The 115036-nt window shown below is 69.9% G+C and carries 92 protein-coding genes (2 of these 92 running past the window's edge); 45 read left to right on the top strand and 47 right to left on the bottom strand.

Features of this window, described 5'->3' with window-relative positions:
- Positions 1-396 carry the 5' end (the start) of a flavohemoglobin expression-modulating QEGLA motif protein gene (locus ACFO6Q_RS05990; protein WP_380019660.1) on the bottom strand. 858 nt of this gene lie to the left of the window's left edge, so the window shows 396 of its 1254 coding nt (coding positions 1-396); its start codon is at positions 394-396; its stop codon lies off the left edge, out of view.
- Positions 397-516: 120 nt separating this feature from the next.
- On the opposite strand from ACFO6Q_RS05990, the gene ACFO6Q_RS05985 reads away from it, so the two are divergent.
- From ACFO6Q_RS05985 to ACFO6Q_RS05975, 3 genes are all read left to right on the top strand, one after another.
- Positions 517-2661, top strand: coding sequence for a choice-of-anchor Q domain-containing protein (locus ACFO6Q_RS05985; protein ID WP_380019659.1), 2145 nt, complete (start codon positions 517-519; stop codon positions 2659-2661).
- Positions 2662-3301: 640 nt separating this feature from the next.
- A complete protein-coding gene (locus ACFO6Q_RS05980) occupies positions 3302-3946 on the top strand; it encodes a hypothetical protein (RefSeq protein ID WP_380019658.1) in 645 nt (214 codons plus the stop codon).
- Positions 3946-8004 carry a calcium-binding protein gene (locus ACFO6Q_RS05975; protein WP_380019657.1) on the top strand — a complete coding sequence of 1353 codons (4059 nt, stop codon included), beginning with the start codon at positions 3946-3948 and terminating at the stop codon, positions 8002-8004. Before ACFO6Q_RS05980 ends, ACFO6Q_RS05975 begins: the two co-directional genes overlap by 1 nt.
- A gap of 582 nt (positions 8005-8586) precedes the next feature.
- Here ACFO6Q_RS05975 and ACFO6Q_RS05970 read toward each other — a convergent pair.
- On the bottom strand, positions 8587-9534 hold the full coding sequence (locus ACFO6Q_RS05970) for a LysR substrate-binding domain-containing protein (RefSeq protein ID WP_380019656.1): 948 nt from the start codon (positions 9532-9534) through the stop codon (positions 8587-8589).
- A 146-nt stretch (positions 9535-9680) separates the two neighbouring features.
- On the opposite strand from ACFO6Q_RS05970, the gene ACFO6Q_RS05965 reads away from it, so the two are divergent.
- Entirely contained in the window at positions 9681-10301 is a 621-nt protein-coding gene (locus tag ACFO6Q_RS05965; RefSeq protein WP_380019655.1) for a flavodoxin family protein, read from the top strand.
- A 1-nt stretch (position 10302) separates the two neighbouring features.
- Here ACFO6Q_RS05965 and ACFO6Q_RS05960 read toward each other — a convergent pair whose 3' ends face one another.
- The 4 genes from ACFO6Q_RS05960 to rsgA form a co-directional block, all read right to left on the bottom strand.
- The gene (locus tag ACFO6Q_RS05960; RefSeq protein ID WP_380019654.1) at positions 10303-11676 is read right to left on the bottom strand and encodes a hypothetical protein; all 1374 of its coding nucleotides are present in this window, start codon (positions 11674-11676) and stop codon (positions 10303-10305) included.
- A gap of 84 nt (positions 11677-11760) precedes the next feature.
- Positions 11761-12348, bottom strand: coding sequence for an ankyrin repeat domain-containing protein (locus ACFO6Q_RS05955; protein ID WP_380019653.1), 588 nt, complete (start codon positions 12346-12348; stop codon positions 11761-11763).
- Between the two features lie 166 nt (positions 12349-12514).
- The gene (locus ACFO6Q_RS05950; RefSeq protein ID WP_380019652.1) at positions 12515-14098 is read right to left on the bottom strand and encodes a Tle-like phospholipase domain-containing protein; all 1584 of its coding nucleotides are present in this window, start codon (positions 14096-14098) and stop codon (positions 12515-12517) included.
- Positions 14099-14221: 123 nt separating this feature from the next.
- Positions 14222-15301, bottom strand: a complete 1080-nt coding sequence (rsgA, locus tag ACFO6Q_RS05945) for a ribosome small subunit-dependent GTPase A (protein ID WP_380019650.1) — start codon at positions 15299-15301, stop codon at positions 14222-14224.
- Positions 15302-15439: 138 nt separating this feature from the next.
- Between rsgA and ACFO6Q_RS05940 the strand changes: the two genes are divergently transcribed.
- On the top strand, positions 15440-16672 hold the full coding sequence (locus tag ACFO6Q_RS05940) for an aminotransferase class I/II-fold pyridoxal phosphate-dependent enzyme (protein ID WP_380019699.1): 1233 nt from the start codon (positions 15440-15442) through the stop codon (positions 16670-16672).
- 144 nt (positions 16673-16816) lie between these two features.
- On the opposite strand, the gene ACFO6Q_RS05935 is transcribed toward ACFO6Q_RS05940, so the two are convergent.
- Positions 16817-17950 carry a pyridoxal-phosphate-dependent aminotransferase family protein gene (locus ACFO6Q_RS05935; protein ID WP_380019649.1) on the bottom strand — a complete coding sequence of 378 codons (1134 nt, stop codon included), beginning with the start codon at positions 17948-17950 and terminating at the stop codon, positions 16817-16819.
- 324 nt (positions 17951-18274) lie between these two features.
- Between ACFO6Q_RS05935 and ACFO6Q_RS05930 the strand changes: the two genes are divergently transcribed.
- On the top strand, positions 18275-18826 hold the full coding sequence (locus ACFO6Q_RS05930) for a C40 family peptidase (protein WP_380019648.1): 552 nt from the start codon (positions 18275-18277) through the stop codon (positions 18824-18826).
- Positions 18827-18895: 69 nt separating this feature from the next.
- Here the strand turns inward: ACFO6Q_RS05930 and ACFO6Q_RS05925 are convergent, their stop codons facing one another.
- Positions 18896-21328 (bottom strand): TonB-dependent receptor plug domain-containing protein, encoded by a 2433-nt coding sequence (locus ACFO6Q_RS05925; RefSeq protein WP_380019647.1) that lies wholly within the window; start codon positions 21326-21328, stop codon positions 18896-18898.
- Between the two features lie 139 nt (positions 21329-21467).
- On the opposite strand from ACFO6Q_RS05925, the gene ACFO6Q_RS05920 reads away from it, so the two are divergent.
- The 5 genes from ACFO6Q_RS05920 (at position 21468) to ACFO6Q_RS05900 (ending at position 25277) form a co-directional block, all read left to right on the top strand.
- On the top strand, positions 21468-21923 hold the full coding sequence (locus ACFO6Q_RS05920) for a DUF3574 domain-containing protein (RefSeq protein ID WP_380019646.1): 456 nt from the start codon (positions 21468-21470) through the stop codon (positions 21921-21923).
- Positions 21924-22161: 238 nt separating this feature from the next.
- Positions 22162-23760: a hypothetical protein gene (locus tag ACFO6Q_RS05915; RefSeq protein WP_380019645.1), complete on the top strand. Its 1599-nt coding sequence runs from the start codon at positions 22162-22164 to the stop codon at positions 23758-23760.
- A gap of 32 nt (positions 23761-23792) precedes the next feature.
- The gene (locus tag ACFO6Q_RS05910; RefSeq protein WP_380019644.1) at positions 23793-24011 is read left to right on the top strand and encodes an addiction module protein; all 219 of its coding nucleotides are present in this window, start codon (positions 23793-23795) and stop codon (positions 24009-24011) included.
- A complete protein-coding gene (locus tag ACFO6Q_RS05905) occupies positions 24011-24328 on the top strand; it encodes a type II toxin-antitoxin system RelE/ParE family toxin (RefSeq protein ID WP_380019643.1) in 318 nt (105 codons plus the stop codon). Before ACFO6Q_RS05910 ends, ACFO6Q_RS05905 begins: the two co-directional genes overlap by 1 nt.
- A gap of 4 nt (positions 24329-24332) precedes the next feature.
- Entirely contained in the window at positions 24333-25277 is a 945-nt protein-coding gene (locus ACFO6Q_RS05900) for an aldo/keto reductase (RefSeq protein ID WP_380019642.1), read from the top strand.
- Between the two features lie 3 nt (positions 25278-25280).
- Here the strand turns inward: ACFO6Q_RS05900 and ACFO6Q_RS05895 are convergent, their stop codons facing one another.
- Both ACFO6Q_RS05895 and ACFO6Q_RS05890 read right to left on the bottom strand, forming a co-directional pair.
- Entirely contained in the window at positions 25281-26018 is a 738-nt protein-coding gene (locus ACFO6Q_RS05895; protein WP_380019641.1) for a class I SAM-dependent methyltransferase, read from the bottom strand.
- Entirely contained in the window at positions 26005-27198 is a 1194-nt protein-coding gene (locus ACFO6Q_RS05890) for a BtaA family protein (RefSeq protein WP_380019640.1), read from the bottom strand. The genes ACFO6Q_RS05895 and ACFO6Q_RS05890 overlap by 14 nt, the downstream gene beginning before the upstream one ends.
- 177 nt (positions 27199-27375) lie before the next feature.
- On the opposite strand from ACFO6Q_RS05890, the gene ACFO6Q_RS05885 reads away from it, so the two are divergent.
- The 3 genes from ACFO6Q_RS05885 to ACFO6Q_RS05875 all read left to right on the top strand — a co-directional run bounded on the left by ACFO6Q_RS05885 (position 27376) and on the right by ACFO6Q_RS05875 (position 29895).
- The gene (locus ACFO6Q_RS05885; protein ID WP_380019639.1) at positions 27376-28179 is read left to right on the top strand and encodes a UDP-2,3-diacylglucosamine diphosphatase; all 804 of its coding nucleotides are present in this window, start codon (positions 27376-27378) and stop codon (positions 28177-28179) included.
- A gap of 236 nt (positions 28180-28415) precedes the next feature.
- Positions 28416-29339 carry a Grx4 family monothiol glutaredoxin gene (gene grxD / locus ACFO6Q_RS05880; protein ID WP_380019638.1) on the top strand — a complete coding sequence of 308 codons (924 nt, stop codon included), beginning with the start codon at positions 28416-28418 and terminating at the stop codon, positions 29337-29339.
- 1 nt (position 29340) lies between these two features.
- The gene (locus ACFO6Q_RS05875; RefSeq protein WP_380019637.1) at positions 29341-29895 is read left to right on the top strand and encodes an adenine phosphoribosyltransferase; all 555 of its coding nucleotides are present in this window, start codon (positions 29341-29343) and stop codon (positions 29893-29895) included.
- 67 nt (positions 29896-29962) lie between these two features.
- On the opposite strand, the gene ACFO6Q_RS05870 is transcribed toward ACFO6Q_RS05875, so the two are convergent.
- Both ACFO6Q_RS05870 and ACFO6Q_RS05865 read right to left on the bottom strand, forming a co-directional pair.
- Positions 29963-30763, bottom strand: a complete 801-nt coding sequence (locus tag ACFO6Q_RS05870) for an AMP nucleosidase (RefSeq protein WP_380019636.1) — start codon at positions 30761-30763, stop codon at positions 29963-29965.
- Positions 30764-30812: 49 nt separating this feature from the next.
- Positions 30813-31961: a M23 family metallopeptidase gene (locus ACFO6Q_RS05865; RefSeq protein ID WP_380019635.1), complete on the bottom strand. Its 1149-nt coding sequence runs from the start codon at positions 31959-31961 to the stop codon at positions 30813-30815.
- Positions 31962-32170: 209 nt separating this feature from the next.
- On the opposite strand from ACFO6Q_RS05865, the gene ACFO6Q_RS05860 reads away from it, so the two are divergent.
- A complete protein-coding gene (locus ACFO6Q_RS05860) occupies positions 32171-34588 on the top strand; it encodes an acyl-CoA dehydrogenase (protein ID WP_380019634.1) in 2418 nt (805 codons plus the stop codon).
- A gap of 186 nt (positions 34589-34774) precedes the next feature.
- On the top strand, positions 34775-35401 hold the full coding sequence (locus ACFO6Q_RS05855) for a 2-hydroxychromene-2-carboxylate isomerase (protein WP_380019633.1): 627 nt from the start codon (positions 34775-34777) through the stop codon (positions 35399-35401).
- 16 nt (positions 35402-35417) lie between these two features.
- Here the strand turns inward: ACFO6Q_RS05855 and ACFO6Q_RS05850 are convergent, their stop codons facing one another.
- Positions 35418-37064, bottom strand: coding sequence for a GGDEF domain-containing protein (locus ACFO6Q_RS05850; RefSeq protein WP_380019632.1), 1647 nt, complete (start codon positions 37062-37064; stop codon positions 35418-35420).
- A gap of 256 nt (positions 37065-37320) precedes the next feature.
- The gene (locus tag ACFO6Q_RS05845; protein ID WP_380019631.1) at positions 37321-37959 is read right to left on the bottom strand and encodes a TetR/AcrR family transcriptional regulator; all 639 of its coding nucleotides are present in this window, start codon (positions 37957-37959) and stop codon (positions 37321-37323) included.
- A gap of 183 nt (positions 37960-38142) precedes the next feature.
- Here ACFO6Q_RS05845 and ACFO6Q_RS05840 point away from each other — a divergent pair, with 183 nt between their 5' ends.
- From ACFO6Q_RS05840 to ACFO6Q_RS05815, 6 genes are all read left to right on the top strand, one after another.
- Complete coding sequence (locus ACFO6Q_RS05840) at positions 38143-39351, top strand: efflux RND transporter periplasmic adaptor subunit (RefSeq protein WP_380019630.1); 1209 nt, start codon at positions 38143-38145, stop codon at positions 39349-39351.
- Between the two features lie 232 nt (positions 39352-39583).
- Positions 39584-42772, top strand: a complete 3189-nt coding sequence (locus ACFO6Q_RS05835) for an efflux RND transporter permease subunit (RefSeq protein WP_380019629.1) — start codon at positions 39584-39586, stop codon at positions 42770-42772.
- A 32-nt stretch (positions 42773-42804) separates the two neighbouring features.
- On the top strand, positions 42805-44028 hold the full coding sequence (locus tag ACFO6Q_RS05830; RefSeq protein WP_380019628.1) for an MFS transporter: 1224 nt from the start codon (positions 42805-42807) through the stop codon (positions 44026-44028).
- 119 nt (positions 44029-44147) lie between these two features.
- On the top strand, positions 44148-45713 hold the full coding sequence (locus tag ACFO6Q_RS05825; RefSeq protein ID WP_380019627.1) for an MFS transporter: 1566 nt from the start codon (positions 44148-44150) through the stop codon (positions 45711-45713).
- A 61-nt stretch (positions 45714-45774) separates the two neighbouring features.
- A complete protein-coding gene (locus ACFO6Q_RS05820; RefSeq protein ID WP_380019626.1) occupies positions 45775-46503 on the top strand; it encodes an SDR family oxidoreductase in 729 nt (242 codons plus the stop codon).
- A gap of 37 nt (positions 46504-46540) precedes the next feature.
- A complete protein-coding gene (locus ACFO6Q_RS05815; protein ID WP_380019625.1) occupies positions 46541-47188 on the top strand; it encodes a DUF4124 domain-containing protein in 648 nt (215 codons plus the stop codon).
- Between the two features lie 13 nt (positions 47189-47201).
- Here ACFO6Q_RS05815 and ACFO6Q_RS05810 read toward each other — a convergent pair whose 3' ends face one another.
- From ACFO6Q_RS05810 to ACFO6Q_RS05795, 4 genes are read right to left on the bottom strand one after another with little or no spacing between them, the layout of a single operon-like run.
- Positions 47202-47699: a methylated-DNA--[protein]-cysteine S-methyltransferase gene (locus tag ACFO6Q_RS05810; RefSeq protein WP_380019624.1), complete on the bottom strand. Its 498-nt coding sequence runs from the start codon at positions 47697-47699 to the stop codon at positions 47202-47204.
- 21 nt (positions 47700-47720) lie between these two features.
- Positions 47721-49217 (bottom strand): AlkA N-terminal domain-containing protein, encoded by a 1497-nt coding sequence (locus tag ACFO6Q_RS05805; protein ID WP_380019623.1) that lies wholly within the window; start codon positions 49215-49217, stop codon positions 47721-47723.
- A 49-nt stretch (positions 49218-49266) separates the two neighbouring features.
- Entirely contained in the window at positions 49267-50727 is a 1461-nt protein-coding gene (locus ACFO6Q_RS05800; protein ID WP_380019622.1) for a DUF2867 domain-containing protein, read from the bottom strand.
- On the bottom strand, positions 50724-51047 hold the full coding sequence (locus tag ACFO6Q_RS05795) for a metalloregulator ArsR/SmtB family transcription factor (protein ID WP_380019621.1): 324 nt from the start codon (positions 51045-51047) through the stop codon (positions 50724-50726). Before ACFO6Q_RS05795 ends, ACFO6Q_RS05800 begins: the two co-directional genes overlap by 4 nt.
- A gap of 159 nt (positions 51048-51206) precedes the next feature.
- On the opposite strand from ACFO6Q_RS05795, the gene ACFO6Q_RS05790 reads away from it, so the two are divergent.
- The gene (locus ACFO6Q_RS05790) at positions 51207-51470 is read left to right on the top strand and encodes a hypothetical protein (RefSeq protein WP_380019620.1); all 264 of its coding nucleotides are present in this window, start codon (positions 51207-51209) and stop codon (positions 51468-51470) included.
- A gap of 10 nt (positions 51471-51480) precedes the next feature.
- Here the strand turns inward: ACFO6Q_RS05790 and ACFO6Q_RS05785 are convergent, their stop codons facing one another.
- Complete coding sequence (locus ACFO6Q_RS05785) at positions 51481-52260, bottom strand: SDR family oxidoreductase (RefSeq protein WP_380019619.1); 780 nt, start codon at positions 52258-52260, stop codon at positions 51481-51483.
- Positions 52261-52334: 74 nt separating this feature from the next.
- On the opposite strand from ACFO6Q_RS05785, the gene ACFO6Q_RS05780 reads away from it, so the two are divergent.
- Together ACFO6Q_RS05780 and ACFO6Q_RS05775 are read left to right on the top strand one after the other, a co-directional pair.
- Positions 52335-52556 (top strand): hypothetical protein, encoded by a 222-nt coding sequence (locus ACFO6Q_RS05780; RefSeq protein ID WP_380019617.1) that lies wholly within the window; start codon positions 52335-52337, stop codon positions 52554-52556.
- Positions 52557-52560: 4 nt separating this feature from the next.
- The gene (locus ACFO6Q_RS05775; protein ID WP_380019616.1) at positions 52561-52872 is read left to right on the top strand and encodes a hypothetical protein; all 312 of its coding nucleotides are present in this window, start codon (positions 52561-52563) and stop codon (positions 52870-52872) included.
- A 4-nt stretch (positions 52873-52876) separates the two neighbouring features.
- On the opposite strand, the gene sppA is transcribed toward ACFO6Q_RS05775, so the two are convergent.
- Together sppA and ACFO6Q_RS05765 are read right to left on the bottom strand one after the other, a co-directional pair.
- Complete coding sequence (gene sppA, locus ACFO6Q_RS05770; protein WP_380019615.1) at positions 52877-54727, bottom strand: signal peptide peptidase SppA; 1851 nt, start codon at positions 54725-54727, stop codon at positions 52877-52879.
- A gap of 225 nt (positions 54728-54952) precedes the next feature.
- Positions 54953-56326, bottom strand: a complete 1374-nt coding sequence (locus ACFO6Q_RS05765) for an MATE family efflux transporter (RefSeq protein WP_380019614.1) — start codon at positions 56324-56326, stop codon at positions 54953-54955.
- A 218-nt stretch (positions 56327-56544) separates the two neighbouring features.
- Between ACFO6Q_RS05765 and ACFO6Q_RS05760 the strand changes: the two genes are divergently transcribed.
- Positions 56545-57738: a DUF3667 domain-containing protein gene (locus ACFO6Q_RS05760; RefSeq protein ID WP_380019613.1), complete on the top strand. Its 1194-nt coding sequence runs from the start codon at positions 56545-56547 to the stop codon at positions 57736-57738.
- A 422-nt stretch (positions 57739-58160) separates the two neighbouring features.
- Positions 58161-60335 (top strand): primosomal protein N', encoded by a 2175-nt coding sequence (locus tag ACFO6Q_RS05755; protein WP_380019612.1) that lies wholly within the window; start codon positions 58161-58163, stop codon positions 60333-60335.
- A gap of 118 nt (positions 60336-60453) precedes the next feature.
- Here the strand turns inward: ACFO6Q_RS05755 and ACFO6Q_RS05750 are convergent, their stop codons facing one another.
- From ACFO6Q_RS05750 to ACFO6Q_RS05690, 13 genes are all read right to left on the bottom strand, one after another.
- Positions 60454-62796: an FG-GAP repeat domain-containing protein gene (locus tag ACFO6Q_RS05750; protein ID WP_380019611.1), complete on the bottom strand. Its 2343-nt coding sequence runs from the start codon at positions 62794-62796 to the stop codon at positions 60454-60456.
- Positions 62797-62974: 178 nt separating this feature from the next.
- On the bottom strand, positions 62975-65419 hold the full coding sequence (locus ACFO6Q_RS05745; protein ID WP_380019610.1) for a winged helix-turn-helix domain-containing protein: 2445 nt from the start codon (positions 65417-65419) through the stop codon (positions 62975-62977).
- A 364-nt stretch (positions 65420-65783) separates the two neighbouring features.
- Positions 65784-66644 (bottom strand): RNA polymerase sigma factor RpoH, encoded by an 861-nt coding sequence (rpoH, locus tag ACFO6Q_RS05740; RefSeq protein ID WP_380019609.1) that lies wholly within the window; start codon positions 66642-66644, stop codon positions 65784-65786.
- 230 nt (positions 66645-66874) lie between these two features.
- The gene (gene ung / locus ACFO6Q_RS05735) at positions 66875-67582 is read right to left on the bottom strand and encodes a uracil-DNA glycosylase (RefSeq protein ID WP_380019608.1); all 708 of its coding nucleotides are present in this window, start codon (positions 67580-67582) and stop codon (positions 66875-66877) included.
- Positions 67579-68430, bottom strand: a complete 852-nt coding sequence (locus ACFO6Q_RS05730) for a response regulator (protein ID WP_380019606.1) — start codon at positions 68428-68430, stop codon at positions 67579-67581. The genes ung and ACFO6Q_RS05730 overlap by 4 nt, the downstream gene beginning before the upstream one ends.
- Positions 68427-69434 (bottom strand): permease-like cell division protein FtsX, encoded by a 1008-nt coding sequence (gene ftsX / locus ACFO6Q_RS05725; RefSeq protein WP_380019605.1) that lies wholly within the window; start codon positions 69432-69434, stop codon positions 68427-68429. The genes ACFO6Q_RS05730 and ftsX overlap by 4 nt, the downstream gene beginning before the upstream one ends.
- Positions 69431-70123, bottom strand: coding sequence for a cell division ATP-binding protein FtsE (ftsE, locus tag ACFO6Q_RS05720; protein WP_380019604.1), 693 nt, complete (start codon positions 70121-70123; stop codon positions 69431-69433). The genes ftsX and ftsE overlap by 4 nt, the downstream gene beginning before the upstream one ends.
- A 31-nt stretch (positions 70124-70154) precedes the next feature.
- On the bottom strand, positions 70155-72086 hold the full coding sequence (asnB, locus tag ACFO6Q_RS05715; RefSeq protein ID WP_380019603.1) for an asparagine synthase (glutamine-hydrolyzing): 1932 nt from the start codon (positions 72084-72086) through the stop codon (positions 70155-70157).
- Entirely contained in the window at positions 72087-73298 is a 1212-nt protein-coding gene (gene gspF, locus ACFO6Q_RS05710; protein WP_380019602.1) for a type II secretion system inner membrane protein GspF, read from the bottom strand.
- Positions 73299-73412: 114 nt separating this feature from the next.
- A complete protein-coding gene (locus tag ACFO6Q_RS05705) occupies positions 73413-74105 on the bottom strand; it encodes an alpha/beta fold hydrolase (RefSeq protein WP_380019601.1) in 693 nt (230 codons plus the stop codon).
- A 31-nt stretch (positions 74106-74136) separates the two neighbouring features.
- Positions 74137-75630, bottom strand: coding sequence for a type II secretion system ATPase GspE (gene gspE, locus ACFO6Q_RS05700; protein WP_380019600.1), 1494 nt, complete (start codon positions 75628-75630; stop codon positions 74137-74139).
- Positions 75627-77675: a type II secretion system secretin GspD gene (gspD, locus tag ACFO6Q_RS05695; protein WP_380019599.1), complete on the bottom strand. Its 2049-nt coding sequence runs from the start codon at positions 77673-77675 to the stop codon at positions 75627-75629. Before gspD ends, gspE begins: the two co-directional genes overlap by 4 nt.
- 29 nt (positions 77676-77704) lie before the next feature.
- Positions 77705-78616, bottom strand: a complete 912-nt coding sequence (locus ACFO6Q_RS05690) for a type II secretion system protein N (protein WP_380019598.1) — start codon at positions 78614-78616, stop codon at positions 77705-77707.
- 179 nt (positions 78617-78795) lie between these two features.
- Here ACFO6Q_RS05690 and ACFO6Q_RS05685 point away from each other — a divergent pair, with 179 nt between their 5' ends.
- From ACFO6Q_RS05685 to ACFO6Q_RS05665, 5 genes are all read left to right on the top strand, one after another.
- Positions 78796-80610, top strand: coding sequence for a trypsin-like serine peptidase (locus ACFO6Q_RS05685; RefSeq protein ID WP_380019597.1), 1815 nt, complete (start codon positions 78796-78798; stop codon positions 80608-80610).
- Positions 80611-80755: 145 nt separating this feature from the next.
- Positions 80756-82393 carry a hypothetical protein gene (locus ACFO6Q_RS05680; protein WP_380019596.1) on the top strand — a complete coding sequence of 546 codons (1638 nt, stop codon included), beginning with the start codon at positions 80756-80758 and terminating at the stop codon, positions 82391-82393.
- A 92-nt stretch (positions 82394-82485) separates the two neighbouring features.
- On the top strand, positions 82486-83058 hold the full coding sequence (locus ACFO6Q_RS05675) for an ECF-type sigma factor (RefSeq protein WP_380019595.1): 573 nt from the start codon (positions 82486-82488) through the stop codon (positions 83056-83058).
- Between the two features lie 88 nt (positions 83059-83146).
- Positions 83147-85618 (top strand): DUF3856 domain-containing protein, encoded by a 2472-nt coding sequence (locus ACFO6Q_RS05670; RefSeq protein WP_380019594.1) that lies wholly within the window; start codon positions 83147-83149, stop codon positions 85616-85618.
- The gene (locus tag ACFO6Q_RS05665) at positions 85615-88101 is read left to right on the top strand and encodes a protein kinase domain-containing protein (protein WP_380019593.1); all 2487 of its coding nucleotides are present in this window, start codon (positions 85615-85617) and stop codon (positions 88099-88101) included. The genes ACFO6Q_RS05670 and ACFO6Q_RS05665 overlap by 4 nt, the downstream gene beginning before the upstream one ends.
- Positions 88102-88157: 56 nt before the next feature.
- On the opposite strand, the gene rhlB is transcribed toward ACFO6Q_RS05665, so the two are convergent.
- Positions 88158-89903 (bottom strand): ATP-dependent RNA helicase RhlB, encoded by a 1746-nt coding sequence (gene rhlB, locus ACFO6Q_RS05660; RefSeq protein WP_380019592.1) that lies wholly within the window; start codon positions 89901-89903, stop codon positions 88158-88160.
- A gap of 286 nt (positions 89904-90189) precedes the next feature.
- Between rhlB and trxA the strand changes: the two genes are divergently transcribed.
- The 3 genes from trxA to ACFO6Q_RS05645 all read left to right on the top strand — a co-directional run bounded on the left by trxA (position 90190) and on the right by ACFO6Q_RS05645 (position 93796).
- On the top strand, positions 90190-90519 hold the full coding sequence (gene trxA / locus ACFO6Q_RS05655) for a thioredoxin TrxA (RefSeq protein WP_380019591.1): 330 nt from the start codon (positions 90190-90192) through the stop codon (positions 90517-90519).
- Positions 90520-90746: 227 nt separating this feature from the next.
- Positions 90747-92390 carry a transcription termination factor Rho gene (gene rho, locus ACFO6Q_RS05650; RefSeq protein ID WP_380019590.1) on the top strand — a complete coding sequence of 548 codons (1644 nt, stop codon included), beginning with the start codon at positions 90747-90749 and terminating at the stop codon, positions 92388-92390.
- Positions 92391-92533: 143 nt separating this feature from the next.
- Positions 92534-93796, top strand: coding sequence for a 2OG-Fe(II) oxygenase (locus tag ACFO6Q_RS05645; RefSeq protein ID WP_380019589.1), 1263 nt, complete (start codon positions 92534-92536; stop codon positions 93794-93796).
- A gap of 503 nt (positions 93797-94299) precedes the next feature.
- Here ACFO6Q_RS05645 and ACFO6Q_RS05640 read toward each other — a convergent pair.
- The 3 genes from ACFO6Q_RS05640 to ACFO6Q_RS05630 all read right to left on the bottom strand — a co-directional run bounded on the left by ACFO6Q_RS05640 (position 94300) and on the right by ACFO6Q_RS05630 (position 96906).
- The gene (locus ACFO6Q_RS05640) at positions 94300-95265 is read right to left on the bottom strand and encodes a patatin-like phospholipase family protein (RefSeq protein WP_380019587.1); all 966 of its coding nucleotides are present in this window, start codon (positions 95263-95265) and stop codon (positions 94300-94302) included.
- Positions 95262-96242 carry a helix-turn-helix transcriptional regulator gene (locus tag ACFO6Q_RS05635; RefSeq protein ID WP_380019586.1) on the bottom strand — a complete coding sequence of 327 codons (981 nt, stop codon included), beginning with the start codon at positions 96240-96242 and terminating at the stop codon, positions 95262-95264. The genes ACFO6Q_RS05640 and ACFO6Q_RS05635 overlap by 4 nt, the downstream gene beginning before the upstream one ends.
- Positions 96243-96309: 67 nt before the next feature.
- The gene (locus ACFO6Q_RS05630) at positions 96310-96906 is read right to left on the bottom strand and encodes a DNA-3-methyladenine glycosylase (RefSeq protein WP_380019585.1); all 597 of its coding nucleotides are present in this window, start codon (positions 96904-96906) and stop codon (positions 96310-96312) included.
- A 39-nt stretch (positions 96907-96945) separates the two neighbouring features.
- On the opposite strand from ACFO6Q_RS05630, the gene ACFO6Q_RS05625 reads away from it, so the two are divergent.
- The 4 genes from ACFO6Q_RS05625 to ACFO6Q_RS05610 all read left to right on the top strand — a co-directional run bounded on the left by ACFO6Q_RS05625 (position 96946) and on the right by ACFO6Q_RS05610 (position 102667).
- On the top strand, positions 96946-99840 hold the full coding sequence (locus ACFO6Q_RS05625) for a molybdopterin oxidoreductase family protein (protein WP_380019584.1): 2895 nt from the start codon (positions 96946-96948) through the stop codon (positions 99838-99840).
- Positions 99837-100658, top strand: coding sequence for a 4Fe-4S dicluster domain-containing protein (locus ACFO6Q_RS05620; protein WP_380019583.1), 822 nt, complete (start codon positions 99837-99839; stop codon positions 100656-100658). The genes ACFO6Q_RS05625 and ACFO6Q_RS05620 overlap by 4 nt, the downstream gene beginning before the upstream one ends.
- Positions 100659-100667: 9 nt before the next feature.
- Positions 100668-101717, top strand: a complete 1050-nt coding sequence (locus ACFO6Q_RS05615; RefSeq protein WP_380019582.1) for a dimethyl sulfoxide reductase anchor subunit family protein — start codon at positions 100668-100670, stop codon at positions 101715-101717.
- A 140-nt stretch (positions 101718-101857) separates the two neighbouring features.
- Positions 101858-102667, top strand: a complete 810-nt coding sequence (locus ACFO6Q_RS05610; protein WP_380019581.1) for a DUF481 domain-containing protein — start codon at positions 101858-101860, stop codon at positions 102665-102667.
- Between the two features lie 8 nt (positions 102668-102675).
- Here ACFO6Q_RS05610 and hemC read toward each other — a convergent pair whose 3' ends face one another.
- The 4 genes from hemC to ACFO6Q_RS05590 all read right to left on the bottom strand — a co-directional run bounded on the left by hemC (position 102676) and on the right by ACFO6Q_RS05590 (position 106205).
- Entirely contained in the window at positions 102676-103602 is a 927-nt protein-coding gene (hemC, locus tag ACFO6Q_RS05605) for a hydroxymethylbilane synthase (protein ID WP_380019580.1), read from the bottom strand.
- Between the two features lie 57 nt (positions 103603-103659).
- Complete coding sequence (locus ACFO6Q_RS05600; protein ID WP_380019579.1) at positions 103660-104391, bottom strand: LytR/AlgR family response regulator transcription factor; 732 nt, start codon at positions 104389-104391, stop codon at positions 103660-103662.
- Entirely contained in the window at positions 104388-105359 is a 972-nt protein-coding gene (locus ACFO6Q_RS05595) for a sensor histidine kinase (RefSeq protein WP_380019698.1), read from the bottom strand. The genes ACFO6Q_RS05600 and ACFO6Q_RS05595 overlap by 4 nt, the downstream gene beginning before the upstream one ends.
- Before the next feature lie 183 nt (positions 105360-105542).
- Positions 105543-106205: an alpha/beta hydrolase gene (locus tag ACFO6Q_RS05590; RefSeq protein ID WP_380019578.1), complete on the bottom strand. Its 663-nt coding sequence runs from the start codon at positions 106203-106205 to the stop codon at positions 105543-105545.
- 130 nt (positions 106206-106335) lie between these two features.
- Between ACFO6Q_RS05590 and ACFO6Q_RS05585 the strand changes: the two genes are divergently transcribed.
- The 5 genes from ACFO6Q_RS05585 (at position 106336) to ACFO6Q_RS05565 (ending at position 111982) form a co-directional block, all read left to right on the top strand.
- Positions 106336-107886: a malectin domain-containing carbohydrate-binding protein gene (locus ACFO6Q_RS05585; protein WP_380019577.1), complete on the top strand. Its 1551-nt coding sequence runs from the start codon at positions 106336-106338 to the stop codon at positions 107884-107886.
- Between the two features lie 84 nt (positions 107887-107970).
- A complete protein-coding gene (locus ACFO6Q_RS05580; protein WP_380019576.1) occupies positions 107971-110430 on the top strand; it encodes a S9 family peptidase in 2460 nt (819 codons plus the stop codon).
- 101 nt (positions 110431-110531) lie between these two features.
- Positions 110532-110987 (top strand): hypothetical protein, encoded by a 456-nt coding sequence (locus ACFO6Q_RS05575; RefSeq protein WP_380019575.1) that lies wholly within the window; start codon positions 110532-110534, stop codon positions 110985-110987.
- Positions 110977-111474, top strand: coding sequence for a GNAT family N-acetyltransferase (locus ACFO6Q_RS05570; protein WP_380019574.1), 498 nt, complete (start codon positions 110977-110979; stop codon positions 111472-111474). The genes ACFO6Q_RS05575 and ACFO6Q_RS05570 overlap by 11 nt, the downstream gene beginning before the upstream one ends.
- Before the next feature lie 100 nt (positions 111475-111574).
- Complete coding sequence (locus ACFO6Q_RS05565; protein ID WP_380019573.1) at positions 111575-111982, top strand: hypothetical protein; 408 nt, start codon at positions 111575-111577, stop codon at positions 111980-111982.
- Positions 111983-112089: 107 nt separating this feature from the next.
- Here the strand turns inward: ACFO6Q_RS05565 and ACFO6Q_RS05560 are convergent, their stop codons facing one another.
- The 3 genes from ACFO6Q_RS05560 to ACFO6Q_RS05550 form a co-directional block, all read right to left on the bottom strand.
- Positions 112090-112560: a hypothetical protein gene (locus ACFO6Q_RS05560; RefSeq protein WP_380019572.1), complete on the bottom strand. Its 471-nt coding sequence runs from the start codon at positions 112558-112560 to the stop codon at positions 112090-112092.
- Positions 112561-112646: 86 nt separating this feature from the next.
- Positions 112647-113270, bottom strand: a complete 624-nt coding sequence (locus ACFO6Q_RS05555; RefSeq protein ID WP_380019571.1) for a DNA-deoxyinosine glycosylase — start codon at positions 113268-113270, stop codon at positions 112647-112649.
- A 4-nt stretch (positions 113271-113274) separates the two neighbouring features.
- Complete coding sequence (locus tag ACFO6Q_RS05550; RefSeq protein WP_380019697.1) at positions 113275-113802, bottom strand: peroxiredoxin; 528 nt, start codon at positions 113800-113802, stop codon at positions 113275-113277.
- A gap of 163 nt (positions 113803-113965) precedes the next feature.
- Here ACFO6Q_RS05550 and ACFO6Q_RS05545 point away from each other — a divergent pair, with 163 nt between their 5' ends.
- The gene (locus ACFO6Q_RS05545; protein ID WP_380019570.1) at positions 113966-114184 is read left to right on the top strand and encodes a hypothetical protein; all 219 of its coding nucleotides are present in this window, start codon (positions 113966-113968) and stop codon (positions 114182-114184) included.
- Positions 114185-114191: 7 nt separating this feature from the next.
- On the opposite strand, the gene ACFO6Q_RS05540 is transcribed toward ACFO6Q_RS05545, so the two are convergent.
- Together ACFO6Q_RS05540 and ACFO6Q_RS05535 are read right to left on the bottom strand one after the other, a co-directional pair.
- Positions 114192-114638 (bottom strand): iron chaperone, encoded by a 447-nt coding sequence (locus tag ACFO6Q_RS05540; protein ID WP_380019569.1) that lies wholly within the window; start codon positions 114636-114638, stop codon positions 114192-114194.
- Between the two features lie 3 nt (positions 114639-114641).
- Positions 114642-115036, bottom strand: partial view of a hypothetical protein gene (locus ACFO6Q_RS05535; protein WP_380019568.1) — the 3' portion only. The gene runs 313 nt beyond the window's last position; 395 of the gene's 708 nt are visible here — the last part of the coding sequence; the start codon falls outside the window, past its right edge; it ends in the stop codon at positions 114642-114644.

The following is a 115036-nucleotide window of genomic DNA, read 5'->3' as shown; positions in this document are numbered from 1 at the left end:
CCGCGCCGCGTCGACGTTGGTCAGGGTCGCGCCCGGCACGCGGTCGCCGGGCCGGCCGTACAGCGCTGCCGAATGCTCGGTGATGCGCGGCGTGCCGACCGCGTCGAGCAACTCGGTCGCCACGCGCCAGGATTCGGCCGTGCGCCGGATGTAGTCGCCGAGCGGATCGGCCGGATCGGCGGCGCGTTCGATCGCCGCCAGCGCCGTGCGTGTCTCGGCGAAGTCGAAGGTGGGGTAGTCGATCCGCGGCAGCCGGGCCTGCCCGCGCTTCCACGCCGTGACGAATTCGATCTCCGCCGACGCCGGCCAGCTGACCGAGGCGAGCAGGCGGATGCCGCGCGTGGCGGCGACGAGGCGCTGGTCGAGTTCGGCGTGGATCTCTGGAGTGGTCGCCATCCGCACACACGCCCTCGCATTGATGCGCTGCATGACGATAACAGACGCAGGGATTGCTATGGTCGCCGGCATGAGCTCCATGCCGGTTTCGCTCGTATTGCTCGCTTCTGGAGAGTTTGAATGAAGAACGTTCCGTTTCCCGCGCGCACGCTTCGCCTGGCCCCGCTTGCGGGCGCGCTCGCACTGGGATTGTCCACCGGAGCCACAGCCGCACACACCGACGCCTATGCGATGCAGTTCGCGCAACGTCAGCAACGCCTCTCCGGCGCGCTGCCGGCCACCGCCGCCGCGCCGGTCGGCCCGAACGCGACCCTGTCGGTCACCAGCTGCGCCGACGACGCCGACCCCGGCACGCTGCGCAACGTGATGATGTCCGCCGGCGAAGGCGACGTGATCGATCTCACTGCGCTCACCTGCAGCACGATCACACTGACACAGGGCAGGATCGACATCAGCATGTTCGGCCATCAGGTTCTGGACCTGACCCTGCTCGGTCCCGGCGAAAACGCACTCGCAATCGACGCGAACGGTGCCGAGGGCATCACGCACGGCGATTTCCTCGTCGGCGCGGGCACGCTGACCATCAAGGACTTGACCATCCGCAACGGCAACTACACGCACGGCCTGGCCAGCTGCATCCGCTCCAGCGGCAACGTCGTGCTGGAGCGCGTCACCGTCACCGACTGCCACGCCAGCAACGGCGGACCGATCACCTTCGGCGGCGCGATGCATGTGTCCGGCAAGCTGACGATGATCTCGAGCACGATCAGCGCGTCGAGCAGCACGGCGGCCGGCGACAACGTCGCCATGGGCGGCGGCGTCTACGTCGACGACCTGGAGATGACCGACAGCACGATCAGTGGCAACTCCGCGCGCGCCGACGTCGGCAGCGCCGACGACGGCTATTACATCACCGTCGGCGGTGGCGCCTACGTACGCGGCAGTCTGACCCTGCACAACAGCACCATCAGCGGCAACACGATCGAGACGACCAGCCCAGATCTGAAAGCCGATGGCGGCGGCGTGTTCGTGCGCGGCGAGGCGCAGATCATTGGATCGACCATTACCGACAACAGTGCCGACGGCGACGGCGGTGGCCTGTTCAAGATGGTGTACAGCACGTTCGGCGACATCAACGCCACCAAACTGGTGATCGGCAACAGCACCGTATCCGGCAACAGCGCGCGCTCCGGTGGCGGCATCGCCAGCTCGCGTGGCGTCGTCATCGGCAACAGCACGGTCGCGTTCAACACCGGCAGCCAGGGCGCGGGCGGGGTGATGTTCCGTCTCAATGGCGTGGAACACAGCCTCGGCGAACTGGCCCTGCAAAGCTCGATCGTCGCCGGCAATACCGCCGGCGACAGCGCCACCCTCGCCGCCGGCATCGATGCCGACGCGGCATTGACCGTGACGGGCGCGAATTCGCTGGTGCAGCAAGCCGGTGCCACGATCACGCTGCCGGCCGACACGCTCGACGCCGATCCGCTGCTGCTGCCGCTGTCGCTGAACGGCGGGACCACGCGCACGCACGCGCTGGCCGCCGGCAGCCCGGCGATCGACGCCGGCAACAACGCGGCGAAACTCGAGTTCGACCAGCGCGGCGAAGGCTTCGCGCGCGTCTCGGGCGCGGCCGCCGACATCGGTGCGTTCGAGATGCAGCAGCCGCCGCCGGACGAGGACCTGATCTTCCGCGACGGCTTCGACGGTGCGGCCGAACCGCCCACCGTCGAGTACGCCTACGACGACGGCGACGGTGACACCAACCAGGGCCCGCCGTCGACCTTCGACCCGGACATGCTTTGGGGCAACTACTTCATGGCCCAGCCCGGCGGCGAGGTCATCACGAAGATCTCGGTCGCGTTCGGCCCGACCTTCCCGTCGCTGGCCAACGGCCCGGTCACGTTCTGGCTGCTGCAGGACGACGACGGCGACCTCGACCCGCGCAACGCGCACGTGGTCGCCAGCGTGGCGGCCACGCCGAACGTGGTCAACGACGAGTTCTTCACCGTCGAGATCTCGCCGACCTGGGTGCACGGCGGCTTCTTCGTCGGCGCCAGCGCCAAGCTGGAAGGCGGCGCGGACAAGCCCGCGCGCGTGGACCGCGACGACCCCGGCGACAAGTCGTGGTTCTTCTACGCGCCCGACATCGCCGCGACGATCGACGACCTCGCCGCGGCACCGTTCGGAACGCGCAACGACAACACGCAGTACGTCGCCCTGCCGGGCACGTTCATGGTGCGCGCGACGGGCACGTCGAGGCCATAGGTTTTGCACCGACGGCCTGCGTAAGGCGGGCTGTCGGTGTTTCTCGTGTGGACGGATCCGACGAGGCCGCTCGCGCAGAGGCATACGATGAACGAAGTTGTTCTCGTGAGCGCTCGATTCTCGAGGCCGGAGCAGAGATCCTTTGCGGCAATGAACAACGGCCGCAGACACCAGAGAAGGCGCGCTGAACCCGCGTCCTCTCACTTCCTGATCCGCCCGGCTCATATTGCCGGTTCTTAAATTTCTTCCTTGGTCGATCGACACCTGCTTGTGGGTTCGACACTGGGAGCGTACAAGGCATTTTTTTGACCGGTTGCCTCTTCTGTCCGATGGGCATCGAGGCTACGGAGTGTGACGTGCATCAGTGAAGGGAGGCTGGGCGAGTATTAGCCTGTGTTTGTGTGATCTGTGCGCAACACTGGGGCTGGGCAAGAGCGTAACTGCGATTGCACGCGCGACTTCGTCGCTGGGGAAATATGGGGCTTAGCTGCGAATCGGGCCACACTGATGGCCGCGCGGATTTGTCTGCTCGTCAAAACGAAGCGGGCGCACGCTCGTTGAGTGTGGATACTCGCCTGTGAGTCAGTCCAACGATACTCGCTGCGACTTAACGATTTGGACGCCCCATAGGCGTGGGACATTGAGTGGTCTCATCAGGGCTCTCTTTGTCACCGCGGCGTTTCTTTTCGCGGCCCCGGCGGTGCCATCGACATCCGATGGCTCTCTGAAGACTCGCGACCTTCGGGTCGTCGACGGTCCTGTGGAATTCGCCCACCACCGATTCACGCCTACGCCCGGAAGCCTTGTCGAATTTATCGACGACGACGCTGTGTCGCTACACGCAGTCGTTGACGGGACGGACGTGCGGTGGATGACGCGCGGCGACGACGGGACGTTGCGGTCCACGTCGAAAGTTTTCCAAGTCGTCCTTCGACGCTCGCCTCGCATTGATGCGAACGCGGGCGCTGCGCCCACATCAGACGCAAAGGGGACCTTCACCCTCGTGCAGAGGAATGGGGTTCCCGCCATTGCACTTAGCGGCAGCAAAGATGCGCGCAATGCCCCCCTCGCGATTAGTTGCACGCTGTCGATAGAAGACATGAAAAGGCTGATGCGCAATGACGCGGAGCCAGACCACACCGGAGTCTGCCGGTTTTGGTTCTTCGCCAAGCCGGACGTACTCGTGCTAGTCCAGCCTTACCCAACCGATTTGATTCACCTCGCCCCCTCGTTGCTTCCGGCCTTTTTCCGTCTTCTCGTGTCCAGCTTACAGGGAGAGAACTGATGCCTTACGTCTTTACACCACCCGAGCAAACGCAGATTCAGACCTTCTACAACGCCGGCCCCACGGCGCCCGGCCAAGCAGGCAATTTCGCCTCGATGTATGGTTATATTGCGGGTCGCCTGCATGCCGGAAAGCTGCCCCCCGACGGCGACCCCGAAGTACTGAAATCCCGACTGTGGTTCGACGGCGCGACCAAAGCCAATGGTGGATCTGGCGTCTTTTCAATTCTCATCCGGGAGTACACCCAAACACAGGGCACGCTCCATTTTGGCTCTCGGTTCTCGTCGCAGGTTGGGCCGCTGGGAATTCAAGAAGCCTCCAACCAAGTGGCCAGGAATGTCTATACGACGCTCAGCAACAATTCCTGGCAGTTGCCGACGATCAATGGCATCGCTACCCAGGATGCTACCGCTATAGGCACGGTTCTCTTCGCGGGCGCCCCTGGGGATACCGGGTTTACCCAGAACGCGGCTTGGTCCGGCGCCGCCCTCTTCACGATGCTCGGCAGTGACCAGACCAATCGGTGGGTTAGCACTGGCGCGAGCTCCGTATCGGCCGACACGCTCGATGACTATCGCAACTTGTTGTTTGGTCGCCTGAGCTACGAAGAGGCGCTGACGTCGGCGCTGGTCTACGCTCCTTACGAGGCCATCCAGAACGAAGAGATGTCCGGCCTCATCTCAGACATGAAGACGTACGCCGAAACATGTTGGATGTCGGGTGCCTTCAAACGCTCGGGATGTCTACCTACGTTCAAGGCGGTCATCAAGGGAACGGTGGCCGCGCCCGCCTTTGAAACCCTGGGCATGAGCTTGTCTGGCGATCGCGTTGTTGCACTGATGAACAGTGGTTATCAGGGCAAAGCCATCGCGCCCTCAGGCTACGCAGCAAGCGGTGACGCCTTTCGATTGTTCAAACCGATCGGCACCCAAGGTCAATCTGCGGCAACCAGCGTGTTGTCCCCTGACGCCCTGTATTCACAGGCTGTCGGAACGGGAAGCGGAGCCTTGGAAGCGAAGCAGTCTCTGCAAGCGCTCACGCCATTCATGATTGTCGGCGGCGGTAGTGCTGCGCCAGGCCCGGACCTCGCCGGAAAAACGCCCGAATATCTCGCCGATCGGCGCGACATGCTCACGGCACGCCTCGCATTTGATGGAAAGGATTTAGCCTACGGAGAAACGCTTTCAGGCAGCGCGATGCAACGTGGAACCACGTTCCGAGATGATCCGGCGTCAATCGTGCTTACTGTGGACAATCCGCTCTTGCCATTGACGCCCAGAGTCGTCGCGTTCGGTGGGTCGGGGCCTGACGTCCTCAGCGGCGGCCCTGGTGACGACAGGCTCTACGGACAGGCTGGCAACGATACGCTGACCAGCGGACAGGGCCACGACTACATGGAAGGCGGGCTCGGCAGCGACACTTACAACGTCGTTGGCGGAGGCGCCATCATCTATGACGCCGACGGCCAGGGTTCGGTCAAGTTCAACCAGACCTTGTTGACGGGAGGTGCTCGGCAAGGCGCGGATCTCTGGCAAAGCGCCGATTCGAGATTCCGCTTTGTACGAGCGACGCATGACGAAACCATTGGCCTTCTGGTCTTTGACAACACCACACAGCAGTCCTTCGAGATTCGTGATTTTCTGTCGGGTGATCTCGGGATCGTGCTGCAAGACGAGTCGAATCCGGATCCACCAACGGGCACGACGGCGCCGGCCGATACCTCCGTCAACGGCGTTCGGGACTACTACGAGGGGTCGCCACTAGGTGATCTGATCCGTGCCGGTGCCCAATATGATTACGTCTTCTCATATGGTGGCAATGACGTCATATATGGCGGTCCCGGTGCCGACCGATTTCTGAGCGGCCCCGGCGCCGATTCGGTATATGGCGAGGAAGACAACGACTACTTGCAAGCCGGTCCCAGCGTGAGCACAGATCCGCCGACTCTTGCGGGTGACACGGACGTCGTTGCAGGAGGACCGGGCACGGACTTGGTAGCGGGCGGCGTTGGTGACGACGTTGTGTACGCGGGATCCCCAGGCGATGAACTGGATGTCGGTGGTACGAACGCTCAGGGCGATTGGCTCATGGGCGGGCTTGGCAACGACCAAGTCTTCGGTTCCAACGAAAATGACTTCATCAATGGAGGTGCCGGCGCAGACGCTGTTCTCGCCGGTGCTGGCGACGATGTCGTCTTGGGTGACGGCAACTTCGACTTCTTCTTGAACGGTACGCCGATCTCGTTTACGAGTAGCAGTCCTGGTGCGGCGGCTAAGCACACCTGGAATGCCTCCACTCAGGTGTGGAATACACAAACTTCCGGCACCTTGCCACCGGGTCAGGCGATCACCATCGTTCTGACCCCGGCCAACCACTTCCAGTGGACGCTCGGTCGCATCGGAGATGATTTCACCTTTCAGCCTGTTGTCGCTCGACCGGCTGGTTACGACGTGCGAGTGGCCTCCGATGGCAGCAACGATGTGCTTTATGGTGGTCGCGGCAATGATTGGATGGCCGGCCAAACGGGCGATGACTATCTATACGGCGGCGACGGTGACGACACGCTTCACGGTGACGATGCGATTGCTTTGCCGTCCGGCAGCGCGCCCGGAAACGATTATCTCTACGGAGGTGCTGGCAACGATCGTCTGTTTGGCAACGCGGGCGCGGACTTCCTCTATGGCGAAGCTGGCGATGATCTGCTGGTAGGTGACGGCGCTGGCGAATCCGGTGCCGATACCCTCTATGGCGGCCCAGGTGCTGACACGCTACGGGGCGCCGATGGCGACGACGTTCTTTACGGGGAAGACGGCGACGACCCGGAACTCGACGGAGGGAACGGAAACGATGTTGTCTATGGCGGCAAGGGCAACGATGTCCTGCGCGGCGATGGCGGCACCGGGTCAGGCAACGATGTCCTCTACGGCGACGAGGGCGACGACACTCTCTACGGCGATAGTGGAAACGACATCCTCAATGGAGGGCTCGGTCACGACACCCTCGAAGGCGGTGCCGGCGACGATATTCTCGATGCATCAAATGGAAACGATATCCTCCGCGGCGGCGCTGGCAACGACTCTTATCGCTTCGTCGGTACGGATGCCATCTTTGTGCAAGGCATCGCCGAAACGCGAATCGAAGACAGTGCCGGCTCAAATCGCATCGTGTTTGGTCCGTACGTGTTCCCGGGAACGGTCGGACTCACCGTCAGTGGCTCCGACCTCATCGTTCGATACGGTGGACTGTTCGGTGCTCGAGTCGTAGGAGGAGCAAGCGGCAGCATCATTCCGATTTACGAGTTCTCAGATGGTCGGACATTCACCCATGCTCAAATGCTGGCCGGAGCGGGACTTGCCTTCGCGTCGATCAATTCGACGACTGCAGTTACCGCGATCTCAACGGGCAATGACTACATTCGAGGAACGGCGGGTGTAGACAACATCGATGCACTCGCCGGCGATGACGTCCTCTTCGGAGACGCAGGGGACGACATGCTCTCCGGCAACGACGGCAAAGACACGATCGACGGTGGCCCGGGCGCGGACTTGATTGCAGGCGGTCCTGGGGACGATCGCCTCCACGGATCGAGTGGGAATGATGTCCTCGATGGCGGCTCGGGCGCCGACGCACTGTATGGCGGTGACGGCGATGACGAACTCCAAGGCGGAATCGGCAATGATCGCCTCGAAGGCGGCGATGGAAACGACGGCCTGTTCGGCGGCGACGGCGACGACGTATTGGTGGGCGGCGCGGGTGTCGACCACTTGGAAGGAGGAGCTGGATTCGACGAGTACTACATGGTGCAGGGCGACGACGTCGCCACCGGAACGATCATTGTTGACAGTGGCACCAACGTCATCAGCTTCGAGCCCGGAATCGTTCCACGCGATGTTCGCTTGGTCTTCGCGGCAGGAAATCCGGATTTGACGATCACATACAAGGGTTCGTCCGTCTTTGTTCCCAATGGTGCGACAGGCGGCGTACTCTCGCATCTGAAGTTCGACGGCGTAGGTTCCATGACATACGCCTACTTCTTCCGCCTGCAGCAAAACTGGTAAGTCCACTGAATATGTGAGGCGATGGGTGCTAGAGCCCATCGCCTTTCGTAAACAGCGATAGGTCGTCTTTGCCGTCGATGCACCTCGAAGCGTGAGCACAAGCGGAACTTGGAATCCGCCCCCAGAAGAGGCTGATCGCCAATCAAGTCTTAGCGGACCGTGTAGTTTACCCACCAGTTGCTCATCAGCTCCCGCGGCACTCGTGTGCCCATTCGATTCGCCAATTCAAGCGTCTTCGCAGGTGAGGCATCACGCTCGCTTCTGACACCTTGGAGACCTGAACTCCACCTGTTCGTCCGACGGCGTACAGCTCGCGTAGTACCAGAATCTCGAACATCAACACCGCGTCGCGGAACGGCCGGCCGACTTTCTTATCGCGCGGACCGCGCGCCGCTTCCAGCGACACGCGGAATATCGACTACGGCACGATCTGGCTCAGCACCGCTAGCGGCTCGCCCAGCAATTCCCGCTTACGGTAGCGTGTGTCTTGATCGAACCGGCCGAAAGGGCGGGGCGACATCGGGGAAACTCCGGCGAGGGCGTGGGGCTACGCTACGTGATCGGTGGGGTTATGCGAACCGCTCATATATTTGCTGTCGGAGAAGCGAAGACGGTCTCTCTTGTGCCACGCACTTCCGCCGTCTCATCGCGGGTCGGCTCAGTCTGCAACCAATCGAGAAACGCCTTCACCGAGGGATGCCGCTCACGCCCCGGCAAACACAAGGCACGATAGCGACTACCGTCCACGCAAACGTCGCCGCGAAACGGCCGCAGCAATCCGGCGCACACGCTGCCGGCGACCATCACCGAACTGGCCAGCACCAGCCCCTCGCCGGCGATCGCCGCCTGCAGGGCGTAGTGCTCCTCCTTGTATTCGAGCAGCGCGGCCTTGCGATGCAGCCAGTCCACGCCGGCGCGCTCGCACCACTGGCGCCAGCCGTCCTCGTACAGCGTGGAATCCTGCCAGGTGACGGAGATCCGCGCCGGCGCGCGCCGCGCCGCCGTGGCCACTACCGAGGGCGCGCCGTAGACGCCGAAGGTTTCCGCCAGCGTCCAGGCTTCGTGCAGCCCGGGCGCAGCACCCGTGCCGTAGCGGATCGCCACGTCGATGCCGCGCTCCACGTGCAGGTCGACCACTTCGGGCCGACCCTCCACGCGCACCTGCACGTCCGGATGCGCCGCGCGGAAGCGGCGCAGCCGCGGCACCAGCCACAGCGCCGCGAACGAGTGCGTGGTGGTCACGGTGAGCGCGCCCGTGTCCGGCGTCGCGCGCAGCGCGGCCAGCGTGTCGGCCACGTCGAGGAACGCGCTGCTCAACCGCTCCTGCAGCTGCCGCCCCTGCGCGGTCGGCTCGACGCGGCGCGGCAGGCGCACGAACAGGCGCACGCCGAGCTCGTGCTCGAGCAGGCGCACCTGATGCGAAATCGCGGTCGGCGTCACGTGCAGCTCGGCGGCGGCGCGCTTGAAGCTGCGCAGGCGCGCGGCCGCCTCGAACGCACGCAGGGCAGTCAGCGGAAGGCGCTCGAACACGGGCCGTCTCCGGGATGAATTGAACTCATCCTGGAGAAATTATCGTCGTTTGCCAAGGCCGCCGTGGAAGCCCAGCATCGCGTCATTCCCAACCGAGGAGAACGATCTTGGCGACACCGGCGAAGACGCATACGCAAGAAAGGAATTTGCTGATCCTGATCGGCAGCCCGCGCCGCGACGGCAACAGCGCGGCGCTCGCCGAAGCGGTCCGGCGCGGCGCCGAGGCGGCCGGCACGCGCACGCAGGTGTGCTTCCTCGACGACTGCATCGCGCGCCTGCTGCACGACACGCGCAACCCGCGCGAAAGCGCTGCCGAAGACGGCTACGAGGAACTGTTCCTCGAACGCTTCCTTCCGGCCGACGGCGTGGTCTTCTGCACGCCGGTGTACTGGTACGGCATGTCGGCGCAGACCAAGGCCTTCCTCGACCGCTCGTTCGAGTACTACGTCGCCGGCCATCCGCGCCACGACGAAGTGCTGGCCGGGATGCAACACAAGCGCATCGGCCTGTGCGTGGCTTCGGAAGAAAGCTATCCCGGCGTGACGCTCGGCATCGTGCACCAGCTGCAGGAGTTCGCGCGCTACACGCACTCGTCCTTCGTCGGCGTCGTGCACGGCGTCGGCAACCGCCGCGGCGAGGTCGCCGACGATCCGCGCAATCCGGTCGCCGCGGCCGAAGCGCTGGGCCGGGAGTTCTTCGCGCGCGCCTATTCGGACTACCGCGCGGACTCGCCGCGCAGCACCGCGGTGTGGGCGGCGGCCGGCTGACTCAGTCGAAGGCGTCGGCGAACAGCAGATCGTTGGCGAGTGCGGCGACGGTCTGCATCCGCGCCGGCGACGGGCCGGTCGCCACGGTCGCGCCGACCAGGATGCGCCCCGGCAACAGGGTCAAGGTCGCCGCGTTCATCTCGTGCACGCCGTTGCTGGCGATCGGCACCAGGTAGCGCAGCTTGCCGCCGTCGCCTAAGGACGGGTCGAGTTCGAAGTCCGGCAGCAGCCGGATCAGGCTGATGCCGCGGCGGCCGTCGGCGGCGTAGCTCTGACCGGCGATCAGGTATTTGCCGTCGCCCTGACGCACGATGCACTTGGCCGTATCGGAGTTGTGCAGCGGATTGACCGCATCGGGACCGGCGAAATCCAGCGCGTAGCGGCGCACGCCGGATGGGCCGAGCATCAGGTCGGGCTGGCCGTCGGCGCGCCAGCGGCCGAGGTAGTAATCGTTGGCCGAACCGCCCACGCGCAGGATCGAACCGTCGTGCAGCAGCAGACTGCCGCCGCTGACGCCGCCGGCGGGATTGGGTTGCATCAGCGGGTCGTAGACGCTGTAACCGGGGCCGTCCGCACCGAAGCCGACGTCGGCCTGGCCGCCCGGCTGCAGGCGCGCGACGTACTCAATGTGGCTGTTGCCGTTGCCTACGCGGTGACCGGTCGCGACGATGCGCCCGTCCGGCATACGATGCAGGCCGTTGACGACCTGCGGCGAAATCGACATCGCCAGGCTCGCTTTGCCCGCGTCGCCGAAGCCAGCCACCGGCTGGCCGTCCAGCGTGTAGTGCGCGATCGCCAGCTTCGCCATCGGCATGGCCGCGGCGTTGCCGCCGACCAGCAGGGTGCCGGCGCTCGTCAGCGTGAGCTTGCTCGCGGAGTCGGCATTGTCGCCGCCCAGATCGAAGGCGATGTCCAGCACGCCGCTGCCGAGCAGGCCGGTGTCGAGGTCGCCGTCGGCGGTCAGGCGGTACAGCGTGAAGTCGCCGCAGCCGGCGATCGCCAGCCACAGGCGCTGCGCGCCGTCGATCACCGCTTCGCGCACGCGCCCGGCCGCGCACGGCGGCACGTAGGTGCGCAGGCCGGCGTCGCCGAACGTGTAGTCGGGAAGCCCGTTCGCATGCAGCCGGTAGACGCTCATGCGGTAGTCGTCGGCGCCGGCCTGCACGTTGCCGACGACGTACAGGCGCTGGCCGGCCGGCAGCACGGCGGCGATCGAATCGCTGCGATCGTTGCCGAAATGGCCCGAATAGAACCCGTGGCCGGGGTATTCGCCGTCGGTGCCGAAACCTGCATCGGGCGCGCCGTCGGCGGCGATGGCGGGACCGGCGATCGCGATCAGCAGGGACAGGACGGTGCGCTGCAGCTTGGCGGACATGGCGGCTTCCTCGGGACCTGACCGGGCATACGACAACCGGTCCGCCCGGGGATCACACGCGGCGCGCGACGACCGCAGCTGCGTTCAGGATCCGGCCGCGGCTTCCAGCGGAACGCCGTGCCGGCGCAGCCATTCCACCACCTGGGTCCGCTCGGCCAGGGCGCGTTCGTTGAGCAGTTCGCGCTTGAGCCGGAAGTAGTAGGGCTGGAAAGTGTCGCCGGCCGAATTGCGGACCATCGGCCGCGCGCCGGCTTCGAGCAGGGCGAGGATCGCGCCGCCGGCATTGACCGAGCCGGCGGCGTGCAGCGGCGTGTCGCCGTTGCGGTCGGCCGCGTTCGGGTCGGCGCCGGCATCCAGCAGCCTGCGCACCTGCGCCGGACCCAGGCCGACGATGGCGCGCGCCAGCGGCGATTCGCCGGTGACTGTGTTGCGGACGTCGGGGTCGCCGCCGTGCGCCAGCACGGCTTCCAGCAGCCGCGGATCGTCGGCGAAGGCGGCGGCATGGACTGCGGTCTCGCCGCCCTTGCCGACGCGGTTCGGATCGGCGCCGCCTTCGAGCAGGGTTCGCACCGCCGCCACGTCGCCGGCGACGATGGCCGCGATCAGCGCGCTGGAGCCGTCCGCCGCAACAGGCGTGGCGGCGTCTGCAGGAGCGGGCCTGTCGTCGTGCATGGAGACTCCGTCGCAGCCTGCCGCGCAGGCCGCCATCAGGACCGCAATGGCCGATCGCCGCAGGATGCCACAGCGCAAGCGGAGCGCGCTCGCGCCGGCGGCTTCGATCGGCGGGCGGATCGAAGCCTGGCCTCGCATGCGCCGTCCGTCGCGGCGCGGCCGCGCATCAGCGGCCGAACAGCCAGCCGGCAACCTTGCCGGCCACGTCGACGCCCTTCTGCGCCACCTTGCCGGTGAAGTCCGCGACCTTCTCGACGCCGTCGCCGGTGGCTCGCGCGAGTGTGCGCAGGAAACCGCCGCCGGTGGAGATCGCCGACGACAGCACGTCGCCGACCGGACCGTCGATGCGTTCGTCGACGGCGCGGGCGACCGCGTCGGCGCCGCGCCGGGCGGCATCGCCGGCGCTGTCGACGACGCCTTCGCCGATGTCGCCGGCGATGCGGAATCCGCCCTGGACGTAGTGGCCTTCCTTGAAGTCGGTCTGCGTCACGTCGACGATGCCGGAGGCGACTTCGTGCGTGTTGCGCGCGAGGTCGTCCTTGAACACGTCCGGCAGCAGGTTCTGCAGCGCCTTGCCGGCGTCGAACGGATTCTTGTAGCCCTGCTGCCACGGCTGCTGCTGGATCATCGCGTCGGTCAGCAGTTCCGGACTGTGGCTGACGGCGGCGCGCGTGAGGTCGCCGGCACCGCCCACCGCCGCGCCGATCCCGCCTCCGACCAGGCCGCCGAGCGGGCCGCCCAGCATGAAGCCGGCCACGCCGCCGACGCCCGCCAGCACCGGAACCGGCACGCGATGGGCGATCTCCAGCGCGCCGCCGAGCGGGCCGGTCAGCGGCTTGGGCAGACCGGTTTCGATGTCCAGGCCGCGCGGAATCGTGGTGATGTCCTGCTTTCCGCTCGGCTGCACGACGATCTTGGTGCCGAGCGCGTCCGGCGCCAGCAGGCCGGTCGGCCCGCTTTCCTGCGCCTGCGTGAGCAGGTCGTCCTTGAGCGAATAGGCGCGGATCGTGCCGCCCTCGGCCGTCTCGCGCGCCTTCTGCGGATCGATGCCCAGACGATCCCAGGTGTTGGGATGCACGCCGGAGGCGTCGAAGGTGACCGCCGGAATGCCGGAGACGATCGACCCGACCGTCGCCAGTCCGCCGCCCTGCGAGTGCCCGGTGATGGCGAGGTTGGACGGAGGATTGCCGCCGTCGCCGAAGTGCTGCGCGAACTGCAACGCGGTCCGCTGCGCCATGCCGCTGAACTTGTCGACGTCGCCGGTGGAAAAGCCGGTGCCCTGCTTGAAGTTGTTGCCCCAGTCCGCGGCGGTGCCGTCGGTGCCGCGGTACGCCAGCACGTAGTTGCCGTCGCCGTCGGTGTAGATCTCGGCCTTGAAGTGCTGCGCCTCGGTCTGCGTGTCGCCGCCGAGGTACTTGGCCCGCCAGGCCGCCGGCTCGTCGATGCCGCGCGCGCGCAGATCGTCGTCGGTGACCGCTTTCCACGGCTCCGGCGGCGCCGGGCGATTGCCGCCGTAGACGGCCGTGGCGAGCTTGGACAAGGTAACGTCGAATGGCTGCGCCTGCTTGCCGCCGGCGGTTTGTCCGAGCGTGGCGCCGGGCGGCAGGCCGTAGGGATCGGACGGCCTGGGAGCGGCGGGACCGCCGCCGCCCAGCCGGGACGCTTCCGGCGACGCCGGCGGCAGCTCGTTCGGCTGCGCGAACCCGATCGTATGGGCGCGGAACAGGGAGCCGGAACCGATCGCAGTCATGTTGCCTCCCGCAGGCGTTGTGCACGGCGAGCACCGAGCTTCACCGTATCCGTTCCCTCCGCAACCGGTCACTGGGGCAAACCCGAGCCCGCACCGGCCGACAACGCAGATCGCGCGAGGCCTTCAGTGCCGCCCGTATTTCTCGCCCAGGCGGCGGTTCAGCGCCTTGGTCAGCACGCGCGACTCGCTCTTGCGGCGCAGCTGCGCCTCCAGCGTGTCGGCGGCGGCGGCGAGTTCGTCGCGCAGTTTCAGATAGTTCTGCCAGCGGGCCGGATCCAGACGGCCGTCGGCGAGCGCGGCCTGCACCGCGCAGCCCGGTTCGCCGGCGTGCGTGCAGTCGCCGAAGCGGCAGCTCTGCGCCAGCTCGTCGACGTCGGCGAACTGGCCTTCGTCGAGTTCCTCGTCGCCGGTCAGCTTGAGCTCGCGCATGCCAGGCGTGTCGATCAGGCAGCCGCCGCTGGGCAACAGGATCAGCGCGCGGTGCGTGGTCGTGTGGCGGCCGCGGCTGTCGTGCTCGCGCACCGCGCCGGTGGCCTGGCGCGCTTCGCCGAGCAGGGTGTTGGTCAAGGTCGACTTGCCCGCGCCGGAGGAACCGACCAGCACCGCCGTATGGCCGGGACCGAGCCACTGCAGCAGCGGCGCGACGCTGGCGGCGGACTTCGCATTGACCGCGACGACGGCGATCGCATCGGTCAGGCGCTGGCGCAGCTCGGCCGCGGCGGTGTCGGCGCCGGCGGCGGTGTCGGCCTTGGTCAGCACCACCACCGGCACGGCGCCGCTGCCGTGGATCAGCAGCAGGTAGCGCTCGATGCGCGCCGGGTTGAAGTCGCCGTCGAGGCCGACCAGCACGAAGACGGTGTCGACGTTGGTCGCGATCAGCTGGCGCCGGTGACTCTCGCCGGCGGCGCCGCGCTTGAGTTCGGTACGGCGCGGCAGGATGCGCTCGATGGTCGGCGGCGAGGCCGGCGCGACGACGACGAAGTCGCCGACGGCGGGGCGGTCGACCGGGTCGACGTCGCGGCGCAGGAACTTCGCCGCCGGCTGCGCGTTGAAGGTGGCCTCGCCGTCGTGCAGCTGGTAGCCGGCGCGATGCTGGGCGACCACGCGCGCGAGGAACTGCGGCGGCGCCACGTCTTGCGGCGACGACGGCGCACTCCAGCCGATGCGGGCGAGGCGCGGTTCGTCGTCGGGAGTCGGCTGCATGGACGCGATTCTAGCGGCGATCGGCGCGCGCGCTGCCGTTTCGATGACCGCCCGCGCTGCGCCGGGCCGGATTGATGCACCGCCGCAGCGGCGCTGCTAGGATCGGCCGGCGTGTCAACCACAGGATCTTCGATGCAGATGCAGACGGTGGCGGTCAGCGCCCGCCTCGACCAGGTACGCTACGACATCCGCGGCCCGCTGAGCCGGCGTGCGCACGAGCTGGAGGCCGAAGGCCGGCGCATCCTGCGCCTGAACATCGGCAACCCCGGCCTGTTCGGCTTCCGCGTGCCGCAGCACCTGCGCGACGCGATCTCGGAGAAGTTGCCGCAGAGCGAGGCCTACTGCCACCAGCAGGGCCTGCTCGAGGCGCGCGAGGCGATCGCCGCGCAGCACCGCCGCCACGGCGCCGCCGCCGCGGCCGAGCGCGTGTTCCTCGGCAACGGCGTCAGCGAACTGATCGGCCTGAGCCTGAGCGCCCTGCTCGATCCGGGCGACGAGGTGCTGGTACCCGCCCCCGACTATCCGCTGTGGACCGCGGCGACGCGCCTGAACGGCGGCGTGCCGGTGCACTATCAGTGCCCGCCCGAGCGCGACCACCTGCCCGATCCAGACGAGATCGCGGCCCTGGTGACGCCGCGCACGAAGGCGCTGGTCGTCATCAATCCGAACAATCCGACCGGCGCGGTGTATCCGCGGGCGGTGCTCGACGCGATGGTCGCGATCGCCGAACGCCACGGCCTGGTCCTGCTGTGCGACGAGATCTACGACAGCGTGCTGTACGACGGCGCGAAGTTCGAGCCGCTCGCGCCGCTCGCCCTGGATGTGCCGTGCATCAGCTACGGCGGCCTGTCGAAGGTGCACCTAGCCTGCGGCTACCGCGTCGGCTGGGCTTCGGTGACCGGCGCCGAACGGCGCATCCGCCCGCTGCTGCACGCGCTCGACCTGCTCGCCTCCCTGCGCCTGTGCAGCAACGTGACGGCGCAGTGGGCGATCAAGCCGGCGCTGGAAGGTCCGAATGAAATCGGCAAGCTGACCCAACCGGGCGGCCGCCTGTACGAGGCGCGCGCGGCGATCCGCAACGGCGTGGCGCGCAGCCAGTTCCTGACGATGGTCACGCCGCAGGCCGCGCTGTACGCGTTCCCCGGGGTCGACCCGGAACGCCTGCCCGGCTTCGACGACGAGACCTTCGCGCTCGGCCTGCTCGAGAACGAGAACATCATCCTGGTGCCCGGATCGAGCTTCAACATCGCCGCGCGCAACCACTTCCGCCTGACCATGCTGCCGGAACCGGCCGTGCTCGACGAAGCGCTCGCCGCGATCGAGCGCGAGCTGGCGCGCACCGCCGAGAAGAAGACGCGCCGCGTGGCCTGATTCGCGCCGTCCCGGGCCGCACCGGCAATCGCTGCAGCGCACGGCGATCGCGCGCCGCCCGCAATCGCGATCGTTCTCGGCGCCGCCGCCAGCCGTCCCGCTACGGTTTCCCGTCCCGGCTCGCGCGTGCCGTCCGGCGACGCTTCACGCGGGCTTGCGTCCGAGCACGGCGCCGAGCGCCTCGAGCACGCGGTCGACGTTCTCCGGCGTGCTGCCGGCGCCCATCAGGCCGATACGCCAGATGCGGCCGGCCAGTTCGCCCAGGCCGGCGCCGATCTCGATGCCGTGCTCGTCGAGCAGGCGGCGGCGCACGGCGGCTTCGTCGACGCCGTCGGGGACTTGCACCGCGTTGAGCTGCGGCAGCCGCGCGCGCTCCTCCACGAACAAGTGCAGGCCGATCGCGGCAAGACCGTCTCGCAGGCGCAGATGGTTGGCGCGATGCCGCGCCCAGGCCGCTTCCAGGCCTTCCTCGCGCAGCATCAGCAGCGCCTCGTGCAGCGCGTAGAGCATGTTGATCGGCGCGGTGTGGTGGTAGGCGCGCGCGCCGACACCCTGCCAGTAGTTCATGACCAGGCCGAGATCGAGGAACCAGCTCTGCACCGGCGTCCTGCGCGCCTTCAGCGCGGCGACGGCGGCCTCGCCGAACGACAGCGGCGACAGCCCCGGCGGCGCGGCCAGGCACTTCTGCGAACCGGAGTAGATCGCATCGGCGCCCCAGGCGTCGACCTCGACCGGAATGCCGCCCAGACCGGTGACCGAATCGACGAGGCTGAGCGCGCCGTGCTCGCGTGCGAGGCGGCACAGCGCGGCGGCGTCCGACACCGCGCCGGTCGAGGTTTCCGCATGCACGAAGGCCAGCGCCTTCGCACCCGGATGGGCCTTCAGCGCGGCCTCGACCTTGTCCAGATCGATCGGCCTGCCGAACGCGTCGTCGACCATCACCGCGGTGGCGCCCAGGCGCACGACGTTCTCGCGCATGCGTCCGCCGAACACGCCGTTGCGGCAGACCACCACGGTGTCGCCCGGCTCGACCAGGTTCACGAACGCCGCCTCCATGCCGGCCGAGCCCGGCGCGGAGACCGGCAGGGTCAGCGCGTTGCCGGTGCGGAAGGCGTAGCGCAGCAGCTCCTTCAGCTCGTCCATCATGCCGATGAAGGCCGGATCGAGATGGCCGATGGTCGGCCGCGCCAGCGCGTCGAGGATGCGCTGCGGCACCGGCGACGGGCCGGGACCGAGCAGCAGGCGGGACGGCGGCTGGAAGCTGCGGAACGACGGCATCGCGGGCACTCCTGATCGGCGGGCGGCGGAAGCGCCGATCATCGCACGCTGTCGCGGCGCGGCCGGGCGGCAGGACGCCGCGACCCGGTCTTTCGGAGGTCGAAGCCGAAACGGTACTGGATCACGCTTTCCGGCGAACGGGCGTTTTTTCTTAACGGGAGCCAAACAACTTCGCAAAAATCGTTTGCTAAGGTCCGGCTTCCACGCGGTCGCCGGTACGGCTGGCGACTTTTCCACGAAGCCGTACGGGGAGCCCGCCTCATGCCAATCCAGCGGATGAAGTCGTTGTTTTTGCTCGCTGTTTTGGCCGCCCCCTGTACTTCCGTGTTCGCCAGCCCGATGGTCGACGTCGCCCTGAACAACTGGGAGATGGACCGCATCGGCACGCTCGCCCCGGTACTGCCCTCCACGGACGTCGCACCGGCTCCGGTCGTCGCACCGGCCGCGCCGGCACCGCTCGCGGCGCACGAGCCGAAGGCACCGAAAACCGGCGGCCTGCGCAACCTGCTCGCCGACTTCGCGATGACCCTGCGCGACATCCGCTACCGCCGCGGCGGCAAGGAGCCCTCGACCGGCTTCGACTGCAGCGGCTTCGTGCGCTACGTCTACAAGCACGCGCTGGGCAAGGACCTGCCGCCGAACTCGGCCAGCCAGTACCAGACCGGCATGCAGATCGCGCGCAGCGAGATGAAGACCGGCGACCTGGTGTTCTTCCGCATCAAGGGCAAGCGCATCTCGCACGTGGGCATCTACCTCGGCGAGGGCCGCTTCATCCACGCGCCGTCGACCGGCAAGCGCATCAGCGTCAGCGAACTGAACGAAGGCTACTGGGCCAAGCGCTTCGTCGGCGCCAAGCGTCCCAACGTCCTGTCCTGATCCGGCGCGGCGCATCCGCGCCGCGTCCGCCAGTTCCCGAGCTTCCTCACGGCCCTTCCGCGCGCCGCCTCAGAACGTGTAGCGCGCACGGGCGTAGTAGTACGCGCCGTTGACGCCGATCGGCGAGATCACGTCGTAGGGGAAATTGCCGAAGTAGCTGATGTCGGCGATCGAGCGGTCCGGGTAGCGGTCGGTCAGGTTGTTGCCGCCGACGGCGAGCGCGAGGCGTTCGCTGACGCGATATTCGGCTTCCGCGTCGAGCTGCCAGCCCGCACCGTAGGTCTGCCGCGGCTGGAAGCCGTCGCCGAAATCGAACACGCGCGTCGTGCTGCCCTGCCGCGTCAGCCGCCCCGACAGCGACCACGACGAGACGTCCCAGCGCGCCGCCAGCGACAGGCGCTGGCGCGGCGCCGCACTGGTCAGCGTGTTGCGCTCCTCCACGCCGATCAGCACGTCGCCCGCGCCCAGCTCGGTCAGCGCGGCCGGCGTCGGCTTGATGCGGCGGAGCGTGGTGTCGTTGTAGCTGGCCGCCGCGGTCAGCGCGAGCGTGCCGCCGGCCAGCGCCGTGCGGTAGTTCACCACCAGCTCGGCGCCGCGCGTGCGCGTGTCGACGGCGTTGGTGAAGAACGCCACGCTCTGCACGCCGCGCAGGCCGAAGCGCTCGAACACGTACTGCTCCAGGCCCGCGCTGTCGATCGTCTCGGACAGCGTGATGCGGTCGTCGACGTCGATGCGGAAGAAATCCAGCGTCGCGGTGAAGTCGTCGCCGAGGCGCGCGGTCAGGCCGAGGCTGACGTTGCGCGAAGTCTCCGGCTGCAGTTCCTGCGCGCCGAGCGCGCGCGCGACCGGATGGCGCACCGACAGGATGCGTCCCTGCAGCAGACGGCCGTCGTTGCCGTAGCCGATCGAGGTCGATTCGAAGCCGATCTGCGCCAGCGCCGGCGCACGCAGGTTGTTCGACACGGCGGCGCGCACGGCGAAGCCGGGCGCGAACTCGTAGCGCGCGCCGAGCTTGCCGGTGAACTTGCCGCCGAAATCGTCGTAGTGGTCCCAGCGCGCGGCGGCCTCGGTGAACAGGCGTTCGCCGAGGTCGCCGGACAGTCCGGCATAGGCGCCGTAGACCTCGCGCGACAGGTCGGCGATGTCCTGCGGCGTCAGGTTCGCGCCGGCCTGCGCGCCGACCGGCGCGCCCTCGACCGGGCCGACCGCGTACGAGGCGGGGTCGCCGGCGACGGTGCGGAAGTTCTCGTGACGCGCCTCGGCGCCGGCGGCGAAGGTGAAGACGCGTCCGCCCAGGCCGACCTCGCGCGTGAGGTCCAGGTTGCCGACCGTCTGTCCGGAACGATAGCCGGCGCTGAAGAAGCGCGTCGGGCTGCTTTCGCCGAGCGAGGCGTTCAGGCTGCGGCGCAGGCTGTAGTCGAACGCGTTGCGGCCGAGGTCGAGACTGGCATCGTAGTTCCACTCGCCCAGCCGCCCCTTCGCGCCGAACGCGCTCTGCCAGTCGCGGTTGCTGCCGAGCGATTCCGGCCGGTAGCCGTCCGGGTAGATGGACGGCACGTTCGCGCTGCCGTCGGGATAGCGGAAGTAGTTGTCGCCGACCGAGTGGCGCGCGGTGAACGTGCCGAACGCGTACAGCCGCGCCGCGTCCGACAGCGGCAGCTCGCCGTTGAACCAGGCGCTGTAGCTTTCGCTCTTGGGGTCGCCGGCGGCGTAGTTGCGCCGGCCGGCGAGGGCCAGGTTCGCCGGCGCCTGGTTCTCGAAGAACGGAATCTGGTCGTAGCCGGCGCGGTTCGTCGCGGCGTGCTCGTTGACTTCGACGCCGGCACGCACGAAGCCCGCCTCGCCCAGGCGCGAGCCGAACTTCGCCGCGGCGTAGCCGGACTGGCCGTCGGTGAGGGTGCGGCCGGTCGGCTTGAAGTCGGTGTGGTGGGCGCCGTAGGTCGCGCTGACCTCGCCGCCTTCGGGCGCGTCGTCGAGGATGATGTTGATCACGCCAGCGATCGCGTCGGAGCCGTATTGCGCGCCGGCGCCGTCGCGCAGCACCTCGATGCGCTGGATCGCGCTGATCGGGATCGCGTTGAAATCCACCGGCGTGGTGCCGCGGCCGATCTTGGTGTCGGTGTTGACCAGAGCCGAGGTGTGCACGCGCTTGCCGTTGATCAGCACCAGCACCTGATCCGGGCTGAGCCCGCGCAGCTGCGCCGCGCGCACGTGGTCGGAGCCGCCGGAATTGGACTGGCGCGGAAAATTGAACGACGGCAGCAGCGTCGCCAGCGCGGCGCCGAGTTCGCCGTTGACCGCGCCGGCGCTGCGCAGGTCCTGCGCGGTGAGCACGTCGACCGGCGCCACCGAGTCGAGCGTGGTACGGTCCTTGGCGCGCGTGCCGGTGACGACGACCGGATCGAGCGTCGCCGTCTCCTCTCCGGCGGCGTGCGCGCCGGCGGCGACGATCGCCAGTGTCAGGGCCAGGGGCGTGCGGTGCAGGCGGCGGATGGCGGACATGGAACCTCCCTCGGATTCAAAAGACCCCATGCTGCCCGCCGTGCCGCCGCCGCATCCGTACGCGAAGGCATATCGTCATGGACATGCGGACGGCTGGACGTCCGTTCCGCCGGACCGGCGAAGTTCCTAGAATCGGCCGATGAAGAATCCGATCCCGCGCCTGATCCTGCTCGTCCCGTTCGCCTTCCTCGCCGCCTGCGCGGCGACCGCGCCGACGAAAACCGCCGCCACGCTGCACGGCGACCCGGCGCATCCGGCCACCACCGCCGGCTGGGTCCGCACCGAGCTGTACTTCGGCACCGGCCCGGCCGACGATGCCGCCTCCGGGGTCGACGAGACGCGCTGGCGCGAGTTCCTCGACCGCGAGGTCTCCACGCGTTTCCCCGATGGCCTGAGCGTGTACGACATCTACGGCCAGTGGCGCGACAAGGGCGCCGCGAAACCCGAACGCCTGCGTTCGAAGGTGATCCTGCTGCTGTATCCGGACACGCCCGAACACCGCGCCGACGTCGAGGCGATCCGCGCGGCCTGGAAGCGGGTCACCGGCGACCAGTCGGTGCTGCGCGTGACGCAGCCTGCCGATGTGTCTTTCTAATGCGATCGTCCGTGATCGCCGTGACCTGGCCAGTTAGCGCCTTCCCGGCAAGGGAGATGACTGCGGATCGTCTACCCGCGGCCATCCATGGCCGCACTTTTCATGGACTACCGCGATCGTCCTTGATCGCCGTGACTTGGCTACGCACTGCTTTTCCGGCAAGGGCGGTGACTGCGGATCGTCTACCCGCGGCCATCGATGGCCGCACTTTTCATAAACGGCGTACAGGCCAGCACTCATGACTTCGACGATCGCGACGCGCAGGTTCAACTCGGGTGACGTCAATGGCTTTCTCGGCCTGGTCGTCGACAACCTGTCGATTCTCGCCTTCATCGCCGGTGCGCTGATCGGCATCTTCCAGTTCCCGGCCGAAATCGTGTTCCAGCGCATGTTCCCCGGCACCGCCTTCGGCGTGCTGGTCGGCAACGCGATCTACACCTGGATGGCGCGCCGCCTGGCGCGGCGTGAAGGGCGCGAGGACGTCACCGCGATGCCGCTCGGCCTCGACGCGCCGACCAGCATCGGCATGGCCCTGCTCGTGCTCGGTCCGGCGTTTGTTTCCTACAAGCAGGCCGGCCTCGACGAGCACGCCGCGGCGATCGCCACCTGGCAGCTCGGCATGGCCTCGCTGGTCGTCATGGGCGTTCTGAAGTTCGTGCTGTCGTTCTTCGGCGCCGCGGTGCAGCGGCACGTTCCGCGCGCCGGCCTGCTCGGCTCGATCGCCGGCATCGCGCTGGTGCTGATGGGCTTCCTGCCGCTGGTGGAGATCCTGCGCGTGCCGGTGGTCGGCTTGGCGGGCCTGGGCATCGTGCTATACGCGCTGGTCGCGCGCGGGCGGCTGCCGTTCGGCCTGCCCGGCGTGCTCGTCGCCGTGCTGGTCGGCGCCCTGCTCTACTTCGGGCTCGGCCCGACCGGTGCGCTCGGCTCGGGCTACCAGCCGCCGGGCGCGTGGCAATGGCGCTTCGCCCTGCCGTGGCCGAACCTCGGCTTCCTCGACGGCCTGCCGCTGGCCGTGCCCTACCTGCCGCTGCTGCTGCCGTTCGGCCTGCTGATGGTGGTCGGCGGCATCAACGTCAACGAGAGCGCGCGCGCCGCCGGGGACGACTATCCCACGCGCGACATCCTGCTCACCGAGGCGTTCTCGACCCTGGTCGCCGGCGTCTGCGGCGGCGTCGCGCAGACCACACCGTACATCGGCCAGCCGGCGTACAAGGCGATGGGCGCACGCAGCGCCTACACGCTCGCGACCGGACTGTTCATCGGCCTGGGCGGCGTGTTCGGCTACGTCTCCAACCTGGTCGAACTGCTGCCGCTGGCGATCCTCGCGCCGATCCTCGTCTTCGTCGCGATCAGCATCACCACGCAGGCGTTCGAGGCGACGCCGCAGCGCTACGCCGCTGCGGTCGTGTTCAGCTTCTTTCCGCCGATCGCGCGCCTGCTCGCGATCAAGCTCGGCGATCCGAACGTCGTCGCGCCGGACCGCTTCGGCACCTTGATGACCCAGGCCGGCCACGGCCTGCCGGAACTGGCCGTGCTGGTCGCGCTCGGCAACGGCTTCATCATCACCTCGATGATCTGGGCCAGCTTCGTCGTCGCGCTGATCGACGCGCGCCTGCGCCACGCCGCCGCGATCGTGCTGCTCGGCGCCGCGCTGAGCGCGTTCGGCATCATCCATTCGGTCGAACCCAGCGGCGGCATCTACCTGCCCTGGACGCTCGGCGGAAGCGCCGCCGACGTCGCCTGGCAGTTCACCGCCGCCTACGTCGTGCTGGCCGTGCTGATCGGCGCGCTGTCGTTGCGGCGCGACGCGGCACCGAAGAGCGCGGAGCCTCGCTGAGTATCGACGAGACGCTGGTGTATGCTCGTCGCATGGCCAAGGCCTCTCTGAACTACAAAGAGCTTCCGATCTCCGAGCGCATCCAGCTCGTGGAAGACATCTGGGACAGCATTGCCGAGGAAACTCCGGTGGTGCTGTCCGCCGAAGACCGCTCGGAACTGCACCGGCGCCACGCAGCGCATCAAGCCGATCCGTCGAGCAGTCTCGATTGGGACCGGATACGTATCGAGCTGTTCAAAGGCCGCGGCTGATGCGATTGGTGTTTCGTCCGGAAGCGCGGATCGAGCTTCTGGATGCGCAGTCCTGGTACGAAGAACGTTCGCCGGGCCTGGGTTTCGAGTTCGCACGCGCGGTCGATGCCGCGATCACTCGAGTTCTCAGAAACCCACTCGGGTTTGCACAAGTCGAGGCCGAATTTCGCCACGCGACCATGCGCAAGTTCCCTTACTCGATCATCTACCACCCGAGCGCGACCGAAATCGTCGTGCTGTCCTGCTTCCACCACCGACGCAGACCCGGCTCATGGCGAGCCACGGCGGGCGATCCATCGCGACGTGGAAAGGAGTGAGACTTTGAACATTCGCGAACTCGGCCGCTCCGGCCTGCGCGTCCCGCCGCTGGCGCTGGGTGGCAATATGTTCGGCTGGAGCATCGACGAAGCGGCTTCGTTCGCCGTGCTCGACGCCTTCGTCGACGCCGGGCTCAGCCTGATCGACACCGCCGACGCCTATTCGGCTTGGGCGCCCGGCAACCGCGGCGGCGAATCGGAAACGATCATCGGCCGCTGGCTCAATCGCAGCGGCCGGCGCGACCGCGTCGTGCTGGCGACCAAGGTCGGCAAGTGGCTGCCGCGCAAGGGGCTGTCGCCGGACAACATCGCCGCCGCGGTCGAGGAGTCGCTGCAGCGCCTGCAGACCGACCACATCGACCTCTACCAGGCGCATGCCGACGACCCTTCGGTGCCGCTGGCCGACACGCTCGGCGCGTTCGCGTGCCTGATCGAACAGGGCAAGGTGCGCGCGATCGGCGCCTCGAACTACGACGCCGCGCGCTTCGCGCAGGCGCTCGCGGTCAGCGCCGAGCACGGCCTGCCGCGCTACGAGACCTTGCAGCCCGAATACAGCCTGGTCGCGCGCAAGGGCTACGAGAGCGAACTCGAACCGCTGGTGCGCAAGGAGCACGTCGGCGTGATCGGCTACTACTCGCTGGCCAGCGGCTTCCTGACCGGCAAGTACCGCAGCGAGGCCGACCTCGGCAAGAGCGCCGTGCGCGCCGCGGCGGTCGGCAAGTACCTCAACGGCCATGGTTTGCGCGTGCTCGCCGCGCTCGACGACGTCGCCGATCGCCACGCGGCGGCGCCGGCGCAGGTCGCACTCGCCTGGCTGATCGCACGCCCCGGCGTCAGCGCGCCGATCGCCAGCGCGACCACGGTCGCGCAGGTGCAGGAATTGGCCGGGGCGGTGCGGCTGAAGCTCTCCGACGACGACGTCGGGCAGCTCGATCTCGCCAGCGCGTGAGGATCAGGCCGGCTTGCGCCCGATGAAGCGGTAGTAAGGCACGCGCCCCAACGGCAGGTACGGCACCGGCGCGCGTGCCTCGACGACCTCGTGCTGCGGCAGGGCCTCGCGCAACGCCGGCAGATGCGCCGCGTCGAGCCGCACGCCGTCGTGGCGGAACCAGGTCGGCCAGAACCAGCGCGTCCAGGCGGAGTGCCGCGCCGAACCGGCGAACGGCGGCTGCGCCGGCGCCACGTAGAAATCGACCACGCCGAGCACGCCGCCAGGCTTCAGCATCGCGACCGCGTTGGCGATCGCGCCGCGCCAGTCCGGGATCATCGTCAGCGCATAGGACAGCAGCACGCCGTCGACCGGCTGCGCCGGCCGATACGTCGTTGCGTCGGCCTCGATCGCATGCAGTTGCACGATGCGCTGCGCGCGTTCGCGCGCCTGCGCCAGCAGCGGCCGGCACAGGTCGACGACCTCGAAGCGCTCGATGCGCGCCAGGCGCTCGCCGAAGAACTCGGCGTTGCGGCCGGTGCCGCCGCCGAGCTCGACGACGTGCGCGCGCTCGGGCAGCGGCAGGCTCGCGATCAGCTCGGCGCGGCCGGCGAGCAGGCGCTCGCGGAAACGGTCGTAGTGCTGCGACTGCGGTCCGTAGAACGCGCCGAGCGCGTCGGCGTGCGACGCCGCGCGCGGCATGCCGCGCAGCAGACGCGCGAGCACCGCGGCGTCGTTGCGCAGCGTCTCAAGCCGGGACATCGGCGATCACGAATCCGGCGTAGGTGTGCACGCGATCCTGCGACTGCAGCGCGTCGGCGACGTCGTCCATGAAGCGGAACGCCTCGCGCAGGCGCTGCTGCTGCGGTCCGATGCGGATCGCGTCGAGATAGGCCGGCCGTGCCTGCGCGCTGCGCATCAGGATGCGCGCACCGGGCGCCGCACGCAGGCGGATCGCCTCCCATTCCTCGACCAGCGCTTCGGGATGATAGGAACTCATCCAGTCCATGTGGTCGAGCAGGACGAAGCGCGAGACCGGCTCGTCGTGTTCGAGCAGGAATTCGGTCACCGTGGTCGTGTGCGGCACGATGCGATCGACCAGGCCGTTCTTCAGGCGCTCGAAGTTCGCTTCCTTCAGATATTCCGGGCAGCAGTCGCGGCGGTAGCGGCCGGTCATGTAGACGTGCCAGAAATAGTTGTCGGCCAGCGGCAGCTGACGGAACACGTACTGCACCGCGTGGCGGATGAAACCGGACACGCCGCCGTCGTGCTGCGCCTCGACCAGCTTGCGCTGCGGGTACGGCACGCCGAGCAGGCTCATGACGAACTGCCGCGAGATGACCCAGTTGACCGGCTTGCTCCACAGCTGCGGGGCGATGCGCGCGTCGTAGATCGCCTGCTGCTCGGCGACGTTGCGCGCGCCGAGCAGGTCGTTCATCGCCACGCGCAGGCGCGGCCGAGTGGCGAAGTAGGCGCGCACGCCGCGCGCGACCAGGCCGGACAGGCCGTGGAAATAGAAGCTGCCGCGCCGGCTGGTGAACCAGTTCGCGTGCTTGTCCCACCATTCCTGCGCGAACGGCGACAGCTCGGCGCGCAGGTGCACGCGGTACAGCTCGGCGAAGCGCGCGTGGAAGCCTTCGCCGAAGATCGCGAAGTAGTCGTCGAAGCCGAGCTTGCGGATGCCGGCGATCTTCAATTCGAGCAGGGCGTTCTGGCGCGGATTGGCGTCGACCGCGTGGATCACGCGCGGTCCCTCCAGCGCGTAGTCCAGCGCGTTGCAGCCGGCGCTGGTGATGACCAGCACGCTGTCGTCCGCACCCAGCGCCAGCGCCTTGCGGTCCACCGCCGGATCTTCCCAGCAGGTGTTGTAGACGAGGCTGCGCGAATAGATCGCGTCGAAGATCTTCTGGTCGAGCTTGTCGCGCAGATTCGGAGTCGACATCGGACTGGCTTCGCTGGAGTCGTCGAATATCGGTCGACGCTAGCTCGCCGAAATGACGTGCGTATTGCATGGGTCTGCGCCGGGGGCGGTGCCGATGTCACCTCCCTGCAACGCCGCGGCAACGCTATCGCGATCGGAAATTCCTAGGCTTGCGAGGGTTCCCTGCGGAGACGCGTGATGACGCGAGCCCTGTTTCGCAGCGTTTTCATCTCGGACGTCCATCTCGGCCTGGCCGACTGCCAGGCCGACTACCTGCTCGACTTCCTGCGCTCGATGCACTGCGAGCGGCTGTACCTCGTCGGCGACATCGTCGATCTGGAGAACATGGAGAAGCGCCCGTACTGGCACGACCGGCACGGTGCCGTGCTCGCCGAGATCTTCGCCATCGCCGGGCGCGGTACCCGCGTCGTCTACATTCCGGGCAACCACGACGCGGCGATGCGCCGCTTCGCCGGACAGCGCCTGGGCGGCATCGAGATCGCGCTGAACGCGGTGCACGTCGCGGCCGACGGGCGCCGCTACCGCGTCAGCCACGGCGACGAATTCGACGACGGCCACGACGCGCCGGCCTGGCTGCTCAAGCTCGGCGACGCGCTGCAGGGCTTCATCTGCTCGGTCAGCCGGCGCTTCAACCGGCTGCGCCGGCGCTTCGGCCTCGGCTACGTGCCGCTGTCGATCCGCATCAAGCAGGCGGTCGGCCGCGCGCGGCGCTTCATCGAGGACTTCGAGGAGCGCGTCGCCGAGGACGCGCGCCGCGCCGGCTTCGACGGCCACATCTGCGGCCACATCCACTACGGCCGCATCCGCGACCGCGACGGCGTGCTCTACGTCAACGACGGCGACTGGGTCGAGCACTGCACCACCCTCGTCGAGCACCACGATGGCGCGCTGGAGCTGCTGCACTGGACCGAGCGGCGCCATTCGATCGCGCTGTGCCGGGCCGAGATGCCGGCGCCGGAGGCGCTGCCGGCGGCCGCCTAGGCGCTTCCCGGGACGCCGTCCTGCCTGCGGCTCAGGCGGGGTCCAGCAGCGGACACCCGCGCGGATCCGCTGCGATGCCGCCCGTTTCGCGGGTCGCGGATCGTCGTCCGGACAGACCTGCGATGGACGCCCGCTTTCGCGGGCGTGACGTCGGCAAGGGCCGCCGCTGCGCCGGCCCCCGGCACGGCTTGCGCACGCGGCGTATCATGCGCGTTTTTCCCGGTCCGGAACCCCTCATGTCGCTCACTCCCGCCACGCGCGCGCGCATCGAAGCGCTGCTCGCCAGCCACCGCGTCGTCCTGTTCATGAAAGGCTCGCGCCACGCCCCGCAGTGCGGCTTCTCCGCCGTCGCCACGGACCGCCTGAACACCCTGCTCGACGACTACGCGACCGTCGACGTGCTCGCCGACGAGGAAATCCGCGCCGGCATCAAGGAATTCGGGCAGTGGCCGACGATTCCGCAGCTCTACGTCGGCGGCGAGCTGGTCGGCGGCTCGGACATCATCCAGTCGATGTTCGACTCCGGCGAACTGCACGGCGTGCTCGGCGTCGCCGCCCCCGACCGTACTCCGCCGACGCTGACGATTTCCGACACCGCCGTGGAACGCATCCGCGGCGCGCTGGCCGACGCCGGCGAGATGAAGCTGTTCCTGGTCGTCGACGGCCGCTTCAATCCGCAGTTCCAGCTGCGCGAAGCCGGTGCCAACGACATCGTCGTCGACGCCAACGGCCTGGAGATCCACTTCGACGTCGCCAGCGCACAGCGTGCGCGCGGCGCGACGATCGACTGGACGCGCACGCCGCACGGCGAAGGCCTGGCGATCTTCCTGCCACAGGCGCCGCAGGTACTGAAGTCGATGAACGTGCAGACGCTCAAGCAGCGCCTGGATGCCGGCGACATCACGCTGATCGACGTACGCCCCGAACACGAACGCGCGATCGCCCGGGTCGACGCCGCCGACGTGCTGACCCCGGAAACGCACGCACGCCTGACCGCGCTGCCGAAGGACACGCCGCTGGCCTTCATCTGCCACCACGGCATCTCCAGCCGCAACGCCGCCGAGCATTTCCGCGAACACGGCTTCACCCACCTGTGGAACGTCGAAGGCGGCATCGACGCCTGGGCGCGCGAAGTCGATCCCACGCTCGCGCGCTACTGAGATGGCGTCCGCAGGAAACGGCGCTGCCGCGGAAGTGACGCGGCGCCTGTTCGAGCTGATCCGCGCGGTGCCGGATTTCCCGCAATCGGGCGTCACGTTCCGCGACATCACGCCGCTGCTGGCCGATGCAGACGGCTTCGCACACTGCATCGACCTGCTCGCCGAGCCCTGGCGCGACGCCGGTGTGCAGGTGGTGTGCGGAATCGAGTCGCGCGGCTTCATCTTCGGCGCTGCGCTGGCCGACCGCCTGCGCAGCGGCTTCGTGCCGCTGCGCAAGCCGGGCAAGCTGCCGCCGCCGGTCGTGTCGGCGCAGTACCAGCTCGAATACGGCAGCGACGCCCTGGAGATGCGCGCCGACGCGCCGCACGATGGCGAACGCGTGCTGATCGTCGACGACGTACTCGCCACCGGCGGCACGCTCGCCGCCGCGCGCTCGCTGGTCGAGAAGGCCGGCATGCACCCTGTCGGCGCCGGCGTGCTGATCGAACTGGGCGCGCTGCCGGGCCGCGCGCGCTGGGGCGGCGGCCTGCCACTGCACGCGCTGCTGCGCTACTGACGGAACCTCACCGGGCCGCGCCGGCGGGCCCCGCCGCTCATCCGCCAGCGGACGAGGTGACGCCGGTTCATGGCGCGTCTTCGCGCTCGATCTCTTCCTCGAAACGCAGATGCTTCACGCTGCGTCCGTTGCGGCGCACCAGCTTGAGTGCCTCGATGCCGACGCGGATGTGCGCCTCGACGAAATTCGCCGTGATCGCGCGGTCGCTGGCCTCGGTCTTGACGCCTTCGGGAATCATCGGCTGGTCGGAAACCAGCAGCAGCGCGCCGGTCGGGATGTGGTTGGCGAAGCCGGCGGCGAACACGGTGGCGGTTTCCATGTCGATGGCCATGCAGCGCGTCTTGCGCAGGTAGTCCTTGAACGCCGTGTCGTGCTCCCACACGCGGCGGTTCGTCGTGTAGACGGTGCCGGTCCAGTAGTCGTGGCCGAGGTCGCGGATCATCGTCGACACCGCGCGCTGCAGCTGGAACGCCGGCAGCGCCGGAACTTCCGGCAGCAGGTAGTCGTTGGAAGTGCCTTCGCCGCGGATCGCCGCGATCGGCAGCACGAGGTCGCCGAGCTGGTTCTTCTTCTTCAGGCCGCCGCACTTGCCGAGGAACAGCGCGGCCTTCGGGCCGATCGCCGACAGCAGGTCCATCACCGTCGCCGCGTTCGGGCTGCCCATGCCAAAGTTGATCATCGTGATGCCGTCGGCGGTCGCGTTCGGCATCGGCCGGTCGCGGCCCTGCACCGGCACGTCGTGCCACTGTGCGAACAGCTCCACGTAGTGCCCGAAATTGGTCAGCAGGACGTGTTCGCCGAACGCCTCCAGCGGCGAACCGGTGTAGCGCGGCAGCCAGTTGTCGACGATGTCCTTCTTTTCCTTCATGCCGATCTCCTCTGGGTTGCGCCAAGTTTAGCGGCGAACGGCGCCGTCCTCAGCGCGGTGCGGGCGGAAACTCGAGCACCGCGAACGGCACCGGAAAGCCGCGCGCCGGCGTCGGCGCGGCCGCCGCCGGCGTCCACGGCCCGCCCTGCGAGTAGGCGTCGAACGAGCGGTACGCGCCGAGCGTGCGGCCGCCTTCGAGCGCGTAGGGCAATCCTTCCGCCGCCAGCGGCAGGCCGGCGTCGGCGACGTGGAAGTGCAGATGCGGGCCGGTCGATTCGCCGGTGTAGCCGAGCGCGGCGATCGCCTCGCCCCGGCGCACGCGATCGCCGCGCCGCACCCGGATGCTGCCGGGCCGCAGGTGTTCGTACACCACGTGGCGGCCGTCCGCGAGCGCCAGCGCGACGTAGTTGCCGCTGGCGTCGCCGATCGCCACGCGCGGATTGCCGGCCGATACCGCGGACGGTTCCGCCACGTCGTCGCGCACGGCGGCGACGGTGGCGTCGGCGACGGCCAGCACGTCGGCACCGTAGCCGAACCAGTTCCGCTTGACCTGACCGTCGCCGGCAAACGACTGGCCGTTCTCGTCGATGCGCACCCAGTCGATCGCATGGCGCCCGGGGATGCGCACGCGCCCGTCGACAGCGTAGGTCACGCGGCGATGGCCGCGTTCCCATTCGGCGCTGTAGATCGCGATCCACGGCCCGCCGCGCAGCGGCGGACCCAGCGCCAGCGCAGCGGGCGGCTTCGGCGCCACCTGCCCGCCTTCCACGCGCGATGGCGATCCGCCGTTCGCCGCAACGAATTCGACGCGATGCCGCAACGCGGACGGCAGCGTCTGCCCGATCGCGACGTCGAGATAGACGACGGCGCGCATGCCCGGCGCGATCACCGACCTGTCCGCGCCCTTGTCCAGGCCGGGACGGCCGAGCGCGGAGGCGAGCGCATCGCCGGCGAGCGCCTGCAGCGATGCCGGTCGCGCATCGTCGATCGCCTCGACGCGAACGAGCCGCAGCGGCTCGGCGGCGAAATTCGTCAGATGCAGTTCGTAGACCAGGCGCGACCTGCCGTCGATGTCGACCGGTGTCGGTGCCGAAAGTACGGCGAGATCGAAGGACTGGCGCGCGTCGCGCTGCGCCGATGCGAGGAGCGGAACCAGCGCGAGAAATGCGAGAAGGATGCGGAGCGACGGACGAGGCATGCGATTTCCCGGGCGGCGTGCGGAAGCGTCAGCGTCATTCTGCCTGCGTTCACGCGCCACGGAAGTCGACGATGCGGATTGAAGATCGCGAGAGAACTGGACGACAATCGGGTTCTGCAGATTGCCCTTCGGGCTATTCGCTGCGCGAATGTTCGCTTCGGCATCCTGCCCGATCCGGTCCCGCACCGGGACGACAAACGGAGCCGCAGATGCTGATCACCTTCCTCCTTGCCCTGCTCGCCTTCGCGGCACTCGCCTTCCGCGGACTGGGTTTCCTCGCCTGGGTGGCGGCGGCCGGCGTGTGGCTGCTCGGCTGGCGCATCGCCGGCGTCCAATCGCCGAACCTGTTCGCCATCACGACGATCGTGCTCGTCGCACTCGCCGCCGTGTTCGGCCTGCCGCCGCTGCGACGCGCACTCGTCTCGCGCTGGGTGATGCCGAAGTTCGCCAGGGTGCTGCCGCGCCTGGGTGACACCGAACGCATCGCGCTGGAGGCCGGCACGGTCTGGTGGGACGGCGACCTGTTCGGCGGCATGCCGGAGTGGAACAAGCTGCTCGCCTTCCAGCCGCGCGCGCTCGATGCCGAGGAGCAGGCCTTCCTCGACGGTCCGGTCGAGGAACTGTGCCGCCGCCTCAGCGACTGGGAGGTCTACCAGCAGCGCGACCTGCCGCCGGAGATCTGGGACTTCATCAAGCGCGAACGCTTCCTCGGCATGATCATCCCGAAGGAACACGGCGGGCTGGGCTTCTCGGCGCTGGCGCATTCGCGCGTGGTCACGCGCATCGCCAGCCGTTCGGTCACCGCCGCAGTCACCGTGATGGTGCCGAACTCGCTCGGCCCCGGCGAGCTGCTGCTGCACTACGGCACCGACGAACAGAAGCAGAAATACCTCGGCCGCCTCGCACGCGGCGAGGAGATCCCGTGCTTCGCGCTGACCGGTCCGGAGGCCGGCTCGGACGCCGCGGCGACGCAGTCCGAAGGCATCGTCGAAAAACGCATGATCGACGGCGTCGAGGTGCTCGGCCTGCGCCTGAACTGGAAGAAGCGCTACATCACGCTGGCACCGGTGGCGAGCCTGATCGGCCTCGCCTTCCGCCTGAAGGATCCGCAGAAGCTGATCGGCGACCGCGTCGACCGCGGCATCACCTGCGCGCTGATCCCGCGCGCCACACCCGGCATCGAGATCGGCCTGCGCCACGATCCGATGGGCGTGCCGTTCATGAACGGCCCGATCGTGGGCAAGGACGTGTTCGTGCCGCTCGACGAGGCCGTCGTCGGCGGCCGCGAGCAGATCGGCCGCGGCTGGCGCATGCTGATGGAATCGCTCGCCGCCGGGCGCTCGATCTCGCTGCCTGCGCTGTCGATCGGCGCGGCGCAGCTCGCCACGCGCATCTGCGGTGCCTATGCCACCGTGCGCGAGCAGTTCGACACGCCGATCGGCCGCTTCGAAGGCATCGAGGAACCGCTCGCGCGCATCGCCGGGCTGACCTACCTGATGACTTCGGCGCGCAACCTCACCTGCGGCGCGCTCGACGCCGGCGAGAAGCCGGCGGTGATCGGCAACATCTGCAAGGCGTACCTCACCGACAGCATGCGCCAGGTGATCGCCGACGCTATGGACATCCGCGCCGGCAGCGCGATCCAGCGCGGCCCGCGCAACGCGCTCGCGCGCGCCTGGGACGCGGTGCCGATCGGCATCACGGTCGAGGGCGCGAACATCCTCACGCGCACGATGATCGTCTACGGCCAGGGCGCGATCCGCTGCCACCCGTTCGTACAGAAGGAGATCGAGGCAGTCGCCGCCGACGATCTCGACGCGTTCGACCGCGCCCTGTTCGGGCACGTGAACCTGTTCGTCACCCGCGCCACGCGCGCCAAGCTGCTGGCCTGGACCGGCGCGCGGCTGGCCGAGGCGCCGGACACGCCCGACACGCGGCGCTACTACCAGCACCTGTCGCGCTTCTCGGCCGCCTTCACGATCCTGTCCGATACAGCGATGGGCACGCTCGGCGGCTCACTGAAGCGGCGCGAGAAGCTGTCGGGCCGGCTCGCCGACGCGCTCGCCTATCTGTACCTCGCCAGCTGCGCGCTGAAGCGCTACCACGACGAGCCGAAAACGCGCCCGAACTACGCGCTGGTGCGCTGGTCGGTCGAGCTGTGCCTGTACCGCATCCAGGACGCGCTGCTCGGCGTGCTCGACAACCTGCCCGTGCGCTGGGTCGCCGTGCCGATGAAGGTGGCGATCTTCCCGCTCGGCGCGCGCTTCCGGCCGCCGTCGGACCGCCTCGGCGCCGAAGTCGCGCGCGACATCCTCGAAGACCGCGAGGCGCGCCGCACGCTGACCGCCGACGTGTTCGTGCCGCCGCCGGGCGAACCCGGCCTCGGCGCGCTCGAAGCCGCGCTGGACAAGGCCGTGCGCGCGATCCCGATCGAGACCAAGCTGCGCGACGCGGTGCGCGCCGGCGTGCTCGACCGCGCACCCGGCTACCTGCTCGACGACCTCGGCGCCGCCGCCGGCGTCATCAGCGGCGCCGAATACGACCTGCTCAACGAGGCGCGCGATGCGCGCGACGAGGTCATCGCGGTGGACGCGTTCGAGCCGGACGTCTACAAGACGCTGCATTGAGGACGGTGCACCGTGCCGGACACCACGCCGGGGCAACACGCTCGGTATGCCAAGGCGCTACGCTTGGGAACGCGCCGAGCAACCCGCCACGCAGGCGTCATGCCCGCGAACGCGGGCATCCACTGAAATCTCCCGAACCTTCCATCGCACCCCCTCTGGCCTGAACGCGAATCTATGGAGCGCTCCATGCACGCGCACTGGTACTTCGACTTCATCTCCCCGTTCGCCTATCTGCAGCTGCCGAAGATCCTGGCGCTGCGCGGGCGCATCGACGTCGTGCCGAAGCCGATCGTGTTCGGTGCCGTGCTCAAGCACCACGGCCAGCTCGGTCCGGCGGAGATTGCGGGCAAGCGCGAATTCACCTATCGCTTCGTGCAATGGCGCGCCGGTCGCGAGGGCGTGACGCTGCGCTTCCCGCCGGCGCATCCGTTCAATTCGCTGGCCGCGCTGCGCCTGTGCATCGCGGCGGGCAGCCACTGGAATGCTGTGACGGCGATCTTCGAGCATCTCTGGCGCGACGGCCGCGCCGGCACGAACGCGTCGGAACTGGATGAGGTCGGCCGCGGGCTCGGCGTCGCCGATGTGGCCGGCGCTCTCGCCGACGAGGCGGTGAAGGCGCAGCTGCGCGCGAACACCGAAGCCGCGCTCGCCGCCGGCATCTACGGCGTGCCGACGCTCGCCGTCGGCGGAGAACGGTTCTGGGGCGACGACGCGACGCCGATGATCGAGGAATGGCTGGCCGATCCGGCGTGCTTCTCCGACGGAGAATACGCGCGCATCGCCTCGCTTCCCGCCGTCCAGCGCGCGCGCTGACGGCCGCTCCTGCCGCTCACCGGTCGAGCGCGGCTTCGCCCAGCGGCATGGCGCCGTCGTGCGTGCTGACGAGATTGCGCCCGCCCGACTTCGAGCGGTACAGGGCCACGTCGGCACGCTCGATCAGGTCGTTCGGCGTCATCACCTCGGCGTCGACGGCGGCGATGCCGATGCTCAGGGTCAGCCCGATGCGCTGGCCGGACACCAGCATCGGCATCGTCTCGATGCGCTTGCGGATGCGCTCGGCGACGGTCTCGGCGTCCTCCGCACCGGCACCGGGCAGCACCACCAGGAATTCCTCGCCGCCGTAGCGGCCGAGCGCGTCGCCCTGGCGCAGCTCGCTGTTGATCGGCCCCACCACTGAACGCAGGCACTGGTCGCCGACGTGGTGGCCGTAGCTGTCGTTGATGCGCTTGAAGTGGTCGAGGTCGAGGAATAGCAGCGACAGCGGCTCGCCGCTCTCGCGCGCCTGCAGGAAGCCGGCGCGAAGGCGCGCGAGGATCGCGCGGCGGTTCAGCACGCCGGTCAGCGCGTCGTGCTCGGCCAGGCGGTGCGCGACGTCGCGCTCGTGGCGGATCGCCAGCGTGTGGTCGGCCAGGCCGTAGGCGAGCACGAGGCTGGCGTAGGCGAACGCGGCCGGCATCGCGAACTCCAGCCACACCGGCAGCGGCCACTGCAGGAACAGCTGCAGCGCGCGCAGGATCACGAACAGCAGGCCCGGGATCCACGCGCACAGGAAGAAGCCGCCGCGACGGCTGCCCTGTTGCCAGGCGAGCAGGCCGGCCACGATCAGCAGCGGCGCCGACAGCAGCAGCAGCGCCGCGAGCGCGTATTCGATCGTCCAGTCCGGCGTCAGCGAAGGCACCGCCGCGACCAGCGCGAGCGCGGCGAGCGGCCAGCGGCCGAACCGCAGCAGCGCGTCCAGCCGCGGCGCGAAGCGTGCCAGCTCCAGGAACTGACGCGAGAACTCGAGCATCAGCACGATCGCGATCGCCGCGTTCAGCCAGACCGCGCGCGAACCCAGCGGAGCCAGCAGTTTGAATGGGGCGTATTCGTAGCCGATGCCGAACAGGTACAGCTCGTACAGCACGACGAACACGACGTGGCCGACGAAGTACATGTACATGCGCTCGCGCAGCGCGAGGAAGAAGCACAGCATCACCAGCACGGCGGCGACCTGCACCGCCGGGAACAGCACGTCCAGGCGCGCGCGGCCGAGGTCGCGCACGAGCGCGTCGGTCTGCTGGGTCACCTCGATGCGGCGCGGCACGGCCTTGTCCGGCGCGACTTTCAGGTAGACCGGCGCGGCCGCCTTCAGCGCACGCGGCAGGTCGAACACCAGCGCATGACGCGTGAATCCGGCGTTCGCGCCGGCGCTGTAGATCGAATGACGGGATTCGACGTGCTCCGGCGGCAGGTAGGCGGTGACGCTCAGGCCCTGCGGGTCGAAGATCGACAGTACCGGCAGGTCCCTGCCGGCCCAGTCTTCGGCGAGGCGGATCCGGTACCAGACCGGGTGGTCGTGCGATGGCGTGATCGCGGCATAGGTCTGGGCGACGAAATCGCCGTCGTAGGTGCCGGCGATCACGGCGGCGGCGTCGACGGCCAAGTCGCGCGGCGCGTCCAGGCGCTCGACGACGACGGCGACCGATTGCGCACGCACGTCCGTTACCGTCCCCACCAGCAGGGCGACGGCGAGCGTTCTCAGCCAGACCGCGATACGCGAGAACCGATCACCCACGAGGCGTCCATTGCAGAAGAGTCTGCCGCACCCGGCGTCCTGCCGCAGTCGACAAGCCAACGGGCGCAATGCGGTGATGATGCCACCGGCCGCCTTCGCCCCTGTGCAAAGGGCTCGGGGCGAAACGCTTCTTCACACAAAAAACGCTATTTGAACGCGCTCCGGCGCCGCCTCGGCCTCAGTCCACGTGCGCGGCGATCAGCGCGCGCGCGGCCTTCACGATCGCGGCGATCGGCCCGCTGTTCTCGGGGAAGGTCAATCGCGTGTAGTAGCCGCCCTCGCGCAGCAGCATGAGCGCGTCACCGAGCACGTCCGGCTCGCGCGCACCCATCTCTCGCGCGAGCTTGCGCAGGCGGCGGCGGATCTCGGTCTTGTACTCGTGCACGATCTCGCCGAGCCGCTCGTTGTCCTCGGGAATCTCGACGGCGGCATTGCCCAGCGCGCAGCCGCGGCTGGTCTTGCACTTGCAGCCCTCGATCGCCTTCGCACGCAGCCAGGCCAGGTCGATGTCGGAGGCGACCAGCGCCTCGACCTGGCGCCGCGGATCGTCCGCGTACGGCGCGATGGTCTCGTCCCAGCGCGCCCAGTACTCGCGCTCCTGGTCGGTCAGGTACTCGGCGACCAGGTCGTCCTTCGACGGGAAGCTCCGATAGAAGCTCATCTTGTTGGTACCGGCCTCGCTGGCGATGGCGTCCACGCCCACCGCCCGGATGCCGTGCCGGTAGAACAGATCACAGGCCGCATCGAGGATGCGGTCACGCACCCGCGGCTTGTCGGCCGGTGCGGCGCCCTCGGTGGCGGCGGTTTTTGCATTCACGACACTTCTCCTCTTGACACGTGAGTGACCAGTCAGTAACGTTTCGACATGTTACTGACCGGTAACTCACGTTACAACAGCATTGCGACGTTCGGTCTTCCGGTCAAGTCGCGGCGCAGCAGGGGTCGCTGCCGCCGCAGACGGATTTTCGCACCCGGCCCGCCTCAGCCCAAGGACAGAACCATGAGTACCGCCCGTTTCGCCGTCGTTCCGCTGCTCGCCGCCCTCGTGCTGGCCGGCTGCGCCCGCTCGCAGGCGACCGACGCGCCGGCCGCGCCGCCGGCGCCCGAAGTCAGCGTCGCCGCCGTCATCAGCCAGCCGCTGCGCGACTGGGAGGAATTCAGCGGCCGCCTCGAGGCGGTCGACAGCGTCGAGATCCGCCCGCGCGTGAGCGGTTTCGTCGACTCGGTGCACTTCACCGAAGGCGCGCACGTGAAGAAGGGCGACCTGCTGTTCCGCATCGACCCGCGCCCGTTCCGCGCCGAGGTCAACCGCCTCACCGCCGAACTCAAGCGCAACCGCTCGCAGCAGCAGCTGGCGGCGTCGAACCACGAGCGCGGCAAGCGCCTGCTCGGCCAGCACTGGATCTCGCAGCAGGACTTCGACCAGCTGGCGACCGCCGAGGCGACTGGCGTCGATTCCGTCGGCGCGGCGCAGGCGGCGCTCGACGCGGCCAAGCTCAACCTCGAATTCACCGAGGTGCGCGCGCCCATCGACGGCCGCGTCTCGCGCGCGCTGATCACCGCCGGCAACCTCGTCTCGAACGCGAACGTGCTGACCACGGTGGTTTCCGACAATCCGGTCTACGCCTACTTCGACGCCGACGAGCACACCTACCTGAAGTTCGCCAACCGGGCCCAGGCCGGTGCCGACGGCCGCCGCGCCGACAGCCCGGTGTTCATGGGCCTGATCGACGAGCAGGGCTATCCGCACGAAGGACGCCTGAACTTCCTCGACAACGTGGTCGACGCGCAGAGCGGCACGATCCGCGGCCGCGCGGTGTTCGACAATTCCGACGGCCGCTTCACCCCGGGCCTGTTCGCGCGCATCAAGCTGGTCGGCGGCGAGAGCCGCCAGACCGTGCTGATCGACGACCGCGCGGTCGGCACCGACCTCGGCAAGAAGTACGTGCTGGCGCTGAAGTCCGACGACACGCTCGAACGCCGCTTCGTCGAACTGGGCGCCTCGCTCGACGGCCTGCGCGTGGTCAAGCAGGGCCTGGCCGCCGGCGACGTCATCGTGGTCAACGGCCTGCAGCACGCCCGACCCGGCAGCACGGTGAAACCCACACGCGTGGAGATGACCACCAACACGGCGGTGATCGGCCAGCTCGCGCCGGCCGATCGCACGGCCGCGACCACGGCCGTCGGCGCGCGCACCGGATTGAACTGACTGGGCATTCCTTCTCCCCTCGGGGAGAAGGTGGCGCGGCAGCGCCGGATGAGGGAAGCAGGCGAATCGTCGGTCCCCGGAACGTTTTTCGATTCCTCACGCCGTTCGGGAACGACACTCGACCTGCCTCGCCGTGGACCGCTCGTGGCGGCCTCGGCCTCGTCCGCCCTCCGTGCACCTTCTCCCGCGAGCGCGAGGAGAAAAAAGAACAAAAGACAAAGGACTCGCTCCCGTGAACCTCTCCCAATTCTTCATCACGCGGCCGGTGTTCGCCGGCGTGCTGTCGGCGCTGATCCTGCTCGCCGGCCTCGTCTCGATCCCGCAGCTGCCGATCTCCGAGTATCCGGAAGTCGTGCCGCCGACCGTGGTCGTGCGCACGACCTATCCCGGCGCGAACCCGAAGGTGATCGCCGACACCGTCGCCGGACCGCTCGAACAGGCGATCACCGGCGTCGAGGACATGCTGTACCAGTTCTCGCAGGCGACCGCCGACGGCGTGATGACGCTGACCGTCACCTTCAAGCTCGGCACCGACGTCGACAAGGCGCAGCAGCTGGTGCAGAACCGCGTCGCGCAGGCGACGCCGAAACTGCCGCAGGACGTGCAGCGCATCGGCGTGACGGTGAACAAGTCCACGCCCGACATCACCATGGGCGTGTTCCTGATTTCGCCGGACGGCCGCTACGACCTCAACTACCTCGCCAACTACCTGATCCTCAACATCAAGGACGAGCTGGCCAAGATCGACGGCGTCGGCGACGTGCAGCAGTTCGGCGGCGGCAGCTATTCGATGCGCGTATGGCTGGACCCGGAGAAGGTCGCCGCGCGAGGCCTGACCGCCGGCGACATCGCCAACGCGATCCGCGAGCAGAACGTGCAGGTCGCGGCCGGCCAGCTCGGCTCGCCCGCGGCGCCGAACGTCTCCGACGGGTCGGGCCGGCCGAACTTCCAGGTCGCGGTCAGCACCAAGGGGCGCCTCGTCGACGAGGAGGACTTCGCCGACATCATCATCAAGACCGGCAGCAACGGCCAGATCACGCGCCTGCGCGACGTCGCGCGCGTGGAACTGGGTTCGGACAACTACGCGCTGCGCGCGATGCTCAACAACCAGACCGCGGTCGGCGTCGGCATCTACCAGCGCCCCGGCAGCAACGCGATCGCGATCTCCGACGCGGTGCGCGCGAAGATGAAGGAGCTGTCGAAGTCCTTCCCCGAAGGCATCGAATACGACCCGGCCTACGATCCGACCATCTTCGTGCGCGGCTCGATCAACGCGGTGCTGCACACGCTGCTCGAGGCCATCCTTCTGGTGGTGATCGTGGTGATCGTGTTCCTGCAGACCTGGCGCGCGTCGATCATTCCGCTGCTGGCGGTGCCGGTGTCGCTGATCGGCACGCTCGGCGTGATGCACCTGCTCGGCTTCGGCCTCAACACGCTTTCGCTGTTCGGCCTGGTGCTGGCGATCGGCATCGTCGTCGACGATGCGATCGTGGTGGTCGAGAACGTCGAGCGCAACATCGGCGAAGGCCTGGCGCCGTTCGACGCGACCGTACAGGCGATGAAGGAAGTCACCGGGCCGATCATCGCCACCGCGCTGGTGCTGTGCGCGGTGTTCCTGCCGACCGCGTTCATCAGCGGCCTGTCGGGCGAGTTCTACAAGCAGTTCGCGATCACCATCGCGATCTCCACGGTGATCTCGGCGTTCAACTCGCTGACCCTGTCTCCGGCGCTGTCGGCCCTGCTGCTGAAATCGCACGACGCGCCGCCGGATCGCGCCACGCGCGTCCTCAACGCCGCGCTCGGCTGGTTCTTCCGCCCGTTCAACCGTTTCTTCACGCGCGCCTCGAACGGCTACGTCGGCATGATCGGCCGCATCCTCGGTCGCAGCTCCGTCGCCGTGGTCCTCTACCTGGGCCTGATCGTGCTCACCGCATTCTCCTTCGCGCGCACGCCGACCGGCTTCGTGCCGGCGCAGGACAAGCAGTACCTGGTCGGCTTCGCGCAGCTTCCCGAAGCCGCCACGCTCGACCGCACCAGCGCGGTGATCCGGCGCATGGGCGACATCGCGCTGAAGACGCCCGGCGTCGAATCGGTGCCGGCGTTCCCGGGCCTGTCGATCAACGGCTTCACCAACGCGCCGAACATGGGCATCGCCTTCACGCCGCTGAAGCCGTTCGAGGAGCGCACCGACGCGTCGATGTCCGCCGGCGCGATCGCGACCGCGCTGAACGCGCAGTTCTCGAAGATCCAGGACGCCTACATCGCGATCTTCCCGCCGCCGCCGGTGCAGGGCCTGGGCGTGATCGGCGGCTTCAAGCTGCAGATCGAAGACCGCGCGAGCCGCGGCCCGGACGAGCTGTACCAGGTCGTGCAGAACGTGATCGAGAAGGCCGGCAAGCGCCCGGAACTCGCCGGCCTGTTCTCCGGCTTCCAGGTCAACGTGCCGCAGATCGAGGTCGAAGTCGACCGCGAGAAGGCGAAGGCGGCCGGCGTTGCGCTGCGCGACGTCTACGACACGATGCAGATGTATCTGGGCTCGCTCTACGTCAACGACTTCAACCGTTTCGGCCGCACCTACCAGGTCAACGCCCAGGCCGAACCGGGCTTTCGCCTGAACGCGGAGGACATCGGCCGCCTGAAGACGCGCAATGCCCGCGGCGACATGATTCCGCTGGCCAGCTTCGTCGTCGCGAAGGAAACCTCCGGTCCCGATCGCGTGCCGCACTACAACGGCTTCCTCGCCGCGGAGCTCAACGGCGGCGCGGCGCCGGGCTACAGCTCCGGCCAGGCGCAGGCGGCGATCGAGGACGTGCTGGCGAAGGAACTGCCGAACGGCTTCGCCTACGAGTGGACCGATCTGACCTACCAGCAGATCCTCGCCGGCAACACGATGGTGATCATCTTCCCGCTGGTGGTGCTGCTGGTGTTCCTGGTGCTCGCAGCGCAGTACGAGAGCCTGTCGCTGCCGCTGGTGGTGATCCTGATCGTGCCGATGACCCTGCTCTGCGCGATCATCGGCGTGCTCGCCTCGGGCGGCGACAACAACATCTTCACGCAGATCGGCCTGATCGTCCTGATCGGCCTGGCGTGCAAGAACGCGATCCTGATCGTCGAGTTCGCCAAGGACCTCGAGGCGCAGGGCGCCACCGTGTGGCAGGCCGTGCTCGACGCGTGCCGCCTGCGCCTGCGTCCGATCCTGATGACTTCGCTGGCCTTCGTGATGGGCGTGGTGCCGCTCGCGCTGGCCACCGGCGCCGGCGCCGAGATGCGCCGCGCGATGGGCGTGGCGGTGTTCTCGGGCATGCTCGGGGTGACCTTCTTCGGCCTGCTGCTGACGCCGGTGTTCTACCTGCTGGTGCGCCGCCGCCGCGAGCGGCGCGCGGCCGCCGCGACGGCGCTGCAGCCGGCGCCCGGTCACTGACCGTCAGCGACCTTTCCGCCATCGAGGTCCGCATGTCCGACTCCCTCGCCATTCCCTGCAACGACGAATGCCGGCCGACGGCGCGCTGGGCGGCGGTGATCGCCATGAGCGTCACCGCCTTCATCCTGGTCACCAGCGAGTTCCTGCCGGTCGGCATTCTCAACGTGCTGTCGGCCGACCTGCGCATCAGCGCCGGCGACGCCGGCGCGACCATCGTGCTGCCCGGCATCTCCGCGGCGCTGGCGGCCGTGCTCGCGCCGTACCTGGGACGCCGGGCCGATCGCCGCGATCTGATCCTGCTGACCGTTCTGGCCAGCGTGCTCGGCAACCTGATTTCCGCCGCGGCATCCACCTACGCTGTGCTGCTGGCCGGACGCCTGTTCCAGGGCATCGCGGTCGGCGGGTTCTGGTCGATCGCCCTGACGGTGGTGCCGCGCGTGGCGCCGAAAGGCATCCACATCGCCAAGGTGATGTCGGTCTACATGCTCGGCGTCACCGCCGCGACCGTGCTCGGCGTGCCTCTCGCGACCTGGCTGACCGGGGCGATCGGCTGGCGCGCCGCGTTCGCGATCATCAGCCTGGTCTGCGTGCTGGCGATGCTCGCCCTGCTGCGCTTCATGCCGCGCGTTCCGGTGACCGGGCATTTCCGCCTGCGCGACATGGGACTGCTGCTGTCGTCGATGCCGCCACGCGTCGGTTTCGTCGCCATCCTGCTGGTCGGCACGGGGCATTTCCTGTCCTATGCCTATCTCGCGCCGTTCCTGCAGCACGCGGCGCATTTCGGCGTCGACCTGATCGCCACCACCTTGCTGCTCTTCGGCATCGGCGGCGTCGTCGGCACCTGGATCGGCGGACATCTGGGCAGCCGCGACGTGCGCTACGGATTCCTCGCCACGGCTGTCGCCCTGATGCTCAGCATCGGCCTGCTGACGGTGTTCGCGCAGTCGACGGTCGCGATCGTCGTGCTGGTGAGCCTGTGGGGCGTCGCCTGGGGCTGCTTTCCGATGCTCGCCAACACCTGGATGTTCGTGACCGCGCCGGACAAGGCCGAACGCGGCATCTCGGCCCTGGTGGTGGCGTTCCAGATCATGATCGGCGGCAGCGCCCTGCTCGGTGGCTGGCTGGTCGATCATCGCGGCATCGACCCGGTCCTGATGCTCAGTGCGGGCGCGGCCTTCCTCGGTGCGCTGCTGGTACTGGCCTATGCGAGCCGGATTCCGCTGCATCCGGGCGTCGCCGACGCGGCGGCGCACTGACGACCAAAGCACTGACGACCGACGGACTGACGAACTGCGCGGGTTGACGGCCGGAAACGGCCAGCGCGGAGGCGGCGCCTCGGACAGCATCGCGGCCGCCCCTCCTTCGACAATCACCGATGACTCCGACGACGACTCCTTCCGACGCCCGCCGCAATTCGATCGCACTGGTCGCGGTCTGCCTCGCCTCGCTGATGTTCGGCCTGGAGATCTCCAGCGTGCCGGTGATCCTGCCGGTGCTGGAGAAGCGGCTGCACGCCGACTTCAAGGACCTGCAGTGGATCATGAACGCCTACACGATCGCCTGTACCACGGTGCTGATGGCGACCGGAACGCTGGCCGACCGCTTCGGCCGCCGGCGCGTGTTCCTGATCTGCATCGCCGCCTTCGCGCTCACCTCGCTGCTGTGCGGCGTCGCCTCGAACGTGGCCGTGCTGATCGTCGGCCGCTTCCTGCAGGGCATGGCCGGCGGCGCGATGTTCATCTGCACGGTGGCCGTGCTGTCGCACCAGTTCCGCGAAGGGGCCGAACGCAGCCGCGCCTTCGTCGCCTGGGGCGTGATCAGCGGCATCGGCCTCGGCTTCGGCCCGCTGATCGGCGGCCTGATCGTCGCCGTGTCGAGCTGGCCATGGGTGTTCCTGATCCAGGTCCCGCTCGCCGTCGTGTCGTTCCTGCTGGCGTGGACCTACGTGCGCGAGTCGCGCGACCCGAACGCCGAGCGTCTCGACCTCGCCGGCATCGTCACGCTGTCCGTGGCCGTGTTCGCGCTGACCTACGCCATCACGCAGGGACCGGACCTCGGCTTCGCCAGCCCCACCGCGTTGGCGATCTTCGCTCTGGGCGTTGCCGCGTTCGCCGCCTTCGTGTTCGTCGAGCGGCGGCATGCGCATCCGATGTTCGACTTCTCCGTGTTCCGCATCCGCGCCTTCTCCAGCGCGATCATCGGCTGCATCGGCATGAACTTCAGCTACTGGCCGCTGATGATCTACCTGCCGATCTACTTCCAGGGCGCGCTCGGCTACGACAGCACGACCTCGGGCCTGTTCCTGCTCGCCTACACGCTGCCGTTCCTGGTCATGACGCCGCTGGCCGAACACCTGCTGCAGCGCTTCGGCGCGCGCGTGGCGGTGCCGCTGGGCCTCGCCACGATCGGCGTCGGCTTCCTGCTGGTGTTCCTCGGCGGCACCGCCGCGCAGGCCAGCGGCTGGACCGTCCTGCCCGGCATCCTGCTCGCCGGCATGGGCATCGGCCTGACCAACAGTCCGGTCACCAACACGACCACCGCGTCGGTATCGAGCGATCGCGCCGGCATGGCCTCCGGCATCGACGTCAGCGCGCGCCTGATCGCGCTGGCGATCAACATCGCCGTGATGGGCCTGCTGCTGCAGGAAGGCGTGCGCGCCCGGCTCGCCGCTGCGGGCGGCGCCGTTGCGGACGCCGCGCAGCTGCGGGCGGCGGCCGAGAGCATCGCCGCCGGCCACCTCGACGCCTCCGACCTGCTCGCCCGCGCGGCACTGACCCAGGGCTTCGGCTGGGCCCTGCTGTACGGCGGCCTCGGCGTGCTGGCTCTGGCCGCGCTGAGCTGGGTCGTCTTCGGCGCCTCGACGCATACTGCCGCGAAGCCCGCGCAGACACCGGTCGCCGACGCCGCCGGCTGTGCGAACGCGGCGTCCTGCAGCACCTGACCACGACACCGACGAATTCACTCATCGCGGGAATCCCCGCGCCATCTACGGAGACATCAACATGACCCGGAAAATCGCCCTCGTCACCGGCGCCACGCGCGGCATCGGCCTGGAAACCGTACGCCAGCTCGCGCAATCGGGCGTGCACGTGCTGCTCGCCGGCCGCGATGCGGCCAAGGCCGCCGCGGCCGCGGCGAAGCTGCAGCAGGAAAACCTGCCGGTCGAAGCGATCGCGCTCAACGTCGACGACGCCGGCAGCATCGCCGCAGCCGCCGCCGCGGTCGAGCGCAGCCACGGCCGCCTCGACATCCTCGTCAACAATGCCGGCATCCTCCTCGACGATCTCGCCAGGGCGCCGTCCGCGCAGTCGCTCGACGTCTGGCGCAAGACCTTCGACACGAACCTGTTCGCCGTCGTCGCGGTGACGCAGGCGTTCCTGCCGCTGCTGAAGAAATCCGAGGCGGCGCGCATCGTCAACGTGTCGAGCATCCTCGGTTCGCTGACCCTGCACAGCGATCCGACCTCGGGCATCTACGGCTTCAAGGTGCCGGCCTACAACGCCTCCAAGTCCGCGCTGAACGCCTGGACCGTGCATCTGGCCTACGAGCTGCGCGACACGCCGATCAAGGTCAATGCGATCCATCCCGGCTACGTGAAGACCGACATGAACGGCGGCGAAGGCGAACTGGACATCTCCGAGGGCGCCAAGTCGAGCGTCGAGCTGGCGTTGATCGGCACCGACGGCCCGACCGGCAGCTTCACGCACCTCGGCCAGACCCTGCCCTGGTGATCGGCGGTCCGGCGAAGCGGCGGCGTACACTGCGCGCATGCGTCGCCGTTCGATCCGGATGCTGACCCTGCTGCTCGCCGCGCCGCTCGCCGCTTCCGCCGCGGAAGCGTTCAAGTGCACCGCGGCGGACGGCTCGGTCGCGTTCCAGGACCATCCCTGCGCGCGCGACGCACGCCAGCAACGCCTGCAATTGCCCGAGTACGCGCCGCCGCCGGCGCCCGAGCCGGATGCCGTCGTCGTGAACGCGAAACCGACGCCGGTGGAACCCGCAGTCCCACCACCGCCGCCGCGAGAGCCGCCGCCGACCTTCTTCCTGTGTACGCGCTACGACGGCAGCCGTTATTCCAGCGATAGCGGCATCGGCGCTCGCTACGCGGTTCCGTACGGCATGCTCGGCGGCTCGGGCCGCGGCCTCGCGCAGAACTACGGCGGCCGCGACGGCATCGGCGTGTCGGCGCCCGGCCTGCGCAAGATTCCGACCCTGCCCGCCGCCGAGGCGCCGTTCGCGACCGGCTACGTCGAGGTCGAGGACGAATGCCACCGCGCCGCGCCGCAGGAAGCCTGCGCCTACCTGAGCACGGAACTCGACGGCGTGCGCGACAAGCTCAAGCGCGCCTTCAGCGACACGCAGGCCGAACTGGAACGGCAGGAACGCCAGCTGCGCGAACGCCTGCGCGGCTGCTGATTCTCCGTCGCGGTCACTGCAACGCGAACGCCGCCGGCGGCGCGTGGCGACGCTCGTGTTCGAGCAGCCACTGCTTGGTCGGCAGGCCGCCGCCGAAGCCGGTCAGCTTGCCTGAGGTGCCGATCACGCGATGGCAGGGCACGACGATCGGCAGCGGATTGGCGCCGTTCGCCGCGCCGACCGCGCGGCTTGCCTGCGGCTGGCGGATGCGCCGCGCGAGTTCGCCGTAGCTGATCGTCTGGCCGTACGGAATGCGCACCAGTTCGTCCCACACGGTCTTGCGGAACGCAGTGCCGCGCGCGGCCAGCGCGAGGTCGAAAGCCTGCAGGTCGCCGGCGAAATACGCCTCCAGCTGCTCGATCGCGGGCCCCAGGAAGCGCCGGCTGCGGTTCCAGCCGGCCTGGATGCACGCGTCCTGGTCCGCGTTCGGAAAATCGATGTGACGCAGCCCTTCTTCGTCGGCGACCAGCAGCAGCCGGCCGATCGGGGTTTGCAGGGTGTCATAGTCCATGGTCGTCCTCGGCAACGCCGTTCAGCTGGCACGCCACAGCAGCATCACCGCGTACGCGCGCCACGGCCGCCACGCCTGGCTCAGGGTTTCCAGCTCGCGCGTCGAAAGCGTACGCCCCTGCCCGGCCGTGCGGCGAAGGATCAGGTCGGCCGCGGGGAACGCATCCGGCTGGGCCAGTGCGCGCATCGCGATGTAGTGCGCCGTCCACGGGCCGATGCCGGGCAGCGCGACGAGGTCGCGCTCGAACGCCTCCAGCGACTGCTCCGAGCGGAACGCCAGCCGTCCGTCGAGCACCGCCTGCGCGAGGCCGCGGATGGTCGCCGCGCGCGCGCGCGTGATGCCCTGTTCTTCCAGCGGCGCTTCGGCAAGTGCCTGCGGCGTCGGAAACAGCGCGGTCAGCCCGGCTTCGGCGCCGTCCGCGTATGGCGTGCCGTACGTTACTGCGACGCGTGCCGCCAGCGTTCGCGCGGCGGCGACGCTGACCTGCTGGCCGAGCACCGCGCGCACCGCCAGCTCGAACCCGTCCCACGCGCCGGGCAGGCGCTGGCCGGGCCAGCGCCGGATCAGCGGGCCGAGCAGTTCGCTGCGGCGGAACACCTCGGACAGATCGCGCGGATCGGCGTCGACGTCGAACATGCGGCGCACGCGTGCGACCAGCGCGCCGAGTGCGGCGCTGCGCGCGTGATGCACGCGCAGCGCGAGCGCGGCTTCGCCGCGGATCGGCGCGACGGCGAACCAGCCCGGCTCGCCGTCGGCCACGAAGCTGCGCCGATAGCCGTCCGCGTCGACGATTTCCACGCCCGGTATCGTGCGCCGCGAGTAGAACTCGAGCAGGTGCGCGAAGTCGTACGGCGCGCGATACGGCAGGCGCAGCTCGATGCTGCCGGCGACCGGGACCACGGGGTCGGCCACGCCGCTGCGCCGGCGCGACGGCGCGGCCTGCACCCGGCGCAGCTCACGCGGCGGCTTGCCGTAGGTGGAAACGAACGCGGCATTGAAGCGGCGCAGGCTCGCATAGCCGGACGCCTGCGCGATCGTCGTCATCGGCAGAGCCGTCTCGCCGAGCAGCTTCTTGGCGAACAGCAGGCGCCGCGTCGCCGCCACGTCGAGCGGGCTGGCGCCCAGTTCGTCGGCGAACACACGCCGCAGGTGGCGTTCGCCGACGCCGACGCGCGCGGCGAGTTCGGGCAGCGAGCCCTCGTCGAGCGCGCCCTGCTCGATCAGCCGCAACGCACCGGCGACGAGTTCGCTTTTCGCGCGGTGCAGCGCAGACCCGGGAGCCGCCTCCGGACGGCAGCGCAGGCAGGGCCGGAATCCGGCCGCCGATGCCGCCGCCGCGCTCTCGTAGTAGCGCACGTTGCGCGGCTTCGGCGACGGCGCCGGACAGACCGGCCGGCAATAGATGCCGGTCGAGGTCACGGCGATGAAGAACAGGCCGTCGAAGCGCGCGTCGCGCGCCAGGCGCGCGCGCTCGCAGACGCGCGGATCGAGGCCGGGAGAAGCAGGGGATGCGGACATGGCTTCATGCTAGCGCCGATCGCCGCGATCGACTCGCCGTTTTCGGCTGTCAATGGAAACGTATCGCCCCGGTGGCGGCTTCGGCATCGCCGGTCCGGACGATGCGCAGCGCAACCGCGCCGGCAGCGGCTCCGCGCGTGCGCGCGCCGCATTCGCGGACCGCATGCCCGACCGCCAGACGCAGCATCGCCGGTGCGATGTACGCGCGGTGCACCGGCCCGATCGTGGCCATGTAGAAGCGGCCGAAGGCATTGAGCGTATGCACGCGCGTGCCGAGCGTGCAGCGCATGCGGCCGTCGGCGAGACGCTCGACGCCGACGCAGGAGCGGAACACCAGATGCCGGTCGTCCGCGCCGAGGATCACTTCGGCGCGCGTGTCCGTCGCGTCGACGCACTGCGCCAGCACCGGGAAACGCCCGGCGAACGTACTGACCGGGTTCTCCGACAGCAGGGAGGACACCGGACAGCCGAGCGGCGACGTGCGCAGACCGAGGGGCGTGACCAGGGCGTTGCGGATCGCCATCAGGCGCGACACGCCGGGCGGGCGGCTTTCGAGGAAGCCGTCCAGCATTGCCGCGAGTGCGGCGCTCGCGGACGACGTCGCGAACTCGCCCGGCGCGACGGTCAGCTCGAACGTGTCCTGGATGCATGCGCCCGCCAGCTGCGTGTGCAGCAGCGATCCCTCCGGCACGCCGTCGAGTTCGCGCACGCGGCGCCCGTCTTCGTTCCCGCTTCGCGGCCGCAGCGACACGAACGCAGCGCGCAGGCGCGCGAATCCACGCCGGAGCGCGCCGCAAGATCGCACCCGCCGCGCTTGCGGCGCGGCGTCAAGCGCCAGCACGGTCGTCGGTACGCACGCCGCGTCGAACTCGGCGCTTTCCAGCACGGCGCGCACGCCGGCCGGCAGCAGTTCGGTCAGCACGGGGATGTCCGCCTCGCCGTCGAGCACGCGCCGGCGCAGCTCCGGCGCGAGTTCGCCGCCCAGTTCGTTCGCGTGGCACGACAGCGCGAACAGCGTCGGATGCCCCACGCCGGCTCGCAGCGGCACGAACTGATGCCAGGCGCCGCCGCCGAAGCGCACGGTGAACAGGCAATCCGCCGGCACGTCGACGTGATGCAGGGCCTCGACGAACGCGCGGGGATCGCGCTCGATCTGCTCGTCGGAAGCGGTCGAGAAGCGCAGGCGAGCGCCCGCGCCGCCGGCGATCGCGGTGAACATGCGCTGGCCGGCGTGGCGATGGAACGGATGCCCGTTCGCACCGACCGCGAAGGTGTACAGGGAGGTCGCGTCGCCGTTGGCGAAATCGCTGGACCCGATGCGCGCCGAAGGTTCGTCCAGCGCGTCGACGAAATGCTCGTGCCGGCTCTGCCGCGCCGAAGCGCCGGCGATCAGCCGGTCGCCGGCGCCGCGGCCGAGCGAGGCGATCAAGGTGACCTCGACCGGCAATCCGCCGCCGCGCGGGCGGATGCGTGCGGTCGGAAACGTGCGCGAAGCGTCGGCCGAAGTCATGACGTGGCGACGCCGTTCAACGCGACTTCGCGCGCGCGGCTCTCGCGCTTGAGCGGACCGGCCACCGGGCAGACCTCCGCCGCCCAGGCGAACAGCGTGTTCGCCAGTCGATCCGGAACCTGGCGGAAATAGACGAACTGCCCGCGCTTCTCGCGCACGATCAGGCCGGCCTCCTCCAGGATGCGCAGGTGCCCCGACAGCGCCGGCTTGCTGAACTCGAAGCGCGCGCCGATCTCGCCGGCGGTCAGCTCCCCCTGGTGCAGATAGGCGAGGATCTTGCGCCGTGCAGTGGATGCCAGCGCTTCGAAGACGCGCTCCATGAGAATTCAATAGTTAGGAAATTAGTTAATTATATTGTCGATGGCCGGATGCCCTGTCAAGCCGGACGATGGGGATTCCCCTCGCGGCGTGACCGAAGGTATCGTCCGCTCCGGATCGGGCGAGCGCCGATTCGCGTTCCACGCACGAGGAGGGTTCCGGTGAGCGCATTGGCCTGGTCCTTGGCCGTCCTCGCCGCCTCGACGGCGCTCGTCGGAGTCGTCTGCAACGCGGTCATCCGCAACACGATCGTGGCCATCCTGGCGTCGATCCTGTGCACGTCCGGGCTGTGGTGGTATTTCACGGCCCGCGACGAACCGCTGTGGCCGATCGCCGCCGTCGTCGTCGCACCGGTCATCGTCTTCGTCTCGGTGACGATGGGCATGCTCGGCCGGGCCGCGCGCAGGATCGACGGCGATACGTGACGCAGGCGGACTAGAAGCCGTAGCGCAGGAACCCGCCGTCGACGGCGATGCATTCGCCGGTCACGTAGCTGGCCGCCGGCAGGCAGAGGAAGGCGACTGCAGCAGCCACTTCTTCCGGTTCGCCGATGCGGCCGATCGGCGTGCGTTCGAGCACCTCGTCGAGGTAGTCCGGGTCGGCGAGCGGGCCTTCCGTGCGCTGCGTGCGGATGTACCACGGCGCGACCGCGTTCACGCGGATGCCGTCCTCGGCCCATTCGCAGGCGAGGTTGCGCGTGAGTTGGTGCAGCGCGGCCTTGGTCAGGCCGTACGGCGCGCCGGTGCGTACGTGGGTCAGGCCGGAGACCGAGCCGACGTTGACGATCGCCGCATTGCCGTGCTCGGCCAGGTGCGGATGTGCGAGGCGGCTCATCTCGAACGCAGCGAGCACGTTCGTCTCGATCAATGCGCGCACCTCGTCGAGCGAATAGTCCAGTGCGGGGCGGGTGACGTTGCCGCCGACGTTGTTCACCAGCAGCGACAGCTCGACGTCGAGATCGGCGATCCAGTCAAACACTTCCAGGCGCTGTTCGCGGTCGGACAGGTCGGCGGCGAACGCGTGGAACGCGCGGCCTTCGACGTCGTCTTCGAGTTCCGCGCGGGCGACTTCCAGCGCTGCCTCGTCGCGCGCGACCATCAGCACGTCGGCGCCGAGCGTGGCCAGTTCGCGCGCGCATGCGAAGCCGATGCCCTTGCTCGCGCCGGTGACGAGCGCGACCTGCCCGTCGAGCCGCCAGCGGGATGGATGGGTCATCGCGCGCTCCTCCGTCTTGTCCGCCAGGGACGTGCGGCGCAGACTGTAGCGAATCCCGCCGTGCGGAGCATGCGATGTCCCGTCCGATCGTTCTCGCCTTCTGTCTCGGCGCGCTGGCCGCGTGCTCGGCGCGCACCGACGAACAGGCCGCGAAGGCTTCCGAAAATGCGCAGGCGAAACCGAAGACCGTGCTCGACGAGCAGATGAAGGCGCTCGAGAAGGCCAAGGCCGTACAGCGCACTGTGGACGAGGCCGCGAAGGCGCAGGAAAAGGCCATCGACGAGAACGGAGGCTAGCGCGATGCCGGAAAACCTCTGGGGCTACCTGCTGGTCGGGCTCGTGTTCTTCGTGCTCGGGCGCATGACCGCCGGCCGCGGCGAGCGCAGCACGCGCACGAGCGCACCGGTCGCACCGGCGCCGCGCCCCTCCGCAGCGCCGCATCCGCTCGAACTGCCGGCCGATCTCGACGCGCAGATCCGCGAGCTGATCGACCACGACAACATGATCCAGGCGATCAAGCGCTATCGCGAGGAAACCGGCGTCGACCTGAAGACCGCGAAGGACGCGGTCTTCGAGTATCGCGAGCGCCTGCGCGGGCGCGGGCTGGTCTGATCGGCTACGGCAGTTCGCAGAAGCAGTGCGCGAACGCGCCGTAGCGCTTGCCGTGCAGGGATTGCGCGATGCCGGCCAGCTGGCGCAGGTCGCTCGCGCCGAAGAAGCCCGGCGGCAGCGAGACGCCGGCCCAGCGCACCACGCGCACCAGCGCTTCGCTGTTGCCGAAGCTCAGGGCCAGCCGCTCCCAGGCGCTGAGTTCGCGCTCGACGTAGCGCACCTGGTAGCCGCTGCCGAGATTGGCGCGCGCGGCCGCCGCGGCGACCGCATCGCCGAGCCCGCCGAGCTTGTCGACCAGGCCGCGCTCCTTCGCCTGGCTGCCGCTCCACACGCGCCCTTGAGCGATCGCGTCGATCTGCTCCGGCGTCTTGCCGCGCGCCTTGGCGACCTTGCCGATGAATTCGTTGTAGCCGCGCTTGATCACGCTGTTGAGGATCGCCTCGAGCTGCGGCGACAGCGGCCGGCGGATGTCGAGCGAACCGGCCATCGGCGTGGTGCCGACGCCGTCGGTGTGCACGCCGATCTTGGCCAGCGTTTCGGGCAGGGTGGCGAACAGGCCGAAGATGCCGATCGAGCCGGTGATGGTGGTCGGCTGCGCCCAGATCTCGTCGCCGTCCATCGCGATCCAGTAGCCGCCGCTGGCGGCGACGTCGCCCATCGACACGACCACCGGCTTGCCGGCCTCGCGCGTCTGCGCGATCTCGCGCCGGATCAGCTCGGACGCGCCCGCGTCGCCGCCCGGCGAGTTCACGCGCAGCACGACAGCCTTCACCTTGTCGTCCTCGCGCGCCGCGCGCACCAGCTGCGCGGTCGAGCGGCCGCCGATCATGCCCGGCTGCTGTTCGCCCGGCACGATCTCGCCCTGCGCGACGATCACCGCGACCGTCGGCGAGGCCATGCCGGGCAGCGCGTCGGGGCCGAGCGCGGCGAGATACTTGCGGAAGTCGATCTGGCGGAAACCGTCGTTGCCCTCGGCCGCGCCCTGCGCGCGCAGCAGCGCGCGCACCTCGGCGCGGGTCGCCAGCTGGTCGACCAGCTTCTGCTCGAGCGCGAGCTTGGCCAGGTCGCCGCCCTGCGCGGCGACGCGCTCGTCGTAGTGCGCGATGTCGTCGGCGATCTTCGCCGCGTCGACCTTGCGCAGGCCGGCGATCTCGCCGAGATATTCCTGCCACAGGCCGCCCATCCAGTAGAGGTCGGCCTCCTTGGCGGCGTCGGACGCCTGGTTCAGCACGTACGGCTCCGCCGCCGACTTGAACGTGCCGACCTTGATCAGGTGCACCTGCACGCCGAGCTTGTCGAGCGCGTCCTTGAAATAGCTGCGGTAGTTGGCGAAGCCTTCCAGCAGGACCGCGCCTTCCGGGTCGAGCAGGATGCGGTTGGCGTGCGCGGCGAGGTAGTACTGGCTCTGGCCCATGCCGCCCGACACCGCGACGACGTCCTTGCCGGCCGCCTTGAAGCGGTCCAGCGCGGCGCCGATCTCGCGCAGCGTCGACAGCCCGGCGCGGTCGATGTCGTCGGGCACCAGCACGAGGCGCTCGATGCGCGCGTCCTTGGCGGCCGCGTCGATCACGCGCAGCACGTCGCGCAGCTGCACTTCCTTGCTCTCGGTACCGGTCAGCCCGGCCAGCGCACGGTCGGCCGGATTGCTCGAATACTGCTCGACGATGGCGCCCTTCGGATCGAACACCAGCGCGGTGCGCGGCGCGAGCGTGGCGCGGCCGCCGAACACCGCCACCAGGAAGCCGATCAGCAGCAGCAGGAAGATCAGGTTGAAGACCAGGCGGCGCGTGAAGTTCAGCGCGTTCCACAGGCCGCGGAACAGGCGGCGGATCACGCCGGGGTTTTCTTTCGACATCGCATCGCTCCATGAGCCCTGTGCGAGACCCGGCGTCCTGCCGCGGTTCGCGCAAAACGGTCGCGGCGTGGCCGCGCCGACTCTTTCGCGGCGGGCATTCGCATGCCCCCCGCGACGGCAGATCCGTTTGCCGATGCGGAAACTTCCGACGTCATGCGCGTCGCCGCGCGCCTGCTCGACGAATCCAGCCTAACCGATATCGTGACGCCCGGCATGCTGCTCAAGTCATGCCCCGGCCGCTTCCGGCAAGGGCCGCCGGACGAGCCTCCAGAAGCGCCAGGTCAGCAGGATCGCCGCCACGCTGAGGCCGGCGATCAGCCCCACCCACATGCCGCGGGCGCCCAGGCCGTGCGGGAACGCCAGCCACCAGCCGACCGACATGCCCACGCCCCAGTACGCGAAGGTGGTGATCAGCATCGGCAGGCGCGTGTCCTTGAGGCCGCGCAGCGCGCCGTTGGCGACCGCCTGGATGCCGTCGGAGAACTGGAACACCGCGGCCAGCAGCAGCAGCTGCGCGGCGAGCGCGATCACCGTCGCGTCCTTGGAGTACCAGCCGGCGATCGTCGTCGGCAGCAGCGCCATCACGCCGCCGGACAGCGTCTGCGTCGCCAGCGCCAGCACGAAGCCGGCGGCACCGGCCTTGCGCAGGCCGGCGGCATCGCCGCGGCCGACCGCGTGGCCGATGCGCACGGTCGTCGCCATCGCGATGCCGAGCGGGATCATGAAGAACAGCGCGGCGACATTCAGCGCGACCTGGTGGCTGGCCACCGTGTCGGCGCCGAGCGTGCCCATCGCCAGCGTGGTCGCGATGAACAGGCTCGCCTCCATGAATACGGTCACGCCCATCGGCACGCCGATGCGCAGCAGCTCGCCGATCGCGCGCAGGTCCGGCTTGTCGAAGCGCGCGTACGGCGCGTACGGCGCGTAGCCCCGGTGCAGCGCGATGTACAGGCCGAACGCCAGCGTCTCCAGCCACAGCACGATGGCGGTCGCCAGGCCAATGCCGCCCGCCCCCATCTCCGGAAAGCCGAACTTGCCGTGCAGCAGCACGTAAGCGATCGGCCCGAGCAGCAGCAGCGACATCAGGCTGAAGTACATCGTCGGCCGCGTGATGCCGATGCCTGCGCTCATGCCGCGCAGGGTGAAGAACACCGCGATCGCCGGTGCGCCCCAGGACACGCCGCGCAGGAAGCGATCGACCTCGCCGAACAAATGCGGGTCCACGCCGATCAGGCGCACCAGCGGACCGGCACAGCGCACGCCGATCCAGCACAGCAGGCCGAGCGCCAGCGCCAGCCACAGCGCCTGCCGGAACATCCCGCCGACCTCGAGCGTGCGGCCGGCGCCGTACAGCTGCGCCACCGACGGCGGCACCGCCATCGTCACGCCGATCGCGACCACCACGGCGATCGACCAGATGCCGGCGCCGACCGCGACCGCGCCGAGGGTGACCGCGGCGTGGTGGCCGGCGAGCATCGCGTCGATCGCGTTCATGCCGACCGCCATCAGCTGGCTCAGCACCAGCGGCAGCGCGAGCACGGCGGTTTCCTTCAGCTCGTGCGCGAGGCGCGGCGGCCGGCGATGTAGAATGGAACTCATGCGCAATTCCTGGGCGCGTTCGGGCGCAAGCTTGAACCGACGGGTCGATCGGCGGACGCGCGGCGACGGACGAAGCGCGCGCAGGCACGCCGGGGCGAGCGGCGCGCAGCGCCCTCGCGAGATCGGGGCGCAGCCGCTTCGCAAGACGACAATTGTATCGGAAGCCGCGCCCGGCGCGCGGCGGCCGCTTCGCGTGGAGTGGGAGTGAACGTACCGGCATGAATAGCGAATCCGCCGCCGCACCGGTCGTCCCCGCCGCCGCTCCCGTAGCCGCCGAAGCGCACAAGCCCTGCGCCAACTGCGGCGCGCCGATGTACGGCCCGTTCTGCTATGCCTGCGGCCAGCCCGAGAAAGGCATGGTGCGGCATCTGGCCAGCGTGATGTCGGACGTCGCCGACACGATCTTCAACGTCGACTCGCGCATCTTCCGCAGCATCGCGCCGCTGTACTTCCGGCCCGGCTTCCTGACCACCGAGTACTTCGTCGGCCGGCGCACGCGCTACGTGACGCCGTTCCGGCTGTTCTTCTTCCTCTGCGTGATCTCCTTCTTCGCGATCCAGATCGCGCTGAACCTCAACGACGCCAAGTTCGACCTGCTCAAGATCGCGCAGAACCGCGGCAACATCGAGCAGGCGCTCACCGAAGCGGAGCTGGACAAGAACCTGCAGGACGCCCTCTCCCGCCTCGAGGACGCACGCAAGGTGCCCGAGATACCGGCCGCCGACGCGGCCGAGCTCGACCAGGTCATCGCCAACCTGCGCCAGCAGGCCGACCAGCGCCGCGCCTGGATCAAGCGCAAGCAGGAGGCGCAGGCCAAGGGCGAGCCGCCGCCGCGCGATCCGAACGAGGACACCGACGACCTGAGCTTCGACGGCACGCCGTGGGATCCGTCCAGGCATCCGATCGCGGTCGGCTGGCTGCCGGCGTTCGCCAATGCCAAGCTCAACGAAATGGCGATGCGCGCGCGCGACAACATCAAGGCCGCGCGCAACGATCCGCGCCACCTCGTCGCGGGCATCTTCTCGGTCCTGCCGCAGACCCTGTTCGTGCTGATGCCGCTGTTCGCGGTGCTGCTGAAGATCGTCTACATCTTCAAGCGGCGGCTGTACATGGAGCACCTGATGGTGGCCCTGCACAGCCATGCCTTCATCTTCCTGTCACTGCTGCTGATCGCCCTGCTGAGCCTGCTCAAGAGCGCCGTCGGCGCCGGCGGGCTGCGTCCGCTGGTCTCGCTGGCGGAAGCGGCAGTGTGGACCTGGCTGCCGATCTACCTGTTCCTGATGCAGAAGCGCGTCTACCGCCAGGGCTGGTTCATGACCACGTTCAAGTACGGCCTGATCGGAATCTCCTACCTGATCCTGCTCTGCTTCGGCCTCGCCGGCGCCCTCGTCGCCACCTTGACCCTGGCCTGAATTCCGCCCCGGCGGACCTGCAGCCCGCACCATTGCTGGAGGAACGAGCGCCTCCCCCCGTGTCAAGCGGTTGTGCACAGGCGGCAAGCGCCGGCCCGATCGCCCGAGCCGATGCCAAAAGCAGCACTTGTGACATTCGCTGTAACAATCCAAGTCATTGAAATCCAAGGCTCATTACAGATTGATTAAAGATTCGCCAACCCGAGTCCCGCGGCCCAACGACGCGCTTCACGGCCCCGCTGCGGCTCACTCGTCCACAGAGTTATCCACATTTGCTGTGGATAAGCGAAAAACCCTTTTCACGGCACCCGCTTAAGGATTCTTTCTGAAAGTTTCATGAGAAACCGGCTGCAAGCCGCAGCGGCTGGCTCCTGCGCTCGGGCTACACTCGCTGCGGCGCCGTTCGCGCCGCCCGTTCCGCCATGACTCCGATCCTGCGCATCGCCCTGCCGGTCCCGCTGCACGGCTGGTTCGACTACCGTTCGCCGACGGCCGTGCCGCCGGCTCCGGGGAGCCGCGTGCTGGTGCCGTTCGGGCGCCGGCGCGTCGTCGGCATCGTGCTCGAGGCGGTGGCGACCTCCGAGGTCGGCGACGGCCAGCTGAAGACGGCCGAACGCGTGCTCGACGAGCACCCGCTGCTGACCGCCGAGCTGATGACGACGCTGCGCCGCGCCGCGCGCTACTACCAGCATCCGCTCGGCGAGGTGCTGCAGGCCGCGCTGCCGGTCGCGCTGCGTTCGGCGCGCGAGCTGCCCGAGTCCGGCGCCCCCGCCCTGCGGCTGACGCCGGCCGGGGAGGCGGTGCTGGCCGATCCCGGCCGACGCCGCGGCACGCGCATCGACGCACTGCTGCAGGCGCTGGCCGGAGGGGCCCGCACGACCGCCGATCTGGAGACCGGACTCGGCACGGTCGCGACGGCCGCGCGCACGGCGGTCGCGCGCGGCTGGGTCGAACGGCAACGGCTCGCCGCCGCAGCCGCCGTGCCGGCGGCCGTCGCCGGTCCGCCGCTGAACGAGGAGCAGCAAGCCGCGACCGAAGCGATCGCCGCGGCCGACGGCTATGCCCCGTTCCTGCTCGACGGCGTGACCGGCAGCGGCAAGACCGAGGTCTATCTGCAGGCGATCCGCCGCTGCCTCGAACGCGGCCGCCAGGCGCTCGTGCTGGTACCGGAGATCGCGCTGACGCCGCAGGCCCTCAAGCGCTTCCGCGAACGCCTCGGCGTCGAGGTCGCGGTCCTGCACTCGGGCCTGGGCGAGACCGAGCGCGCGCGCGCCTGGCTCGCCGCCGCACGCGGCGAGGCGCAGGTGATTCTCGGCACGCGTTCGGCCCTGTTCGTGCCGCTACCGCGCGCCGGCATGATCGTCGTCGACGAGGAACACGACGCCTCGTACAAGCAGCAGGAGGGCTTCCGCTACCACGCGCGCGATCTCGCCGTGCTGCGCGCCAAGGCGCTCGGCGTGCCGGTCGTGCTCGGTTCGGCGACGCCGTCGCTGGAGAGCCTGGCCAACGTCGAGGCCGGCCGCTACCAGCGACTGCGCCTGCGCCACCGCGCCGGGCTGGCGCAGCCGCCGTCGCTGCGCGTGGTCGACCTGCGCCGGCAGCGGCTGCAGCACGGCTTCGCGCCGGTCACGCTGGGAGCGATCGCCGACTGCCTCGCGCGCGACGAGCAGGTGCTGGTGTTCAAGAATCGCCGTGGCTACGCGCCCGTGCTGCTCTGCCACGACTGCGGCTGGAGCGCGCAGTGCCCGCACTGCGAGCGCGCGATGACCGTGCATCGCCGCGACGGCCGCCTGCGCTGCCACCACTGCGGCTACGAAAGCGCGCCGCCGCGCGCCTGTCCCGACTGCGGCGGGCTGGCGCTCAACCCGCTCGGCCAGGGCACCGAACGCCTGGAGGAAGCGCTGGCGGAGCGCTTCCCGCAAGCTCCGATCGTGCGCGTCGACCGCGACACCACGCGCGGACGCCGCGCGCGCGACGCGCTGTTCGACCGCCTGCCGGACACCGGCGCGCGCATCCTGGTCGGCACGCAGATGCTCGCCAAGGGCCACGACCTGCCGCACCTGACCCTGGTGGTCGTGGTCGGCGCGGACGAAGGCCTGTTCAGCGTCGACTTCCGCGCGGCCGAACGGCTCGGCCAGCTGGTGGTGCAGGTCGCCGGCCGCGCCGGCCGCGCCGAGCGGCCCGGCGCGGTGATCCTGCAGACGCACGATCCGGCGCATCCGCTGCTCGCGGTGCTGCTCGACGGCGGTTATCGCGCGCTGGCGACGCAGCTGCTCAAGGACCGCCGCGCCGCCGGCCTGCCGCCGTTCGCGCATTTCGCGCTGCTGCGCGCGGAGGCGAAAAGTCCTCAGGCGCTGGATGCGTTCCTGCGCGCGGCGATGGCGAAGATCGATGCTAACGGCCTGCTCGCGCACGGGCCGCTGGCCGCGCCGATGCCGCTGCGCGCCGGCGCCCATCGCGGCCAGATCCTGCTCGAAGCGGCCGTGCGCGGCGAACTGCAGGCGTTCCTGCCGCGCTGGCTCGACGCGCTGCGCGAGCTACCCGGCACGCGTGCCGTGCGCTGGTCGATCGACGTCGACCCGGTCGATCTGTACTGAGCCGGAGCTTTCCGAAAGTCGGTTCCGCAGGACGCGGAGGGAAGGAGCGAAAACGATCGTCCTCTTCCTCCGCGTCCTCTCGTCTTCGCGAGAATCCGGTTCTTTCCGAGCCGCCCGCTCAGGGCGCCGCGTCGAAGCCGTCGCTGAAGATGACGTCGCTGCGCTCGCCGCGGTTGAACAGCACCGAGATGTTGCCGTTCTCGCGATTGGCGGTGACCGCATCGGACAGGCCGTCGCCGTTGAAGTCGGCGACCGCGACCGCGCCCGGCAGCGCGCCGGTGGCGAACGTGGCGTAGGTGTCGTAGCCGCCCGAGCCGTCGTTGAGCAGCACCGAGATCGTGTCGTTCTGCGTATTGGCGGTGACGATGTCCGGCTTGCCGTCGCCGTTGACGTCGGCCATCGTCATGCCCCACGGCCACGGCTTGTAGTCGTCCAGGCTCTGCGGCGGGAAGATCGGATAGTTCATCGCTTCGGCGTAGCCGCCGCTGCCGTCGCCGACGAGCACCGACACGCTCTGCGCGGTGGTGTTCAGGGTGACCAGATCGACGATGCCGTCGCCGGTCACGTCGATCGCCTCGACGCCGACCGGCCCGAGATCGGTGCTCACGTGCGTCGCCGCGGCGAAGCCGCCGGCGCCGTCGCCGGCCAGGATCGACAGGTCACCGTAGACCGTGTTCGCGCTGATCAGGTCCGGCTTGCCGTCGCCGGTCGCGTCGGCGATGGCGATGCCGTGCGGATCGCGCAGCATGCCGTCGGAGGCGAGCGGCAGCACGAGCGCCGCGGCGAAGCCGCCCTGCCCGTCGCCGGCGAAGAACGAAATGCTCTCGTTGGAGACGTTGGTGTTTGCGGTCGCGACGTCGGGCTTGCCGTCGCCGTTGGCGTCGCCGATCGTCACCGCGTAGGGGCTTTCCCAGCTGCCGCCGGCGCCGAAGTCGACGGCCGCGGCGAAAGTGCCGTCGCCGTTGCCGCGCAGGAACGAGATGCTGCCGCCGCCGAGATTCGCGCTGACCAGATCCAGGTGGCCATCGCCGTCGACGTCGCCGACCGCCAGACCCGTCGGCGCGTCGCCGGTGGGATAGTGGACCGGCGGCGCGAATCCGCCGCTGCCGTCGCCGAGCAGGACCGAGACGTCGTTGCCGAACGCGTTCGCGGTGGCGACGTCGGCGTGACCGTCGCCGTCGAGATCCGCGGCGATCACCCAATGTGGGAACTCGCCGGCGGCGAAGTTGGCGGCGAAGCCGAACGCGCCGTCGCTGTCGGTCGGCAGCACGGAAATGCTCGGCGACACCGCGTTCGCGACGACGATGTCGCCGCGTCCGTCGCCGGTCACGTCGGCGACGACGACCGGGCCGGGTCCCTGCCCGACCGGACGGTTCACCGCCGCGGCGAAACCGCCGGAGCCGTCGCCGGCGAGCACGGAAACCGCATTGGCGTTCGGCCGCGACACCACGATGTCGAGCTTGCCGTCGCCGGTGACGTCGGCCAGCGCGACGCCTTGCGCGCGACCCTGGCCGTCGCCGGCCGGCATCGACTGCGCCGGCGCGAAGCCGCCGCTGCCGTCGTTGCGCAGCAGCGCGACCGAGCCCGGCAGTTCCGGCGGCGGGAATTCCTGGCCGCCGGTTTCGGCGTTCGCCACGACCAGATCCGGATGGCCGTCGCCGTCGACGTCGCCGACGGCGAGGCCGAACGGCTCGGATTCGGCGCCGACGGCGATGGCCTGCGGCGCGGCGAACTGGCCGCTGCCGTCGCCGAACAGGATCGAGACTTCCTTGGTGCCGGGATTCTTCACGGCCACGTCGAGATGATCGTCCGCGTCGAAGTCGGCCACCACCGGCGAGCTGGGCCAGTCGCCGGCCGGCGAATTCACCGCCGCGGCGAAACCGCCGGACCCGTCGCCGGCCAGCACCGCGACGCTGCCACTCTCGCCGTTGGAGACGACGAGGTCGAGCTTGCCGTCGCCGGTGACGTCGCCGAGCGCGACGCCGGTCGGCTGGCTGCCGCTGCCGACGTCGAGGATCTGCGGGTCGCCGAAGCCGCCCGCGCCGTCGCCAGGATAGACGCGGATCTCGGCGGCGTCGTAGCCGACGACGGCGAGATCGGCGTGGCCGTCGCCGTCGACGTCGCCCAGCGCGACGGCGATATTGCCGGCCGGCTGGTTCAACAACGGAATCGTCAGCGGATCGGCATAGCCGCCGCCGGTGCTGAGCAGCACCGACACGTCGCCGCTCATCATGTTGCCGAGAACCAGGTCGACCACGCCGTCGCCGTTCAGGTCGGAGGTGGCGAACGATGCTGCGAAGCAGCAATTGGGATAGTGCATCGCGGCGGGCGCGAAGTCCGGCGCCTCGACGCCGCCGGCCTGCGACGCCGCGCCGATCGCTAGCGGCGCGAACGCCAGCCGGACGACCTTCTCGTGCAGAAACTTCATCAGCGGTGACCTGCGCACACAGCGTGTTTTCATCGGGGACTCCTGCAGACGGATGACGACGCGACGGCGACCGCGAGGGTCGCCGCGTCTGCGGGCGAGTCTGCGCGGCACGGCCGCGCCGTCCACTCCAAGGGCGTTCCAATCGCATGACAACGACACGGGGAAACGACTCCCGCCGCGTTGCAGACGGGCGGCGGACGTGGATCGTCGCTCAGCGCGAGCGGTCGCTCAGGCGCAGGGGACCGCCGTTGCCGGTGGTGCGCAGCTCCAGCAGCTCGGTCGAGATCGCGCGCTCGCCGGCCAGCGCCTGCGCCTGACGCAGCGCGCTGAACCACGGTTCGCGCTGGTCCATGGCATGGAACAGGCGCAGCTGCAGCAGCGCGCAATCGAAGTCGCGCGCGGCCCACGGCGCGACACGGCCGATCACCACCGCCGCCTGCGCGCGTTCGCCGGTAGCCAGCAGGACCGGCGCGTAGGCGCGCGCCACGGCGACGATCTCGGCCGGCACGCCGCGCCGGTCCGCGCTCACGGCGGCAAAACGGAACCAGCGCAGCGCGCGCGCGGAATCGCCGGCGTGCTGCGCCCATTCCGCCATCGCCAGCGCGTCGGTAACGACGCCGGGAACGTCGGCGGCCTGCTCCGGCGGCTCGCGCCGGCGTTCGAGCAAAGCCTCGGCCGACGCCTCCTCGCCGAGCGCGAGCAGCGCGCGCTGGCGGATCAGCACGATGCCGCTGCGTTCGTCGTCGGCGCCGCTGCTCGGCCACTCGGCGAGCGCCGCGGCCGCTTCGTCGGCGGCGGCGCGCCAGTCCTCGCGCACCGCGGCGAGTTCGGCGCCGAGCGCGCGCAGCCTCGCCAGCAGCACGCGGTTGCCCGAGTTCGTGCCCGTGCGCGCCTGCGCCAGCGCCGCGGCGGCTTCGCGATGGCGGCCGCTGCCGATCAGCACCTGCGCGCGGTTGAGCAGCAGGTCCACGCGCTGGTCCGGATCGGTGATGCGTTCGCGCAGCGCCCAGCCGCGCTCGACCGTGGCGGCGGCTTCGTCGCGCTGCAGCATCGCCAGTTGCGCCTGCACGATGCCGGTCAGGCTGAGCAGCAGTTCGTGCAGGGCTCCGAACGACTGGAACCGGTCGGCCGCCGGCAGCAGGTAGCCGAGCGCGGCGGCCGGGCGGCTGCGGAACAGTTCGAGCAGGCCGAGGTTGGCATCGACGCGCGCGACGCCGACCTGGTCGCCGGCGCTTTCCAGGTCGGTGCGCGCGGTGCCGAAGTCGGCCAGCGCCTCGTCGTAGCGCCGTTCTGGCACGCGGCTGTTCGCGCGTCCCGTCAGGGCCTGGCCGATTTCCAGCGCGTCGCGCCCGGGCGTGAGCAGCGCCAGCGCGGCGTCGTAGTCGTGGCTGCTCTGCTCGAATTCGCCGCGGCGCATGCGCACCACGCCGCGCGCGATCAGCACCTGGCCGCGGAAGCGCGCGTCCTGCGCGGCTTCCGGCTGCTTCAGCACCTCGTCCAGGCTCGCCTCGGCCTGATCGAGCTGGCCGGCGCGAAAATCCACCAGCGCGAGCCGGTAGGCCAGCCGCGCCGACGATGCGGCGAGCTCCGGCGAGGCGGTGAGGATCTCGCGCGCGGTGTCCAACTCGTTGGCGAGCATTGCCGCGCGCGCGCGCTGCAGGGTTTCGTCGAGCGTGGCGTCGCGCTCGCCTTCGGCTGGCACGCTGCGGCCGAGCGCCGCGAGCAGCAGATCGGCCGCGCCGCGCATCGCCTGCACGGGATCGCGACCGGTGAAGCGCACCGGCACCGCGATGCCGCTTTCCGGCGCTGCGGCGAGTTCGACCTGCCAGCCCGAAGCGCTGCGCGTCGCCCGCCCGCGCACCAGCAGGCGCGCGCCCGTGGCCTCGCGCAGGTTCGGCGGTTCGCCGCCGGAAGCCGATTCCGGCGCCGACTTCAGCAGCGCCAGCACGCTCTCGCTGGCCGGCGCGCGCAGTCCCGCCTGGCGCAGGCGATCGGCGACGAGGTCCATCGCGCCCAGGCGTATCCACGCGTCCTCGCGCAGGCCGTCGACCTGCAGCGGCAGCACGACGACGCTGTCGGCATGCGTGCCGATGGAGCGTTCCGTCGGCACCGGCTGCGCCAGGCCTTCGGACGGGCGATGCGCGGAGAGCGCCAGCCAGGCGGCTGCGGCAATGAGCAGCGACGCGGCGAGCGCGGCGAGCAGAGCGAAGCGCCGGCGCGGCAAGCGGATGCCGGCGGAAGACGCCGAGGCGATCGTCTCGCCGGAGGGTACAGCGGCGTCCGCCGGCACGAACGTGGGCTCGGCCGCGTCCGCGCCCCCCGCGGCGGATTCCTCCACGACCACGCGCACGTCGGCGACCCAGCGATAGCCGTAGCCGGCGATCGTGCGCACGACGCGCTGCGTGTTGCCGTCGTCGTCGAGCGCGCGCCGCGCACGCAGCACGACCTGGCCGAGCTGCGCATCCGACACGTTCGAGCGACCGAACACCGCCTCGACCAGTTCGTCACGGCCGACCGCGCGCTCGCGATGGGCGAGCAGGTGCTCGATGCATTCGAAGGATCGTCGCGGCAGGTCGACGCGCTGCCCTGCGCGCCACAGCTCGCGCGCGGAAGGGTTGAAGCGGAACGCCCCGAATTCGTATACCTCGACGGTCATCCGGCGAGGTTAGCGCGAGGGTCGCGCAGTGGCGAGTCGGGCCGCCTCCGGCTCGCTCGTACCGGAGGCGGCCCCCTCGGGGCGCCCAATGCCGCGGAGCTCTCGTTCGACCCGTGGGGAAGTCGAGCGAACGAGTGAAGCAGGACACCCCTCCCACAAACCGCCGTGGCGGTCGAAGCTCATAGACGCAGGCCGGCGGTATAAACGGCCATATCTCATCGACGGCCGTCGCTCCACTGGGTACCGGCGCAATGCGATCGGGTTGCGCCGGCGCGAAAACGAAGACGGCCCCGCGAAGGGGGCCGTCGATCCGGGGGCGTCGGCAGCGCCCGCAGGGCGCCGCCGGCGATGGCGCTGCGCCGTCTCAGGCGACGAACAGCGCGCGCATCTTCTTCATCGCATTCGCCTCGATCTGGCGGATGCGCTCGGCCGAGACACCGTACTCGTCGGCCAGCTCCTGCAGCGTCGCCTTCTCGCCGTCCTTGAGCCAGCGGCGCTGGATGATGTCACGCGAGCGGTCGTCGAGCCTGACCAGGCCGCGGTGCAGCGTGTCGAGGCTGGACTCCTCCTCGGACTCCGACTCGACCATGCCGTACGGATCGGCCGAGTGGTCGATCAGGAAGGCGGCCGGCGACGGACGCTCGTCCTCGTCGGCGTCGACCGGCGTGTCGAACGCGACGTCACGGCCGTTCAGACGCGCTTCCATCTCCAGCACGGTCGCGGCCGGCACGCCCAGTTCACGCGCGACGGTGTTGACCTCCTCGGCGTTCATCCAGCCCAGGCGCTTCTTCGACTTGCGCAGGTTGAAGAACAGCTTGCGCTGCGCCTTGGTCGTGGCGACCTTGACGATGCGCCAGTTGCGCAGGATGAACTCGTGCATCTCGGCGCGGATCCAGTGCACCGCGAACGAAACCAGGCGTACGCCCTGGTCCGGATCGAAGCGCTTGACCGCCTTCATCAGGCCAATGTTGCCTTCCTGGATGAGGTCGCCGACCTGCAGGCCGTAGCCGGAATAGCCGCGCGCGACGTGCACGACGAAGCGCAGGTGCGCCAGGACCATCTGCTTGGCGGCGTCGAGGTCGGCTTCGTCGGTGTAACGCCGGGCGAGGTTCTGCTCCTCTTCCTGCGTCAGCATTGGAATCTGGTGAACTGCACTTACATAGGCTTCGAGGCTGCCCAAAGCACTCGGAACCGGGAAATTGCTGGCGACCAGGGCGTTGCTCATGATGAACTCCCGATTGACTATGCATGCTAGCACTCGGGTCCTTGGAGTGCTAAATGCCTTCAGAGTTCCGGCGCTGCTGCGCTCGGGATACTGTACTGACAGTTATAGTACCGAAAAGTTCGTTAATTGCACGTGATTTGTCGTTTATCTGACGCGCCGCAGCGTTCACGTGGCGGACGAAATCTCTAACGGACTGTAAGAAAAGGATTTTCTGGCCTGGAATGGACCGGTCAGCCCGCCTCGAGGCTGGCCCGCGGCGGCAGCGCCCAGTCGATCGGCGCCTTGCCCTGGTGGCTCAGATACTCGTTGGCGCGCACGAAATGGCCGCAGCCGATGAAGCCGCGATGAGCCGACAGCGGCGACGGATGCGGCGCCTTCAGGACGCGGTGGCGGCTCGGGTCGATCAGTTTGCCCTTCTGCTGGGCGTAGCTGCCCCACAGCAGGAAGACCAGCCCTTCGCGCTCGCGGTTCAGGGCGTCGATGCAGGCGTCGGTGAATCCTTCCCAGCCCTTGCCCGCGTGCGAGCCGGCCATGCCGCGCTCGACGGTCAGTACCGCGTTCAGCAGCAGCACGCCCTGGCGCGCCCACGGCAGCAGGCAGCCGTGGTCCGGCCGCGGAATGCCCGGTTCGCGCTGCAGCTCGGCGAAGATGTTCAGCAGCGACGGCGGCGGCGGCACGCCGGGCGGCACCGAGAAGCACAGGCCGTGCGCCTGGCCGGGGCCGTGGTAGGGGTCCTGGCCGAGGATGACGACCTTGACCTGCTCGAACGGGGTGGTGTCCAGCGCGGCGAAGATCTTCGACCCGGGCGGATAGATGACCTTGCCCGCGCGCTTCTCGGCGCGCAGGAATTCCGCCAGCGCGAGCATTTCCGGCCGTTCCAGATAACTGCCGACGCGCGCCTTCCACGACGCCTCGAGCTTCACCCGTTCCTCGCTCATGCCGGCACCCCGGTCCGTCTGCGCAGATGCCGCGACACGCGCAATTGGAACTGCAGCTTGGTCACCAGCAGGCGCTCCTCGATGGGCTTGTGCACGAGATCGTTCGCTCCGGCACGCAGCAGGGCGGCCTGGTTCGCCGGGTTGTCGTCGCCGGTCATCACCAGCACGGGCAGCTCGCCCTTGGAATAGCCGAAGCCGGTGCGGATGCGTTCGAGCAGGTCGCCGCCGGTCAGCTCGCCCTTCAGGTTCACGTCGGTGAGGACCAGGTCCGGCGGCGCCGCGCCGGTGTCGCGGGCCGCCTCCAGCCGCTCCAGCGCCGCCTCGACGCTGAGCACGTGCGCGACCGTGAAGCCGGACTTCTGCAGCATGCGCGTCGTCGCCAGCGCGACCACGCGGCTGTCCTCGACGTAGAGCACTTCGCCCTCGACCGTGGTCGCCGGCGACACGTAGCCGTGGATGAACGCCGCCAGCGCGTCGAAGCCGAGCGACTTGTCGAAATAGTCGGTCACGTCGTCGGACAGCCGCCGCGCGACGAGGCGCTCCTGCACGTCGCCGGACACCACGACGATGGGAATGTAGGCCTGCGTCGCGCTCGCGCGAACGTGGCGGGCGAGCTCCAGCCCGTCCATGTCCGGCAGGCGCAGCGCGGTGGTGACCAGATCGACCACCCCCTCGCCCAGCGTGCGGCGCGCCTCCTCGCCGCTGCCGCAGCCGAGCACGACCGCGTTGGGTAGCTGCGCCTTCAGCACGCGCTCGATCAGCTGGCGCATGACGCGCGAGCCGTCGACGACCAGCACGCGCGGCGCGTCGCTGCCGATGTGGCGGGTCAGGCGGACCGCTTCGCTCATGTCTGCGGCTGCCCCGCGGCGAGATGACGCGCGGTGGCGACGAAGGCACCGAGCCAGCCGAGCAGCGCGCTTGCCCCGATCACCGCCAGCGCGACGAGCACGCCGACGCCGTGCAGCGCGAAGCGGCCGCCGTAGCTTTCGATCACGCGCTGCGCCGGCCCGGCCAGGGCGAGCTCGACCGCGATCACGATCGCCAGCGCGCAGAGGCCGCCGAGCAACCCGTACCAGAAACCGGCGTACAGGAACGGCCGCCGCACGAATCCGTCGCTCGCACCGATCAATTGCATCACCGAAATTTCCGCGGTCCGGGCCTGGATGTCCATGCGCACCGTATTGCCGATCACGAGCAGGGTCGCCAGCGCCAGCAGCGCCGCGATCACCGCGACGATGCGTTCGCCAAAGTGGAGAATGTCGGAAAGTTTACGACGCCACGCGGCGTCGTACTGCACCAGATCGACGCGCGCGTCGGCCTTCAGCTCGGCCAGCAGCGGCGGCGCGTCGAGATCGGTCTTCTCGCCCGGCGTGACCACCAGCACGCTCGGCAGCGGATTGGAGCGCAGCACGTCGAGCGCCTCGCCGAAACCCGACAGCTGGCGGAACTCGGCCAACCCCTGTTCGGGCGTGCGGATCAGCACGGCGGCGACGTCGCCGCGCGCACGCAGTTCGCCGGCGAGCCGGTCGGCTCCCCTGGCGTCGACCGAAGGCTTCAGGAATGCGGTGATCTCGCGCGCCTCGCGCAGGCCGCCGGCGAGATCGCGCGCGTTGTCGAACAGCAGGAAGAACATCAGCGGCAGCGCCAGCGCGAAGCCGAGCACGAGCACGGTCAGCGCGTTCGCCCACGGCCGCGCCGCGAGGCGGCCGAGACTGGAGAAGAAGCTGTACAGATGCTGGTCGCGCCAGGCGGCCAGGCGTTCGCGCCAGGGCACGCGCGGACGGCGCGGCTGCGCGGCGGATTTCGCCGGCGGCGCGGGGCGGCGTACGTTGCGCTCGGCCTGGCGGCTCATGCGCCTCGCCCCGGCCTGGCCGACTCGGGACGGAAATCGTCGATCAGCCGGCCGTGGTCGAGCACCAGCACGCGCTTGCCGAGGCGGCGGACCAGCATCAGGTCGTGGCTGGCGACCAGCACGGTCGTGCCGACCTGGCCGAACTCCGCGAACAGGCCCATGATCTCGGCCGACAGCTGCGGGTCGAGATTGCCGGTCGGCTCGTCGGCGATGATGACCGGCGGCTTCGCCACGATCGCACGCGCGATGCCGACGCGCTGCTGCTCGCCGGACGACAGCGTCGCCGGGGCGGCCTTCTCCTTGGCGAGCAGGCCGACCTTGTCCAGCGCCGCGCGCACGCGCTTGCCGATCTCCTCGCGCGCGGTGCCGGCGATCAGCAGCGGCAGCGCGACGTTGTCGAACACCGTCCGGTCCATCAGCAGGCGATGGTCCTGGAATACCATGCCGATGCCGCGCCGCGCATGCGCGATGCCGCCGCGGCGCACGCGCGCCAGGTCGGCGTGATTGACGACGAGCTGGCCCCGCGTCGGACGCTCGACCAGCCCGATCAGCTTCAGCAGCGTGCTCTTGCCGGCACCCGAATGCCCGGTCACGAACACCATTTCGCCGGCGTCGATCTCGAAACTGAGATCGACCAGGGCGTCCTGACCCGATGCGTAGCGTTTGCCGACCTGTTCGAAGCGAATCACGCGCGCGATTCCCCGCCGTTGCGTACCGATTTCATGCGCTCCTCCGCGCGGCGCGGAAGTCGCGCTGCCAGGCCAGCCAGCTCTGCAACATCACGACGCTCCAAAGGTGCGTGTGCCATTTGCGCTCGCCGCGCTTGAACGCATTCCAGCGCCGCAGCACGGACGAGGCATCGAGCAGATTATCGCGGCGCAGGCTCTCTTCCGACAGCAGGTCGTCGGCCCATTCGCGCAACGGCCCGCTCAGCCACGATCCGACCGGCGCGCCGAAACCGGCTTTCGGACGGTCGACCAGTTCGTCGGGCAGGTACCGTCGCAGCAGGGCCTTCAGCAAGTGCTTGGGTTCGCTTTCTCGCGCACGCATCGCGTCGGGCAGCGAGAAGGCGAACTCGGCGACGCGCGAATCGAGCAGCGGCGAGCGTGCTTCCAGGCCCACCGACATGCCGCTGCGATCGAGCTTGACCAGCACGTCCTCGGGCAGGTACGCGAGGAAATCCAGGCTCATCATGCGCTGCGCCGGCGACAGCCCGGCGTCGGCGAGAGGGCGCGCGGTGTAGGCGGTGGGCGGTTCCTCGGCGCCATGCACGACGCGCAGCGGCGAGCGCCAGCGGCTGATGCGGTTGAGATAGATGCCGTCGATGTCCTCGGCGGCCATCTCCATGCCGATCGTGCGCAGGCCGCCGGTGCGTGCGATCTCCAGGTCGCCGCGCACCAGCCAGCGGCCGAGCAGGCGCCGCAGTCCCTGCGGCAGGTACGCATGCCAGCGCCAGTTGCGCAACGCGCGCAGATAGCGCGAATACCCGAAGAACAGCTCGTCGCCGCCGTCGCCCGACAACGCGACCTTGACCTGCCGGCGCGCCAGCTGGGCGACCAGCACGCTCGGGACCATCGAGACGTCCGCGAACGGCTCGTCGTAGATCTCCGGCAGGCGCGGCACGACGGCCAGCGCGTCGGCGCCGCTGACCCGGAACTCGGTGTGCGCGGTGCCCAGGTGCGCGGCGATCCTGCGCGCGTAGGCACCGTCGACGTCGTGCCGGTCGGCGAACGCGATCGTGAAGCTCTGCACCGGTTGCGCGCTCTCGCGCTGCGCCAGCGCCGCGATCAGCGAGGAATCGGTGCCGCCGGACAGGAACAGACCGACCGGCACGTCGGCGTGCAGGCGCAGTCGCACGGCCGAGCGCAGAAGCTCGTCGAGCGCGGCCAGGGCGTCTTCCTCGCTGCCGCCGAACGGGTTCGCCAGCGCCGCGCGGATCCGCGCCTGCGCGTCCCAGAACGGGCGCGACGGAGGCCAGCCGGTTCCGGCCAGCGTCGCTTCGTCGAAACGGACGCAATGCCCGGCTTCGAGCTTGCGCACCTCGCGGTAGATCGAACGCGGCGCCGGAATGTAGTCGTAGCGCAGCAGCGAGGTCAGCGCATCGGTGTCGATCTCCGGCTCGAAGCGCGGATGGCCGAGCAGCGCCTTCAGCTCCGAGCCGAACACCAGACCGTGCGGGGTGCGCCCGTAGTACAGCGGCTTCTTGCCGACGCGATCGCGCGCCAGCCACAGCTGCCGCTCGGCCCGGTCCCACAGCGCGAAGGCGAACATGCCGTCACAGCGCGACAGCGCGCCGTCGATGCCCCATTCGACGATCGCGGCCAGCAGCACCTCGGTGTCGGAATGGCCGCGAAAGGAATGGCCGCGCGCCGCCAGCTCGCTGCGCACTTCTTCGAAATTGTAGATCTCGCCGTTGTAGACGATGACGTAGCGCGCATCGGCCGACGGCATCGGCTGATGCCCGAGCGGCGTCAGGTCGATGATCGCCAGGCGCCGGTGCGCCAGCGCCAGCCCGGCCGCCGCCTCGACGAAGACGCCGTCGTCGTCGGGGCCGCGATGATGCAGGGTCTGTCCCATGCGCCGCGCCAGCGCGGCGAGCGCGTCCGCGTCGCGGCCCGCCTGCGGCTCCCAGCATCCCGCGATCCCGCACACCTATTTCACCATCTGGTTGAGGTTGAAGATCGGCAGCAGGATCGCCAGCACGATGAACAGCACCATCGCGCCGACCGCGAGGATCACCGCCGGGCCGAGCACGGCGGTCAATGCGGTCAGCCAGCGATCGAGTTCGCGCTGCTGCTGCTGCGCGGCCTCCTCGAGCATGCGCGGCAGCTCGCCGGAACGCTCGCCGCTGGCGATCAGGCGCAGCGCGACCGGCGGGAACAGGCCGCTCTCGCCGAGCGCACGCGAGAACGCGCTGCCCTCGCGCACCTTGAACGCGGCGCGCTTGAGCGCCTCGCGCATCGGCAGGTTCGGCACCACCTGTGCGGCGATGCCGAGCGCGTCGAGCAGCGGCACCGCGCTGCCGGCCAGCAGCGCCAGGGTGCGCGTCGCGCGTGCGGTGTTCGCCGCGCGCGTCAACCGGCCGACCAGCGGCAGGCGCAGCAGCCAGCCGTGCCAGCGATGGCGCATCGCCTCGCTGCGCAACGCGACGCGCGCGGCGACGACCGCCACCACCAGCAGCACGAGGATCGCCCAGCCCCAGCTGCGCAGGAACGCCGAGACGGCGATCAGCACGCGCGTCGCCAGCGGCAACGTCTGATGCAGGTTCTGGAACACGCCGACGATCTGCGGCACGACCCAGGTCAGCAGCCCGGTGACCACCGCGATCGCGACCAGGCTCAGCAGCAGCGGATACGCCAGCGCCGCGAGCATCTTCTGCTTCAGCGCGTCGCGCGCCTCGGCGTAGTCGGCGAGCCGGTCGAGCACGGATTCGAGCCGGCCGGACTGCTCGCCGGCGGCGACGGTCGCGCGGAAGATCTCGGGAAAGCTCTCCGGGAAATCGCCCAGCGCCTGCGCCAGGCTCGCGCCTTCCATCACGCGCGCGCGCAGGCTCATGGTCAGGCCGCGCTGGCGCTCGTTCTCCGCCTGCTCCGACAGCGCGGCCAGCGCCTCGTCGATCGGCAGGCCGGCGCCGATGAGCGTGGACAGCTGGCGCGTCAGCAGGGCGAGCTGCACCGCGCTCAGGCCGTGCGGCGAAAACGCGCCGCGCCGGCGCGCCGCCCCTTCGCGTACTTCCTCGACGCTGAGCGGATTGAGGCCGCGCTCGCGCAGCGAGCCGCGTACCGCGCGCGCGGTGTCGCCCTGGAGCACGCCGCGCTGGGTCTTGCCGGAGGCGTCGAGGGCCTGGTACGCGAAGGCGGGCATCGATACGGGCGGGATGAGTGACCGGGCGCGTATTCTTTCAGCAAAGGCCGTTGAAGTCGCGCCGATCGCTCGACGGATTTCGGTCTTCCCGTACGCCGCCGCGCGCGAAAGGACTCAGATTCCGGACAGACGCTCCGCCGACCAGGCTTCGATCGATCGCCAGCAGGCTTCGGGACGAGCCTGCAGGAGAAAGTGAGGGCCGTCGACGCTCGCCACTTCTCCCAGCCCGCCCGCCGGAAACGCGCTGAACGGAACCAGACGATCGCTCCGGGGGACCAGCGCGAGCCAGGGCACGTCCAGGCTTTCCAGCGTCGCACGCTCGTCGAGATCGCGCAGCAGGCGCAGGCGCGAACGTACGACTTCGATCGGCAAGGCGCGCACGACGCGCTGAACGGCCGAAGCGAGCCCGGCGGACGCATGGAAGTCCAGGCACATCAGCCGAACGAGCGCCATCGACGTGAGCGCGTGCTGCCAGCGCGCACCGATCGACTCCAGCGGCACGAGACCGAGCAAGGGATTGGGGCGCTCCACGAAGCTCGCAGCCAGTACGACGCCGGCGACCCTCCGGTTGCGTCGCTGCAGTCTCAGGGCAATCGGCCCGGAAAACGACTCCGCGACGACGACGCAAGGCAAGACGGCCTCGATCGCCGCTTCGACATGGTCCACGTAGTCGTCGAGCCGCCACGAAGGATCGAGCGGATAGCGCACGATGCTGACATTGGCCCGCGGCCGGCACCGCACGAATTCCTCGAAGAGCAGCCCGCTGCCGTCGAGCCCGGGCAGCAGCACCCAGGTCTTCCCGGTCATGCGGCGGCGCCCTCGATCACCGGCCTTGGCCTTACTCTTCCCGCGTGACGCGCAGCACTTCCTCGGTCGAGGTGACGCCCGCCACGCACTTGCGCCAGCCGTCGTCGAGGATCGAGGCCGAGCGCGTGCGCGCGTGGCGCTCGAGCTCGGCTTCCGATGCGCCCTCGTGGATCAGGCGGCGGATGGCCTCGTCAACCGGCACCAGTTCGTACAGGCCGGTGCGGCCGCGGTAGCCGGAGTGGCGCGCATGGGCGGCGAGGTCGGCACGCGGCCGGTACAGCGTGACCTTCGCGTCGGCCGGCTGGCCGAACGCGGCGAGTTCGCCCGGCGTCGCCGCGTACGCCTCGCGCGTCGCCGGATCGAGCACGCGCACCAGGCGCTGCGCCAGCACGCCGATCAGGCTCGACGACAGCAGGAACGGCTCCACGCCCATGTCGCGCAGCCGCGTGACTGCGCCGACCGCCGAGTTCGTGTGCAGCGTGGACAGCACGAGATGGCCGGTCAGCGAGGCCTGCACGGCGATCTCGGCGGTTTCCAGGTCGCGGATTTCGCCGACCATGACCACGTCCGGGTCCTGGCGCAGGATCGCGCGCAGGCCGCGCGCGAAGGTCATGTCCACGCGCGGGTTGACCTGGGTCTGGCCGACGCCGTCGAGGTAGTACTCGATCGGGTCCTCGACCGTCATGATGTTGCGCGAGCTGTCGTTCAGGCGCAGCAGCGAACCGTACAGCGTGGTCGACTTGCCCGAACCGGTCGGGCCGGTGACGAGCAGGATGCCGTGCGGGCGCGCGATCAGGTCTTCCAGCCGCAGCCGCATCGCCTCGGCCATGCCGAGCTGGGCCAGGTCGAGCTTGCCGGCCTGCTTGTCGAGCAGGCGCAGCACGACGCGCTCGCCGCGCCCGGCCGGAATCGTCGACACGCGCACGTCCACCGGCCGTCCGGCGATGCGCAGGCCGATGCGGCCGTCCTGCGGCAGGCGCCGTTCGGCGATGTCGAGCTTGGCCATGACCTTGATGCGGCTGACCACCGCGCTGGCGATCGCCTTCTGCGGCGCGAGCACCTCGCGCAGCACGCCGTCGATGCGGAAGCGCACGACGAGACGGTTCTCGTACGGCTCGATGTGGATGTCGGAGGCGCCTTCCTTGACCGCCTCGGTCAGCAGCGCGTTGATCAGGCGGATGATCGGCGCGTCGTCCTCGCTCTCGAGCAGGTCTTCCGGCTCGGGCAGCTCGTCGGCGACGGCCTTCAGGTCCAGTCGTTCGTCGAGGTCGGACACCATCGTGCGCGCGTCGTCGCCCTGCTCGTACAGGTCGCGCAGCAGGCGCTCGAACTCGGGCGGTGCGAACGTGGTGAAGGCGAGCGGCGCGCCGAGATGGCGGCGCAGTTCGGCCAGCACCTCGGTGCGCGCGCCGGGACGGCAGGCGATCTCGGCGACGCCGTCGCGCCAGCCGGTCAGCGCCACGCCGTGACGGCGCGCGAAGCCGAAGCTCGGCCGCTGCGCGGGCTTGCCGGCGGCGTCGCTCATCGGCGCGGCGTGGCCGGCGCGGTCGGCTGCGCCAGGTTCGGCTGCCCGTCGAGCGACGGGCTGGCGAGGAAATCGTGCACTTCCGGCAGCAGCGGCCGCTGCGAACGCGGCGTGATCGGCCAGTCCTCCTGGCGCATCTGCAGCTGCTCGGTGCGCATGTAGTTGTACTTCTCGCTCGACACCGAAGCCTCGGTCGCCTCGTCGCGCAGGATCTTCGGATGCAGGAACACCATCAGGTCGCGCTTCTGGTGGTCGTTGGAGCGGTAGCGGAACAGGTTGCCGAGCAGCGGGATGTCGCCGAGCGCGGGCACCTTCTGCACGTTGTCCTTGAGCTGGTTGTCGATCAGGCCGCCGAGCACCAGCAGCGCGTCGTCCTTGACCAGCACGCTGGTCGTCAGCTCGCGCTTGTTGGTGATCAGGTCGACCGCACCGGTCACGGTCGGCGCCAGCGAGGAGACTTCCTGGTGGATGTCCAGGCGCACCGATTCGCCTTCGTTGATCTGCGGCTTGACCTTCAGCACGAGGCCGACGTCCTTGCGCTCGATGGTCTGGAACGGATTGGTGATGCCGTTGGAGGGCGTGTTGCCGCCGCCGAGCGAGGCGTTGGTGGTGTACTGGCCGGTCAGGAACGGCACTTCCTGCGCGACCTTGATCTGCGCTTCCTGGTTGTCCAGGGTCAGCACCGAGGGCGTGGACAGGATGTTGGACTTGCCGTCGCCGCGCAGCGCGCTGATCAGCGCGCCGAGCTGGGCGATCGGCTTGCCGTCGGGACCGGCGATCGTGCCGGCGACGTAACCGAGGTTGAAGCCGTTGCCGACGCCGAACGGGTTGATCGCCGCCGAGAGGATGTTGTTGCCGGTGGACGGACCGGTGAAGTTGGTGCCGCCGATGATGTGCTTGTTGCCGGCCACCTGCCATTGCACGCCCAGTTCGCTGGCGGTCTGGTCGGCGACCTCGGCGATCACCGCCTCGATCAGCACCTGGCTGCGGCGGATGTCCAGCTGCCGCACGACGGCCGAGAGCGAGCGGAAGATCGCCGGCGGCGCGCTGATGATCAGCGCGTTGGTTTCCTCGTGCGCCTGGATCGTCGCCGGCGAGGCGAGGCCGCCGGCGCTTTCGCCGGGCTTGGCCGCGGTCGGCGGCGCGCTGCCGCTGAGCGTGGCGGCGACGCCCTGCAGGATCGGCACCAGGTCCTTGGCGTTCGCGTAGCGCAGGTAGACGACCTGGGTGTCGCCGCCGTCCACCACCGGCGAGTCCAGGTGCGCGATCAGTGCGCGCAGCTTCAGGCGCCCGTTCTTCGAGCCGGCCAGCAGGACCGAGTTGGTGCGCGTGTCGGCGAACACGCGCGAGGCGTCGCCGTTCGCCTGCGCGGTCTTGTCGTCGGCCAGCGAGGTCAGCGTGCGCGCCAGTTCCGAGGCGTTGGCGTGGCGCAGCGGCACCACCTCGACCTGCGCGTCGGACACCGTGTCGATGCGCTGCACGATGTCGACCAGGCGCTTCACATTGCCGGCGCGATCGGACACCACCAGCGAATTGGACGTCGCGTGCGACAGCAGCTGGCCGCCCTGCGGCAGCAGCGGACGCAGGATCGCCACCAGTTCGGCCGCCGAGACGTGCTTGACCGGCACGATCTGCGTGACGATTTCGTCGGACGACTCGGCGCGCGCGGCGCCGAGCCCGGAGCCGCCGTCCTGCTGCGCCATCGCTTCGGGCACGATCTTGATCATGCTGCCGGAAGGCACCGCGGCCAGCCCGTGCACGCGCAGCACGGACAGGAACACGTCGTAGATCTCGTCCGGGCGCATCGGCTGCGCCGAGACGACCGTGACCTTGCCCTGCACGCTCGGGCCGACGATGAAGTTCTTGCCGGTGATCTCGCTGACCGTGGCGATCAGCGCCTGGATGTCGGCGTCCTTGAGGTTCAGCGTGTGACGGCCGTCGGCGGTGCGCGCATGGCCGGGCTGCGGCTCGGGCGCGGCCTGCGCCAGAGCGGCTGCGCCGTGCAGCGCCGCGAGAAGAGCGAAGGCGAGCGGCAGAAAACGCATTGCGGAAGATCCCCGGTGTTCGAAGTGATTCATTGCAGGCCGACGTCGAGTTCGACCGGCTTGCCGTCGCGCAGCACGGTCACGCGCGCCGATTTCGCGGTCGCCAGGCTAGATAGGATCTGCTGGCCGCGCGCGAACGAGTCGACCGCCTGTCCGTCGACCGCGGTGACGACGTCGCCGGAGCGCAGGCCGAACTGGCCGAGCAGCGCCGTGTCCGCGCCCGGCGCGACGCGCACGCCGGTCAGGCGGCCGCCGTCGAGCACCGGCACCACCGGCACGCGCTTCATCAGCTCGTCGGGATTCTGGCGCAGGCGCGCGAGCGCCTGCTGCGCGTCGTCGGTCACCTTCACCGCCTGCACGCCGGGCGCGGCGGCCGGCGCCGTTCTCGCGGCGCTGCCGGCCGGGCGCGGCGTGCGGCTGCTCGCGGTGGCCGGCGCCGGACGCACGATGTCGGCGGGCGCGAGATTGCGCTCGCGCGGCAGGCGCAGGGTTTCCTCGGCGCCGCCGCGCGACAGCACGATGCGATCGGGATGGACGGCGGCCAGGCGCACGCCGGGCACGACTTCCTCGCCGACGCGGAACGCGCGTTCGCTGCCGTCGGCGCCGGCGACCACGGCCAGGCCGGATTGCGGATCGCTCTGCGCGACGGTGCCGCGCAGGATCAGCGACAGGGTCGACGCCGCCTCGCCGGCGGCACCGGCCCGGCGCGGCGTCTGGCCGAACAGGTGCCAGCTGGCGACCGAACGTGCCGCGACGGCGACCGGCACGGCGCCGGCCGGCTGTGCGCGCTCGCCGGAGAGCCCCGCCTCGCCCTGCGGCAGCAGCTGCCAGACCAGGCGCACGAGCAGCCACAGCGCCAGCGCGCCGAACAGCGCGCAACAGGCCCAGGCCGCCGTTCCGGCGTAGCGACCGCGGTCGATGGCCAATCCGCGCCGCGCCATGCGCAACGCCCCCTGCGAGAAAAGACGCGCAAGCGTAGCAAACGGCGACGACGCGCGGGGCGGCGCAATTCCCGCTTTGGCCGACGGCGGCGCAGGCGTCTGTCGGCAATTCCCGCGTTTCGGCGTAACGACCTGACAAGCGCTCGTATCGGGCGCGTCTGCCAAACGGGGAATCTTCGATGAAACCGCTCGTCTTCCGCTTTACGCTGCGCCGGCATCGCACGCTGCTCACCGGCCTGCTCGCCTGTCTGCTCGGAGGTCTCGCGATCGCCGCGCAGGCCGCCGAACCGCCGACCTACCAGGACTGGAACGACCTGATGCGCAACGCGCCGCCGGCGCCGCAGCCGCGGCCGGAATGGCGCCGCACGCCGGAAGGCGTGCCGCCGGTCAAGAATCTCGGCCACGAGAAGGACCTGCTCAGCGGCGAGGTGCGCAGCCGCCGGGTCGATCCGGTGCCGGCCCTGCTCGCGCGGCCCGGCTCGGTGGAGGGCTTCCCGGGCGAACTGGAAAGCTCCGCCGATGCCGGCGCTCCGCTCGAAGGGCCTGCCGCCGCCACCGCCGGCACGCACCGCTCCGTGCCGGCGCAGATCCAGGCCACGCCGCCGGGCCCGAGCTACTACGTGCGCGACTATCCGTGGCGCACGATCTACAAGCTCGTCATGCGCTTCGGCAACTGGTGGTACGTCTGCTCGGCGGAGACCTTCGACGGCTTCCACCTGATGACCGCCGGCCACTGCCTGTACAACTTCGATCCGAACCGCGACGGCAACACCTCCGACCAGCAATGGGCCGACGAGGTCTGGGCCTTCCCGGCGCAGACCGACCTGATCACGCCGAGCGGCGAGGCCGACCAGCCGTTCGGCGAGGCGCGCGCGACGCTGCTGCGCAGCTGGTCGTGCTGGACCGTCGACGCCGACTGGGACTGCGACTGGGGCTTCGTCACGCTGGACCGCCCGATGGGCGACCGCGTCGGCTGGATGGGGCGCGCCTGGGGCGTGGAGGAACCCAACCTCAACTACTCCGGCTACCCAGCCGAGACGCCCTACGTGCCCGCCGGCACGCTGGTGCAGTACCCCGGCTACGACGCCGGCAACGGCCACGACTACAACGACTTCCGCATCCCGATGTACGCCTACACCTACGGCGGCCACAGCGGCGGCCCGGTGTGGCGCTACGTCGACGGCAACCGCTACATCCTCGGCACCAACTCCACCTCCGACCGCAACGGCAACGCCGAAGCGACACGCTACACCACCGACGAGGAGAACTATTTCTCCACCAGCTCGACCACCGACCAGACCGAGCGGCCGCCGCAGTGGCTGGTCGACCTGGGCGAGGAGTTCTACTACTACGAGACGCCGCTGAAGGGACTGTCCACGCCGGTCGTCGGCCGCCGCGGCGAGATCGCGTTCGACTACAACGTGGTCAACAACGGCTGGGCCGCCAGCGGTCCGGTCACGGTTGACTTCTACGCCTCGTGGGATACCAACATCACCACCGGTGATCTCTACCTCGGCAGCGCCAGCCTCGGCTCGCTGGCCGCGTACAACTACGTCCACGCCGGCATGCAGCTGCGCCTGCCGTCGAGCGTGAGTCCGGGCCAGTACTACGTCGGCTGGATCGCCGGCGCCGGCGGCGAATACGGCGGCATGAACTACTGCGGCGGCGCGCGCGCGGACTGCAACAACTACGGCGTCATCGCCGACCTGCTCACCGTGACCACGGACAGCGGCTTCAACTGGACCGTCACCGCCGCGGCCGGCGGTGGCGGCGGCATCTCGCCGGCCGGCGCGCAGACGATCGAGGACGGCTGGACCGCGAGCTTCAGCCTGACCCCGGACGCCGGCTACGTGATCGACGCGGTCAGCAGCAGCTGCGGCGGCAGCCTCGCCGGCAGCGTGTTCACCACCGATCCGGTGCACGCGGACTGCAGCGTCACCGCCAGCTTCGTGCAGCAGCCCGACGACGTGGTCTTCGCCGACGGTTTCGATTGACGCACCGCGCGCCCTCGCCGCGCCCGGCGCCGCCGGCTTCCAGCCGGCGGCGCTTTCGTTTCCGGCGCGATGTCCGGCGACGGCGGAATTCCCCGTATCCCCGAGCGAGCCGGCGGCGTGCCGGCACAGCCCTGAGGGATACGCCATGCTTCATCGACTCGTCCGAATCCTCCCGTGCCTCGCCTTCCTGCTTCCCGTCGGCGCCGCGCTCGCCGCCGACAAGCCGCCCGAGCCCGACACCGAAATCGCCTGGGAAACGCAGGCCGGCGGCTACGGACTGGATCCGGGCTTCAACGGCGGCGCGTTCTTCCTCGACCGCTTCGCCGGCTCCAGCAGCGCCAACTACCGCGGCCGCAAGCTGGCGCGCCTGTCGAACGGCGACGTCGTCGCGGTCGGCCTGGTGCCGGCCTACAACCAGCCCGATCCGCCGGACGGACAGTTCCACATCGGCCTGGTGCGCTACGACGCATCCGGCCAGCGCGTGGCGTGGACCTTCTCCTCCTCGCCGTACGGCAACTTCGGCAACCAGTACCTGATCTATCCTGGCAGCAACCTCGGCGGACAGCTCACTCCGCGCTTCACCGCCGTCAAGGACGTCAAGACCATCGGCGACCGCATCTACGTCATGGTCGACCACACGCCGGACGGCGAAAGCCGCGACGTGCAGCTGCTGATCTTCTCCGACGTCGCCGGCGAAACGGGCCGCTTCCTCGGCCACTTCACGCTGTTCACCAGCCCGTTCAACGAGGACGGCGCCGAGATGGCGCTGTTCAGCAGCGCCACCCTCGGCGGCGCTCCGTACAAGCTGCTCGCCGCCGCCACCGTGTACGGCGGCTCGGGCAACTACATCCGCCTCAGCCGCTTCAACGTCGGCGGCATCACCCCGTTCGAGGGCGACTCCACCTTCGGCACCGACGGCACCAGCATCGCGTTCCTGTTCCAGACCAGCGGCGGCTGCTCGAGCGCCGTCGCCACCGCCGGTGCCTGTCCGCTCATCGCACGCAGCCTCGCCATCGGTTTCCGCGGCTTCACCGGCTCGGGCCCGATCTACGTCGGCGCCGAGCGCCAGTACGCGGCGACCACCGCAACCAGCAACGACTGGGATGCCGCGGTGGTCAAGTTCAGCAGCAGCGGCGACCTGGACGCCAGTTTCGGCAGCGGCACCGGTGCCGGCAGCGGCAACGGCTTCGCCTTCGTCCAGTTCGACCGCGGCACCAAGGAAGACCGCAACCGCGGCATCGCCGTGCGCACGCTCGGCCTGGGCATTCCGGCCGCACCCTACAACGACGAGATCTACGTGGTCGCCAGCGCCGCGCAGGCCTGCGCGTCGGGCACCGGCGTGGGCAAGCTGGACCAGGACGGCCACTACGTCACCACCTTCGGCACCGGCGGCAAGCTGCGTTTCGGCGGCTGGGACGACCCCGGCGACGCCCAGGCCTGCGCGGTCTACGGCGCCGCCGCACCTTTCGCCGTTGCGCGCGACGGCGCGACGCTGGCGATCGCCGGACAGGACGACGCCGAGGTTGGGCCGGACTTCATCCCCGCCGCGTCGGTCGCCTTCGTCGACACCGACGCCGGCAGCCTTCTGCAGCGCTTCGCCACCGCCGTGAGGCCGCCGGGAGCCACGTTCCCGTCCAGCAGCGCGCTGTACGGCATCGTCGCCTCCGGCAACGGCTCGTTCAGCGTGACCGGCGACGTGCGCGACCCGGGCACCGGCAATACGCTGATGTTCGCAACGGCGCGCATCGGGCGCGACGTGATCTTCGCGAACGGCTTCGATTGACGGCGGACGACCGATGGCCCCCGTCTCCGCCGCGGCCGGTCCGTGCCGACGCGCGCTTGGCGCGCGCGCGCCGGACGCGCTACCTTGCGTCCATGGCGGAGACGGGAGACGACAGCGTCACGCGCTGGCTGCAGCGCTGGAGCGAGGGCGACTGCGGAGCGCTCGATCGGCTGCTGCCGCTGGTCTACGCCGACCTGCGCCGCATCGCCGCCGGCCTGCTGCGCTCGACGCCGGGCCACGCGACCCTGCAGACCACCGCGCTCGTGCACGAAGTGCTGCTGCGCCTGCTCGGACGCACGCCGGCCGCGTTCGAGAGCGGCGCGCACCTGCTCAACGCCTCGGCGCGCATCATGCGGCAGGTGCTGGTCGACCGCGCGCGCAAGGCCTCGACCGAGAAGCGCGGCGGACGCTGGCTGCGCGACGACTTCACCGAGGCGCTGGAGCTGCCGATTCCCGACGGCACCGACCTGGCCGCGCTGGACCAGGCGCTGGGCGAACTCGAATCGGCGCACGAGCGCATGGCGAAGGTCGTCGAGCTGCGCTATTTCGTCGGCCTGGAGGTGACCGAAGTCGCCGCCACGCTGGGCATCACCGAGCGCACGGCGCGGCGCGACTGGGTGGCCGCGCGCGAATGGCTGCGCGAGCGGCTGGAAGAAACGGCCTGAAGCCGTCCGCAGGCGCCGCCGCGCCTGGGTAGCCGCGCGGCGGCGCTTTTCGTTCGGCCGGAACCGTCGGCACGTTGCGGGGGGAGCGATGAAAGAACGCGACATGCTGGCCCTGCGCATCCTGCGCGACGCGCTCGACACCTCGCCGGACGAGCGCAGCGGCTTCGTCTCGCAGCGCTGCGGCTCCGACGACGCCCTGTGCGAGCGCGTCAACGCCCTGCTGCGCGGCATCGGCGAGGACGAGGACGAAGAAGCTCCCGCCGCCCACACCGACGAGGATCCGCTGATCGGCGCGCGCCTGGGTCCGTTCCGCGTGGTCGAACGCATCGGCCGCGGCGGCATGGGCGTGGTCTACCGCGGCGAACGCGAGGGCGCCGACTTCCGCCAGGACGTCGCGCTCAAGCTGATCCGCCGCGGTTTCGACTTCGACGACATCCGCGCGCGCTTCCTGCGCGAGCGGCGCATCCTCGCCCGCCTCGACCATCCAGGCCTGGCGCGCTTCATCGACGGCGGCGTGGCGCCGGACGGGCGGCCGTGGTTCGCCCTCGAGTTCGTGCGCGGCTCGCCGGTCACGCACTGGTGCGACGCGCGCGCGCTCGGCCCGCGCGCGCGCGTACGGCTGTTCCTCGACGTCTGCGCCGCCGTGCAGTACGCGCATGCGCGGCTGGTCGTGCACCGCGACCTCAAGCCCGGCAACGTCCTGGTCGACGACGACGGCCACGCGCGCCTGCTCGACTTCGGCATCGCGCGCCTGCTCGGCGACGAGGAAGCCGGCACGGCCGCGACCACGATCGGCAGCCGCGGCGTGCTGACGCCCGAATACGCCGCTCCCGAGCAGTTCGGCGGCGAAGTCGCCGGCGTCGCCACCGACGTCTATGCGCTCGGCGTGGTGCTGTACGAGCTGGTCGCCGGCACGCTGCCCTACGCGCTCGACCGCCACGACCTCGCCGCGGCCGAACGCACGATCCGCGAGCAGCCGGCGCAGCCGCCGGCGCAGGCCATCGCGCGCGACGGTACCGAGGCGACCGCACGACGCCTGGCCGCGCGCGGTACCGGCCTGCGCGGCTATCGCCATGAAGTGCGTGGCGATCTCACGCGCATCCTCGACAAGGCGCTGGCGAAGGAGCCCGAGCGCCGCTACGCCAGCGTGCAGAGCTTTTCCGACGATCTCTCGCGCTGGCTCGCCGGCGCGCCGGTGCGCGTTTCCGGCGATGCCTTCGGCTATCGCCTGCGCAAGTTCGTCGGGCGCAACCGCCTCGCGGTCGGCTTCGCTGCGCTGGCCGCCGCCGCCGTCGTGGCCGGCATGGCGGCGACCATCTGGCAGATGCGCCAGGCGCGCCTGCAGCGCGACGAAGCGCTGGCCGAAGCCAGGCGCTCGGACGCCACGCGCCAGTACGTCATGCTGATGTTCCGCGACGCCGCCGCACAGAAGGATGCGGGCCGGGTCGACGTGCGCGAGGTGTTCCGGGCCGGCGCGGAGAAACTCTTCGACCAGTTCCGCGACCAGCCGGAAACGGGTCAGACCACCGCGCTCATGCTGAGCGACCTGTATCTGCAGCTGGGCGACGCGGAAGGCGCGACCCCGCTGCTGGAGCGCCTGCTGCAATGGCCCGGCATCGACGGCAACCCGAAGGTGCAGGCGAACGCGCGCTACAACCTGGCGCAGATCGAGCTGGTGCGCGGCCATACCGCGCGGGCGCGCGAGCTGCTGGACCAGGCGCAGGCGTACTGGTCCGTCCAGCCGATCTCGGCGCGCGAACTGCTCAACGAAAGCCGCTCGACGCAGGCCAAGATCGAGCGCGCCGAAGGCCGGGTGGATCTGGCCATCACCACCTTGCGCAACGCCATCGCCGAACGCCGCACGCTGACCGGCAAGGACGATTTTGAACTCGGCAACCTGTTCAACACCCTGTCCAACGCACTGACCCAGGCCGGCCGCTACGAGGAAGCCGAAACCAGCGCGAACGAGAGCTACCGCATCTTCGAGGGCCTGGGCCAGACCGACTCCGACGGCGGCATGGCCGCGCTGAACAGCCGCGGCAACGCCGCCTTGATGATGGGCAGGAACGAGGAGTGCCTGCGCGACTATCGCCGCGTCGCCGACACCACGCGTGCGCTGTACGGCGAAACCACCAAGCTGGCTGCCTCCCTAAACAATCTCGGCGTGGTGCTGACGCGGCTGGATCGCTTCGACGAGGCCTTGCCGAACCTGCAGGAAGCGTTGCGCATCGCGTTCGCGCAGAACGGCCAACGCAGCCCGCTGTCGGTCACCACGAGAGTTTCCCTGGCCGAGCTGTACGCCCGCCTCGGGCGCACGGCGGAAGCGGCGCCGCTGGCCGAGGCCGCGGTGGAGATCGCGCAGGCGAGCTATGCGGCCAACACGACCCTGCTCGGCACGACCTATCGCGCCCGCGCGCAGGTGCGGCTGGCCGAACACCGCCAGGCCGAGGCGCGCGACGATCTCGACCGGGCCACGGCGCTGTTCGCCGCCGGCGGCAGGAGCGGCGAGGCCTACATCCGGCTCATGCAGCCCCTGCGCCGGGCACTGGATGCGCCATGAGCCGCCCACGCGAGCCCGACCATGCCGCCCTGCACCTGCTGCGCGAAGCGCTCGACCTCGACACCGATCTCGAGCGCGAACGCCTGCTGGCGGCGCGCTGCACCGACGATCCACCGCTGCTCGAACGCGTGCGCGCGATGCTGCAGCGGATCGGCGGGGACGATGGGCCCGAGTCGCCCGAGGACGCGACCGACTCGCTGCTCGACGCGCGCCTGGGCGCGTTCCGCGTCGCCGAGCGCATCGGCCGCGGCGGCATGGGCGTGGTCTACCGCGGCGAACGCGAAGGCGCCGACTTCCGCCAGGACGTCGCGCTCAAGCTGATCCGCCGCGGCTTCGACTTCGACGACATCCGCGCGCGCTTCCTGCGCGAGCGGCGCATCCTGGCGCGGCTGTCGCACCCGAACCTGGCGCGCTTCATCGACGGCGGCGTGGCGCCGGACGGGCGGCCGTGGTTCGCCCTCGAATTCGTGCGCGGCGAGCCGGTCACGCGCTGGTGCGATGCGCGCTCGCTCGACCTGCGCGCGCGCGTGAAGCTCTTCCTGGACGTCTGCGCCGCCGTGCAGTACGCGCACGCGCAGCTGGTCGTGCATCGCGACCTCAAGCCCGGCAACATCCTGGTTGAGGCCGACGGCCACGTGCGCCTGCTCGACTTCGGCATCGCGCGCCTGCTCGGCGGCGAGGACGCCGGTGCGGCGCCGACCACCCTCGGCCATCGCGGCGTGCTGACGCCCGAATACGCCGCGCCGGAACAGTTCGGCGGCGAGACCGCCGGCGTCGCCACCGACGTCTACGCGCTGGGCGTGGTGCTGTACGAACTGCTCGTCGGCGTGCTGCCGTACGAACTGGATCGCCGCGATCTCGCGGCGACCGAACACACGATCCGCGAACGGCCGCCGCAGCCGCCGGCGCAGGCGATCGCGCGCGGCGGCCACGCCGCGTCCGCCGCCCGCCTCGCCGCGCGCTCCACCCACCTGCGGCCCTGGCGCAATGACGTGCGCGGTGACCTTACGCGCATCCTCGACAAGGCGCTGGCGAAGGAGCCGGCGCGGCGCTACACGACCGTGGAGGCGTTCGCCGAGGACCTGTCGCGCTGGCTCGCCGGCGCACCCGTGCGCGCCTCCGGCACTGCGTTCGGCTATCGCCTGGGCAAGTTCGTGCGGCGCAATCGCGTCGCAGTCGCGGTCGCGCTCGGGTTGGCCGTCGCGTTGCTCGCCGCTACCGCGCTGGCCCTGCGCAGCGCGCGCAACGAACGCCTGCAGCGCGAGGCGGCGGTCGCCGAAGCCGAACGCGCGAATGCCGTGCAGCAGTACCTGACGCTGATGTTCCGCAACGCCACGCAGCGCCAACGCGAGGGCGCCGTCCTGACCGCCGACGAGGTGCTCCGGCAGGGCGCCGACGACATCTTCGAGTACTTCAGGGACCAGCCCGAGACCGGTCAGGCCACAGCGCTGATGCTGAGCGAAATCTATGCGGCGCTCGGCGACGCGGACGGCGGCGCGCCGCTGCTCGAGCGGTTGCTGAAGTGGCCGGGCGTGGAGGCCCGCCCGGATCTCCAGGCCTCGGCCCGGTTCGGCCTGGCCACCGCGGAACACCATCGCGGCCACGACGCGCGCGCGCGCGAGCTGCTGGCGGCCGCGCAGGCGTACTGGAATTCCCGGCCCGAGCGCCATCGCGAGTCGCTGAGCAGGAGCCGCACGCTGCAGGCACGGCTCGAACGCATGCAGGGCGATACGGATGCCGCCATCGCCACGCTCGACCGGGGCATCCGCGAGCGCCGCGCGCTGCACGACGGCGCCGACGGGGAATCGGCGTACGCGCTGGTCACGCTGTCGATCACGCTCGCCCAGGTCGGGCGAATCGAGGAGGCCTTCGCCCGCGCGCAGGAATCGGTGGCCGAATACGAGCGGCTGCGTCAGGCCCTCTCCTCCGAGGGCCTGACCGCCCTGGGCAACCGGGCGGCGATCGCGACGATGCTCAACCGCGACGAGGAGGCGCTGGCGGACCTGCGCAAGGTATCGGCGACGCTGCGCGTCTACGGCGATTCCGAGGCGCTGGCGAAGGCCGATGCGCAGCTCGGCGAGCTGCTCGGCAAGCTCGCCCGCTACGACGAAGCCGTTCCGCTGCTGCAGGGCGCGCTCGCGATGGCGGGCAAGCGCAGCGGCGAGCGCGGACGCCTGGCCTTCGGCGCGCGCCAGCGCCTGGCGCAGGTGCTGATGGACGCGGGCAGGCCGGAGGAGGCCGAGCCGCTGATCGATTCGCTGCTGGCGCAGGCGCGCGAGGCGTACGGCGAGTCCAACCGCGACACCGGCATCGGCTACCGGATGCGTGCGCAACTGCGCATCGCCCAGCGCCGCCTCGACGACGCGCGTGTCGACCTCACCGCGGCCGAGCAGGTCTTCACCGGCCTGGGTGCGGCGGGACAGCGCCAGATCGAAAAGGTGGCCGCGCTGCGGCAATCGCTCGACGCGTCGACCGCCCGCTGAGATCCACAGCGGGCGACGTCACGGGTACCGCTCGCGCGGAGAACCGCGCGAGACGCTCAGCGCGCGGTGAACATCCGCACGAGACGGCGGAAGAAACCCTGCTTCGGCGGCGAACTCTCCGCCGCGACCGGACCCGGCGGTGCGGTCGGGATCGTGCGCTCGCTGCGCGGCGCGTGCTCGCGGCGCGGCTTGCGCTCGCCGCCGTGCGCAGGGGCCGCCTTGTCGGCGCCGGAGGCGGCGGCCGTGGCGTTCATCGCCTCGCCTTCGCGTCGCTTGTTGCGGCCGCGACCGCCGCGGCGGCGGCGCTTGCGCGGCGCCTCACCGGCAGCAGCCGGCGCGGTCGCGGTACCGTCGTTCGCCGGCACGGCAGCCGCTTCGGCGGCGACCGGCTGGGGCGTCTCGCGGCGCGCTTCGCCGAGCGGCTCGCCGCGGCCGACCTCGCCCCTGCCGCTGCGCCGCTCGCCGTCGCGGCGTTCGCCGTGGCTCCCGCGCGAAGACGAAGAGCGCGGTCCGCGCGAGCGCGACGAGGCGCTGTCCTTCTTCGGCGGGCCGGCGGTGTTGCGCGCGTCGTCGGCGGCTTCGTCGGCGGATTCGGCCTGCGCCGTCTGCGCGCGCGGGCGCGGCGGCGGCGCGACCAGCAGCTGCGGGTCGATCGAGGCGGTCGGGATCTTCTGTTCGATGTACTTCTCGATGTCCGGCAGGCCCATCGCGTAGAGATCGCAGGCGAAGCTGATCGCGTCGCCCTCGGCGCCCAGGCGCGCGGTGCGGCCGATGCGGTGCACGTAGTCCTCGGCGTCGTGCGGCAGGTCGTAGTTGAAGACGTGGCTGACGTCGGGAATGTGCAGGCCGCGCGCGGCGACGTCGGTCGCCACCAGGACTTCGATCTCGCCCTTCTGGAACTTGCCGAGCAGGCGCTCGCGCTTGGCCTGCGGCACGTCGCCGGACAGGGTGGCGACGGAGAAGCCCTGGCGTTCGAGCGCGCGCGTGACCTTCTCGGCGGCGATCTTGGTGTTGACGAAGACCATGCTGCGATGCGCGTCGACGCGCGAGAGCAGGCCGATCAGCAGCTGCAGCTTTTCTTCCTTCGCCGGGAAATAGACCACCTGGCGCACGCGGTCGGCGGTGACGTTGTCGGTCTCGACGGCGAGCTTCTCGGCTTCGTTCATGTGCTCGTAGGCCAGCTCCAGCACCCGCTGGCTGAGCGTGGCCGAGAACAGCATGCTCTGGCGCTGCTCGCGCGGCGGCATGCGGCGGAACAGGAAGCGGATGTCCTTGATGAAGCCGAGGTCGAACATGCGGTCGGCTTCGTCGAGCACGACCGCCTCGATCGCGTTGAACGAGAAGACGTGCTGCTTGAGGTAGTCGATCAGGCGCCCGGGCGTGGCGATGATCAGGTCGCAGCCGGCCTTGAGCGCGTCGCGCTGCTTTTCGTAGTCGACGCCGCCGTAGATCAGGGCCGAGGTGAGGCCGGTGTCGCGGCCGATGTTGCGGAAGTCCTTGTCGATCTGGATCGCCAGCTCGCGCGTCGGCGCGAGGATGACGGCGCGCGGATCGGTCAGCTTGCGGTCGGCGACCGCCGGCTGGGTCAGCAGGCGGTTGAGCACGGCGACGAGGAAGGCGCCGGTCTTGCCGGTGCCGGTCTGCGCCTGGCCGGCGACGTCGCGCCCGGTCAGCGCGACCGGCAGCGTCAGCGCCTGGATCGGCGTGCAGCGCGTGAAGCCGGCGGCATTCAGGCCCGACAGCAGGCGCGGATGCAGGTCGAAGCTTTCGAAGGTGATTTCGGTAAGGGGATGCTGTGACATGAATCGATACTTTGGAGGTGTGGGGAGAAAGCGCGCGGCGGGGGCCGGGCTTTCCTCTGGCGCGGTGTTACGCGCGTCGGGGCAGGTAGCAGATGGCGGCACGACGTCGCTCTTGCAATGCGCGGCGACGCCCCCAGCTTGCAGCGGGTCGGGGTTTGGGCTCAAATGAGCGCGTGCGTTTCGCGCCCTGCCGTACCCCTTTCCGTGCCGCCCAACCGCTTGAGTGTAGCGGAAGCCCGCCTTCGACGCGCGGTGGCCGGCCTTTCCCCCTTTACGGAGAGTCATCGTGAGCGAACATATCTCGCATGTCAGCGACGACCAGTTCGAGGCACAGGTCCTCAACTCGTCCGAGCCGGTGCTGGTCGACTTCTGGGCCGAATGGTGCGGTCCGTGCAAGATGATCGCGCCGATGCTCGACGACCTGGCCGCCTCCTACGAAGGCAAGCTGAAGGTCGCCAAGATCAACGTCGACCACAACCAGAAGACCCCCCGCACCTACAACGTGCGCGGCATTCCGACCCTGATGATCTTCAAGGACGGCAAGGTGCAGGCGACCCAGATCGGCGCCGTCAGCAAGTCCGCCCTCGCCCAGATGATCGACAAGGCGATCGCCTGAAACGCCGGGACTGGAGATTCGGGACTGGAGATCGGTGAAAAGCCGTCGAGCTGCCCCGTCTCGTTCTTTCCGGATCTCCAATCCCCAATGCCCAATCCCGGCTTCACCGCTTTACGCCCGCCCGGGGCGGTGCTAACGTAGCCCGCAAGCGCCCGGAGCCACAGCCGCTCCGCCCGCTTCTCCCCGAATCCTTCCCTCCCAGCTTCACCAACGGCGCCCAGCGAGGATTGCCCGTGTCCGAAAACGAAACGAACGAGAACGGCCCCGTCGCCGTAGCCGAAGGCCGTGCCGAAGGCCGCCGCCAGCGTGCTCCGCGAGGCCAGCAGAACCCTTCCCAGGAAGCGCCCGAGACCGCGTCCGACGCGCCGGCTGCCCCTTCCGCCGAGTCTGCGCCCGCCGGCGCGGACGGCAACGTGGCGCCGGCACCGCAGGGGCAGGCGTCCGGCAACGCCCAGCCGCAGCAGGGCCAGGGCCAGAACCAGCAAGGCCAGGGCCGCCGCGGTCGCCGCGACCGCCGCAACCGCCACGGCAACAATCCGCAGGGGCACAACAACCCCAACCTCGACGAGGAATTCGACGAGCGCAACGGCGGCGGCAACGGTCCGCTGATCGATCTCAACGACCTCAAGCGCAAGACCGCCGCCGAACTGCTGACCCTGGCCGAGAGCCTGGGCGTGCAGGAAGGCGTGGCGCGCGCGCGCAAGCAGGACATCGTATTCCTGGTCCTGAAGGCGCATGCGCGCGCCGGCGGCGGCATCTACGGCGAAGGCGTGCTGGAGATCCTGCAGGACGGCTTCGGCTTCCTGCGCGGCTTCGACGCCTCCTACCTCGCCGGCCCGGACGACATCTACGTCAGCCCGAGCCAGATCCGCCGCTTCAACCTGCGCACCGGCGACTACATCACCGGCCGCGTGCGTCCGCCGAAGGAAGGCGAGCGCTACTTCGCGCTGCTCAAGGTCGACCACATCAACGGCGAGCCGCCGGAAGCGTCGAAGAACAAGGTCCTGTTCGAGAACCTGACGCCGCTGTTCCCGCGCAAGGCGTTCCACCTCGAGCGCGGCAACGGTTCGTCGGAGGACATCACCGGCCGCATCCTCGACCTCGTCGCGCCGATCGGCCGCGGCCAGCGCGGCCTGATCGTCAGCCAGCCCAAGGCCGGCAAGACGATGATGCTGCAGAACGTCGCGCAGGCGATCGTGCACAACCATCCGGATGCGCACCTGATCATCCTGCTGATCGACGAGCGTCCGGAAGAAGTCACCGAGATGCAGCGCGGCGTGCGCGCCGAGATCGTCGCGTCGACCTTCGACGAGCCGGCCGTGCGCCACGTGCAGGTCGCCGAGATGGTGATCGAGCGCGCCAAGCGCCTGGTCGAGCACAAGAAGGACGTGGTGATCCTGCTCGACTCGATCACCCGCCTGGCGCGCGCCTACAACACCGTGGTGCCCAGTTCGGGCAAGGTGCTGACCGGCGGCGTCGACGCGAACGCGCTGCAGCGTCCGAAGCGCTTCTTCGGCGCCGCGCGCAACGTCGAGGAAGGCGGCAGCCTGACCATCATCGCGACGGCGCTGATCGACACCGGCTCGAAGATGGACGAGGTCATCTACGAGGAGTTCAAGGGCACCGGCAACATGGAAGTGCACCTGAACCGACGCATCGCCGAGAAGCGCGTCTACCCCGCCATCGACATCAACCGCTCCGGCACGCGCCGCGAAGAGCTGCTGATCGATCCGGACCAGCTGCAGAAGATCTGGATCCTGCGCAAGCTGCTGCATCCGATGGACGAGCTGGCGGCGATGGAATTCATGCTCGACAAGATGAAGAACACCAAGACCAACGACGAGTTCTTCTCGTCGATGAAGCGCGGCTGATCGCGCGGCCCGCCGTCGTCACGACGGCGGGCCGAAGACCCGCGGCACCACTTCCGCGAAGGGCGCCGCGCCGGCGCCGTGCCATGGAACCTTCACCTGCGCGCCGCACTCTGTGGCGTCCTCATCCAGCCTCCAGAACTTCCATGCCGGGCATCGATCCGACCGTGGTGGCGCGAGCCGACGAGCTCGCCGAGCGTTTCCGTACTGCCCTGCCCTTCCGTCACGTCGCGATCCCGGACTTCCTCGATCGCGCGTTCTGCCGGCGCCTGCTGGACGAATTCCCGGATTTCGAGAAACGGCACGCGCTCAACGAGATGGGCGAAGTCGGCGGCAAGGCCGTGCGCATGGACGTGCGCGAGCTGTCCGACGGCTACCGCGCGCTGGACGCCTACCTGCAGACGCCGCAGTTCCTCGGCTTCGTCTCGCGCGTGACCGGCATCCCCGACCTGCTGTACGACCCCGACTACGTCGGCGGCGGGACGCACGAGAACCGCGACGGGCAGAGCCTGGACGTGCACGTGGACTTCAACTACCACCCGCGCACGCGCTGGCACCGCCGCCTGAACCTGATCGTCTACCTCAACCCGCACTGGGAGACGCCATGGGGCGGTGCGCTGGAGCTGCATTCCTCGCCGTGGGACGAGGCGCGCGACGAGGTCTGCGCCTTCCCGCCCGCGTTCAATTCCTGCGTGATCTTCGAGACCAGCGAGACGTCGTGGCACGGCTTCTCGCAGATCCGCCTGCCCGAGGGGCAGGAGCGGCTTTCGCGCAAGTCGTTCGCGATCTACCTGTACACGCGCGAGCGGCCGCCGGAGCAGACCGCGCCTCCGCATGCGACGATCTACGTGCCCGAGGCGATGCCGCGGCACCTGCGCGCCGGGTGCGCACTGGACGGGAGCGACGTGCAGGACCTGACGCGGCGCTTCAGCCGCATGCGCACGCAGCTGCGCTACCTGTACGACCGCGAGCGGCATTTCGGCGCGCAGATACAGGCGCTGGAGCGCGCGCTGGACGAAATGCGCGCCTCGCAGCGGCTGCCCTTGCAAGGCTATGCGACGCAGCCCGGCGGGGCGCTCGGCCTGTGGCCCGATCAATGGGCCGGAAGCCAATTGCAGACGCGCTTCGTGCCGACGCGCGCCGTGCGGAAGCTGAAGCTGGAACTGTGGTCACCTGCGCAGCTGGGGCTGGAGCAGTCGCTGCAGATCGAACTGGGCGGCCGCTCCTACACGCAGGCGCTGCGCCCGGGCCTGCGCACGCCGGTCGAATTCGCGCTGCCCGTACGGGCCGGAAACGAAGTGACGCTGTCGATCCGCGCCGCGCGGACCTGGACGCCGGCTGCGACGGGCGGCTCGGACGATCACCGGGCGCTGGCGTATCGGATCTTGGGGGCGGAGCTGGAGCATTGAGGGGCGGATATCGCTCGGCGTTCCTTCGTGTGGTCTGAGGTCCGCAGCCGGCGGAGAGCGAAGGAACTGCTTTTCACGATCCGTCCCTGGAGCGCTTTCCGGTCGGCATCCCCCTCACGTGGCCTGAGGGCCACGTTCGACCTCCTCAGCCGCCGGAGGGCGGCTTCGACCATGGCTCACCCGAACGCGGCCCGGCGGCCGCGGTGGGAAATCTCGGGTTCCGTCCCTGGAGCGCTCCCCGTTCGCCATCCATGGCTCACCCGAACGCGGCCCGGCGGCCGCGGTGGGGAATCTCAGGTTCCGTCCCTGGAGCGCTCCCCGTTCGCCATCCATGGCTCACCCGAACGCGGCCCGGCGGCCGCGGTGGGAAATCTCAGGTTCCGTCCCTGGAGCGCTCCCCGTTCGCCATCCATGGCTCACCCGAACGCGGCCCGGCGGCCGCGGTTGGGGAATCTCGGGTTCCGTCCCTGGAGCGCCTCCCAGTCGGCATCCATGCCTCCTCCTCAGCCGCCGGAGGGCGGCTTCGACCATCTCGCCAGGGCTTCGCGGGTGCGTAGACGGCCGAGTTCGATCAGTTCCTCGGCGCGATGGAATTCGTAGAACGCGCAGGCGTTGCGCGGAATCGTGATCAGCAGGTCCGGCGGTTGCGAGGCGAGCTTCAGCCGCGTGACCGTCTCCTGCACGATGTCGAGCGAACGGGCGAACAGCTCGAACGCGCCCGGTTCGTGCGCCGCGCCGCGCTTCTCGCGCCGGGCGAACTGCGCCTCGATGAAGGCGGCGATGCGGTGACGCGGGCGCTTCGGCCCGGCTTCCGCCAGCTCCGGCGTTCCGCCGGTGCCGCCCTCGCCGGAGGACAGCGGCTCCGGAACGGCGTTGACGTCGACCGCGATCGTCGCCTCGGTGTGGTCGCGCAGGGTCGGCGAGACCGGCAGCGGATTGAGCAGCCCGCCGTCGACGAGCAGCCGGCCCTGGTAATGGTGCGGGCGGATCAGCGTCGGAATCGCGATCGAGGCGCGGATCGCGTCGAACAGCGGGCCCTTGGAGAACCACACCTCGCGCTGCTGGTCGAGATCGACCGCGACGGCCGTGTACGGGATCGGCAGTTCCTCGATGTCCGTGTCGCCGACGAGGTCGCGCAGCACGCCGATGATGCGGTCGCCCTTGATGAAGCCGCCGCCGGTGAAGGTCCAGTCGAGCAGGCGCAGCACGTCCAGGCGCTGCAGCGGCCGCACCCAGTCCGCGTAGCTCTCCAGCTTTCCGGCCGCGTAGATGCCGCCGACCAGGGCGCCCATCGAACTGCCCGCGATCGAGCGGATCGAGTAGCCGCGCGCTTCCAGTTCCTCGATCACGCCGATGTGCGCGTAGCCGCGCGCGCCGCCGGAGCCGAGCACGAGCGAGATCTGCGTGCCGCGCTCGGGCACCAGATCGCGCGACGCATGCGGCAGCGCGGTCGGTTCGTCGTTGCTCATGGCGCGTTCTGATACGCGCCGAGCGCGAGCTGCAGCAGGATCTTCATTTCCTCGCGCAAGGACACCGGCGCGACGACCTCGGCGTCCGGACCGTACTTCAGCACGTCCATCAGCAGCTCGCGCGAATTGGAGTACGGCAGCTTCAGCTCGTAGCGGCCGTCCGGCAGACGCGCGCCCTGCTGCTGCGAATGCCAGTGCTCGTCGGCGACCCAGCGCGCGGCATGCTCGGAGAAGCGGATCGTCGCCCACGCCTTCGGCGCGCCGGAGAAGATGCCGTAGCTGGAGGCGAGGTGCGCGTCGAGTTCGGCCGTGTCGCGGTCCAGCGCCGGCTCGTCGACCGGTTGCGGATCGCGGATGCGGTCGAGCGCGAAGCTGCGCAGCGCGTCGCGGCTGTGGTCCCAGGCGTCGAGGTACCAGTTGTCGCGGTAGTGCGCGAGGCGCTGCGGCGACACCGTGCGTTCGGTCTGCGAATCGGTCGAGCGCGCGCGATAGCGGAACTTCAGCCGCTGGCGGTTCAGCAGCGCGCTGGCGACCCCGCGGAACGCGGCCTGGTCGAGCTTGCGCGAACCGCTGGCGAGCACGCGGATGCGCTCGACCGGCAGGGCGCGCCCGCTGGAGTGGTCCGACAGCAGGCGTTCGATGCGCGCGCGGAACGGCGCCAGCGCTCCGGCCAGCACGCCGGGATCGGAGCGCACCAGCAGCTCGTTCAGCGCGAGCAGGGCGGCCAGCTCCTCGCTGGTCAGCCACAGGCCGGGCAGCTCGAACCGCTCGGCTTCGTCGGCGGCGTAGTGGAAGGTCGTTTCCTCGCCGCCGCCGCTTTCGATCGGTGCGCCGAGCGCATCGCGCAGGAAGGCGACGTCGCGGTACAGCGTGGCGCGCGAACAGGCCAGCTCGTCCTTGAGCCGCGCGAACGGCACCGGATAGCGCGCCGACTTGAGGATGCGATGCAGGGTCAGGATGCGTTCGTAGCGGTCCATGGCGATGTCGTGCGCGGCGCGCGTGAAGGACTCCGGCTAGTGTGTCACAGCGGCATGCCCGCAGCGCTCACGGCCGCGACACGTGCGCATTGCCCGGCACGTACCAGCGCCACGGCAGCTCGACGGCGCGCGTGATGCCCACGCGCGGACCGACCGCCGGCTCGCGCGGCGGCGGCGTGCCGTCGTCGGCGATGCGCAGCCGTCCGTCCAGCAGGTCGACGCCGTCGTCGGCGCCGTCGATGCCGAGCGCCTGGCACAGCCGCGCCGGGCCGCTGCACAGTTCGCGGTCGCTGCGTGCCCGCGGTCGCGCCAGGCGCATGCGCTCCAGGCCGCGCAGCGGTTCGAGCGCGCGTAGCAGCACGGCCGTGCCGTCGCCGCAGGTGGCGTTGGCGCACCAGTGCATGCCGTAGGTGAAGTAGACGTAGAGGTGGCCGGGCGGCCCGAACATCGTCGCGTTGCGCGCGGTGCGTCCGCGGAACGAATGCGCCGCGGCGTCGATCGCCCCGCAGTAGGCCTCGGTCTCGACGATGCGTCCGGCGCGGCCGTCGGGGCCGAGCAGGATCTTGTTGAGCAGGTCCGGCGCGACCTCGCGCGGATCGCGCCCATAGAACGTCCGCGGCAGGACATCGGGTTCGGCGATCGGCGGCGCGGCACGGCGGGGCATCGCGCCATTGTAGGCGGCCGCCCCGGCGCATCCGCTACCATGACGGCTTCGCCAGCCGCGCTTTCCGACGTGCCGCACGCCCATCTGCATCTGAACCTGCCCACCGGCGACAAGGTCGAGACGACCACGTGCTACATGTGCGCGTGCCGGTGCGGCATCCGCGTCCATCTGAAAGACGGCCGCGTGCGCTACATCGACGGCAATCCGCAGCACCCGGTCAACCGCGGCGTGATCTGCGCGAAAGGCTCGGCCGGCATCAAGCAGCACTATTCGCCGGCGCGCCTGTCCAAGCCGCTGCTGCGCGTGGGCGAGCGCGGCGCGCGCGAGTTCCGCGAGATCGAGTGGGACGAGGCGCTGGCGCTGGCGACGAAGTGGCTCGGCGACATCCGCGCGCGCAATCCCGACGAACTCGCCTTCTTCACCGGGCGCGACCAGAGCCAGGCGCTGACCGGCTGGTGGGCGCAGCAGTTCGGCACGGTGAACTACGCCGCGCACGGCGGCTTCTGCTCGGTCAACATGGCCGCCGCCGGCATGTACACGCTCGGCGGCAGTTTCTGGGAATTCGGCGAGCCGGACTGGGCGCTGACGAAATACCTGATGCTGTGGGGCGTGGCCGAAGACCACGATTCCAACCCGATCAAGCTCGGCCTCGGCCGGCTCAAGGCGCGCGGCGCGAAGATCGTCGCGATCAATCCGGTACGCACCGGCTACGGCGCGATCGCCGACGAGTGGGTGCCGATCAATCCCGGCACCGACGGCCTGCTCGCCGGCGCGCTGATCCACGAACTGCTGCACGCGGACCGCGTCGATCTCCACTACCTCGTGCGCTACACGAACGCGCACTACCTGGTGATACGCGATCCGGGCGGCGCCGAGGACGGATTGTTCGCGCGCGACGCGGACGGGCATCCGCTGTGCGCGGTGCGCGTGCACGGGGAAACCGGCGCCACACCCGCCGAAGCGGAATTCGCGCGCGCCGACGCCGCCGGCATCTCCCCGCTCGTCGTCGGCGAATGCGTGCTGCCCGACGGCCGCCGCGCGGCTCCGTCGTTCCAGTTGTTCGCCGAGCGCTTCATGACCGAGGAGTACGCGCCGGATACGGTCGCGCCGATCTGCGGCGTGGCGGCGCAGACGATCCGCCGCCTCGCGCGCGAGCTGGCCGAGGTCGCCTTCGAGCAGGCCATCGAACTCGAGCAGGGATGGACCGACGCGCACGGGCGCGAACACGCGCACATGACCGGCCGCCCCGTCGCGATGCACGCGATGCGCGGCATCTCCGCGCACGCCAACGGCTTCCACACCTGCCGCACCCTGCACCTGCTGCAGATGGTGCTCGGCGCGATCGACACGCCGGGCAGCTTCCGCTACCAGCCGCCGTACCCGAAGTCGGCGCCGCCGCCGAACCGGCCCGGCAAGACGCGCAAGCCGAACGGCGCGCTCGACGCCGGTCCGCTCGGCTACGTGCACGCGCCGGAAGACCTGCTGGTCGACGACCAGGGCCGCCCGCGCCGCATCGACAAGGCGTATTCCTGGGAACATCCGCTCGCCGCGCACGGCATGCTGCAGAACGTGATCGCCAACGCGGTCGCCGGCGATCCGTACCGCATCGACACGCTGTTCCTGTTCATGGCGAACATGGGCTGGAATTCGGCGATGAACACCACCGCGACGCGCCAGATGCTCTGCGCGCGCGACCCCGTTAGCGGCGAGTACGCGATCCCGCGCATCGTCTACGTCGACGCCTACGACTCGGAGACCGTGGCCTTCGCCGATCTGGTGCTGCCGGACACGACCTATCTCGAGCGCCACGACTGCATCAGCCTGCTCGACCGGCCGATCTCCGACGCCGACGGCGCCAGCGACGCAATCCGCCGGCCGGTGGTGGCGCCCGATCGCGACGTACGCCCGTTCCAGGACGTGCTGCTCGATCTCGGCGCGCGCCTGCGCCTGCCGGGCCTGGTCGACGAAAGCGGCGCCGCGAAATATCCGCGCGGCTACGCGCAGTACATCGTCGAACACGAGCGTGCGCCCGGCGTCGGCCTGCTCGCCGGCTGGCGCGGCGCGGACGGCTCCAAGAGCGGCGTCGGCCTGCCGAATGCGCAGCAGCTCGAGCGCTACGCCGAGCACGGCTGCTACTGGCATCAGGAAGTCCCCGCCGCGGCGCGCTACTACAAGATGGCCAACCGCGACTACCTGGACTGGGCGAAATCGCTCGGCTTCGTCGGTTCCAATGCGCCGATCGTGCTGGAGCTCTACGACGAGACGCTGCAGCGCTTCCGGCTCGCCGCGCAGGGACACGGAGCGACGCAGCCGCCACCGAAGGATCGCGCGCGCGTGGCGCGGTATTTCGATCCGCTGCCGTTCTGGTCGAACCCGGCCTGCCTGGGCGAGGCCCACGAGGCAATGCCGGCGGAAGGGCGCTCCAGGGACGGATACTCGTCGGCCTTTCCGCTGGCCGCGATCACCCAGCGACCGATGTTCATGTATCACGCCTGGGGTTCGCAGAACGCCTGGCTGCGGCAGATCGCGGCGCGCAACTACCTGTATCTCAATCCGCGCACCGCGGAGGAGCACGGCGTCGGCGACGGCGACTGGATCTGGCTCGTCGCTCCGCGCGGGCGCATCCGCGTGCAGGCCAGGCATCACGCCGGCACCGCGCCCGGAACGGTGTGGACCTGGAACGCGATCGGCAAGCGCAAGGGCGCCTGGAAGCTCGGCCGCAACGCGCCGGAGAACCGCGACGGCTTCCTGCTCAACCACCTGATCGGCGAAGCGCTCGACGACGGCAGCTACGCCAACGCCGACCCGGTCACCGGCCAGGCCGCGTGGTTCGATCTGCGCGTACGCATCGAGCGCGACGCCGCTCCGCACGAGGCCGGGCACCGCATCGAAATGCGCCCGATGAAACCCGTCGCGCAGACGGACGCCACATGACCTCGCTGCCGCCACCGTCGCCGAGGAAGCTCGGCCTGGTCATCGACCTCGACACCTGCGTCGGCTGCCACGCCTGCGCGGTGGCGTGCAAGGAGTGGAACGACGGCGGCGATTTCGGGCCCTTGCCCGACGCCGATCCCTACGGCGCCGAGCCGAACGGCGTCTGGTTCAACCGCGTGCACAGCTATGCGGTGGAGCCGGGATTGGGGATGGCAGATTCGGGATCCGGAAAAGCCTGCCGGTCCAATGCATCCTCTGCTTCACCCAAGCCCCAATCCCCACCCGATTCCGGCCTCACCGTGCACTTTCCGCGCTCGTGCCTGCACTGCGAGACGCCGGCCTGCGTGACGGTGTGCCCGACCGGAGCCAGCTACAAGCGCGCCGAAGACGGCATCGTGCTGGTCGACGAGGACAAGTGCATCGGCTGCCAGCTGTGCGCCTGGGCCTGTCCCTACGGCGCGCGCGAGATCAGCGCGAAGAAGGGCACGATGCAGAAGTGCACGCTGTGCGTCGACCGCATCTACAACCAGACGCTGGCGGAAGCCGACCGCCAGCCGGCCTGCGTGCTGGCCTGCCCGACGCGCGCGCGGCATTTCGGCGATCTCGGCGACGCGCAATCGCCGGTGTCCAGGCTCGTCGCCGAGCGCGACGGCTACGCGCTGATGCCGGAGTTCGGCTACGCGCCGGTCAACCGCTACCTGCCGCCGCGGCCGCGACGCGACGAACGCGCCGCGCAGGCCGTTGCGCGCGAGGAAACGCTCGATCGCGACCAGCTGCCCGGCGTGCTGCGCTGGCTCGACCGCGTGCTGTCGCGCTGAGGCACGTCGATGCGCCCGACGTTCTCGATCCTCTGCTTCACCGTGCTGTCGGGCATCGGCTACGGCGTGTGGTTCCTGACCGGACTGGGCCTTGCGATCGGAATGCTCTGCGGGCCTGCCACTCCCGCCGAGGCCGGCGTGACGCTGCCGCTGTGCCGCTTCGCACTGTTCGACCTCGTCGGCTTCGGCGTCGCGCTCGTCTTCGTCGTCGCCGGCCTGCTCTGCTCGCTCGGGCACCTGGGCCGACCCGCCCGCGCGTGGCGCGCGCTTTCGCAATGGCGCAGCTCCTGGCTGTCGCGCGAGGGCGTCGCGGCCGTGCTCACCTTCGTGCCCGTCGCGATCGTGGCATTGCAGCAAGCGGCTTGCGCGTACCATGCCTGGACCGCGCCCATGTACGGAACCGTCGAGCCGCACGGGTGGAACGAACGCGCCTGGGACACGACGTGGCTGCCGCTGCTGGGCGTGCTGATCGCGCTCGGCTCCGCAGCGACCGTGTTCTGCACCGGCAACATCTACGCGAGCCTGAAGCCGATCCGCGCCTGGCACGATCGCCACGTCGTTCCCGCCTATCTACTGCTCGGCCTGTACGGCGGCACGCTGTTGCTGTGGGCGTCGGGCACGCTCGCCGGAGCGACTTCAACCGAGCGGCGCGTCCTGATGCTCGGCACGATCGTGCTCGCCGTGGCCGGCTTCTGGCTCAAGCTCCGCTACTGGCGATCGATCGACGCGCAATCGCCGGCGAGCGCCGGTCACGCGACCGGCCTCGAAGCGCTCGGCACGGTGCGCTCGTTCGAACAGCCGCACACCGAGGAAAACTACCTCACGCACGAGATGGGCTTCGTGCTGGCGCGCAAGCACGCGCGCAAGCTGCGTGCGATCGCGCTGGTCGCCGCATTCGTGCTGCCGGCCGTGCTCGCCGCGCTCGGGCTGCTGTTCCCTTCCGCGCCGGCGCTTCCCGCGGCGGCGGCGCTCGTCGCCGGCCTGGCCGGCCTGTTCGTCGAACGCTGGCTGTTCTTCGCCCAGGCGCGTCACGCGGTCATCGCCTACTACGGCCGCTGACCGCGTCACGGCGCAACGCTTGTTTACGAAGCAGTTCACGCGGGGTTTAGCCCGCGTGCTTACCATGCCGCCCGACCGCAAGCCCTCTTGCGGTTTTTTTTTCTTCGTTTTTTCCGCCCTTTTCTCACGAGGAACGCAACATGAAGAAGCATCTGCTCCCGATCGCCCTGCTCGCCGCACTGCCGTTCGGCGCGATGGCTGCCGAGGACGGCGGCTGGTCCGGATCCGGCGAAGTCGGCTTCGCCGCCGCGCGCGGCAACGCGAAGTCGGAGAACCTCAACGCCAAGCTGCAGTTCGCCAAGGAAGACGAGAACTGGAAGCACAACTTCTACCTGACCGCGCTGCGCGCCAAGGGTGAAGTCAAGACGCCGTACATCAACGCCAACGGCGACATCGGCTTCCGCAAGGCCTACGAGCTGAACGCGAACCGCTACGAGACCGGCCTGTCCTCGGCCTACAAGCTCGACGAGCGCAGCTACATCGTCGGCGCGCTGCGCTACGAGAACGACGACTTCTCGCCGTTCGACTACCAGGCGGTCATCTCGCTCGGCTACGGCTACACGCTGCTGAAGAACCAGAGCGACGAGCTGTCGTTCGAAGTCGGCCCCGGCTACAAGCGCTACAAGCCGGTCGACGTGCTCGGCCCGGAAATCGTCGACGGCCGCGAGGTGCGCCACAGCTTCGATTCGGAAGGCGAGATCGTCGGCCGCGGCCTGATCGCGTACAAGCACAGCTTCAACGACACGACCTCGTTCGTGAACACGCTGCTGATCGAATCGGGCAGCGACAACACCTTCATCCAGAACGACGCCGGCCTGCAGGTCGCGATCAACAAGTCGTTCGCGCTGAAGGTGGGCTACCAGATCCGCCACAACTCCGAGGTCGCGCCGGGCATCAAGAAGAACGACCAGCTGATGACGACCAACCTCGTCTACAACTTCGGCAGTTGACGGGCGCGTCAGCGTCCGAGCATCGCGTCGGCGCCCTGCTCGCGCAGCAGGGCGGCGACCCGCTCGCCCAGCACGCGCGGCTCGCCGGCGGGGCCTTCCGCCTGGGCGCGGATCAGGCGCCCGTCGGAGGCGTCGCCGACCAGCCCCCACAGCGCCAGCCCGGTCTCGGTCTCCACGCAGTAGCCGGCGACCGGCACCGTGCAGCTGCCGTGCAGGCACAGGTTCATCGCACGCTCGGCAGCGGTGCAGCGGTGCGTGCTTTCGTCGTCGAGCGGCCGCAGCAGCTCGGCGACTTCCGCATCGCCGTGCCGGCACTCGACCGCGATCGCGCCCTGCGCCACCGCCGGCAGCCAGTGCGGCGGCGCGAGCCGCTCGCGCATGCGTGAGCCGAAGCCGAGGCGCTCGATGCCGGCGCAGGCGAGCACGATCGCCGCGTAGTCGCCGGCGTCGAGCTTGGCCAGGCGCGAATTCACGTTGCCGCGCAGGTCCACCAGCTCCAGATCGGGCCGCAGCGCGCGCAGCTGCGCCTGCCGGCGCAGCGACGAGGTTCCCACGCGCGCGCCGTGCGGCAGTTGCGCAAGACGCGAATGATCGTTGCTGATGAAGGCGTCGGCCGCGTCGGCGCGTTCGAGCACGGCGGCGATCGCGAAGCCCGGCTCCAGCTCCATCGGCACGTCCTTGTACGAATGCACCGCGAGGTCGGCGCGCTGCTCGAGCATCGCGACCTCCAGTTCCTTCAGGAACAGCCCTTTGCCGCCGATGGCGGCCAGCGGCCGGTCGGTGATCTGGTCGCCGCGCGTGGTCATGGCGACCAGCTCGACCTGCAGTCCCGGATGGTGCGCGCGCAGGCGCGCCGCCACGTGTTCGGCCTGCCACAGCGCGAGCGCGCTGCGCCGCGTGGCGATGCGCAAGGGGCGATCGGATCTCTTGGACATGGACGAATGATAGCCAGAAGGTGCGGCCCGGCGCGCGCGGCACGCGGCCACGCCGGTTCACAAGGTGCGCACCAGCCTGCGCAGGGCCGGCAGGTTGCGTCGGCTGACCTCGAGCGTGGTCGCGACGCCGCCGATGCTGGCGAACAGGCGCCCGTCGGGCGCGCGCGTCAGGCCGCTCAGCCGCGCCAGCGACACCAGGCAGTTGCGGTGGATGCGCACGAAGCGGCCGTCGAATTCCTGCTCCAGCGCCTTCAGCGGCTCCTCGATCAGCACCTCTCCCTTCGCGTGCCGCACGATCACGTACTTGTCCTCGGCCAGCAGGTAATCGATGTCGGCCACCGGCACCAGCACGAGGCTGCCGCGCACGCGCGCGCACAGGTGCGTGCGGCGGCGATCGGGCTCGATCGCGGCCAGCGCATGCACGCCTTCGCCGTTCCAGCGCCGCGCCTTGAGCAGCGCCGCGCGCAGGCGTTCCGCGCGCACCGGCTTGACCAGATAGTCGACCGCGTTCGCCTCGAACGCGGCCAGCGCGTGATCGCCGAACGCGGTGCAGAAGATCAGCCCCGGCGACACCTCGAGCGCGGCCAGATGCCGCGCCACCTCGAAGCCGTCCATGGTCGGCATGCGGATGTCGAGCAGCAGCACGTCCGGCTGCAGGCGCGTCGCCGCTTCCAGCGCCTCGCGTCCGTTGCCGGCCTCGCCGACCACCTCGACGCCGTCGATTTCCGCGAGCAGGGCGACCAGCCGCTCGCGCGCCAGGGGCTCGTCGTCGACCAGCAGCACCCTCATCGTCCGGGGCTCCCCGGCAGGCGCACCGTGACGCGGAAGACCTGCGGCCCCGTCCGCACGTGCAGTTCGCCGCGCGCGCCGAAGTGGTACTGGATGCGCGCGCGCACGTTGGCGAGCGCGACGCCGTTGCGCGCCACCGGCGCGTCCGGCGGCAGCGGATTCTCGACCACGATCTCCACGCCGTCGCCGTGGCGGCGTACGCCGAGCGCGAGCGTGCCGCCGTCGGCGCGCGGCTGGATGCCGTGGTAGACCGCGTTCTCGATCAGCGGCTGCAGCAGCAGGCGCGGCAGCGCGATGGCGCGCGGCGGATCGGCGAAATCGCGCTCGACGCGCAGGCGCGTGCCCAGGCGCAGCTGTTCGATGCGCAGGTAGTGCTCGACCAGATCGAGCTCCTCGCCGAGAGTGCCCAGCGCCGCGTCCGATCCGAGCGCGGCGCGGAACAGGTCGGCGAGGTCCTCGACCGTGCGTTCGGCTTCCGCCGGGCGGGTGCGGATCAGGCTGGCGATGGTGTTCATGCTGTTGAACAGGAAATGCGGCCGGATGCGCGCCTGCAGCGCGTCGACCTGCGCGCGCGACGCCGCCTGCACGCGCTCGCGCCACTGCTCCAGCACGAACAGGTAGCGCAGCAGCGCGGCGGCGATCAGCGCGCAGATCGTCGCGTTGGCGAGCACGAAGCGCAGCGTCGAACCGGGCGGCACGCTGACGCCGAGCCCGAGCGCCTGGTCCATGCGGCAGACCACCGCGCTGGCGAGCGCGGTGGTCGCGATGGAGAGCGCCCAGGCGACCAGATACCCCGAGCGCACGCCGAGCTGCGCGAACAGCGGCCGCAGCGAACACAGCACGACCACGTTGAGCAGGGCCAGCCATTGCGCGTAGACGCTGGCCACGCCCAGGCGCGGCAGCAGCGGGCGCGCCTGCGCCTCGGGCGCGAACACCACGATCAGGGCGACCAGCTCGGCGACGATCATCACCGCGAACAGCGTCGGCGCGCTGCAGAATTGCGGCAGCCAGTTCGGCGCGTGGCCTGCGCCCGCGCTCCCCGTCCGCGTGTCCGATTCCCCCGATGCCATGGCGGGCGAGTATAGAACCGGCCGCCGCGCCGGCGTGCGCAGGCGGTCGCGATATCGCGACGCGCGCGCCCGCGGCGCGTCCTAGGCCAGGCGCGCGCCGATCCAGCCGCGCAGGTCGTCGATCTCCTCGGCGCAGACCTGGTGCGCCATCGGATAGCGGTGCCATTGGACCGAATAGCCGAGTTTGTGCAGCGCGTCGCGGCTGATTTCCCCGAGCGGCAGCGGCACCACCGGATCGTGGCTGCCGTGCGCCATGAAGATCGGCACGTTCGCGTTGGCGGCGCTGCGCTCGGCGGCGCTCTTCTCCGCCAGCGGCAGGTAGGTGGACAAGGCGACGATGCCGCCCAGCGCCGCGGCGTGGCGCGTGCCGCCGGCGAGCGCGATCGCCCCGCCCTGCGAGAAACCGGCGACCAGGACGCGTTCGGAGGCAACACCGCGCTCGCCCTCCCGTGCAATCAGCGCATCCAGCTGCGCGATCGAGGCGCGGATGCCGGGCTCGTCCTGCTTGTCGGCGATCGCCGCGCCCTTGATGTCGTACCAGGCGCGCATCGGCAGGCCGCCGTTGATCGTGACCGGGCGCACCGGCGCGTGCGGGAACACGAAGCGCAGCGGCGGCCAGTCGCGGGCGACCAGTTCCGGAACGATCGGCGCGAAGTCGTTGCCGTCGGCGCCCAGGCCGTGCAGCCAGACGATCGCGTGGCGCGGGTTCGGAGCGGTTTCGATTTCGACGCAGGGAAGGATCATGGCGGCCGCGGCAGGGAAACTCGCCGAAGGCTGCCGCATCGTTCCGCGTTTGCCAAGCGTCGTCTGCTTGGCAGATCGCGGCACCGGGGCGTGCTAGCGTGCGCCGACCGGCATCCGGGAGGGGGTCGCGATGCTTCGCCACAAGAAACCGGCCTTGCTGGCCGCCTGCGCCCTGTCCGTGGCGACCGCGGCCGCCAGCGCGGCGACGCGCGAGGATTTCCTCTACGGCGTCAGCCATACCGGCGGCACCACCCTGTCGTTCCGCTACTTCGTGCCGCCCGGCTACGACCCGGCGCAGTCCTATCCGCTGATCCTGTTCCTGCACGGCGCCGGCGAACGCGGCAGCGACAACGAGGCGCAGCTGGACAATTCGGCGAACGGCGCCATGCGCCTGCTCGACGACGCCAATCTCGCGCTGCAGCCGGTCTTCATGGTCGCGCCGCAGTGCTTCACCAACGGCTGGTGGGGCGGCGCGCCGCTGGAAACCGCGGTGGCGATCGTCGACCAGATCGCGACCGAGTATTCCATCGATCCGCAGCGCATCTACATCACCGGCGTGTCGATGGGCGGCATGGGCACCTGGAGCGCGCTCGGCGCCCACCCGGACCGCTTCGCCGCGGCGGTGCCGATGTCCGGCAACGGCGACACCGGCGCGGCCGCGTCGGTCGCCGCGGTGCCGTCCTGGTTCTTCCACGCGCAGAACGATCCGACCGTCGGCGTCGCCGGCTCGGACGACCTCGTCACCGCCCTGCGCAACGCCGGCGCGACCGCGATCTACACGCGCTACGACCGCGGCGGCCACGCCATCTGGCCGGTCGCCTACGCGCATCCGCTGCTGTTCCGCTGGCTGGTGTCGCAACGTCGCGGCCAGCCTGACACGAGCGTTGCGCCGAGCCTGCGCATCGTGCAGCCAACCGACGCGCCGGCCTGGTCCACCGAGGACCAGACGCTCGATCTCGCCGGCAGCGCCGACCACGGCGACCTGAGCATCGACGCGGTGAACTGGAGCGTGCTCGCCGGCGCCGGCGGCGCCGCCGAGGGCACGACGAGCTGGAGCGCCGCCGGCATCACGCTCAATCCCGGCGTCAATCCGATCCGCGTCGTCGCGAGCGGGCCGAGCGGCCACGCCGACTGGGGCGGCAGCACCACCTTCAACGACAGCCTGCGCGTCACGCGCGAAGGGCCGCCGCCCGAACCCGGCAGCGTGGTCGCCGCGATCAACGCCGGCGGCGCGGCCTACACCGCGGTCGACGGCACGCCGTACGCCGCCGACACCGCCTTCGACGGCGGCTCCACGCAGGTGTCGTCGCATGCGGTGGCCGGCACCGAAGACGACGCGCTCTACAACGACTGGCGCTGGGGCAACTTCGCCTATCACCTGCCGGTGCCGCCGGGGCCGTACCGCGTCGAGCTGCAGTTCGCCGACACTTACAACAGCGCGCCCGGCCAGCGCGTCTTCGACGTCTCCATCGAGGGCGTGCGCGTGCTCGACGACTTCGACATCATCGCCGGCGCCGGCGTCGACACCGCCGTGGTGCGCCGCTTCGAGGTTTCCGTCGACGACGGCGTACTGGACCTGGCCTTCGCCAACGGCAGCGCCGGCAGCGCGCGCCTCGACGCGCTGCGCGTGATCCGCGGCGGCACGGAGGCGATCTTCGCCGACGGCTTCGAGGCGGAGTGAGCGGCCGCCACGGCTGACTTTCGACCCGGTGCGAGCCGCCGGCTTGCGGGTATCCTGCGCGCTTTGCCGTTCCCGGAGACCTGCATGCAGCGCGCCCTCGTCGCCAGTTTCGCCACCCTGCTCACGCTCGCCGCCGCGTCCACGCGGGCGGTCACGCTGGATCAGGCGATGGCCGACCCGGACTGGATCGGGTCGCCGGTGCAGCAGCCGTACTGGAGCGTGGACGGGCGCAGTCTCTACTACCGGCTCAAGCGCAACGCCTCGCCGGTGCGCGACCTGCATCGCGTCGATCTCGCCGACGGCCGCGATACGGTGGTCGACCCGGCCGCGATGGCCAACGCCGACGGCCCCGACGCCCGCTTCGACCGCTCGCGCAGCCGCGCCGCCTTCGTGCGCAACGGCGACGTGTTCCTGCGCGACGTCGCCAGCGGTCGGCTGACCCAGGTCACGCGCACGCCGCAGGCCGAAGCCTCGCCGCAGTTCTCCGCCGACGGCCGCTCCGTGCAGTACCGCGCCGGTGCCGACTGGTTCGTCTACGACATCGCCGCCGGCGTGAGCGGCCCGGCGGCGCTGGTGCGCGCCGAGAAGGATCCCGAGGCGAAGAAGCCGGACGACCTGGCGCAGCAGCAGCTGCGCTATTTCTCCACCTTGCGCAAGCTGAAGGCCGACCGCGAGGCGCAGAAGAAGCACGCCGACGAATTCACCGGCGGCGACCCGACGCGCGCGCCGCTGCCGTTCTACATCGGCGACGACGTGAAGATCGAGGCCACCTCGCTGGCGCCGGACGGCCGGCACCTGCTGGTGGTGACCTCGCCGAAGAGCTACGACGCCGGCCGCAGCGGCAAGCTGCAGCGCTTCGTGACCGAATCGGGCTACGAGGAGCAGGAGGACGAGCGCACCCGCGTCGGCCGCAACGATCCCGCGCCGCAGTCGCTGCTGCTGCTCGACCTGGGCGCGCGCAAGCAGGAGGCGCTCGCGCTGGAGGACCTGCCCGGCATCCACGACGATCCGCTCAAGGCGGTGCGCGAGGAGAACGAAAAGCTCAAGCGCGAACGCGGCGCCGAGGTCAAGCCCGAAGCGGGCAGCCCGGACAAGAAGAAGGACGCCAAGAAGGCCGAGAAGAAAAAGAACGACGAGCCGAAGGCGCGCGCCGTGCGCATCGTCGCCGACGGCGAGGACGGCGGCGGCGGCGGCATCGCCTGGAGCGAGGACGGCGCCTCGCTGGCGATCCAGATCCGCGCGATCGACAACAAGGACCGCTGGATCGCCACGGTCGACTTCGACCGCGCCAAGCTGACCGCGCAGCACCGGCTCACCGACCCGGCCTGGATCAACTGGGACTTCAACGACTTCGGCTGGCTGAAGGACGGCCGCACCCTGTGGTACCTGTCCGAGGAAGGCGGCTGGTCGCAGCTGTACGCCAAGACCGCCAGCGGCAAGGCGAACGCGCTGACGCACGGCCGCTTCGAGGTCTCCGCGCCGGCGCTGTCGCCGGACGGGCGCTGGTTCTACCTGCGCGCCAACGTCGAAGCGCCGTACGCCTACGACGTGTACCGCGTCGCCGTCGGCGGCGGCGAGCTGGAGCGCGTGACGGCCTACAAGGGCATGCAGCAGTTCGCGCTCTCGCCGGACGGCAGGCAGCTCGCGGTGCTGCATTCCAGTTCCTACGTGCCGGCCCAGGTCGCGGTCGCCGCGGCCGAGCCGGGCGCCGCGCCGCGCGAGCTGACCGACACGCGTACGGCCGACTACAAGGCGATGAGCTGGCTCGCGCCGGAGATCGTCGCGGTGCCCTCCTCGCACACCAAGCAGCCGATCTACGCGAAGTTCTACAAGCCCAGGGACTTCGACGCGTCGAAGAAATACCCCGCCGTGCTGTTCGTGCACGGCGCCGGCTACCTGCAGAACGTGCACCTGGGTTTCCCGGCGTATTTCCGCGAGCAGATGTTCCACAACCTGCTGACCGAGCGCGGCTACGTCGTGCTCGACATGGACTACCGCGCCAGCGAGGGCTACGGCCGCGACTGGCGCACCGCGATCTACCGGCAGATGGGCCATCCGGAGCTGGAGGACCTGATCGACGGCGTGCACTGGCTGGAGAAGAACGCCTCCGCCGATCCGCAGCGCGTGGGCCTGTACGGCGGCTCCTACGGCGGCTTCATGGCGCTGATGGCGATGTTCCGCGCACCCGAGGTGTTCAAGGCCGGCGCCGCGCTGCGCCCGGTCACCGACTGGGCGCAGTACAACCACGAATACACCTCCAACATCCTCAACACTCCGCAGCTCGATCCGATCGCCTACGAGCGCTCCTCGCCGATCGAGTTCGCCGACGGACTCCGGGGCGCGCTGCTGATCGCGCACGGCATGATCGACGACAACGTGCTGTTCGAGGACTCGGTGCGGCTGTACCAGAAACTGATCGAGCTGAAGAAGGACAACTTCGAACTCGCCGGCTATCCGCTCGAGCGCCACGGCTTCGTCCACGCCGACGCGTGGCTGGACGAGTACAAGCGCATCCTCAAGCTGTTCGAGGCGAACCTGAAATAGCTGCGCCGTCGAAGCACGACGTCCGCATGCCGGACGTCGTGCCACGCGCCCTTCGTCGCGGCGCGCTACGCTAGGGCAACCTCCGGCTGCGGCCTGCGCGCATGAGAGCTGCCTATTTCCGCATTGCCGCGGCGAAGACCGGCGACGCCGACGCGCTCGGGCGCCTGCACGAACTGCAATCCCTGGCGGAGGACTTCACGCGCGCGGAGGCGTCGTTTCCCGAGCGCATCGAGGCCGTCAAGGCCCGGCGCGGCGAACCGCCGGTGCGGCTGCGCAAGAGCCAGCGCGAACAGCTGACGGAGCTGGAACACGACAGCCGCGAATTCGAGGAACGGATGGCGCAGGACTTCGCGCAGCTCGCCAGCGCGTCGGAAATCGTCGGCGCGCTGCGCTACGGACTCGCCGACGACCTGTCGCGCGCCGAGGGATACCTGAAGTACTACCACTCCGACGAACGGCCGCTCGGCGAGGAAATGATCGCCCTGAAGAAGGCGATGCTGGAGAAGATGGACGACTTCCTCGCCCATCATCCCGACGGGGACGCCGGTGCACCGTGATGGCGCGCATCTCGACGCGGCCGGCCCGGTGCGGGTGGCCGAGGTCGCGGAACTCGGTCTGCTCGCGCAGCTGTGGCACGACGCCTGGCGCGACGCGCACGCGCATCTGGTACCGGCGGAACTGGCGCGGCATCGCACGCTCGACAGCTTCCGCGAGCGCCTTGCCGCCGCGCTCGCCCACGTGCGCGTGAGCGGCTCTCCGCCGGACGGCTTCTGCATGATCCGCGAGGACGAGCTGTACCAGCTGTTCGTCTGCGCCGCGGCGCGCGGCAAGGGCGTCGCCGCCGTGCTGCTCGCCGACGGCGAACGGCGGCTGGCTGCGTCGGGGATACGGACCGCCTGGCTCGCCTGCGCCATCGGCAACGATCGCGCGGCACGCTTCTACGCCAAGCACGGCTGGCGCCGGCGCGGCATCGTGACCAGCCGGCTGGAGACGCCGGACGGACCGTTCCTGCTGGACGTGTGGCGCTACGAGAAGGGGCTCTGATCGAGCGCCGCCGCGCGATTTCGCTGCATTCGCAGGGCGGCACGCTTCCCGCGACGGCGGAGTATCGTGGCGCCCCGCCTTGCTTGCCGAACCTCGCGCCATGGATGCGTACGCGCCGCTGCTGGCCCTGATTGCGCTGCTCGTCCTGCCGCTGTTCTGGTGCGCGGTCGTGCTGCTGCTGTCGTACGTGGGCGGCTGGCGCAGGCTGCACGAGGAGTTTCCCGAGCGCGGGGATCCGGCCGCGATCGGCTATCGCAGCGTCAGCGGACGCGTCGGCCTGGTGTCGTACAAGCAGTCGCTGCGCGCGGCCGCGGCCGGCGACGGCCTGCATCTCGCCGTGCCGTCCCTGTTCCGCCCCGGCCATCCGCCGCTGTTCATCCCGTGGCGCGTGATGCGGAGGCGCGAGCGCCTGTGCTTGCTGTGGCAGGACTCCGTCCGCGTCGAAGTCGGCTCGACCGGCGTGAAGCTGCAGCTGCCGCCCGAGTGGCTCGAATCCGCGGCCGGCTGACGCGGTTTCATCCGCGACTCGCCGCGGACCGCAACCCCTACGGCGCGAGCGCCAAAAAAAAGCCCGCGCGGATCGCGCGGGCCTTGGCGAGTTCGCAGCCGACCGGCTTACTTGCTCTTGTGGCCGTTGCCGGCCTTGCTGAGGGTGAACGCACCGACGCTGACGCCGAGTTCGATGCCCTCGCCGGCGCCTGCCAGCGCCAGCGACACCGTTCCCTTGGTCAGCACCTGCGCCGTGCCGGCCTTGATCGCGCCGGCGCTGGCGTCACCCTTGGCGTAGGTGCCGAGCACGTCCTCGATCTTGTGCACGTCGGTGAACTTGCCGGTGCCGTTGTCGATGTGCGACTTGCCGGCGGTCAGGCCGCCGCCCTTGGATTCGATCTTCACGCGCATCGACTTGCCGTTCGCGCAGGTCACCACGCCGTGTCCCTCGGCATGCTTGTAGATCAGCGACCAGCCGGTCAGCGAGAAGCGCAGCTTGCAACCCAGATCCGCCTCTTCCGCGCTCGCACGCTGCGGAACGGAGACGGCGAAACCCAACGCGACAGCAGCAGCCAGGACCGCGAGAGACGATTTCATCGGCGTTGCTCCTTGGTGGTGGTGGGACGGAACGAAAGCGTGTCCCAAGTTAGCTGAACGACCGGGGAACTGACGTGAAAATCCCGTCAAGGCACGCGCTCGCCGGACCGGTCCGGCACCGGCACCCAGCGCAGCAGCTCGCGCCAGCGCTCGAACTTGGTCGCGCGCGGAATCGACGCATTGGCCGGGCTCGTCGACGGCAGCGCCAGGACCGCCAGCCCGGCCCGCGTGCGCGCCTCGATCGCCGGCTCGATGCGCCGCGCGAACACCTGCTGCGCCTTGGCGCCGTTCAGCGCGATCGCGGCGATGGTCGGATGCGCGCGCAGCAGGCCGGGAATGTCGTTGGGCACTTCGCTCGCCGGCACGATGCCGCTGTCCAGGCTGCCCGGGCGCTCGCAGCGCTCGAGCACGTCCCAGATGCCGATGCCGAGCGCGTGCAGGCGTGCGATGCGCTCGGCATAGGGCAGCTCCGGTCCGGCCGCGTAGAGCAGGCCCATGAACGGCCAGAACAGGTTGTGCGGATGCGCGTACGACTGGCGCTGCGCCAGCGACGCGACGCTCGGCGCGGTGCCGAGCAGGAGCAGCCGGCAGCCGGCGCCGACCTGCGGCGGAAAGCTCTCGACGATCGCGCTCGCGCCGGCGGATCGGCCTTGCGCGCCGTTGCCACGCGGCGAGGCGGCTTTCGCCGCGCCGCGCTTCGACGCACTCACGCGCTCAGGCCTTCGGCTTCTTCAGCGCGGCGAGATCGGCCAGCACCTGCTTGGAGTTCTCCTTCGGATCGACGTCGACGTAGCGCTTGGCGATGCGGCCTTCCGGATCGATCAGGAACGTCTCGCGGCGCGCGTAGTTCACGCCGAGCTTCGCCGTCAGCACGCCGTAGTTCTTCGCCACGCTCGAATCGGCGTCCGACAGCAGGCGGAACGGCACCTTGTACTTCTGCGCGAACTCGGCGTGCGACTTGACGTCGTCCAGGCTGACGCCGAAGACGTCCGCGCCGGCCTTGCGCAGCTGGATGATGTCGTCGCGGAAAGCGCAGACCTGGGTCGTGCAGCCGGGCGTGAAATCCTTCGGATAGAAGTACAGCACGACCCACTTGCCGCGCTCCTCGGCCAGCGTGTGCCACTCCCCTTTCTGGTCCTGCAGGCGGAATTCCGGCGCGGCCTGGCCGACGGCGGGGCCCGCCTCGGTGTCGGCGGCGAACGCCGGCGCGGCGATCAGCAGCAGCAACAGGGACAACAGCATGCGTTTCACGATCGTTCTCCTCGATGAGCGATGCGCCGGACGGCGCGATGAAGGGATGCCTAGTCTAGGACGAGTCCGACAGACCGGCGCCGGGCGTGAAATCGTTCGTCCGTTCCTCGTTTGCTAGCATCGGCTCCGGGCATCCGTAGCGCGGAGCGGCGTCTTGGTCCTGAAACGGCTCTATCACGCGCACGGCAGCGACGGAAAGGACTACGAAATCCACGTCTACGTCGAGCCGGCCAGCCACGAGAACGCGCACATCGAACGGCTGGTCAAGGTCTGCCTCGCCGACGGCGGCGAGCTGCGCGTGCTGTCCAGGCGGCACTACGAAGTCGTCGCCACCGGCGTGCGCCTGGAAGCGCACGATCCCGACGCGATCTGAATCGTCCTCAGCGGCCGCGGCTGCGCTCGCAGGCGGCGATGAAGTCGTCCACCGGCATCGCGGCGATCAGCCGGCCGATCGCCGGCAGCGGCAGGTCGTCCAGGCGCTTGAAGCGCACGCAGGCCTTGCCCATGTCGAGCTTCTTGCCGGCGCGCGCGAAGGCTTCGCGCAGCTCGGCCTCCCGGTCGGCGTCCACGCTGACGCCGATGAGGTACAGCGAGTAGCCGTTCTTCTGCGCCGCGAACGCGACGTAGCCGAGCGGCTGGCCGTTGTAGGTGTCCGGATGGCGCGACAGCGGCACCTCGTAGCTGGGCATGCCCCAGTTCATCGCCTCGACGTAGCCCGCGGGCAGATTCGCCACGATCAGCTCGCGCAGCCGCTCGGCGACGGCGCGCCGCTCGGGCGGCAGTTCGGCCAGGTACGCGTCCACCGTGGTCGCGGCGCTGCGTGCCATCGCTCACCCCTTCTTCAGCGGCGGGAACTTGTCCGGATCGAAACCGCCGACCTCGAACACCAGGGTGCGCGGTCCCTTGCCCTTCTCGACCACATCGATCGAGATCTTCTGCGCGCCGCCGATGCGCTTGAGGAAGGCCTTGTCGTCCGAGATGAACAGCGCCGGCTCGCCGGTTTCCGGCAGATACGCCTTCATGCGCTGCACCAGCTGCTCGTCGAAGCGCAGGCCGATGCTGCAGCTGGCGCCGCATTCGAATCCCTTGCCGCTGCCGAACAGGTAGACGCTCTGGCCCCAGGCCGAATGCCGGCGCAGCACGAGGCGCACGCGCGTCTCGGTGGAATCGCCGCTGTAGATCGAGGCGGTGTTCTGCGTGCCGCCCGACTCCTTGCCGGACTGGT

It is taken from the genome of Dokdonella ginsengisoli, from assembly GCF_042652785.1.
GTDB lineage: Bacteria > Pseudomonadota > Gammaproteobacteria > Xanthomonadales > Rhodanobacteraceae > Dokdonella_A > Dokdonella_A ginsengisoli.
The sequence above is the reverse complement of the archived record's forward strand: the minus strand, read 5'-3'. Positions and strand labels throughout refer to the sequence as shown.

Excerpts from the sequence above, each read along its gene's own strand:
- ACFO6Q_RS05985 (WP_380019659.1), top strand. The coding sequence starts at position 517 with ATGAAGAACGTTCCGTTTCCCGCGCGCACGCTTCGCCTGGCCCCGCTT.
- ACFO6Q_RS05975 (WP_380019657.1), top strand. The coding sequence starts at position 3,946 with ATGCCTTACGTCTTTACACCACCCGAGCAAACGCAGATTCAGACCTTC.
- ACFO6Q_RS05960 (WP_380019654.1), bottom strand. The coding sequence starts at position 11,676 with ATGTCCGCCAAGCTGCAGCGCACCGTCCTGTCCCTGCTGATCGCGATC.
- ACFO6Q_RS05955 (WP_380019653.1), bottom strand. The coding sequence starts at position 12,348 with ATGCACGACGACAGGCCCGCTCCTGCAGACGCCGCCACGCCTGTTGCG.
- ACFO6Q_RS05950 (WP_380019652.1), bottom strand. The coding sequence starts at position 14,098 with ATGACTGCGATCGGTTCCGGCTCCCTGTTCCGCGCCCATACGATCGGG.
- rsgA (WP_380019650.1), bottom strand. The coding sequence starts at position 15,301 with ATGCAGCCGACTCCCGACGACGAACCGCGCCTCGCCCGCATCGGCTGG.
- ACFO6Q_RS05940 (WP_380019699.1), top strand. The coding sequence starts at position 15,440 with ATGCAGACGGTGGCGGTCAGCGCCCGCCTCGACCAGGTACGCTACGAC.
- ACFO6Q_RS05935 (WP_380019649.1), bottom strand. The coding sequence starts at position 17,950 with ATGCCGTCGTTCCGCAGCTTCCAGCCGCCGTCCCGCCTGCTGCTCGGT.
- ACFO6Q_RS05925 (WP_380019647.1), bottom strand. The coding sequence starts at position 21,328 with ATGTCCGCCATCCGCCGCCTGCACCGCACGCCCCTGGCCCTGACACTG.
- ACFO6Q_RS05920 (WP_380019646.1), top strand. The coding sequence starts at position 21,468 with ATGAAGAATCCGATCCCGCGCCTGATCCTGCTCGTCCCGTTCGCCTTC.
- ACFO6Q_RS05915 (WP_380019645.1), top strand. The coding sequence starts at position 22,162 with ATGACTTCGACGATCGCGACGCGCAGGTTCAACTCGGGTGACGTCAAT.
- ACFO6Q_RS05910 (WP_380019644.1), top strand. The coding sequence starts at position 23,793 with ATGGCCAAGGCCTCTCTGAACTACAAAGAGCTTCCGATCTCCGAGCGC.
- ACFO6Q_RS05905 (WP_380019643.1), top strand. The coding sequence starts at position 24,011 with ATGCGATTGGTGTTTCGTCCGGAAGCGCGGATCGAGCTTCTGGATGCG.
- ACFO6Q_RS05895 (WP_380019641.1), bottom strand. The coding sequence starts at position 26,018 with ATGTCCCGGCTTGAGACGCTGCGCAACGACGCCGCGGTGCTCGCGCGT.
- ACFO6Q_RS05890 (WP_380019640.1), bottom strand. The coding sequence starts at position 27,198 with ATGTCGACTCCGAATCTGCGCGACAAGCTCGACCAGAAGATCTTCGAC.
- ACFO6Q_RS05885 (WP_380019639.1), top strand. The coding sequence starts at position 27,376 with ATGACGCGAGCCCTGTTTCGCAGCGTTTTCATCTCGGACGTCCATCTC.
- grxD (WP_380019638.1), top strand. The coding sequence starts at position 28,416 with ATGTCGCTCACTCCCGCCACGCGCGCGCGCATCGAAGCGCTGCTCGCC.
- ACFO6Q_RS05875 (WP_380019637.1), top strand. The coding sequence starts at position 29,341 with ATGGCGTCCGCAGGAAACGGCGCTGCCGCGGAAGTGACGCGGCGCCTG.
- ACFO6Q_RS05870 (WP_380019636.1), bottom strand. The coding sequence starts at position 30,763 with ATGAAGGAAAAGAAGGACATCGTCGACAACTGGCTGCCGCGCTACACC.
- ACFO6Q_RS05865 (WP_380019635.1), bottom strand. The coding sequence starts at position 31,961 with ATGCCTCGTCCGTCGCTCCGCATCCTTCTCGCATTTCTCGCGCTGGTT.
- ACFO6Q_RS05860 (WP_380019634.1), top strand. The coding sequence starts at position 32,171 with ATGCTGATCACCTTCCTCCTTGCCCTGCTCGCCTTCGCGGCACTCGCC.
- ACFO6Q_RS05855 (WP_380019633.1), top strand. The coding sequence starts at position 34,775 with ATGCACGCGCACTGGTACTTCGACTTCATCTCCCCGTTCGCCTATCTG.
- ACFO6Q_RS05840 (WP_380019630.1), top strand. The coding sequence starts at position 38,143 with ATGAGTACCGCCCGTTTCGCCGTCGTTCCGCTGCTCGCCGCCCTCGTG.
- ACFO6Q_RS05830 (WP_380019628.1), top strand. The coding sequence starts at position 42,805 with ATGTCCGACTCCCTCGCCATTCCCTGCAACGACGAATGCCGGCCGACG.
- ACFO6Q_RS05825 (WP_380019627.1), top strand. The coding sequence starts at position 44,148 with ATGACTCCGACGACGACTCCTTCCGACGCCCGCCGCAATTCGATCGCA.
- ACFO6Q_RS05820 (WP_380019626.1), top strand. The coding sequence starts at position 45,775 with ATGACCCGGAAAATCGCCCTCGTCACCGGCGCCACGCGCGGCATCGGC.
- ACFO6Q_RS05815 (WP_380019625.1), top strand. The coding sequence starts at position 46,541 with ATGCGTCGCCGTTCGATCCGGATGCTGACCCTGCTGCTCGCCGCGCCG.
- ACFO6Q_RS05810 (WP_380019624.1), bottom strand. The coding sequence starts at position 47,699 with ATGGACTATGACACCCTGCAAACCCCGATCGGCCGGCTGCTGCTGGTC.
- ACFO6Q_RS05805 (WP_380019623.1), bottom strand. The coding sequence starts at position 49,217 with ATGTCCGCATCCCCTGCTTCTCCCGGCCTCGATCCGCGCGTCTGCGAG.
- ACFO6Q_RS05800 (WP_380019622.1), bottom strand. The coding sequence starts at position 50,727 with ATGACTTCGGCCGACGCTTCGCGCACGTTTCCGACCGCACGCATCCGC.
- ACFO6Q_RS05795 (WP_380019621.1), bottom strand. The coding sequence starts at position 51,047 with ATGGAGCGCGTCTTCGAAGCGCTGGCATCCACTGCACGGCGCAAGATC.
- ACFO6Q_RS05785 (WP_380019619.1), bottom strand. The coding sequence starts at position 52,260 with ATGACCCATCCATCCCGCTGGCGGCTCGACGGGCAGGTCGCGCTCGTC.
- ACFO6Q_RS05780 (WP_380019617.1), top strand. The coding sequence starts at position 52,335 with ATGTCCCGTCCGATCGTTCTCGCCTTCTGTCTCGGCGCGCTGGCCGCG.
- ACFO6Q_RS05775 (WP_380019616.1), top strand. The coding sequence starts at position 52,561 with ATGCCGGAAAACCTCTGGGGCTACCTGCTGGTCGGGCTCGTGTTCTTC.
- sppA (WP_380019615.1), bottom strand. The coding sequence starts at position 54,727 with ATGTCGAAAGAAAACCCCGGCGTGATCCGCCGCCTGTTCCGCGGCCTG.
- ACFO6Q_RS05765 (WP_380019614.1), bottom strand. The coding sequence starts at position 56,326 with ATGAGTTCCATTCTACATCGCCGGCCGCCGCGCCTCGCGCACGAGCTG.
- ACFO6Q_RS05760 (WP_380019613.1), top strand. The coding sequence starts at position 56,545 with ATGAATAGCGAATCCGCCGCCGCACCGGTCGTCCCCGCCGCCGCTCCC.
- ACFO6Q_RS05755 (WP_380019612.1), top strand. The coding sequence starts at position 58,161 with ATGACTCCGATCCTGCGCATCGCCCTGCCGGTCCCGCTGCACGGCTGG.
- ACFO6Q_RS05750 (WP_380019611.1), bottom strand. The coding sequence starts at position 62,796 with ATGAAAACACGCTGTGTGCGCAGGTCACCGCTGATGAAGTTTCTGCAC.
- ACFO6Q_RS05745 (WP_380019610.1), bottom strand. The coding sequence starts at position 65,419 with ATGACCGTCGAGGTATACGAATTCGGGGCGTTCCGCTTCAACCCTTCC.
- rpoH (WP_380019609.1), bottom strand. The coding sequence starts at position 66,644 with ATGAGCAACGCCCTGGTCGCCAGCAATTTCCCGGTTCCGAGTGCTTTG.
- ung (WP_380019608.1), bottom strand. The coding sequence starts at position 67,582 with ATGAGCGAGGAACGGGTGAAGCTCGAGGCGTCGTGGAAGGCGCGCGTC.
- ACFO6Q_RS05730 (WP_380019606.1), bottom strand. The coding sequence starts at position 68,430 with ATGAGCGAAGCGGTCCGCCTGACCCGCCACATCGGCAGCGACGCGCCG.
- ftsX (WP_380019605.1), bottom strand. The coding sequence starts at position 69,434 with ATGAGCCGCCAGGCCGAGCGCAACGTACGCCGCCCCGCGCCGCCGGCG.
- gspF (WP_380019602.1), bottom strand. The coding sequence starts at position 73,298 with ATGCCCGCCTTCGCGTACCAGGCCCTCGACGCCTCCGGCAAGACCCAG.
- ACFO6Q_RS05705 (WP_380019601.1), bottom strand. The coding sequence starts at position 74,105 with ATGACCGGGAAGACCTGGGTGCTGCTGCCCGGGCTCGACGGCAGCGGG.
- gspE (WP_380019600.1), bottom strand. The coding sequence starts at position 75,630 with ATGAGCGACGCCGCCGGCAAGCCCGCGCAGCGGCCGAGCTTCGGCTTC.
- gspD (WP_380019599.1), bottom strand. The coding sequence starts at position 77,675 with ATGCGTTTTCTGCCGCTCGCCTTCGCTCTTCTCGCGGCGCTGCACGGC.
- ACFO6Q_RS05690 (WP_380019598.1), bottom strand. The coding sequence starts at position 78,616 with ATGGCGCGGCGCGGATTGGCCATCGACCGCGGTCGCTACGCCGGAACG.
- ACFO6Q_RS05685 (WP_380019597.1), top strand. The coding sequence starts at position 78,796 with ATGAAACCGCTCGTCTTCCGCTTTACGCTGCGCCGGCATCGCACGCTG.
- ACFO6Q_RS05680 (WP_380019596.1), top strand. The coding sequence starts at position 80,756 with ATGCTTCATCGACTCGTCCGAATCCTCCCGTGCCTCGCCTTCCTGCTT.
- ACFO6Q_RS05675 (WP_380019595.1), top strand. The coding sequence starts at position 82,486 with ATGGCGGAGACGGGAGACGACAGCGTCACGCGCTGGCTGCAGCGCTGG.
- ACFO6Q_RS05670 (WP_380019594.1), top strand. The coding sequence starts at position 83,147 with ATGAAAGAACGCGACATGCTGGCCCTGCGCATCCTGCGCGACGCGCTC.
- ACFO6Q_RS05665 (WP_380019593.1), top strand. The coding sequence starts at position 85,615 with ATGAGCCGCCCACGCGAGCCCGACCATGCCGCCCTGCACCTGCTGCGC.
- rhlB (WP_380019592.1), bottom strand. The coding sequence starts at position 89,903 with ATGTCACAGCATCCCCTTACCGAAATCACCTTCGAAAGCTTCGACCTG.
- ACFO6Q_RS05645 (WP_380019589.1), top strand. The coding sequence starts at position 92,534 with ATGCCGGGCATCGATCCGACCGTGGTGGCGCGAGCCGACGAGCTCGCC.
- ACFO6Q_RS05640 (WP_380019587.1), bottom strand. The coding sequence starts at position 95,265 with ATGAGCAACGACGAACCGACCGCGCTGCCGCATGCGTCGCGCGATCTG.
- ACFO6Q_RS05635 (WP_380019586.1), bottom strand. The coding sequence starts at position 96,242 with ATGGACCGCTACGAACGCATCCTGACCCTGCATCGCATCCTCAAGTCG.
- ACFO6Q_RS05630 (WP_380019585.1), bottom strand. The coding sequence starts at position 96,906 with ATGCCCCGCCGTGCCGCGCCGCCGATCGCCGAACCCGATGTCCTGCCG.
- ACFO6Q_RS05625 (WP_380019584.1), top strand. The coding sequence starts at position 96,946 with ATGACGGCTTCGCCAGCCGCGCTTTCCGACGTGCCGCACGCCCATCTG.
- ACFO6Q_RS05620 (WP_380019583.1), top strand. The coding sequence starts at position 99,837 with ATGACCTCGCTGCCGCCACCGTCGCCGAGGAAGCTCGGCCTGGTCATC.
- ACFO6Q_RS05615 (WP_380019582.1), top strand. The coding sequence starts at position 100,668 with ATGCGCCCGACGTTCTCGATCCTCTGCTTCACCGTGCTGTCGGGCATC.
- ACFO6Q_RS05610 (WP_380019581.1), top strand. The coding sequence starts at position 101,858 with ATGAAGAAGCATCTGCTCCCGATCGCCCTGCTCGCCGCACTGCCGTTC.
- hemC (WP_380019580.1), bottom strand. The coding sequence starts at position 103,602 with ATGTCCAAGAGATCCGATCGCCCCTTGCGCATCGCCACGCGGCGCAGC.
- ACFO6Q_RS05600 (WP_380019579.1), bottom strand. The coding sequence starts at position 104,391 with ATGAGGGTGCTGCTGGTCGACGACGAGCCCCTGGCGCGCGAGCGGCTG.
- ACFO6Q_RS05595 (WP_380019698.1), bottom strand. The coding sequence starts at position 105,359 with ATGATCGTCGCCGAGCTGGTCGCCCTGATCGTGGTGTTCGCGCCCGAG.
- ACFO6Q_RS05590 (WP_380019578.1), bottom strand. The coding sequence starts at position 106,205 with ATGATCCTTCCCTGCGTCGAAATCGAAACCGCTCCGAACCCGCGCCAC.
- ACFO6Q_RS05585 (WP_380019577.1), top strand. The coding sequence starts at position 106,336 with ATGCTTCGCCACAAGAAACCGGCCTTGCTGGCCGCCTGCGCCCTGTCC.
- ACFO6Q_RS05580 (WP_380019576.1), top strand. The coding sequence starts at position 107,971 with ATGCAGCGCGCCCTCGTCGCCAGTTTCGCCACCCTGCTCACGCTCGCC.
- ACFO6Q_RS05575 (WP_380019575.1), top strand. The coding sequence starts at position 110,532 with ATGAGAGCTGCCTATTTCCGCATTGCCGCGGCGAAGACCGGCGACGCC.
- ACFO6Q_RS05565 (WP_380019573.1), top strand. The coding sequence starts at position 111,575 with ATGGATGCGTACGCGCCGCTGCTGGCCCTGATTGCGCTGCTCGTCCTG.
- ACFO6Q_RS05560 (WP_380019572.1), bottom strand. The coding sequence starts at position 112,560 with ATGAAATCGTCTCTCGCGGTCCTGGCTGCTGCTGTCGCGTTGGGTTTC.
- ACFO6Q_RS05550 (WP_380019697.1), bottom strand. The coding sequence starts at position 113,802 with ATGCTGTTGTCCCTGTTGCTGCTGCTGATCGCCGCGCCGGCGTTCGCC.
- ACFO6Q_RS05540 (WP_380019569.1), bottom strand. The coding sequence starts at position 114,638 with ATGGCACGCAGCGCCGCGACCACGGTGGACGCGTACCTGGCCGAACTG.